Genomic DNA, 100,935 nt, shown 5'->3' with positions numbered 1-100,935 from the left:
GCAATCCCCGGAAAAACACCAAACAGGATGATAAGGGCTATCAGAGCCATAGAATCCTTTAAGCTCGTTTTTGTGGGATTTTCCCTGCTGGATAAAAACTCTTCAAGTTTGCCCTGAATATCCAAGAACGAGTAGTATCCAACGGCAGTGAGATAGAACACTAAGATAAACACCAACAGCCCCCAAAATCTGGATTCGGATTTCAAAAGCACTTTTCCCGCTATGTAGAAGGAAAGCAATAATGCTAGAGAATCACGGACACCTCTAATTGTCTCCCCAATGTATATGAACCTCCCATAAACAAGGGAAAGAAAAATCAAAAGGAAAACCAGCGTTCCATCGCTTACCATATTCACACCTCCTACTAATTGTCGAGTTTTGGCCAAGCCCATCTAAAGAAACTCACAACATAAGGCCAAGCCTTTTTAAGTGCCTCGGCAGTCTCTTTATTACGCGCTAATTTGAATATTGTTATCCCTGCCCTGACGTCTATTCCAAAAAGGATAACATTCGTTCCAACGTCTGCTATCACGTCCGTGTTGTCTTGTTTTATGGTTATTACGTCAAAGCCTGTGAAATTAATGTCTCCTGTGTTCTGTGGTGAGATCGTGTATCGTATTGATATCCCAACATAATCTCCAAACAAGTCTTTCTCAAGTGTTATTAGTCCGGTATGGGCAGTGTTTTTGAAAACTATCTCTACAGTTTGGGAAGGTTTCACCTTCGCTGGATATTCAACCGTCCATGCAGATTCTAGTGATTCCATGAACTCCTGATTATCAACCGACCACTCTTTAACGCTTATGGAGTTTATATTAACATTATTTTGAGTGGGATTGTAAATAATAGCCCTACAGACCATTTTAGCCTTGTATTCTATGCCGTTCCAGTTAAATTCGGGATCATCGCATTCAAAGCCCACCTGTTTCAACTCCGTCCCATTCATCGGTTTCACTTCAACCCTCACTTCGCTCCAGTACTCTTCTCCCTCCCCATTTGGTTCGCCATCGTAATTGTCGAGGAATACTTTGATCGTGTGAGTACCTACGCCAGCAAAGTTGTATCTAAGTTTTAAGATTTGGTCTCCATTAGCACTTGCGGGAATCTTGGCTTCAATGTTTTTAATCACGTCTCCATCGACTTCAATAAATCCTTTGACTGGAATTAGTGATCCATCGTAATTCCAGGCCTTCACTTGCAAATACACTTCTCCTCCACCCTCAAGCTCAGTCGGGTAAGCGAGCAACTTAATGTTGAATAGTCCTCCGATATTGATGGTGTGGTCCTTTTCGTCATCTGGGTTATCCGGATTGCTTAGTGTTATTGCGTCTGCGATGTACTCTGAATTGGAAGTAGTAATATCCCTCGACCAGACTCTTACCGTTACTTTGTGCTCGCCCAGAGGAATGCTACTGGGGACGTACCAAGTGAGCGTTACCGTGGTGCTGGATCCCGCCTTAACAGACGTCTCAACCGTCTGAACCGGGGGAAGTTCGTTGTCTATTATCAGCTCCACTCTTGCCTCCCTATCATTGTGGTGGGTGCTATCAAGCTGTACCTTAAAGCTGACGGTATTTCCTCTGCGAGCCGTTGATGGCCAGTCCAATGGGGTGATTTTGATTCTTGGAGATTCTCCATCTGGGCGAGGTTTGACTTCTATGGTACCATTGAACTTTTTGTAGTACTGTCCTACCTTAAAGTAGCCCTCATACTTGTAAGTTCCCTGCTTGGGATAAGTGATGCTTCCAACGTACACGGTCGAGTCGTCGAATCCCTGAAGCGAAAGAGAGCCGGTGAACTCTTTAAATTTACTTTCTATGATGTCTTCAGAAACTATGTATGGCACTTCGACTTTCAAGTAATAACTACCTGTGATGCTGAAGGGATTGTGATTGCTAACTTTTATTTTAAACTGGACGGAATCATTCTCCTTGATATATCCACTCTGGGGGGTTGTCATGACTTCAACGTCTATGTTCTTTGTGGGGTCGTATTGAAGCTTTATCGTTGAGGAGTACTCCTCAACGGCTTGGAGTGTTGAATAGGTTGGGGGAGTATCATCTGGATTTAAGCTGCTTTCTGAGTTGGTGTGATATTCCGTGATGAACTGATACGTCACCTTAATCTTTCCGCTGACTTCCACTTCGTAATCCCCATAAACTCTTCCGCTGACCGTGCTCTCGACTGTAATGGTTTCCCCGTTGTCGATAGCTCCGATGTCTTTGGAGTACTTAAGTTCCGTTCCTTCGATCTCTACCGTTACGTTTGTGGCGCTTGCCCCACTAACCGTGATGTCCATGGAGACTTTGTACGTTGCGTAATCCTCTGAAACCTCCACAGGGATAACCATTACGTTGTTAATTTTAAGTGACCTTGTGGTGTCAGGATTTAGAGCAGTTAGAATTCTGGAGCCCTCCTTGAAAGTTTCAGAGTTGCTTTCTGATGGCGTTATTTCGATGCTTTGGGAATTGAGTATGTTACTTGAATCCATTGCCGGTTTTTTGACCGGGTCAGTTATTCCTCCGTATTTCTCCCCGGGGTTTATTATGGGCAGGGTTATATTCTCGATGCTGTCCTGCGGTACGGTTACAATGTCACTACTGTTACCGCTTTTCACGGGGTATACACCCAAGGAGCTTTTCAGCCTCTCGATTTTATCGTTCAGTCTCCACTGCACTTCTGGGTTATTGTTTCCTAGTTCCTTGGCCGTCAGCAGTGCTTCGATATTGCTCGCCAGTTCGTATGCCGCGGTAGCGTTTGGCCAGTAGTAGACCCCGTAACTACTGTTGTCCGCGGAATTGTAAACCCTGAAAACTACTCCCCCGTTTTTCAGCCACCACATGACATAAACGTCCCTTCTCAACTCTATTAACTGCCAGAGGTCGCCGTGTTCCTTCAGTTCCGTAAGGGTTTCCTTGTTGAGAGTCTTCCCCACAATCATATCGTACATTTTGTCCCTCAGCTTTTCTGCTGCCGATTTCATTTTGCTATAATTCCCCTCACTGTGCCCCAGGTAAAGGTCAAGCCATTCGTCGGCTAAAACCGGGTTTATTAATAGGTTCCCCAGGTTCATATTAATCTCCTGGGGATTGGTCCATTTCCATTTTTCTAGTGTCCAGGTTTCGTACTCGTTGTACTTGAAGGCAACATCAATGAAGGCCATTGAGAATTCTTCGAGAAAGGCCGTCATGTTGAAGTCCTCGTTAATACCATCAGCGTTCTTGACAATGTAATCCTCCAAAGCTTGAATCTGCTCGTCACTCCAGCCTTGAACCTTCAAAGCTTCTACCGTCTCCTGAGGGAGGCCATTCCGGCTGATGTTCTGAGCCATTTCCCTTAACTCTTCGGCAGTGTAGTACGTCTTCACACCAGAAGCCTTCAGTTCCTCCAAAGCCTGCCAGATTAAGGCTGAAATGTTCGCAGCATTCTCCGCACCAAGGCGAGAATTCTGAATTAGTTCCACGGCAGTGCTTTGAACCAGGGGATTGTTTGGCCCCGTGTGGTTGAGTTTGACGACGAGTTCGGCTTCCCTGTTGAGGATTTCCCAGAATTTCTCGTACGGGTCGTTCTGGGTTTCGAGGCTGGTGGCTTGGGCTGTACTTCCCGCCGCAGTCACCATTGACCCCAGCAGGAGGATTATCAACAGTACTCCTACTGCCTTCCTCATTGAGATTTCACCGCAGTACTAACTAAAGTTAGAACTTAAAAGATTTTTCTATCAACATTTTGCACACCACTAAAAATAGTATGCAAAAAACAGAAAACTTCAACTGTGGGGAGCGTGAAGCATCGTTGTTTAAATCGTTTTAGAGGAATAAAGAGTTTGGGAAACAGCAAAAACCTATCTCTTCAACTCAACCCTGAACTCCTTCGCCTTTCTCTTCATTCTCCACGCCTCAAGTCTCCGCACGAAGGGGCAGCGGGAGCGCCAGTGCAGGTAGGCCTTCTTCAGCCTCTCCAGCATTTTTACCACCTAATATCCTCTCCTAATCTCATCGAAGTAGTCCAAGAGCGTCTCCGCCATTTCCTGGGACTCGATCCTAACGCTGACCTCGTGGTTCCAGTCCAGCGCGGCCTCGCTCCAGTTGTGGCTTCCAATGTAAACCACCCTGCCGTCTATCACCACCATCTTGGTGTGGAGGGTTATCGAAGGTGAATCAAAGACCACATCGACCCCGTTGGAGCGGAGATAGTCGTAGGCGGCTCTGTTGTCCTCGATGCCGTTTTCGAGTATCACGTGGACGCTTATGCCCCTCCTTCTTGCCTCCACCAGCGCCCTTATCAGGTCGTTGGCGTGGTCATAGCTGTCGGTGGGGTCGTACTTCATCAGGAACATCGTGACGTAAATGCTCTCCCGCGCACTGCGGAGGCTTTCGATGACGCTCCTGTAATACGCGTCGTCCACCAGCAGTTCCACCGGGGGAGATTCTTCCGCGGTGTTTGACTTCTCCAGCAGGCAGTCGCGGTACTTCTCGCGGAGTTCATCTAAGCTCTCACTCGTCCTGTTCAGCGTCGCGTTCAAAAGCCTCAGGTTCTCCAGGCAGGCTGTTAGGTTTTTCCTTAGCTCCGTTTCGGCACCCTGGTTTACGATGTACTCCGTCTCAGTTACGGTGACGGTTTTCGTGATGGTCTCGGTTCTCTCCACCGGTACAGTCTTTTCGATGGTGGCGGTTCCGACCGTTGAGGTGCTTCCAAGACAGCCTGCCACCGCGAGCATCGCTGCTACCAATATGGCTATGAAGCACGTTTTCGGTCGCATGAAGGGTTCTCAAGGGGCCCCCTTAAAGCTTTAGCGGGTGAAACCTTTTAACGTCCTCCTCTTACCTTTGGTGATTGGGATGATGAGTCTGGAGCCCCCTGATCGGTGAGGAGGTTTCGCGGGGCTGACCACGATGATAAAGGAACGCCTCTGTCGGGAGTACCTGGAGGAAATTGACCGGCTGGAGCGCTCGCTCCGGGAGCTGGAGGAAGAGCTGATAGAGCTAAGAATGCAACTGAACCTTAAGGTGGACGAGGCCAACCGTCTGGCGATAGAGAACGCGAGTTTGAGGCACAGGGTTGAGATGATGGAGCGACGCGAGAAACGGCTGGTCGAATTTCTCCGGAAGTTGAAGATTCCCCTGATATACATCGACGAGGAGCGGTTCGAGGACGTTGATGTCGACCTTGGCCCCGATTCAAAAGACTGATTCAAAAGACTGAGGAAAACCTTAATAGCCCAACTTCCTTTTCTACTCCAGCTTGAGAGGTGAGGATAATGAGCATGGACATGACCACGAGAATGTTTAAGGAGGAAGGCTGGATAAGAAAGCAGTGCCCCAAGTGCGGGAAGTTCTTCTGGACGCTCGACCCGGACAGGGAGACCTGTGGCGATCCACCGTGTGACGAGTACCAGTTCATCGGAAAGCCCGGCATACCGAGGAAGTACACCCTCGACGAGATGCGCGAGAAGTTCCTGAGCTTCTTCGAAAAGCACGGCCACGGCAGGGTGAAGCGCTACCCGGTTCTGCCGCGCTGGAGAGATGATGTGCTCCTCGTTGGAGCTTCAATTATGGACTTCCAGCCCTGGGTTATCAGCGGCGAGGCCGACCCGCCCGCAAACCCGCTCACCATAAGCCAGCCCTCGATTCGCTTTACCGACATAGACAACGTTGGAATCACCGGCAGGCACTTCACGATATTTGAGATGATGGCCCACCACGCCTTCAACTACCCGGAGAAGCCGATTTACTGGATGGACGAGACGGTTGAGCTGGCCTTCGAGTTCTTCACCAAGGAGCTGAAGATGAAACCAGAGGACATAACCTTCAAGGAGAACCCTTGGGCCGGTGGAGGAAACGCCGGGCCGGCCTTCGAGGTGCTCTACCGCGGTTTAGAGGTTGCCACGCTCGTGTTCATGCAGTACAAGAAGGCCCCGGAGAACGCCGACCCGAGCCAGGTGGTGGAGATTAAGGGCGACTACTACGTCCCGATGGAGACGAGGGTTGTTGACACCGGCTACGGCCTTGAGAGGCTCGTCTGGATGAGCCAGGGCACCCCAACGGCCTACGACGCCGTCCTCGGCTACGTGGTCGAGCCGCTCAAGAAGATGGCAGGGGTTGAGAAGATAGACGAGCGCATTTTGATGGAGAACTCCCGCCTCGCTGGAATGTTCGACATCGAGGACATGGGCGACCTTCGCTATCTTCGCGAGCAGGTTGCAAAGCGCGTCGGAATCAGCGTTGAGGAGCTTGAAAAAGCGGTGAGGCCCTACGAGCTGATCTACGCCATAGCAGACCACACGAAGGCTTTAACCTTCATGCTCGCCGATGGGGTTATCCCGTCCAACGTCAAGGCCGGCTACCTGGCGAGACTTCTCATAAGGAAGAGCATAAGGCACCTCCGCGAGCTGGGCCTTGAAATACCGCTCGCTGAAATCGTCGCCATGCACATAAAGGAGCTCTCGCCGACGTTCCCTGAGTTCAAGGAGATGGAAGAGGTAATCCTCGACATCGTGAACGTCGAGGAGAAGCGCTATCAGGAGACCCTCAGGCGCGGAAGCGACCTGGTGAAGCGCGAGATAGCGAAGCTCAAGAAGAAGGGAATCAACGAGCTCCCGCTTGAAAAGCTGATACTCTTCTACGAGAGCCACGGCCTTACCCCGGAGATAGTTGCAGAGGTGGCGCAGGAGGAGGGAATCAAGGTCGAGATTCCGGACAACTTCTACACCCTCGTTGCTAAGCAGGCCGAGAAGACCGAGAAGAAGACCGCTGGGGAATACGTGGTGGACTTCGAGCTGGTCAAAGACCTGCCCGAGACGAGGACGCTCTACTACGAGGACCCGTTCATGAGGGAGTTCGATGCCGAGGTGCTCAGGGTTATAGAGGACTGGGTGGTTCTGAACCAGACGGCCTTCTACCCGGAGGGCGGCGGCCAGCCCTACGACACCGGCGTTCTGGTCGTTGACGGTGAAGAGGTCAAGGTTACTGAAGTTCAGAAGGTCGGGAAGGTCATACTCCACAGGGTCGAGAGGCCGGAGCCCTTCAAGCCCGGAGCGAAGGTTCATGGGAGGCTCGCCTGGGAGAGGAGGATACAGCACATGCGTCACCACACCGGGACGCACGTCCTCATGGGGGCCTTGGTTAGGGTTCTCGGAAAGCACGTCTGGCAAGCTGGAAGCCAGCTCCACACCGACTGGGCGAGGCTCGACATAAGCCACTACAAGCGCATAACCGAGGAAGAGCTCAGGGAGATTGAGAGGCTCGCTAACCGCGTCGTCATGGAGAACAGGAAGGTAACCTGGGAGTGGCTGCCGAGGACTGAAGCCGAGATGAAGTACGGCTTCCGCCTTTATCAGGGCGGTGTCGTTCCGGGAAGGGTCATCAGGGTTCTCAGGATAGAGGGCTGGGACGTCCAGGCCTGCGGTGGAACGCACCTGCCGAGCACCGGTCTAATCGGCCCGATTAAGATACTCCGCACGGAGCGCATACAGGACGGCGTCGAGAGGATTATCTTCGCCGCTGGAGAGGCCGCCATAAACTGGATGCAGGAAACCGAGAGACTGCTCAAGAGAACCGCTGAAATCTTCCGCGTGCCGCCGGAGAAGGTGCCTGAAACCGCTGAGAGATTCTTCAACGAGTGGAAGGAGGCAAGAAAAGAGGTCGAGAAGCTCAGGAAGGAGCTGGCGAAGCTCCTCGTCTACGAGCTTGAGGGCAAAGCTGAGAAGGTCGGCGAGGTGGAGTTCATCGGTGCGGTCGTTGAAGGGACTATGGACGACCTCCGCGAAGCTGCCAACAGGCTCAGGAAGGGGAACAGAGTGGTTGTTCTCATCAGCAGGGAGGGCCACTTCGTCGTTGCCGTCGGCGATGACGTTGAGCTGAAGGCCGGAGAGCTCGCGAGGGTGATAACGAGCGTCGCCGGCGGTGGAGGCGGCGGAAGGAAGGAACTTGCCCAGGGCAGGATAAAGAACCCGCTGAAGGCGGAAGAGGCTATGGCCGAGGTGAAGAAGAGCCTCGGCTGATGCTTTCTTTTCGCTGAATTTTATGGAGATTGAGTACATGGACAGGGGTGGATAATATGGATAATGGTAGGATACTTTGTATCACTGTTAAAGATCAAAAGAGTGGGAATTGTCTCAGAAATCTTTTAAAGATGGCTTACGTAAAAAGTCATCTAAAGGATCTTGGAAATTACTTTGAAATACGTTTACCAAGCGATATGGCAGTGGATTTATTTATAGGGTATGCAGGAATTCAGTTAAGTGAAGAGGGATGGGAAATTATTTCTTCTCTCAAGCCTGAGGATAAATACGTATGTGTCAATGTCATAGCCATTGATTGCGAAGAATTGGAAAGAGCTCTTTCAGCGTTGCATATTATTTTTATTTAATAAATAATTACAATTAGGTGTCCACGATCAAGGTCAAGACCATTACCCGTGAAATCATTGCGCTCGCTCAAGAACTCGGTCTGAGAGCTGTTCCCGAGTACAGAACGCCCGACGGCACGAGGATAGACGTGGCGATTCTGAAAAACGAACAAAGGCTCCTGGCAATAGAGCTTGAGGCTTCCTTCAAGTGGTTTCCCCAGAGGGTGCTATACGATGTGGTCAAGGCCCACCGCGCCGGCTTCCCCGAGCTGTGGATAGTTACCCCCTTCCGCGGGAGCCCGGGCTGGGTCGAGAGCTACGCTAAAGAGCTTGGCCTGAAAATGGAGATAAAAAGCGATAGAGCTATCATCGACGAGCTCAAAGCCCGGTTGGCTCGTCTATGAAGAAAACTCCCAACCCAAAGCGCTCTCTGATGAGCTCCATCAGCGCCTTGACGCCCAGGGTTTCCGTCTTGTAGTGGCCCGCAACGAGGACGCTCTGGGGCAGGTCGATGGCAGTTAGGTAATCCGCGTGGCCGAACTCTCCGGTGATGAGGAGGTCAATCCCCTTCCGGTGGGCCTCCTCCAAAGCGAAGGCGCCGGCACCGCTCACCGCTCCGACGGTCCTTACCTCCCTCTTTCCGAACTCGTAGGTCTTGACGGTTGTATCGAGCTTCTCGGCAATTACCTGCGCCACCTTCTCAATCGGCTGGGGCTCCTCGAACTCTCCATAGAAGCCAATGCTCAGCCCCCTGTACTCCCCGAAGGGCCCCTTCGGCTCGAGGCCGAGGAGCTTCAACAGTCCAACGTTGTTCCCGACCTCCGGGTGGGCGTCGAGGGGCAGGTGGGCGACGTAGAGGTTCAGGCCGTTCTCTATGAGGGCTTTCAAACGCTTGTAGTGAACCCCGGTTATGTAGTTCAGACCGCCCCATATCATGCCGTGATGCACTATCAGCATGTCCGCTCCGGCCTTTGCGGCCCTCTCGATTGTTCTCAGCGTCGTATCGACGGCGAAGGCCACCCTCTCAATCTCTTCTTTTCCCTCGACCTGAAGGCCGTTGCTCGACTTGTCAGGGTAAGCCGAGACGTTCAGGTACCCGTCGAGGAAGGTCACAAGCTCGTCGCGGTTCATGGTTATCACCGGGTTGTATTCACCTACTGAATAATTCACTACCTGAATATGCCCCGCAAACCCTTTTAAAACCCCGCCTTAGATTGGCTGAGAGGTGTGAAGATGGAGGGGAGGTTCAGAAAAGCTGTGGAGGAGCTCGCGAGACTGGTTATGTCGGGTGAGATTAAGAGCCGGGAGGAGCTCAACCGCTGGAAGATCAAGGTCTCGCGTAAGTATCACCTATCCAAGATTCCCGGCAACTCGGACATCTTGAAGGCCATTCCGGAGGAGAGGCGCGAGGAGTTCAGGGAACTGCTCAAAAGGAAGCCTACGAGGACGATAAGCGGCGTCGCGGTAGTTGCCATGATGACCAAGCCATTTCCCTGCCCACACGGGCGTTGCATTTACTGCCCAGGCGGGCCGAGCGTCGGCTCTCCCCAGAGCTACACCGGGAGGGAGCCTTCAGCTCTGCGGGCCGTTCAGAGCGCCTACCACCCTTATATAATCATGATGCGTCGCCTGAAGCAGCTCACCGACATCGGGCACGACGTGGACAAGGTCGAGGTCATAATCCAGGGAGGAACCTTCCCGGCCGTTGATCTGGACTACCAGGAGTGGTTCGTTAAAGAGGCCTTCAAGGCGATGAACGACTTCCCTCACTTCAGGGATATAGAGAACCTTGAGGAGAAGCTCGTCAGGCTGATAGTTAAAAGAGACGAGTCCGTCCTGGAGGAGGACCCAAAGTTCAGGGAGGCGTGGCTTAAGACGCACTCAAAGCCCTACTACTATCTCGAGGACGAGCAGAGGAGGAACGAGAGGGCTAAGGTCAGGATGGTCGGGCTTACGATAGAGACGCGCCCGGACTGGGCCTTTGAGCGGCACATAGACAGGATGCTGAAGCTCGGAACGACGAGGGTTGAGCTCGGCGTTCAAACAATTTTCAACTTCATTCATGAGAGAACCAGGCGCGGCCACGGCGTTGAGGAGATAGTTAAGGCCACTCAACTTCTCCGCGATGCGGGCCTTAAAATCAACTACCACATAATGCCCGGCCTTCCTGGGAGCAACTTCGAGAGGGACCTCTACACTTTCAGGACGATCTTCGAGGACCCCCGCTTCAGGCCGGACATGCTGAAGATCTACCCTACTCTCGTAACCAAAGACGCTCCCCTCTACCGCTGGTGGAAGGAGGGTAAATACCGCCCCTACCGCACAGAGGAGGCTGTAGAGCTTCTCGTCGAGGCCTACAAGCTCTTCCCCAAGTGGGTTCGCGTCATGAGGATTCAGCGCGACATTCCCGTCCAGCTAATCGTCGACGGCGTCAAGCACTCCAATCTGGGCCAGCTGGTCTTCAACGAGCTGATAAAGCGCGGTATAAGGCCGAGGGAAATCCGCTTTAGAGAAGTCGGCCACATGATGGAGAAGTTTGGAATCCAGCCCGAGGTTGAGCACATAAAGCTCCTCCGCGAGGACTACGGGGCATCTGGCGGAAGGGAAATCTTCCTGAGCTTCGAGGACGTCAAGAACGACATACTGATAGGGTTCTTGAGGCTGAGGATTCCGAGCGAGAAGGCCCACAGGAGAGAGATAAAATGCTGTCCTTCCGCTATAGTCAGGGAGCTCCACGTTTACGGCCCCCTCGTGCCGATTGGTGGTAAACCTAGGTACGAGTGGCAGCACCGCGGTTACGGAAGGGAGCTTTTGAGCGAGGCCGAGAGGATAGCGAGGGAGGAGTTTGACGTCAAGAAGATGCTAGTTATAAGCGGCGTCGGCGTGAGGGAGTACTACAGAAAGTTCGGTTACAGAAAGAACGGCCCCTACGTGGCCAAGAGGCTCGACAAAAGCTATGGGGACTACAAAAAGAGCAGGGAGTTCGACGCGCACCTGAACACCTAGGCCTCAAGTTCCTCATGTATCCTTCTTATTTCCGCTTCCTTCACGGCTTTTTCGTGCTCTCTGTCCCCTTTCTCTCCGGCTACTCTCTGGGAAAGTTCGAGGAGCGCCTTTTCTGGCCCGTAGCAGACGAGAACATCGCCTGGCTTTACAAGGGTATCCCCCCTGGGTGCGCCTATGTAAACCTCCCTATCGCCTTTTTTCCTGTATATTCCCAGGACGAGTATTCCCTCCCTGTCCAGTTCAAGCTCTCTCAGCGTCCTGTTGGCGAGCCAGCTGTCTTCCTTCACGCGGATCTGGGATATCGAGTATCCATGGGTTATTCCCAGCAACTGGGTGTAGTCGTAGACCCTCAGCTCCGGGAAGGCCCTGTTGAGAAAGCGCCTGATCCACCTTTTCATCCAGCGCTCAACCCTTTTTGATGTGAAGGTGACATAGAGTCCCCCGAGGCTGAGCGCGAGGATCACCAGGTAGCCCGTTGCCTCTCCCCGGCTCCTTCCCAGGAACGTCAGTACCAGGGTGGCCATTGCAGATGCAATACCTGCACTCCCTAGGAATATCAGCGTCCTTATTATCTTCCTCCTTGCCGGGTGGGAGACAACGTACTCGCTCTCGCTGGTTGTGAAGCCCGTGCCAGAGAAGGCCGACTGTGCCTGAAACGATGCGACTTCCTTAGAAAGGCCGGTCATCTCAAGGGCCGTCGCCCCGATCCGGACTATTATCAGGGACAGAGTTATGACCAGAATAAGGGAAAGGAGGGCTATCAGCCCCTTCACCCCCTCGCTGGGACAGCGCTTCCGGACATCCTGGCGGTCAGTGCTATGGCTATGAAGTTGGCCCCGCTCATTATCAGGTCGAGGGACACGAAGAGGCCAATCGCCCAGAGGCTCGACCACGGCCACTGGAGGACTATCATAGAGCCGAGGATAACGCTTAGCACCCCGGAGAGCGTCATGAGAGCCCACTGGTTAACCTCCTTGTTCTGCAGGGCCACCGCGATCCTTATCGCGCCTATCGTTATCAATGAGAACCCGAGGACGAGTGTGAGTACCGTCGTGGCCAGAACCGGGTTTTCAAGCGTCGCTATGCCGCCGATGACGTATATGAGCCCCATCAGGATGTGTAGCGTCCTGCTCTTCCAGTCCTTGGCCTTGAAGATTCCCTGTCCCATCTGGAGTGCCCCTCCCACGAGCATGAAGGCTCCGAATATGGCAACGCTGGTTATGCTCACCAGCGGCAGGAGGAGCAGTCCGGCAAAGCCGAGGGTTATGAAGATTATCCCGAGGCCGAGAAGCCAGACCCAGTTCTTTCCAAGCTCTCCGTATTCCATCGAACCACCCCCTAATTTTTTCACAAAAGGTAACTTTATGTCTTTAAAAAGTTTTCTGTGCAAAGGTTACTAAAACTTCTGGTTTTTCGAGCTAGTAAAACTTTTTAAGCACCAGAGAACAACCCTGAACTGGGGTGGCTTTTAGTGGGTAAGGGCAGGTGGTCTTTATCTTACGAGGCAAGCTTCAGGATCAAGGTCGTTCTTCTTGCTGCCATTTTTGGGCTTGCAATATTCATGATAGTTTACTACCCCATAATCTCTTACAACCCTGTTCCCTACGGCGTTGCCTCGCCTAAAGGGCAGATTCTCCTGATGGCGAACTTGACGTTCGACGGAATGAAGTGGGAGAACGCCGTGGATCTCTACAACAACCTGGTCCTCAAGGGGGACGAGGATTACGGAGACTATGTGGTGCTCGAACTCAAAACCCCTGGCTGGTGCATGGACGCGGTCGTTTGGGACGGAACGAGGTACACAAGAAGGGCCACCTGTGTTCGCAAGGTTACGATATCGAAGTACACCTTCCGCATACCCCCAGGCTCCTACTGGTACCTTGATGGCTCCTATCACCTGATACTCTACAAGCCTGAAGGTGCTCCAAAGAACTATGAGGTCGTGAACTTCACGGTAACGTATGGACCAAAATCGGACTGGGGTGCCTTTAAGGCCGCGTACCCGGAAGTTGAAAGGGAAAAATGAACGGGCACGTGATCAGACCTGGAACTCCGGGTTGTTCTTCATCGACCTTGCTCCAAGGGACATCGCTATGAAGCTCACACCGGCGACTATAAGTTCGATCGCCACGAAGATTCCGATGACCCACGGACTCCACTCGGGCCAGTTGGCGAGGATCATAACTCCGATGAAAAAGTCTATGACGCCCGAGAAGATCACCAGCCCGCCGTTCTGGACCTTGAAGCCCATCAGCACCTTGATGATACCGAAGACGAAGTACGCCCCGCCGAGTATGAAGGTCAGTATCTGGGCTGACAGGAGGGGCTCCTCGAGCATTGCCGCTCCGGCGATTATGTAAAGGGTTGCCAGCAGCAGCTGGAATATCCTCGTCCCCCCGCTCTCGCCCTTCGTGAAGATGGCAACAGCTATCAGTATCCCTCCGCCTATTATCAGGAACACTCCGAAAACCGCTATGCTGGCCAGCGTGACGAACGGGAGTATTCCCAGCCCGACTATACCGAGGATCAGGAGGACAACTCCGAGGAGGAGATACCACTGCCAGTGCGCCATCAGGCTGGCCAGTTTTTTTCTTGTCATCTCCTCGCGGTATTCGTGGTATTCCTCCGGGGTCATTGACCTTTCCCCGGAAGGCTCTTTAATATCGTCCATGGTTTTTACCTCCAAACGACATTTTACATACAGTGTATTTTGCTAAACCGATAAAAGTCTTTCGTCGAAGAGTTTTCGAAAGATTTCGATGCTTTTTTAACGGGTTTTCCGAATGGATCACCATGAGGTTCAAACCGAAACCATTCACCAAGGCGGTTCCCTTCAGGTGCCTTTACTGCCTTGACTGCTGCAGGGGAAGGCACGTTTACCTTACCTTGAAGGACATCGAAAGGATAGCGAAGAGGGGCCACGACCCCCAGGGTTTCGTGACGTTTTCGGTTGAGGGAAATACGATACGTTTCGTCCTTGCGGTGAGGGAATGGGACCTCGGCTGCGTCTTCCATGATCCGGAGACCGGAAAATGCAGGATACACGAGGCCAACCCTATAATCTGCAGGATATACCCCTTCATGGTCTCAAGGAAGCCCCTCGGCGTTGAGGGAGAAAAGCCGTTTCACTACAAGGGCCAAGAACTGTGGCTCTACTACGATGAAAGCTGTCCAGGGATAAACGCGGAGGAGCCGGAGGTTGAGATAACACCCGAGGAGATAGCTGAGCTGGGCCTCGAGTTTGAGAGGGAGTTCGAGCGCACGGATATGGACGGCTTTGTGAAGTTGCTCGACGAACTCGAACGAGGCTAAGCTTTTAAGCCCCCTCTCGAAACAACCTCCATGGAGATGGAACTCCGCTACCGGCGCGCTTCGGCCTGGGAGTACGACCTGATCCTCCGCGAGGCGGAGAAGTACGGCGAGCTGGAGCATCATTTCTTCGCGGTAGTGGAGGGCAAGTTTCGGGACGTTTACGCTGTCAATGAATCCCTCTGGAAGGAGCTTGAGGGGTTAAGGCTTAAGCCCTACGCCTATGGAACTTTTGTGGGCACGATTAAGGTGGACAACCTCGTCGAGAAGTTCTACCCTAACGTCGAGTTCTTCTACTTCGTTAAAGTCGAGAAGAACTACGCCGTGCTGAGTCCCAAGGCTGGCTTTCTCTTCACCACCGGTAAGGACGTTCCGAGAAGTGGCGTTAGGAAGTACAATTGGCAGGGCACCAAAAAGCTTGTGGTTTACGACGAGAACGGGGTTTTACTTGGCATCGGAAGGATTAACCCAGAAAGCAGGAGGAAGTTCATTCTGAACGTCACCGACGTCGGCGAGTTTCTGAGAAGGAAGCGCTGACTTTTCTTACCCCACGTAATCTTTTTAAGGCCTTTCGCGTAGAGTCTAACGGTAACTAAAGGTTACTAAAGGGGGTGACGCTCATGATCAAGAAAGTCAAGACTGGCATCCCTGGAATGGACGAGATACTCCACGGAGGAATCCCAGAGAGGAACGTGGTTTTGCTCAGCGGTGGACCCGGGACTGGCAAGTCCATCTTCAGCCAGCAGTTCATATGGAACGGCCTCCAGATGGGTGAGCCGGGAATCTACGTTGCCCTTGAGGAGCACCCGGTTCAGGTAAGGCAAAACATGGCCGGGTTCGGCTGGGACGTGCGGAAGTACGAGGAGGAAGGGTTGTTTGCGATGGTCGATGCCTTCACGGCCGGAATAGGCAAGAGCAAGGAGTACGAGAAGTATATAGTCCACGACCTCACCGATATCAGGGAGTTCATAGACGTTCTCAGAACGGCGGTCAAGGACTTGGGAGCCAAGAGGGTCGTTATAGACTCGGTAACGACGCTCTACATCAACAAGCCGGCCATGGCGAGGAGCATCGTGATGCAGCTCAAGCGCGTTCTGGCCGGTCTCGGCGTCACGAGCATACTGGTGAGCCAGATAAGCGTCGGCGAGCGCGGTTTCGGCGGGCCCGGCGTCGAGCACGGAGTTGATGGCATAATCCGCCTCGACCTGGACGAGATTGACGGCGAGCTGAAGCGCTCGCTGATAGTCTGGAAGATGCGCGGGACGAGCCACAGCATGAGGAGGCACCCCTTCGAGATAACCGACAGGGGAATAGTCGTTTATCCTGACAAAGTCCTGAAGAGGAAGGGAATAATAGAACTCGAATGAAAACTTGAAAGGGGGTGGTGGAGAATGGTGGAGGTTCCTCTGAACCCGCTCGGAAGGGAGGAGATACACAGGCTTGAGAGCGTGCTCCTCTTCGCGACCCTCTTCAGGCCCGAGGTCATAGAGCTCATCAAAGACCCCGCGGAGAGGCTCACCTGGGTTGACAGCCTTGCCGTTGCCGCTGGAGCCATAGCGAGGGAGAAGGCGGGAATGACAGTAAGCGAGATAGCCGAGGAGCTCGGCAGGACCGAGGCGACGATAAGAAAGCACCTCAAGGGCGAGACCAAAGCCGGTCAGCTCGTCAGGGAGACCTACGAGCTGATAAAGCAGGGCAAGCTCGACGAGCTGGTCAGGAACATCGAAGTTTTGGCCAAGGGTGGTCAGCTGGTCGCCCTCGAGGAGTACGAGAGGCTCAAGAGGGAGAAGGAGGAGCTTGAGAAGCGGGTCAAGGCCCTCGAAGAGGAGAATCGCGAGCTAAAGGCAAAGCTCGAGAACGTCAGGAAGGTTCTGGGAGATGCCCTTGAGAGAATAAAGGAGATAGAGAAGCTCCTGTGATTCAGCCCTTTCCGTTTCCGTTCTTTCTCAGGCTCTCTTCCCAGGTCATTATCATGTGGGTGTAGGTGTCGTCGTCCTCTTCGATGCCCCTCTTGATCTCGGAAACGTGGGCGTACTTGGCCTTGAACTGCTCGAGTATGTAATCGACGGCCTTCTCCGGGTCGGCCTTGGTGCCGCAGGTGTAGACGTCGAGCGCAGCGTAGCCCCTCTCCGGCCAGGTGTGGACCGAGATGTGGCTTTCGGCGACTATGACGACGCCGCTGACGCCGGTGGGGGAGAACTTGAAGAAGTAGCTTGACTTGACCTCCATGTTGCTGACCTTTGCCGCGTCGAGGAATATCTGTCTTATCCTGTCAGCGTCACTGAGAACCTCAGGATCGCAACCGGCAGCCTCCACAACGTAGTGGAACCCGATGGTCTCTATCTCGCTCATGGCCTCTCACCTCTTGTTGCTCCTATTACGTACCCTTTTTAAAGTTAAGCCCTTGAGCGGGGAACTATGGGCGGGCCGTTTTGCCGTTGAACTGCTCTGAATTGGCCTGGAATGCATTGAACTGTTGGGTTCTGGCTGTTATCGAAATTTTCCAAAAGCTCCTGGGGGATTCGGCCTAGTCCCGATTTGAAGGCTCTTTCATGGATTAAGCGCTCTCTCCGTCCCCGTTTGTCCCTGCTCATCGCTGGCCATTTTTATGCGTGAACCACTAATTTTAAAACTCGTCCCTCCAACTAACGACAAGTTTTGCAAAAACTAACGACGGGGTGAAGGTATGTCGAAGCCTAAAACCAAGGCAAGGCCCACGGCTGGCGATGCCGTGAGGGCGAAGAAAAGGAAAAAGCTCGGCTTTTTGGCCAAGATGGGGTACAAGAAGATGATTACGTATCCCCTCGCTGTGTTCCTCGTTGCTCTGATTCTGCTCGCGGTCAATTTCCCGACCCTGGGAATCGACCTGCAGGGAGGCGTCGTCGTTACTGCCTACGGGGTCAGCGCCAACCCCGACGAGCTGGCCAAGTTCATAAGCGACCAGCTTGGAGTCGATGTCAGGGTTGAGAGCTTCACCGGTGTCGATACAAACGGAGTTAGGGTTTACGCACCCGTTGGGACAGACCCGACCGAGATAATCAAAATCATGCAGCAGAAGTACCCTGATGCAGAGTACACCCACAGCGAGGTTCAGCCCACGTTCGGTGAAATCGCCCAGCAGCAGGGAATAAGGGCGCTCGTCTTCGCCTTCCTGGCCATGGCCGTGGTGGTGTTCCTGTTCTTCAGGAACCTCGTGCCGTCCATGACGATAATCTTCTCGGCCCTCTCGGATATGACCATAGCCGTCGCCCTGATGGGCCTCTTCGGAATAGAGCTCACGACCGCGACCATAGCGGCCCTGCTGATGCTCATCGGTTACACCGTGGACAGCAACATTCTCCTCACCACCAAGCTCCTCAAGAGGAAGGAGGACAGCATAGACGAGGCCTACCTGAACGCGGTATCGACGGGCTTTACAATGAGTACTACGACCCTGGGCGCGCTCCTCATACTGTGGCTCATCTCCACGAGCCAGACCATAGACAACATCGCCATAGTCCTGATCTTCGGTCTTCTGGCCGACTTCATGAACACCTGGCTCCTCAACGCCGGCGTGCTGAAGTGGTACCTCTCAAATTCCGCCAGGGGTGGTAGCGAATGAGGAGAAAAACCAAGAGGCTCCTCCTTAACTGGAGAATTATCCTGCTCATTCTCTTCCTCGCGGGCTCGATTGCCACGCTCGCGGTAAAGCCTCTGACCTTTGGAATAGACATATCCGGTGGTGTGGCCCTGGTAGCCCAGACCGAGCACCCCGTGGACAGCGACACGATGCAGCTCGTCGTTGATTCGCTCCAGAAGAGGCTGAACACCCTCGGACTGAGGGACATAACGGTGGAAGCCCAGGGTGATCAGATAGTCCTCATAAAGGTAGCCAACGTCAGCACCGCCGAGCAGGCCAACCAGATAAAGGCGGTTATCGAGAGCCAGGGTGTTTTCTACATGGAGTTCAACGGCGTGATCTTTGGAACCGGAAGCGATGTGGAGTACGTTGGCATCTATCAGATAAAACCTGACAACAGCTGGAGCGTCCCGTTCAGGATTTCAAAGAGCGCCGCCGAGAAGTTCGCCGAGCTGGCCAAGGGCAAGGTCGGCTGGCCCGTTGATATGTTCCTCGACCCGCCGGTCAATTCCCTCATGGTGGTTCCAGATTCCGTTTACAGACTAATGAACAGCACCGAGTTCAACGCCGAGGCCCCGGAAGCGCCCACCCTTATGGAGAGAATCTCCAAGGCCTTCAACATAACGGTTGTAGCCTACGCCAACCAGAGCGCGGACGAGATAGCCGGGCTGGCCGAGGGCAAGGACAAGATAGTCCTGGTCGATGTTCCGCAGGAACTCCAGAGCGGGCTTGAGGGAATGAACCTCACGGTCAGATACGTCCCGAGGAACCCTGGCGAGAGCGACCACCAGCTCATAGTCCGCGTTCTTGGCCTCTACGGCCCGTACTCCCTTGGTGAGGGCCTCACAATAGGCGAACCCCAGCAAGACGTCCAGATAACCGGAACCGCCCCCGACAGGCTCACGGCCGAGCAGGAGGCGAGCACGATATACACCGTCCTCAAGAGCGGTTCGCTTCCGGTCAAGCTCAACGTTGTTGGAATGGAGTTCATCTCCCCTAGGCTCGGCGAAAACTTCAAGACCCAGGCGCTCTACGCCGGAATAGCGGCGCTCATAGCGGTTCTTCTTATCGTCTACTTCCACTACAGGAACTGGAAGATAGCCATACCGGTCGCCAGCACGAGCTTCTTCGAGGTCCTCATAATCCTTGGCTTCGCCGCTCTGATAAACTGGAACCTCGACCTGCCGAGCATTGCAGGTATAATAGCGGCCATAGGTACCGGCGTCGATCAGCAGATAGTTATAACAGACGAGCTCCTTAGCGGTGAGAGGAGCACGAGGATAAGCAGGCGCTCGAGCGTAATCAAGAGAATGGGTAGGGCGTTCTTCGTCATATTCGCCTCGGCGGCAACCACTATAGCGGCCATGAGCTTCCTGCTGGTGTACTTCGTCGGAACGCTCAAGGGCTTCGCCTTCACCACCATACTCGGCGTCCTCATCGGAATACTGATCACCAGGCCCGCCTACGCTGAGATAGCGAAGTACCTGCTCGGTGAGGACTGATGTTCGTCGTCATAATGGGTGCCGGGAGGGTCGGCTTCCTCGTCGCCAAGATGCTCGAGGAGGACGGCCACGACGTCACCATAATCGAGATGGACAAGGCGAGGGCCAAGGAGCTCTCCCTCCTCATCAACGGCCTCGTTATCGAGGGCGATGCCACCGACCCGAGGACGCTGGAGGAGGCCAACATAAAGCAGGCAGACGCGTTCGCTGCCTTAACGGGTAAGGACGATGCGAATTTGCTCGCCTGTATACTGGCGAAGCACCTCAACCCGAAGATCAAGACGTCTCTCAGGATAGGCAACCCGAAGAACAGGAAGATATTCGAGGAGGTAACGGACCTCAAGCGCTACTTCGACTTCGTGATTTCGCCAGAGGAGATAGCGGCGGAGTACATAAGCCGGAACATCGTCACGCCAGGCTTCGACAGGGTGCTCTTTCCCAAGGAGGGGGCTGAGATAGTCCGCTTCACCATCGACGAAAACAGCGAGATAGCGGGCAAGTACGTCCGTGATCTTCAGCTGCCCAAGGACGCGCTCATGATAGCGGTCTACGACGAGAAGGGCAACCTAATTATCCCCTCTGGCGATACAAAGCTTCCTGAGAAGGGTCAGGTCATCGTCTTCGCCAAGAACAGCGCGCTTGAGGGCTTGAAGGAGCTCCTCGAGAGGAAAAAGCAGAGCGGCGAAGGTTAATATGGTTACCTTTTAATCTTTTATGTCCACTTCTCTCTCCGAACCTCGGGCCATCGTGCCAAAAACTATTTAAACCGGTTAGGGAAGCCAAAAGCGACGTGTGAGGAAACCTGTTTTCAGGGTCATTGGGGGGCTAATCATGGAGGACGTCATCAAACAGATTGTTGATGCAGAGAAGCGGGCGGAGGAGAGGATTGAGCGGGCCAAGGAGGAGGCAAGGGAGATAGTCCTCAAGGCCCGCGAGGAGGCCAGGCTCATCGAGCAGGAAATCATCGAAAGGGCCGAGAAGCAGGCCGAAGCCCTCGTTGAGAAGGCCCGTCTCGAGGGCGAGGAGGAGGCAAAGAAAATCCTCGCGGAGGGTGAGGCCGAGATAGAGGAGCTAAAGGTCAAGGCCACGAACAATCTCGAGAGGGCCATCTCGGCCGGTATAGCGCTTGTGAGAGGGGGCTGAGATGTTCAGGCCGGAAGAGATGGTCAAGATCGAGGTCATAACGCTCAACCGCTACAAGGACAAGCTGCTCACCTACCTCCACGAGAACGGAGTGGTCGAGATAAGGGAGCTCGACGTCAGGGTGGCCCAGAAGGATTCCCCTAACGAGTACCACAGGAAAGCCGCTTCGTACAGCATAACCATCTCGAGGCTCGTCGATTTCCTAAAAGCCCACAGGAAGAAGAGCGGCGGTGGAATAAAGGAGTTCATCTTCCCGCCCGAGAGGGAGCGGAAGAAGTACAGGTACGAGGGGATAGAGAAGCTCATAAAGGACGTTGAGGCCTTCCTCTCCACCGTTGAGCCTGAGATAAAGGCGGTGGAGGGCAAGATAACCTCCACCCAGACCGAGATTGAGAGGATAAAGAATGACATCGCGATTCTCGAGCTCCTATCGGCAATTAACCTCGACGTGTCCTACCTCAAATCGACCGATATGCTTGAAATCGTAGTCGGCACCGTGGACAGGAACAGGTTCAGGCCCCTCGTCGAGGAGGTTAAGAAGGCCACCGACGGAAGGGCTGTCGTCGTCTCCAGGGAGCTTAAGGACAAGGTTTTAGCCGTTTTCGCCTTCCTCAAGCGCGACTACGAGAAGGCCAACCCGATCTTGGCGAAGTACTCCCTCGAGAGGCTGGAGATCCCTGAGGGTAAGGGAACACCGAGGGAGCTCATAGCGGTCTACGAGGAGAAGCTCCGCGCCAAGGAGAAAGAGCTCGAGAGCGCCAAGAGAGATGCCGAGATGCTGGCCGAGAAGTACTACAATGACGTCGTCTTCTACCAGGAGCTGATGGAGAACGAGCGCGACAAGGCGAGCGTTTTACCGATGCTCGCGAGAACCAACATGACCTTCGCTTTGACCGGCTGGCTCCCCAGGACCGATGTCCCCAGGGTTCTCGAGGGAATAAAGAGGGTTACCAAAAACAAGGCCTACATCAACGTCCGCGAGCCGAGTGCAGAGGAGCTCGACGAGATTCCGATAAAGCTCAGGAACCCCGGCTGGGCCAGGCCATTTGAAATGCTCACGGAGATGTACGGCGTTCCCAAGTACGACGAGATAGACCCGACTCCGATAATAACCTTCACGTACTCGTTCTTCTTCGGATTCATGCTCACCGACTTCATGTACGGTCTCATCATAGCCATAATCGCGGCCCTCCTCGTCAAGGGGCACAGGAAATTCAACGACGGCACCTACAAGTTCTCCTACACCCTGCTCATCAGTTCGTTCTTCACCATGGTAATGGGTGCCCTCTTCGGCAGCTACTTCGGCAACGCCCTCGACCTGGCCGGCTTCACCGTCCCGCGCGTCTGGGACACCTTCCAGGACGCCCTCGTGGTGCTCCAGCTGGCCCTGGCGATAGGCATAGCCCACCTGTTCCTCGGCTACACCCTGGGCTTCGTGGTCAAGTTCAAGAACGGCGACAGGAAGGGCGCTATACTCGACCAGCTGTCATGGATGCTCATAATCCTTGGAATCGTTACCCTCGTCCTCGGAACCAACAGCCCGAGCGCTGGAACCGCCGGCAAGGCGCTCTTTGGAATAGGTCTAGTGCTCTTCGCCATAGGCGAGGTGGTGAACAACGGTGGCCTGGCGGCGTTGCTGATAATCTCGGACTTCTTCGGCTTCGTCGGCAGCTGGCTCAGCTACGCAAGGCTTATGGCGCTTGCCCTGGCAACGGCTGGAATAGCCATGGTCATCAACATACTCGTCCAGATGGTCTGGGGCATAAGCATAGGCCCCGTTCCAATAGGAATAGTCATAGGTCTCATACTCTTTGCCGGCGGCCAGCTGTTTTCGGTCGCCATCAACGCCCTCGGAGCGTTCGTCCACTCGCTCCGTCTCCAGTACGTTGAATTTTTCGGGACGTTTTACTCAGGTGAAGGTAAACCTTTCGAGCCCTTCAGGGCAAAAAGAGAAGTTTCCGAGTTGGAGTTTGAAGCTTGAGGAGGTGTATGGAAGATGGACCCGATAGTTTACGTATCCCTTGGAGCCGCCCTTGCGGCCGGTCTTGCCGGAGCCGCTTCGGCCTTCGGTGTTGGTATAGCAGGCGCAGCCGCAGCTGGAGTCGTCGCCGAGGACGAGAAGAACTTCAAGAACGCGCTGATACTCGAGGGTCTGCCCATGACCCAGAGTATCTACGGTCTCATCACCCTGTTCCTTATCCTGATGGTCTCAGGAATCCTCGGTGGCGGCTTCAAGTTCACCGACCCGACCAACATGGACAACATCGTTAAGAGCGCCATACTCCTCGGTGCCGGTCTCGTGGTTGGCCTCACCGGCCTCTCGGCAATACCGCAGGGTATCATAGCCAGCGCTGGAATCGGTGCCGTCGCCAAGAACCCGAAGACCTTCACCCAGGGCATCATCTTCGCCGCTATGGCCGAGACCATGGCAATCTTCGGTCTCGTCGGAGCCTTGATAATGATAGTCACCGGAGTCGGCTTCTGACTCCGTCCAACTTTCTTTACAGCCAGGGGAGGAAGGAAGATGGAAGGGGCAGAGCTGATCATTCAGGAGATAAACAGGGAAGCGGAGCAGAAGATACAGTACATACTCAGCGAGGCCAGGGAGGAGGCGGAGCAGATTAAGGAGGAGGCCAGGAAGAGGGCCGAGGCCAGGGCCGAGTGGATAATGCGAAAGGCCCAGACCCAGGCCGAGATAGAGAGGCAGAGAATAATCGCCAACGCCAAGCTGGAGGTCAGGAAGAAGCGCCTCCAGGTTCAGGAGGAGCTGATTCAGGAGGTCATCTCAGCTCTCCGCGAGAGGCTGGCCGAGCTTCCCGAGGAGGAGTACTTCCCGATGCTCATCGACCTGGCGGTTGGAGCCGTTAAGGAACTCGGCTCTGAGAGCTTTGTCCTTCGCTCCAACGAGAAGACCCTGGAACTGCTTTCCAACAGACTCGACGAGTTCAGGAAGGCCCTCGCCGAGAGGCTCGGGAAGGAGGTTGAGGTCGCCCTCGGCGAGCCGGTGCAGACTATCGGAGGCCTCATCGTTGAGACCCCCGATGGCTCCGTCAGGGTTGATAACACGTTTGAGGCCAGGATAGAGAGGTTCGAGGGCGAGCTGAGGGCCGAGATAGCCAAGGCTCTCTTCGGGTGAGGGCGATGGAACCAGGAGCCGTGAGCGGAATACTCAACACCACCCTCGCAGTGGTCTTCACCTGGGTGGGCTACAAGACGGCCAAGATAGTCTGGAAGTACACGCCCTACTCCTATCCAAACGCTAGGATAAAGGCGATGGAAGCGAAGCTCCTGACCGAGCAGAGGTTCAACGAGTTGGCCGAGAGCAGGACGCTCCAGAACTTCGTGGTCAGCCTGGAGGATACCGACTACAGGGACTACTTCGCGGACCTCTCGAGCTACGACATCGAGTCGATAGAGAGGGCCCTCGAGAGGGCCTTGGCCGGAACCTACGAGCTTATGGTTAAAATCCTCCCGAAGAGGTCCGCCCCCTTCTTCAGGCTCATGCTTGAGGAGTGGGACGTCAGGAACATAGCGAGCGTCGTCAAGGCCAAGCTCGCGGGCGAACCGGCCAGTGATTACGTCGTCGAGCTGGGAACGATGCTCCCCAAGGTCAAGGCCATGGCAGAGGCCAAGACCATGGAGGAGATACTCGTTATCCTGGAGGGCACCCCCTACGAGGAGCCCTACCAGAAGCTTCTCCTGGGCGAGATGAGCCTTAGGGAGTTCGAGACCGAGCTCTACAAGATGCACTACGCCAAGCTGCTCAACTATGCCCTCTCCAGGAAGGAGGACGAGAGGGTGATCCTCGAGGAGTTCGTGAGGCTCAGGATAGACAAGCTGAACCTCCTCACCGTTCTCAGGGCAAAGTCCGCAGGAATGGCCGCGGAGGAGATAAAGCCCATGCTCATTCCGGGTGGAAGCGTCAAGCTCGACCCGCTCCTCCACGTCGATGACCTGGGAATGGCCCTGGCCGAGCTGGACTCCACCAAGTACGGTAAGGTTATCCGCGACGTCAGGGAGGAGGTGGAGAGGGACCTCGGAGTCCTCGAGAGGGCCCTGGAGAGGCACATCGTGGAGAGGCTTAGTGAGCTCAACAGGTTCTACCCGCTCAGCGTCGCTACACCGCTCGGCTACGTCCTCCAGAAGGAGAGGGAAATCCGGAAGCTCAGGGCCATAGCCAAGCTCATCAGCGATGGCCTCGAGCCCGAGAGGATAAAGGAGATGGCGGGTGATGCCTCATGAAGATAGCCGTGCTGGGGGACAGGGACACGGCGCTCGGCTTCAAGCTGGCCGGCGCCCACGAGGTTTATTCCTTTGACGACACGCCTCTCGAGCTGGAGAGGCTGAGAAACAAGCTGAAGGAGCTCATAGAGAGGGGCGACGTGGGAATAATACTCATAACCGAGAGGTTCGCCCAGAAGGTTGAGCTCCCAGAGGTTACCCTCCCGATCATTCTTCAGGTGCCGGACAAGTCCGGCTCTAAGTTCGGTGAAGAGGCGATTAAGGAGATAGTTAGGAGGGCAATTGGTGTTGAGCTGAAGAGGTGAAGGGAAATGGGAAGGATAATTCGCGTTACCGGTCCGCTCGTCGTTGCCGACGGAATGAAAGGATCGAAGATGTACGAGGTCGTTCGCGTCGGCGAAATGGGGCTCATCGGAGAAATCATACGCCTCGAGGGCGACAGGGCTGTTATCCAGGTCTACGAGGAAACCGCCGGTATAAAGCCCGGGGAGCCGGTCGAGGGAACTGGCGCTTCGCTGAGCGTTGAGCTCGGTCCCGGACTGCTCACCGCGATGTACGATGGAATTCAGAGGCCACTTGAGGCCCTCAGGGAGCTGAGCGGCGACTTCATAGCGAGAGGTCTCACCGCCCCGGCCCTGCCGAGGGACAAGAAGTGGCACTTCACCCCGAAGGTTAAGGTCGGGGACAAGGTCGTTGGCGGCGATATACTCGGTGTCGTTCCCGAGACCAGCATCATCGAGCACAAGATACTCGTTCCGCCCTGGGTCGAGGGTGAGATCGTCGAGATCGCCGAGGAGGGTGACTACACCGTCGAGGAGGTCATAGCCAGGGTCAAGAAGCCTGACGGAAGCATCGAGGAGCTTAAGATGTACCACAAGTGGCCCGTCCGTGTCAAGAGGCCCTACAAGAGGAAGCTCCCGCCCGAGGTTCCGCTCATCACCGGACAGAGGACTATAGACACCTTCTTCAGCCAGGCCAAGGGTGGAACGGCCGCTATTCCGGGCCCATTCGGTTCCGGAAAGACCGTTACCCAGCACCAGCTGGCCAAGTGGAGTGACGCCCAGGTCGTCGTTTACATAGGTTGCGGTGAGCGCGGAAACGAGATGACCGACGTGCTTGAGGAGTTCCCGAAGCTCAAGGACCCGAAGACCGGAAAGCCGCTCATGGAGAGGACGGTTCTCATAGCCAACACCTCCAACATGCCGGTCGCGGCGCGTGAGGCTTCCATCTACACCGGAATCACCATAGCCGAGTACTTCCGCGACCAGGGCTACGACGTGGCTCTTATGGCCGACTCCACCTCGAGATGGGCCGAAGCTTTGCGTGAGATTTCTGGAAGGCTTGAGGAGATGCCCGGTGAGGAGGGTTACCCGGCCTACCTCGCGAGCAAGATTGCCGAGTTCTACGAGCGTGCCGGTCGCGTCGTCACCCTTGGAAGCGACGAGAGGATAGGCAGTGTCTCCGTCATCGGTGCAGTCTCGCCGCCGGGTGGAGACTTCAGCGAGCCTGTCGTTCAGAACACCCTGCGTGTCGTCAAGGTCTTCTGGGCCCTCGATGCAGACCTTGCTCGTAGGAGGCACTTCCCGGCAATAAACTGGCTCAGGAGCTACTCGCTCTACGTGGACTCCATCAAGGACTGGTGGCACAAGAACGTCGATCCCGAGTGGAAGGCCATGAGGGACAAGGCGATGGAGCTTCTCCAGAAGGAGGCCGAGCTCCAGGAGATAGTCAGGATCGTCGGTCCCGATGCACTGCCGGACAGGGAAAAAGCGGTGCTTATCGTCACCAGAATGCTCCGTGAGGACTACCTCCAGCAGGACGCTTTCGATGAGGTGGACACCTACTGCCCGCCCAAGAAGCAGGTCACCATGATGAGGGTTATCCTCAACTTCTACGAGAAGACCATGCAGGCCGTCGATAGGGGAGTTCCCGTTGATGAAATAGCCAAGCTCCCGGTCAGGGAGAAGATAGGACGTATGAAGTACGAGCCCGACCTTGAGAAGGTCAGGGCCCTCATAGACGAGACAAACGCTCAGTTTGAGGAGCTCTTCAAGAGGTACGGGGCGTGATGCTGATGCCGGGAATGGAGTACTCCACCGTTAGCAAGATTTACGGCCCGCTGATGATAGTCCAGGGCGTCAAGGGCGTTGCCTACGGTGAGGTCGTCGAGATAGAGACCGAGAGCGGCGAGAAGAGGAAGGGGCAGGTGCTTGAGGCCAGGCAGGACATGGCCATCGTCCAGGTCTTCGAGGGGACCCGTGATTTGGACATCAAGAGCACCCGCGTCCGCTTCACCGGCGAGACCCTCAAGGTTCCGGTTTCAATGGACATGCTCGGCAGGATATTCAACGGTATCGGGAAGCCCATCGATGGCGGACCGGAGATTATCCCGGAGGACAGGCGCGACGTCCACGGCGCTCCCCTCAACCCGGTCGCGAGAGCCTACCCGAGGGACTTCATACAGACCGGTGTCTCGGCCATAGATGGAATGAACACCCTCATTCGCGGCCAGAAGCTTCCGATATTCAGCGGTTCGGGTCTGCCACACAACATGCTCGCTGCACAGATAGCGAGGCAGGCCAAGGTTCTCGGCGACGAGGAGCAGTTCGCTGTCGTCTTCGCGGCAATGGGTATCACCTACGAAGAGGCCAACTTCTTCAAGAAGAGCTTCGAGGAGACCGGTGCCATCGAAAGGGCCGTCCTGTTCCTCAACCTCGCCGACGACCCGGCAATCGAGCGTATCATTACCCCGCGTATGGCGCTGACGGTTGCGGAGTACCTCGCATTCGACTACGACATGCAGGTGCTGGTTATACTCACCGACATGACCAACTACGCGGAAGCTCTGCGTGAGATTTCAGCGGCGAGAGAAGAGGTTCCGGGCAGGCGCGGTTATCCGGGTTACATGTACACCGACTTGGCCACCATCTACGAGCGCGCTGGAAGGGTCAAGGGCAGGAAGGGAAGCATAACCCAGGTGCCCATTCTGACGATGCCGGACGACGACATAACCCACCCCATTCCCGACCTGACCGGATACATCACCGAGGGTCAGATAGTCCTCAGCAGGGACCTCCACAGGAAGGGTATCTACCCGCCCATTGATGTCCTTCCGTCGCTCAGCCGTCTGATGAAGGACGGTATCGGTAAGGGAATGACGAGAGAAGACCACCCGCAGCTCAGCCAGCAGCTCTACGCCGCCTACGCCGAGGGAAGGAGCCTCAGGGATCTCGTCGCCGTCGTCGGTGAAGAGGCATTAAGCGAGACCGACAGGAAGTATCTCAAGTTCGCCGAGCGCTTCGAGAAGGAGTTCGTCGCCCAGCGCTACGACGAGGACAGGAGCATCTTCGAGACCCTCGACCTAGGCTGGGAGCTCTTGGCAGAGCTTCCGGAGAGCGAGCTCAAGCGTGTCAGGAAGGAGTACATCCTCAAGTACCACCCCAAGTACAGGAAGAGGGAGGGCTGACCTCCCTTCAACCTCTAGGTGGTCGAGATGGCAGAGCTGCTCAACGTCAAGCCCACCCGTATGGAGCTCCTGAACCTCAAGAGGCGCATTAAGCTGGCCAAGAAGGGTCACAAGCTCCTCAAGGACAAGCAGGACGCCCTGATAATGGAGTTCTTCACGATCTACGACGAGGCCCTCCAGCTTAGGGAAGAGCTCGGCAGGAAGATGGAGGAGGCGTTCAGGGCGCTCCAGGCGGCGGAGATGGACGTCGGAACGCTCCGCCTCAGGGAGATAGGCCTCTCGGTGAAGCCCAACAGGGAGGTCGAGATAAGGAAGAGGAACGTCATGGGCGTTCCTGTTCCGCTCATAGAGGCAGAATCCTTCCGGAGGAGCACGAGCGAACGCGGCTACGCCTTCGTCTCCAGTTCGGCCAGGGTAGATGCTGCGGCCGAGAAGTTCGAGGAGGTTCTTGACTTAGCCGTCCGCCTGGCCGAGGTCGAGGAGACCCTCAAGAGGCTCGCGAGGGAGATAGAGGTCACCAAGAGGCGCGTCAATGCCCTTGAGTACATCATAATCCCGCGCATGGAGGCGACGGTGAAGTTCATCAAGCAGCGCCTCGACGAGATGGAGCGCGAGAACTTCTTCAGGCTGAAGAGGGTCAAGGCCCTCATCGAGGCCAGAACCCAGGCCGAGGGCTCCTGACGGGGCAACCCTTTTATTCCTCTCCTCCATTTCTCTCCGGTGGTGGCATGACGGAGAAGCTGTTCTATGCCGACGCTTACCTCAGGGAGACCGAGGCAGTAATCAGGGACGTTGAAGTTGAGAGGGAGAGGGTCAGGGTTCTCCTCGACAGGACAGTATTCTACCCCGAGGGCGGCGGCCAGCCCTCCGACAGGGGGACAATAGTGGGTGAGGGCTTCAGGATTCTCGTGAACAGCGTCAGGGGCAAGGAGGAGGTATGGCACGAGGGAAAGCTTGAAGGCCGCCCTCCCGAACCAGGGGAATCCGTGAGACTGCTCCTCGACTGGAAGTGGCGCTACGAAAACATGCGCCAGCACACCGGCCAGCACATACTCTCCGCGGTTTTCAAGGAGCTTTACGACGCCAACACGACCGGCTTCCAGATATTCGAGACCCACAACAAGATAGAGATCGACTATCCCGGCGAGCTCTCCTGGGAGATGGTTCTCGAAGCCGAGAGGAGGGCGAACGAGGTAGTATGGCGCAACGTCCCGGTTCGGATCGAGGTTTACCGGGAGCTCCCCGAAGAGCTCCGGAAGGAACTTCGGAAAGAACTGTCTGATAAGGTGAAGCCGCCCATAAGGATAGTCTCGATCCCCGGTGTCGATGTGACCCCCTGTGGCGGAACCCACGTGAGGAATACTGGTGAGGTAGGTTTCATCAAGGTTGTCAGGTTCTACCGCAAGAGCAGGAAGCTCTGGAGGATAGAGTTCGTCTGCGGCGGCAGGGCGCTGAAGTACCTCGATGAACTCCTGGGCGACTACTGGGAATCCCTGGACGAGATGCCCAACAAGAACCGCCCCCTGCTCGAGCGGGTGAGGGACCTAAAGGCAGAGGTAAAGCGCCTGGAGGAGGAAAAGGACGACCTGAGGCGGGAACTCTGGAGGTGGAAGGCTAAGGCACTCCTGGAAGAGGCCAGGGAAATCGGTGGGGTGAGGGTGGTCTCGTACGTTGAGGAGGCTCCGATGAAGGACGCCCAGGCCTTCGTGGTGTACCTCGTGGACAAGAACCCGAACACGGTGGCCATGGTGGCCGGGGAGAACTACGTGATATTTGCCAAGAACGAGAACGTTGGGGCGGTCTCAATGAAGGAACTGCTCAGGGAGGTTCTGTCAGAGGCCGGTGGCGGCGGGGGCGGCAGTGAAGTGCTCGCGAGGGGAGGCGGCTTTGCAGCATCGCCGGGGGAGGTTCTGGAGCTGGCCCTTGAAAAATTGAGGGGGAAGCTTTCCCCCTGAACTCTATCCCCTCGACAGGAACCTCTCCTCCAGCTCGCGGTTTATCAGGACGAAGGCGAGGGCGAAGACCACGAGGGCGAGACCGATGGGCACTATCATCCACCAGGCCATGCTGTATATCGCGTTCTGGCTGAGCACCATTCCCAGCATCGTTCCCCAGTTGAATCCGGGCGCGACCCTGAAGAAGCCCAGTATCGATATCAGCGCGATGACCTTGGGTGCGAAGAGCGAGAGCTGGTAGATTGAGTACGGCCCGACTATCCTCAGTATGTGCCTCCGGAGTATCCACTTCCTGTCGGCGCCCAGGCTCTCAGCCGCGGCCACGTACTCCTTGTTGAGCTCTGTCCTGACTATAGCCCCCACGTTCCTTGCTATCTTCCCGAAGAGCAGAAACGCCAGCGCCGGCACGAAGGCCCACATGGGTATCGTTATCCTGGCGTTGTAGGACACGCTCCCGGTCAGGGGTATGAGGGCTATCATGAAGGGTATGACGGGGATTATTGTGGAGAGCTTCGATATGGAATCCACGGCCGTTCCGGCCTTTCCCCTAAGTGAGGCGGCGAGGCCGGCGAGCGTTCCAAGGGCCACAGCCACCACCGCCGTGAGGTAGACGAGGATTACCGTCTGCCTCGCCCCCCACAGGAATGCCGCACCGACGTCCCTGCCGTAGGTGTCGGTTCCCAGGATACCGTAGGTGGCTCCTACTATTTTGACCGTTGAGTTCAGCGCCCCCTCGACGGTTATCGTGTAAACCCCGTGTTCCGGAACGACCTCTCCGCTCAGGTTCACGAAGAACAGCGGCTTCAGGCCCATTCTAAAGGCCGTGTCCTCCATTCTGAACTCCACTCCCCTGTCTTCAGCTATCTCCATCAGCACCTGCCACTGATAGGCGAGGGAGACTTCATCGGAGGTTCCCCTGTAGAACTGGTAGCTCTCCCCTGAGGGCGTCGTCACCGTTACCGTCACGGGCCTTCCCTCGGTTCTGTTGAACTTCACTATTATGTCCTGGGGTGGCTTTGAGTACCTGAAGTCGTACTCGAAGGCCTGAAGGCCCGGCTGACTCTTTACAGGGGCCAGTTCCTCCGTTGGAGGCAGGCTCTTTCCGAAGAGGTTCACCCACGAGGGCGGAACGAGCTTGGGGTTGTCCTTCCAGTAGAGGCCGTTGTACCAGTTCTCTATCTTCTCCTCGTTCACGAAGTAGGGGGCGATGAACGCTGCGATGGTGTATATCACGATGATGGCCACTCCCAGCCTGAGCTTGCTGGTTCTCATTGCCTCTCCCCTCCCGAGCGCGGGTCCAGGTAGAGGTACAGGCCCTCCATCACCACGGCGTTGATGAAGTAGAACAGCATCATAACCGCCGTCGCGAAGAACAGGATCTCGGGTGCATAGGCAAAACCGAACCCGTCCCCAATGCGGGTCAGCCCGAATGAAATCGCCATCAGGTAGCCGAGGCCGTGTATGTTGAATATAACCTCGATGAGCATCATTCCTGTCAGTATCTCCAGGAAGTTGTACGTCGTGAATGTCAGGAACGCCGGTAAAGCGGTTCTGAGGAGTTTGCGCATTATCCTCCCCTCCGGCAGTCCCCTCGCGACGTCATAGAGCACGTGGTCGCCGTTGCGCTCGTTCACTATCATGTTCCTGACGTTGAACGCGTACTCCCACAGGCTCGAGAACACCAGCGTGAGCACCGGAAGGGCCAGGGCCCTGAGGTAGGTGCTCGTGGATAGGGTTCCGTGCACCTCCGCCCAGTTGATGGTGCCCTCGAAGTTGATGGGGAACAGGGAGAGCTTCCAGTAGAAGAGGAACAGGAACACCACGCCTATGAACCAGGAGGGCATGGCCGAGAAGGTTGGCGCGAGCACCGAAACGACTTTATCGGCCCACCCCCGGTAGTAGCCTGCCCTCAGCCCCAGGAAAAGCCCTATCGCGAGGAGGAAGACCTCGGTCAGCACGAGGAGGGCGAAGCTCTTGACGACGAAGGTCTCCAGGCTCTCCCCCCTCACCTCCGGCGGGTCCCTCAGGAACTTCCACGTGGCCGAGAAGTAGCCGCCTATAGTGTCCAGCAGGCTACTGTCGTTTTTCAGGTAGAACTTGTAGACCTTTCCGAGGTCGTTCCTTTCAATCCGCAGTTCTCCACCCGCTATGATGGTTCCGACCACGAGAAGGGCGAGGAACAGGATTAAAAGATTCTTCATGATTACTCTGGCAACGGCTCCGGGTTTAGCCATGTTCCCACCCGGAAGTGACATCGATGTACTCTTTAAAACATTTACGAACCTGAGTAATTTTCGTCCGGTAGAAGAAGGAAATATAAATCAACGGTTCCTGGAAAATTAAAGCGTCACTCCGGGAAGAGCGTATCAAGCCCCAATTTCCGGTATACGAACTTTTTCTGCTCCGCAGGTACCACGGGCCTTGAGGTTTCCTTCTCCGCCTTCTCCCTGTCCATGAGGCCGTAGCGAACCAGGGCGGCTATTCTGCGGTGCTCGAAGCTATGGCCGTGCTTCTCCCAGTAGCGCTCCAGGGCCGGACCGAGGACGAGGCAGTTGGTGGTGTAGCCAGGCAGCTCGGGGAACTCGAAGGGGAGCCTCTCCAGGATTTCAAGCCTCTCCTTCTCGGTCATCATGGAGAGGAGTCTTATCTGGGTCACCCCGCCGCTCATGAGCCTGTACGGGTGGTGGCCGAAGGGAAGCTCGTGGCCGGTGATGATGTACTTATAGCCGTTTTTGAGGGCGTACTTCCTCAGCTTCTCCATCGTTCTCCTGGAGCAGCGCCTGCAGGGCGATTCTGCCTTGAGAAGGGCCTCGCGGAAGATGTCGGAGTAGTCGTAGCGGAGAACCTTGAACGGAACGCCCAGCGCTCTGGCGGTTCTTTCAGCGTTCTCTATGGCCTCCCTTGCCATCAGGCCGTGGTCTATCATCACCGCCTCGAGCTCGGGAACCCTGTAGACCTCCTTTGCCAGATAGAGCGCTACGGTACTGTCCTTTCCGCCGGAGTAGGCAACGATTGCCCTGTCCACGTCCTTCATAAGCTCCTCCAGCTCGGCGCGGATCCTTTCCCTGTCCACCGGGTGTCTCAGATAGACCTGGCACTCCCTGCATATCGGCCTTCCGTCGATGATGTCTATCTTCGCCGTCCTCTCGTCGTGAACGCAGAGTGAACACCTTAGCATGGTGGGGAGGGAGAAGAAAGCTCTTAAAAGCTTTATCTGGGCAGTTTTGGCACCTTGGACTTGAGCTTCCCCGTGGTGTCCTTCGCCCTCTTCACGGTCTCATCGGTCTTCCTCTTGCCCTTCCTAGTCGCGAAGAAGCCAACCGTTGCTATGGCATTCCTCAGCAGTATCCCACGGTTGTTCCTGGCTATGAACCAGCCAAAGAGCAGGCCAAACGCTAGACCCGCCAGCCAGAGGGAGAGAATGAAGGTGTTGGCGCTCATACCGTTTGGGCTGAGGGTTACGGAGAAAGCTTTGTAGGCGAGGGCAAAGGCGACGACGAAGATCGTTTCGAGCAGTATCGACAGCTTGGTCGCCATTCCGATTATTCCCAGAACCGTGCTGTCCTCGGTGTACTCCTCTATGATTCTCTGGTCGTGGAGGCCGTAGACGAGGGTTCTCGTGATGTTTGCCCCGCTCCTGAAGGCGAGGAAGGCGAAAACGGCCGCGCTCCAGCTGACTCCCCAGAGCTTCCATAACGCCCAGGCTCCAACGGCTATCCAGACAAGGGTGTAGAGCCTCTCGATGCCCTTCTTCTCGTTCTCAGGAACCTCGAGGCGGAGAACCTTCCTCCAGGCCATTCCCGTCAGGCTTCCAAAGGCCCTCATCAGCATCAGGGATAGGTTGATGAAGAGAAACGCCGTCAGGAAGAGGAATGCAAAGAGCTCCCGCAGCACGGGGTATCCCCCCTGTCCCTCTGGTTTTATTTTGCTCAGCACTTATTTAACGCTTCCCCTCAGCGCTTCAGGAACTCCTCCTCTATCTTCCTGCTCAGCGACACGAAGGAGAGCGCCAGAAGGCCTATGGAAACGCCCACCGGAACCACCTGCCACCACGCCAGCCGGTAGGTTGCGCCCTCCCTTATCGTCTGGCTCATTATGGTGCCCCAGTTGAAGCCCGGCACGATGTTGAAGAAGCCCAGGAGAGTTATGAACGCTATCGTCCCGGGGACGGCCAGGGCGAACTGGTAGATGGCGTAGGGCACCAGAACCCTTGAGACGTGCTTCCGGAGAATCCAGAGGGAACTCCCGCCGAGCGCCTTGGCCGATTCGACGTACTCCTTTCTGAGCTCCTCCTCGACCATCGAGCGGACGTTCCGCGAGACGTTTCCCATCATGAGAACTCCTACGATAATGGCTATTGCGAGGGGGCTGGCCTTGATGACGTAGTTCTCGTCTATCGCCGCCGCCATGACCACCGCGGACACCGCCACCGGAAGAACCGGGGTTACCGTCACGAGCCGTGAGATGAAATCCGCTATCCTACCCACCCAGCTGGAGAGGACGCTCAGCGTTCCCAGAATCAGGGCCAGACCAACCGTTGCGAGGGAGCCGAGGATAGCTATGGTTATGGTTTCTCTCATTCCCCATATGAAGCCTGTCCAGACGTCTCTCCCGACGGTGTCGGTTCCCAGGAGACCGTAGCTCTTTCCGAGCACCCTTATCTTCGGCTCTTTCTCCGGACCTTCGACCACTATCAGGTACCGCCCCTTCAGGAATTCCGGGTGATCCAGGCAGTCTTCGGTGGGCTTCGAGAATATTATGTTAAAGGCGTCGTGGAACAGCAGGTTCCCGCCTTCGGGCGTCACGTTGCACTTCTCCTCGGCTATTCTGACGAACACACCGGGGTTCTTGGAGAAGTGTATCTCACCGAAAACGTAGCCGTCCCAGAGGACGTATTCCCGCCCGTCTGGTCCGATTATCTTTATCCTCATCACTCCCGTCGAGTTCGGAATGAAGATTATGTCCGAGGGTGCGGAGGAGTAGTGGAAGTCGTAGGTGAAGACGAACTCTCCGGCCTGACGCTCCCCCTGGAGCCACTCCGTCCTCGGCAATCCTGCAAGCTCGCCGTACCATTCCGGGGGAACGCCTATCGGGTTAAGACGCCAGTAGCCCAGGTTGTCCCAGTTCTCAACGTCCTCGCGGTTCAGGGTGAGGGGGCCGATGATGGAGACGATGAGGAAGGAGACGATTATCGCCACCGCCGCCGGGGTCGAGATGTTTCTCTCAAACATTCCGCCTCACCCTGGGGTCGAGCTTCAGGTAGAGGGCCTCCATAACCGTCGAGTTGATGAAGTATAGCAGAACCATGACGAGGGCGACGAAGAATATGTACCTGCCGTTGAAGGTGAACGTCTGTGTTATCTCGCCGCCGGGTGACGGGTGGTAGTTCTTTCCAGCGGAGCAGGCGAAGACGTAGCCTATGCCGTTCACGTTGAAGAGCTTCTCGACGGCCATCGCGTTTATCAGGAGGCTGAGGAAGTTGTAGCTTGTAAAGGTTAGGAAAGATGGAAGGACTGTTCTGAGGAGCTTTTTCATTATCCTTTTGTCGGGAAGGCCCTTGAGCACGTCCGCGAAGAAGTGCTCCTCGTGGGTTTCCCTCTTCACCAGGGTTCTCACGTTGAAAGCGTATATGACGACGTTGGCGAAGGTCAGCGTCAGGACCGGGAGGAGAAGGGCGTTCAAATAGGTAAAAACGCTTATCTCCCCGGTCGCCTTGGCGCGGGCGATGTAGCTCATGTAGTCTATCGTGGAAAGATCCAGCCGCCACCAGAGCGTCCACAGGAGAAATATTGCCCAGAACCAGCCGGGAATTGCGGAGAATATCGGTGCCAGTGTGGAAAGAACCTTGTCCCACCGGCCTCCCCGATAGCCAGCCTTCAAGCCCCAGTAGAGGCCCAGCAGGAACACCATCGCCATAGTCAGGAGGAGAACGATGAAGGTCGTCAGGATAGCCTTTTCCGGCGTCGTCATGAAGACCTCCTCGAAACTCTCCCTGGGGCTGGGGTTGTATATCCTGGCCTCCATGTCGCCCTGCTTCGCGACGATGACCGTTCCTTTCTTCCTGCTGAAGAGGGCGAACGAAAAGTTGGCGTACTCGTAGGTTTTTTCCAGGCTTTCTCTTATCCCCATCTCCCCCTCCACTGGAACGCCGAGCTTGTTCATCTCGATCGAGTTTATCTTGTGCTCGGCCTGGGCGATTAGAACACCCGTGATGACGAGAACAATTATTAGCAGTGTTACGTTCTCCAGGACTTTACCAATGAATCTCATTCCTGGAGCACCGTGGTAAAATACTCACCTCGCTTAAAAAGCTTTCCATCTGTGAATAAACAGGAAACTTTGGGCGTGTTTGGACATTTGATGTAAAAAATGATAACTGAGGTTACGCTCTCTCCCTCTTCATCGCCGGTGCGACGTCCCTCGCAACGCGCCTCGCGCTGAACAGTGTCAGCGGGTCCATCGTCCTGTAGACTGCGAGCTGGCAGCCGCTTATGCGGACGTCTATGTACTTCTTTGCCTCCATTGCGGCCTTCAGGTAGTCCCTCACGCTCTCTGCCCGCTCGAAGTCGAGGCCGGCCTTTCTCAACCGCTCGACGTTCAGCTCGTGAATCGTGAGGGGCTGGAGCATCATCTCGTCTATTCCAAGGGAAGCTGCCAACTCGGCTATCTTCGGTATGTCCTCGTCGTTTATGCCGGGCATGAAGATGGTTCTCACGACCGAGCGGACGCTCTTATCTGAGCCGACTATTCTAAGCGCATTCACGACGTTTTCAAAGGTGTCGGCGTTGGTTATCATCAAATGCTTCTCCCTGCTTGCCGCATCAAGGCTTATCATCACGAGGTCGAAGTCGAGCTTCTCCCACAGCTCCTCGGTGAGAAGGGAACCGTTCGTCTGAAGATCGAGCCTCGCCTCGGGAAAGCGCTCGCGGAGTATCTTGTTCACTTCGACTATGCGCGGGCTTATGAGCGGCTCGCCGTACTGTGAAACGGTTATGGCGTACGGCCTCTCCCAGCCGTAGTAGCCGGGCTTTGGGGCCTTTTCGAGCTTTACTGCAACGTTTGAGTAGCAGAATATGCAGTCGTGGTTGCACGCCGGCGTGAGCTCGTAGCTCGGGTGGTGAACGGGGTTGGGGTTGCTCAGATCGAGACCCTGACAGCCCTGACAGTGGGTGGGGAACTTCAGATCCATCACGAACCTCTTTAGAAGCCTCGCCTCCTCGTTCTCGAGGATTTGCGGTTCCACGCCCATGCTCCTCGCGAACTCCTCCCAGCTCATCTTCTTCATTCTCTCACCGGCCGAAACAGAAAAAAGGGGTTTAAAAACCTGATTGGTCAGAGCAGTCCCCTGAGCTGGAAGCCGTCGAAGACCGGCCCGTCGCGGCAGACGAGGTACTTTCCAAGGTTGCAGGAGCCGCAGACGCCGATTCCGCACTTCATGTAGCGCTCCGCCGAAACCTGGACGTTCTCGTAGTTCATAACCTCCAGCACCGCTTTGAGCATCGGCTCCGGGCCGCAGGCGTAGACCTGGTCAAACTCGTTCTTTCTCTCCGCCAGCACGTCCGTTGGGAAGCCCTTTCTGCCAGCGGAGCCGTCGTCGGTGGTGATTATCACCTCGTCCACGTACTCTTCAATGTCCATCAACGCAAGCTCCTCCCGGCTTTTTGCACCGTATATCAGGGTCACTTCCTCGAATCTCCCCCGGTGCTGCCTTGAGAAGGCGTAGAGTGGTGGAATTCCTATGCCGCCGCCGACGAGCGCTACCTTTTCCCCCTCTGGCTTGAAACCCCTGCCGTAGGGCCCGCGGATCCAGAGGTGGTCTCCCTCAGCCAGCTCGAAGAGCCTCGACGTGAAGGGGCCAACGCGCTTGACGACTATCAGGTCCCTCCAGGCCAGGCTGAAGGGCTTCTCACCGACCCCCGGAAGCCAGGCCATTATGAACTGTCCGGCGGTAAATTCGAGCCTCTTATCGAAGCGGAAGGCTTTAACGTCCCTGGCAACGTCCCAGACTTCCCTAAGGGTTACCCTTTCCAGCATTTATCCTGACCCCCTCCGGCTTTCCCACGATTTCATCTTCCTCCATAACAACCCTTCCCCTGAGAAGGGTCATCAATACCTTTCCCTTCAGCTTTCTTCCCTCCCACGGGCTCCACTTAGCCTTCGTGTAGAACTCCTCCGGCTTAACCGTCCATTCCCGCTTGAGGTCCACCACGGTGAAGTCCGCGTCCTTTCCCAACCCAAACCCCTTGTTCCTTATTCCAAATATTCTAATTGGATTCGTGTGCATCTTTTCAACGATGTCTGAAAGCTCGAGCATTCCCCTGTTCACCGCGTCGAGGAGAAGCGCCACCTCCGTTTCCAGCCCTGGTATCCCTGCCGCCCCCGATTCCTTGTCCTCCGGCGTGTGGGGTGCGTGGTCGCTCGCTATTATCGGAACCCGCGAGAAGTTCTCCCAGAGGGCCCTCCTGTGCTCCTCGTCCCTCAGCGGAGGATAAACCTTGAGGAGAGGGTTCCCCTCGAAGTCCTTTCTCGTCAGAAAGAGATGGTGAGGGGTAACCTCGAAGCTCACCCAGGGTAGGTTTCTCCGCAGTATCGCCTCGATTCCACCAGTAGTTGATACATGGCAGACGTTGAGGGGCTTTTTCAATTTTTCCGCCGCGTTCAAGGCCCTGTTTATTGCCCTTACCTCGGCATCGGGTGGCCTCTCGGGGTTCCCTGCTATTACCTCCGCGTCCTCGGCGTGGACGCTAACGACGCCCGGAGAGCAGGAGTAGTCCGACTCAAAATCTTCTGAAAAGATTCCGCCAGTTGAGGCCCCCATGAAGATTTTGTAGAAGTCTGCCTCGGCTTTTCTCGCCTCGACGCAGTTGCCGTTTAGGAGGAAGCTCAGGGCGTAGTCGGCGTAGGATTTTCTGGCGAAAAGCTCTGCCCGCCTTCGAAATGTCTCGGAATCAATCACTGGCGGATCCGTGTTGGGCATGTCGAAGACAACTGTTATTCCTCCGTGTAGGGCTGCCATCGTCCCTGTTTCCACCGTTTCCTTCTCTCTCTGCTCGAAGTCCCTCAGGTGGACGTGGACGTCTATCAAACCCGGGAGTACGACCTTTCCACGGCCAATTTGAATGATTTCTTCTCCCTTCAGATCGCCCCTTGAGACGCGCAGAATCCTGCCGCCAGAAACCCCTATGCTTCCTTCTATCAGTTTCCCACCCGTCAGGAATCGCCCTTTCAGAATCAGGTCGTACATAATGCCCGCACGCGTTTTGATGAGTTGGCATTTTAAGTTTTTTGCCTCCATGGGATTGGAAGCTGATGTTGAAAAGCCCCCTAATGATTTTTTGGGCTTTCTACAAACCTAATCGTCCTTAATAGGGCTTTTAGCGGCCTGTCAATTTGGTTGGCTTATAACTATTGGGACAGGCTGTCGCATTTCTAGTTTTGAACATTCTAACCTTTGATCCCTCGAATCGGCTGCATGTCCTCTTGTTTTCATCGACGTTACTTTTACAAGAACGTAACCCTTAAATAGGCTTTCAATGTATATCCTCATGCCATTATACACCACATATGGCAACATTGCCAAAAAGTGAAGGAGGCAGTGGAGTATGAAGAAGGCTTTGGGATTGTTTGTTATGGGTTTGATGTTGTTTAGTTTGTTTGCCGTCCACTCCGTCAGTGCGGCGGACTACACGCCGAAGGACATACCGCTGGACAGCGATGAGGCCAAGGCCAGGTTTAAGGCAGACCTCCAGTGGTACCTCAAGTACGGTCACTTTGTGATCAGCAACGGTCCGTACATTCTTGACATGTATGCTCCTGAGAACCTTTACCTTAAGCTCGTCAAGTTCAACGGTCAGAGGAACACTTTCAATGACGACCCCAAGCTCCCGAAGGACGGTTACGCTGATGTTATCGAGTACCAGGGTGTTCAGAACGAGGAGACCATAATCCTCCAGGTTGCCAAGGGTGAGTTCGACATTGGACTCTTCGCCTTCGGCGCCAACAAGTACCAGGGCCTCGGAAGTGACGTTCTCGCCAACCTCAACCTCTACAAGAGCGCCAGCTCCTCCGTCGAGCTGAGCATCAACCCGTACAAGGACCCCGACAAGGACATACCGATCGTTACCGTCGGTGACAGTGTTTACTTCAACCCGTTCGCCATCAGGGAAGTCAGGTTCGCCATGAACTGGCTCATCAGCAGGAACTACATAATCCAGAACATCTACCAGGGTAGCGGTGCCCCGGCCCTCAGCGGTATCACCCCGAGCGACCCGGCCGCCAAGTACTTCACCCCGGTCTATGAGGCTCTCCACCTCACCGCCGACGGAAACGAGGACCTCGCCCTTAAGATGATAAGCGACGCCCTCCAGGAGGCTGCCGACAAGCTCAAGGCCGAGGGCTACACCCTTGAGAAGAGGGACGATGGCTACTGGTACTTCGAGGGTCAGCCGGTTGAGGTTAAGTTTGTTATCCGTACCGAGGACGAGAGGAAGGACATAGGCCTTTACATCTCCGACCTCCTCGAGAAGAAGGTCGGATTCAAGGTTGATAGGATGCTCCTTGACAGGCAGAAGGCCAGCGAGATAGTCTTCAGGAAGCCGATCAGCACTTACGAGTGGAACCTTTACACTGGTGGTTGGGGTGCCGGTGGTCTTGGAAGCATGTACCCGGACTGGCAGATTTACTACTGGTACTCCCCGCTTGGCTACTACCCGAACTTCCAGGACCCGAGGCACCAGCCTGACGTCACCGTCGAGGACGCTCTCAAGTTCATAGGTGACGGTAGCGTTACCGCCGGCCTGCAGAAGCTCCAGACCAAGTACTACACCAGCGAGGAGAGCCTCGGCCCGATAATTAACTGGACCACCAAGGAGATCGGTTACCTCCTGCTCATGACCCAGTACACTGACCCGGCCACCAACACCACCATAGTCCTCAACAACGCCGACCAGTACTGGGACCTCCAGAAGATAGGCCTTACCATCGGTATCATGGACAGCGTCAGGATCTTCCTCGTTGAGAACTGGGAGTTCTACCCGGTTAACAAGGAGAGGGTCACCGACATCATCAGCGACCCGAGCGTTGGTATCGCCAGCAGGTGGAGCATAATGAGCGCCAAGACCCCGGACAAGCACCTTAAGGTCGCCCAGTTTGCCTCGACCGGTGCCCTCTTCATGAGCGCCTTCAACCCGGTCGGTGGTATCACCGACGTTTACAGCACCAGGCTCTGGAACCTCATCCACGACACCGGTGGAACCATCAACTTCGACGGTATCTACGTCCCGTACAGGTGCAAGTGGACCCTTGAGAAGGGTGAGTTCAAGGTTCCGGACGATGCCGTCATCTACAACCAGACCCAGGGCTGGATCACCGCCCACGCCGGCGAGACGGCCAACGTCAAGGTTACCGTCACCTGTGACATGGGCGAGTGGCAGAACGGCGTGAAGATGACTATTGACGATATCAAGTACTACATCGCCTTCGTCTACACCTGGGCTTACAAGGACACCCCGGACGACCCGTACTACGACAGCTCCCTCAGCTCGACCGCCGCTACCTACCAGACCTACCTCGGCTTCCAGTTCAACGACAACGGCTACGTGGTCTACGGAAACTACGTGCACCCGTTCGCCGACGACCTGACCGCCAGCAACTACATAATCTACCCAAGCATGCCTTGGGAGATGTACTGGGCCATGGGTGAGCTCGTCGCCAACAGCGACGCCTACGACGCCAGCAGCAAGTACTCCTTCAGCAGCAGCGGTGAGGGCCTCCTCCAGCTCGACCTCCTCACCAAGCAGCACGTCGATGACCTCGCCAAGGTTATCCTCAAGATCTCTGGCCTCACCTGGGACGAGATAACCAGCACCACGACCACAACCGAGACCGGCCCGAGCGTCACCACTCCGACCACTCCGACTGAGACCCCAACCGGTGGCGACAACACCACCACCTACGTCGTCGTCGGCCTGGTGATAATCATCATCGCCGCGGCCGCCTGGTACTTCACCAAGAAGAAGTGATTTCGTTCTTTTCCTACCTTTTTGTTTGCTTTTCTCCAGAATATCCTTTGGAACCCCTAATGCCCCGTGCCCTTCAAATGCGCTTTTGTGGCCATTTTGGGAAAATGTGTACATTGATGCAGTAAGATATATAAAGCCGGTTTTACAATGCTGAAAAAGATGCTCTAAAACACGACCAACCTGCTGTTTGGGGGTGAAAAGATGGGGTATCTCAAGTACCTGCTGTTTAGAATTGCAAACGCAATCCTCGTTCTGTTGATAGTGACGTTTATCATCGCGGCCCTCTTCGTGAAGGTCGCGGAGCAGAGCAACCTAGCAAAGATGAACGATGAGATGATGCAATGGGACAGAACCACCGGTCAGAATATCCTGAGAACCCAGGGTCAGGACGCTTATGAGAAGGCCAAGGCAGAGTATGAGGAGTTCTTGAGGGAGAAGTACGAACTCAATCTCCCCTACTGGCAGAAGGTGTATAACAAAGCAATCCGCACTCTCAAGCTGGATTTTGGAACAACCACGACCCCAATTTTTGGAACCAACGACGTGGCTGAAATCATCAAGGTTGCCGTTCCGAGGAGTGTTCTGCTCTTCACGACCGCCACGATAATCGTCATCATACTCGGTATATTCCTCGGTGTCAGGGCGGCGAGACACGCCGGCAGTGTCTTCGACAGGGGGCTTTCCGTGTTCGCCCTTATCACCTACAGTCTTCCGATGTGGTGGACGGGAATGATGTTCCTCCTGATATTCGCCTACAAGCTCGGCTGGTTCCCGCTCAGTTCGATGTTCGACCCACAGCTCACGGGCTGGGCACACGTTAAGGACGTTATATACAAGCTCACCCTTCCAGTTCTGACCTACGTCTTCGTTGCCTTCGGCGGCTGGGCTTGGACGACCAGGAACATCATGATAGGCACCCTCCAGGAGGACTTTATCATGGCCGCTAGGGCCAAAGGTATCCCCGAGCACAAGATCATCTACGGCCATGCCCTCCGCGCGGCAGCGCCGCCGATAGTGACCATGATCATCTTCGCCCTCCTCGGTTCACTTGGTGGTGCGATCATCAGTGAGCTCGTCTTCAACTACCCTGGAATGGGCAGGCTCTACTGGGTCGCCCTCCAGCAGAACGAGACCAATCTCCTCATAGGACTGACGTACTTCTTCACGGTGCTCTACCTGGCTGGAGTCGTCCTCGCTGATATGATCTACGGATTCCTTGACCCGCGTGTCAAGGTCGGTGCTTCCTCCAAGATGTGAGGTGATTCACGATGAGATGGGTCGATTTCAAAGAGGGATTGAAGGAGTTCCTTGATGAGTTCAAGAGGGAGAAGACCGGCATAGCCGGTGTGGTTCTCCTCGTCCTCCTTATCCTCGTCGCCCTTACCGCTCCGTACACGACCATACCTGACCTGCCGGAGAAGTGGAGGAGCTCGGCTTACTGGGAGGACAACCCCAAGAATGTCCCGCCCACTTGGTACAACATGTTCACCTCCCAGAAGCTCGTTCCCCAGGTGGTGTACTACAAGGACGATCTCTCCATAGCTCACCCGAGCAACACCGAAACCGTAATCGAGGCCACTTATAACTTCCCGGACGGCTACTACCTTGGCCCGCAGGGTATCATAATTAGGAACATCAACGTGACCGTAAATCAGCCCGCGAATGCCCCGACCTACAGCCTGTACCTTGAGAGGCCTGACGGAAAGACCGTTCCGCTCGTCGAGAACAAGCCCCTCACCGGCTCCACCACGATAGCCGTCGGTAGAGATGCCGCAATCTCTGCCAACATCTACGTCTGGCTCGTGAACGTCACCGAGGGAAGGGAACTCGACCCGTTCCAGGCCCAGATGGATCCGATAGTCATCATGAACATAAACACTCTTATCTCAACGGCCTTCGCCAAGGTCGAGCCTGGAATGAAGGCTGAGGACATTATAAACAACCCCGAGCCCCTCTGGGGCGACTACAAGCTCGTCCTCAAGATCGACAACCCTGCCCCCGACCAGAACAAGGTCATCATCGATGACATAAAGGTCACCTTCCTCGGTAGGAGCTACGGAACCATGGGTACCGACTACCTCGGCAGGGACCTGTGGGCTGGCATCATCTGGGGTAGCAGGGTCTCGCTTACCATTGGTATACTCGTCTCAGTCCTCAGCACCCTTATAGGCCTCGTCTACGGAGTTACCAGCGCCTACCTCGGCGGAAACGTCGATGAGTTCATGATGCGTATCAACGAGATATTCGCCTCAATTCCAAGCCTGCCAATACTTATCCTCATAGGTGCCACCGTCGGACATGTGACCCTAATGTTCATAGTGCTCCTGCTTGTCATATTCGGCTGGATGGGAATAGCGAGGATTTCGAGAAGTATGGCCCTCCAGATCAAGGAGCAGACCTACGTCGAGGCCGCCAAAGCCCTTGGTGCCGGCAACGGAAGGATAATCTTCAAGCACATACTGCCACAGCTCCTGCCCTACGCGTTTGCCGTCATAGCCCTCAGCGTTCCGGGTGCAGTTATAGCTGAGGCTTCCCTGAGCTTCCTCGGTATCGGTGATCCGACGGCCGTTACCTGGGGACAGATACTCAACGCGGCTCAGACTCAGTCGGCCACGACCAAGGGCTACTGGTGGTGGGTTCTCCCGCCCGGGCTTGGTATAGCCGTCGTCGGCCTTACCTTCGTCCTCATAGGTACGGCCCTCGATAAGATACTCAACCCGAGGCTCAGGAAGCTGTGAGGTGGTATGAATGGTCAAGAACGTACTCGAAGTTAAAGACCTCAAGATGTATTACTTCACCAACAAGGGTGTCGTCAAGGCCGTCGATAACATTTCCTTCAACCTCAGGAAGGGTGAGGTGCTGGGACTTGCCGGAGAGAGCGGATGCGGCAAGTCCTCCCTCGGTTTTACCCTTATGGGCATGCCAACTCCTCCGGGCAAGATAGTCAGCGGAAGCATCAAGATTGACGGCAGGGAGATAGTCGGCCTTCCGGAGGACGTTCTCAGGAAGGAGATACGCTGGCAGAAGATTTCGATGATCTTCCAAGGAGCTATGAACGCCCTCAACCCTGTCTACACCGTCGGCCACCAGATGATCGAGCCGCTCCTCCTCCACAAGGGAATGAGCAAGAGCGACGCCCTCGACAGGGCCCAGAAGTATCTCGAACTCGTCGGCCTTGACCCGGAGATAGTCTACCGCTATCCTCACGAGCTGAGCGGTGGTATGAAGCAGCGTGTTATCATAGCCTCCGCTCTCCTCCTTGAGCCCGATGTGGTCATAGCCGACGAGCCAACGACGGCACTTGACGTCGTTGTCCAGGCCCAGATCATCAACCTCTTGAAGAAGCTCAAGAAGGAGCTCGGTCTCTCCATGATATTCATCACCCACGACCTCAGCATTCTTGCGGAGATCAGTGACCGCGTTGCCATCATGTACGCGGGCAAGATCGTCGAGATTGGAGACAGCGAGAAGATCTACTACGAGCCGGCTCACCCGTACACCCAGAAGCTTCTCGCGGCAATACCCAGGCTCCACGAGGACGTTGAGAAACTGGAGTTCATTCCTGGACAGCCGCCCAACCTCATCAACCCGCCGAAGGGCTGCCGCTTCAACCCGAGGTGCCCGTACGTCATGCAGGTTTGTAAGGAGCAGGAGCCCGAGATGAAGGAAGTTGATAAGGATCACTACGCTGCATGCTGGCTGCTGTGAGGTGTGAGAAATGGCCGAGCCGATACTTAAGGTTGAAAACCTCAAGAAGTACTTCCCGATCAAGAGGGGCTTCCTCGACACCATCAAGGGCGCTCCCCAGAAGAAGGTACACGCGGTGGACGGCATCAGCTTTGAGATATACAAGCAGCAGGTCTTCGCCCTTGTCGGTGAGAGCGGCTGTGGTAAGTCCACCACTGGAAAGCTCATCGTCAAGCTCCTCGAACCAACGGACGGAAGGATATACCTCGAGGGCAAGGACGTTACCCACATCAAGACCAAGGAGGAGATACTCAACTACCGCAGACACGTGCAGATGATATTCCAGGACCCGTTCAGCTCTATGAACCCGAGGTTCAGGATATTCGATATCCTCGAGGAGCCGCTGCTCATACACGGCATAGGTGAGACCAAGGCCGAGCGCGAGGAGCTCATCTACAAGGCCCTAGAGATGGTCAAGATAACCCCCCCTGAGGACTACGTCGGCAGGTTCCCGCACATGCTCTCCGGCGGTCAGAGGCAGCGTGTGGCAATAGCCCGTGCGCTGATCCTCAATCCGACCTTCATAGTGGCCGATGAGCCGGTCTCGATGCTCGACGTCTCGATCCGTGCAGAGGTTCTTGAGCTGATGAAGGAGCTCAAGGAGAAGATGGGCGTCACCTACCTATACATCACCCACGACATGTCCACCGCCAGGTACTTCGCCGACTGGATGGCGGTCATGTACCTCGGAAGAATAGTCGAGATGGGACCCGTCGAGAAGGTCATCGACAACCCGCTCCACCCGTACACCAGGGCCCTCTTAGCGGCCGTTCCGGAGCCGAAGCCCGAGCGCAGGAACGTCATCAAGGAGCTGCCCATCAAGGGTGAGGTTCCCAACGCCGTTGACATACCGCCCGGATGCCGCTTCCACCCGAGGTGCATCTACGCCCAGAAGGGACTCTGCGACACCAAGCACCCGCAGCTCGTCGAGTACGAGCACAACCACTTTGCCGAGTGCCACCTCGTCGGCAAGTACTGACCCCCTTCTTTTCTTTCTCTGGGTGATGCCGATGGGAACACTCCGTGAAGCTATGGGCTACCCCCTTCTGCGGGCTGGGATACTTCTCCTTGTGCTCGCCCTCTTAATCTCCGCGGCCGGCTTTTACCGTGTGACTAAGAGCTATTCCTCGAGCGGAACCCTCGGGGAGGGAATGCATTATCTCGGCGACGACAAGTTCGAGACGGATTACGTTTATCCTAACCGGACGCTGGTGGTTCAATCTGAAAACGCCACTTTCTCCCTCCTTCAGGGGGACGAAATGTACAACTACACCCTGGTGAACGATTCCCTGACCCTTTACCCCGCCCAGAGGCCGGTGATATACGTTTTTAAGGGGAGAGTGGAGTACAACTACACGGTCACGGCGCAGGATTATCCCTACGCCGTCTACTCGCTGGTCGCCTTCGTGCTGATGCTCGTGGGAGTAGTGTTTTCCTTTATGGGTTATACCCAGTTCCTGAGGGACGTCAAGGAGGGTAAGAAATGAGAATGCTCGACTATGGGGCCGCCATTGAACGGGTGGTCGATTTCATAAGGGAAAATGTTGAAAACGCCGGTGCTGGGGGCGTTGTCATCGGGATAAGCGGGGGTATAGACAGCACCACGACCACCTATCTGGCGGTTAAGGCCCTTGGAAAGGAGCGCGTCCTCGGCCTCATAATGCCCTACTATCACAACCAGGACGTTGAAGATGCAAAACTTGTCTGCTCCTCACTCGGAATCGAGTGCAAGCTGATAGACATCAGACCCATAGTCGATTCCTTCGTTGCCCAGCTCGGCTTCCAGCCGGACAAGCGCTCCCTCGGGAACATAATGGCCAGGACGAGAATGGTCCTTTTGTACGCCCACGCCAACGCGAGGAACTACCTTGTTCTCGGAACCAGCAACAGGAGCGAGTTCCTGACGGGCTACTTCACCAAGTGGGGCGACGGCGCGAGTGACTACGCACCTCTCATAAACCTCTACAAGACGGAGGTCTGGGAGGTGGCGAGGCTCCTCGGCGTTCCGGAAAGGATAATCGAGAAGAAGCCGACGGCGGGCCTTTGGGAGGGCCAGACCGACGAGGACGAGCTCGGAATAAGCTACCACCTGCTCGACGAAATCCTCTGGCGCCTCGTAGACCAGAAAATGGAGAAGGAGAGAATAGCTGAGGAGCTTGAAATTCCAATCGAGAGGGTCGAATACGTCGAGAACCTCGTGAGAAGAAGCGAGCACAAGCGCCGTTTACCCCTCGGTCCAGCGTTCTGAGGTGAGCCGATGAAGCGCGGTTATCTTCTCGTTTTTCTCGCCGCTTCCACTTGGGGAACCCTTGGAATATTCGCCAAATACCTGGACGGCTTTGGACTCAGCCCCTTCACGATGGTCTTCTATCGTGTTCTCTTCGCGATCCTTCTGCTGGGAACCTATCTCAGGCTCCAAGGGATTGGCTTCTCCCTTGAGCGTTCTAGGCTCAAGTTCTACGCCCTCTACGGCTTCTTCAGCATATTCCTCTTCTACACGCTCTACTTCTACACGGTGACGATTTCCTCAGTTTCCTTCGCGGTTCTTCTCCTTTACACGGCTCCGATTTACTCGATGATAATGGGAAGACTGATCTTTGGGGAACCGCTGAGGGGGGAGAAGCTCATCGCTCTGGCAATGGTTATCCTGGGCGTTCTCCTCGTCAATGGCTCCGGAACGGAGTTCTCGGCCAAGGCACTCCTCTTTGGTCTTCTGACAGGCTTTACCTACGCCCTCTACGGCGTCCTGGCAAAGTTCGCCGTTCGAAAGGAAGAGCCCGAGAAGGCCCTCTTCTACACCCTCCTCTTTGGTCTTGTCTTCCTGCTTCCATTTACGGATTTCCACGTTCCCGTTGGGGCGATTCCCTACCTCTTCGCCCTGGCTCTCTTCCCGACGTTCATCGGCTACATACTCTACAACCACGCGCTAAGGGAGGTCGAGGTTAGCAGGGCGAGCATAGTGGCGACCATCGAACCGGTCGTGGCCATAGCATTGGCATTCCTGCTCTTTGGTGAAAGGCTCAGCGCGGAGCAGTTGATAGGTGCTGCCCTCATAATAGGCGGCTCGGTGCTCGTTCACGTTAAGGAAGGAGAAAAGTCCGGGAAAGCGAGCTAAACGTGGAAGTACCTTTCAAGCTCCCACTCGGTTACCTTCTTGGTCTCCAGGGGAAGCTCTTTGGCCTTGAGGTAAGTAACGTACTCCTCCCACTCGCGCTCCTTGTAGGCGATGAAGTTCTTGTATGCCCCTCCCAGCGCCTCCCTGACGACCCTGTCTTTCTTCAGTTCCTCCAGCGCCTCCCCAAGGCTTCCGGGCAGGGTTTCGATGCCGGCTTTGCTCCTCTCCTCATCGCTCATCTCGTAGACGTTCGTCTCCACGTAGGCCTCCGGCTCGAGCTTCCTCTTTATCCCGTCTAGCCCGGCCATTAGTATCGCCGAGAACGCCAGATAGGGGTTGGCGCTCGGGTCGGGACAGCGGTACTCTATCCTCGCCCCGTTGCCCCAGAACGCGGGGACTCGGATGAGCGCACTCCTGTTCCTGTATCCCCAGCTTATGTAAACCGGCGCCTCGTAACCCGGAACGAGGCGCTTGTAGCTGTTCACCGTCGGGTTTGTAACGGCGGCTAACGCCTTTGCGTGCTTGAGTATGCCAGCTATGAAGTGCAGTGCTGTCTCGCTCAGCCCCTCCTCGCCGACGAAGGCGTTCTCTCCGTCCCTCCACAGGCTGATGTGGAGGTGCATTCCGTTGCCCGGGAAGCCGTAGATTGGCTTTGGCATGAAGGTCGCGTAAAGGCCGCGCATCTCGGCTATGGCCTTGACTAGGTACTTGAAGCTCACTATGTTGTCGGCCGTCTTGAGGGCCTCGTCGTAGCGGAAGTCTATCTCGTGCTGGGCCCTTCCCACCTCGTGGTGGAGCACCTCGGGAACGAGGCCAAACGCTTGCATGTAGAGCGCTATCTCCCTCCTGAGCTCCCGGGCCTTATCGAGGGTAACCAGGTCGAAGTAGCCGCCTCCGTCGGGAACCTGTAGCTCCCACGTTCCGTTCTTCCTGAAAAGGTAGAACTCGGGTTCGGGCCCGATGTAGGCCTTGAAGCCCTTCTTTTCTAGCCTCTCGAGGGCCCCTTTCAGAACCCCCCTCGGGTCAGCCTTGTAGGGCTTTCCGTCCTTGTAGATGTAGCCGTAGACCCTGGCTATGTCCTCCCAGGGAACTTCCGCGTAGGTGCTCGGGTCGGTCTTGAAGATCAGGTCGCTGTCCTCTATCCCCTGAAAGCCTGGAATAGAGGAGCCGTCGAATGCTATGCCGCTCTCTACGGCCTCTTCATACCTCCCTATGGGAATTTCCATGCCCTTTGGAACTCCGTTCATGTCCACGAATATGAGCTGGACGAATTGAGGCCTCCCGCCGCTTGAAGCCCTTATGCCGGAGATTTCGTTCATTTTTATCACCATTTAATGTTCTATTGTTCATTTTTACGGCGAAATGTTGAACGATTATGGGAATAAAAGCCTTTTCACAGGATTTTTGTCATTGTGACGAGGGGCATAGCGGCATTTGAGGTGTTTGACAAAATAGTGGTTATTATGTCGTTGAGAACGATTAAAATAGGCATTTAAATGGCAAACAAAGCTTTTTGTTTCCTAGGTGTAGCAGGGAATATGCCAACGGCGGAGGACATACTGAACCGCGAGATAGTGAGGGTGAACCTCCACCTTCCAGCCTTCCGCCCCACGCTCTCCAAACTGCTGGCGGAGGAGGAACCGAGGGTCAAGCTCAGGGACGGTAGCTGGCATTACTTCCGGCGCTCGGAGCTCGAGTACCTGAACTCCCTGCTCGATGAAAACGAGGCCGAACTCCTCAAGGTTCCCATAGTCTTGGAGATAAGCACCGTCCACCGGGGCTACTTCCGGGTTCGCGGTAGGGTAGAAGTGAAGGTCATCGACAAAGTGCTGGAGAGCTATGACCCTCTCGATGAGCAGGCGGAGAGGCTTTATCATCGGTACCTCCTGCCCCGCGTGAGGCGCGTCCTCCCAACAACGACCACCTATGCGTTCATCGCGGAGTGATGGATATGGACGAGGAAGCCAGAGTTCTGAGGGACTACCTGACCTTCACTGTTCCCCATGTCACCGTTCTAGCGGGCGCCATTCTGGGGATTCTGATGATAATCGGCGTTCCCGTCAGGACGGCCCTCGGAATATTTGCCATCGCATACGGCTTGATGCTCACTGTACTCGGACTCATCATACGCCCCCACGTCTCGGGGAATCTCCTGTATCGCCTGACTATGGCTTTCTTCGTCGGTCTGGTCGCCGTGGGTGCGTTCCTCCTGCTCCGTGGGGGGTAGGGTTTATATTGAAGAAGGTACAATTACCTGTGGTGGAAGTGATGAGGAAAGTATTGCTGGCGCTCACGGTGCTCATTGTCCTGGTTTCCCTCCTTCCTGTCGCGTTCGCCCAGTTTGCCCAGCTCGAGACGAGCGATGAGATAACCGTTCTGAGAGGCGACTACGGCTCGGGAACGGTGTGGCTGACAAACGCTGGAGGATTCACCTACAAGGTCGTCAGCTACCAGCGCTTTTGGGTCGAGGACTCCTCCGGGAGTCATATTGAGGGGTTCACCTTTAACATATCTCCGCACGTTTTCACCGACTGGGCGCCCAAGGCCCGCAAGTCTTTCTCGTACACCATAGAGTGCCCCTCCAACGTCTCGGGCGGCACGTACACCCTGGTGATGAGGTTCTTGGCTTTTACCCCCGATGGTTCGATGTACATTCTGTACGCCAGGATACCCCTTCACATTATCCAGGAGCCCCTTGACTTTGGCGTGGCCGAGGCCTACGTTCAAGGTAGGCCCGGCGCTTCGTACGCCCTCAACGGGGAAACGATAGTCGTGTTCTCCCACGTCACCAACATGGGGCATCGGAATGTCTCTGCCATTGGAGAGGTTTCTCTCGTCAAGGACGGTAGGGTTTACTTCTCCAGCAACAGGTCGCTGACCCTTCTACCCGGAGACAATCTGATAAGGTTCGAGGTTCCAGTGGATTACGACCTTCCTCCGGGAACGTACACCCTCCATTACACCATTAGATATGAGGGGGGCACGTACAGGTACTCCAAAGATTTCTCGGTCAGGTTCGGCGTCAAGCTGGTGGGGATCTCAGTTAAATCCGGCGAGGTTCGGTTGAACGAGGGCAACAGCGCTTACGTCACGGTTCTTTCGGAGAGAACCATCACGCTCAACCTGACCGTCGAGACCTACCTGGACGGGGTTCTGGTGTCGAGGTCTGAGAAGCCCATCGGTCTCGGTGAGGGCACCACCGTCCTTGAGGTTCCGCTCCCGACAAACGTTTCCGGAGCCATGAAGTCGATTATCAAGCTTAGGTTTGGGGACAGGCTGCTGGGGCAGGGCGATGTCACGTACCGTGTTCTCGCGCCTCCCGTAATCAAAAACGTTTCCTATGAAAGGATCTCCGGGGGTGAGGTGCTCTTTCGGCTGGTTGTTGATAATCCCGGTGACAGAGAAGTGGACGGCATTCTGGTCTACCGTATATACTCGGACGAGGGGATTCTCTACAAAGACACGATAGAGCAGTCCATACCGCCCGGTTCGAGTGAGATGGCGGTGAGGTTTGAAGTCCCCATAGGAAAGACCGTCTATTACGAGTTCACGCTCACTGCCGGCGGCGAGTCCAGCACGGTGCGGGGACGGCTCTACATTGAGCCTCCTGCCACTACCACGAATCCCTACACCACAACGTCGTCCCCCTCTTCCACACCCTCTACGACCCCCTCTAACACGACCACCATCGTGGAAGGGGACTCGAACGCCACCTGGGTGATTCTGGTGGTGCTCGCGTTCCTTTTGATGGCAGGGGGCGCGTTCTACTACACGAGAAAGGAGGATAAAAGAAAGAGACGACGCGTCAGACCAAAGCCAAAGCGTCGCTCCCCGCTCGGAAGGTTCAAGCCGCCGAAGCCCCCCAAGTTCCGGGAGAACCGGGAGCTTCCGAAGAGGAAGTGAACGCCAAACCTTTTTATCCCCTTTTTTCATAGCCCTTCTTGGCGAGGGGGTCGGGGGCTCTCGGGGTTCTCCCGAGGAAGTTCCGCCCACCGCACCGGGGCCGCGGTGCCGCAAGGCACCTCCCGAGAGGGAGGGCAACGGCGCAGAAACGACACGGCCCCCGGGAGATGTGAATGACGCGCGCGAAGGGGCCGGCGACGGCTCCCGAGCTAACCCGCAGACGATCCCGGGGGATTCGGTGAAACGGCCGTCCCGCGGGGTGCAAGGCCGAGGTAGGGGCGATGAGTTCCCGGTGCGAGCCCCGTGGTAGGCCGCTCAGTCGAATGCCCCCTTGATACAGAAGGCGGGCTACGACCCCCTCGCCCAAATCAAGTCCAGCGCCGATGCGAGAAGTATGAGCGTCCCTCCGGCAATCGTTTTTATCCCTGGAACTTCCCCAAAGATAAGAAGGGCGTAAACAACCGCGCTTAGCGGGTCGAGGTAGCTCAGCAAGGCCGCCTCGCTAACCTCCACCTCCTTTAGCCCGTCCATGTAGAGGTAGAGGGCAAAAACTGTGTGAACGGCCACGAGAACCAGAACCGCCCACCAGACAGGTTCTCCAACGTCCGAGATGGCCACGATGGGGGCTAGGACGAGAGATGCCACGGCAAGCTGAAGGAATGTTAGGGTTTTCCCATCGATTTCTCTGAGGAACCTTCCCAGATTCGGTATCAGGGCGTAGAAGAACGCCGCCGTCAGGGCGAGTAAAATCCCGACGAAATCCCTGTCACCAAGGTCGATTCTCTGGCCGCTCATTATGAGTCCCAACCCTAGGAAGGCCAGCCCGATGAGCCCCCACCTTTTCGCGCTCATCTTCTCTCCGAGGAAGCGCCAGGAGATCAGCGTTGCCAGGATTGGAGCAGCATAGTAAACGAGGACCGCGTTGGCTATCGTCGTGTAGTTAAAGGCAGTGAAGAGGAACGTCCAGTTGAGGGCAAGGGCAGAGCCGAGTGCGAGGAGGGGCTTCCAGCGAGTTCGCAGGAGGTACGCGATGGAAGCTGGTGTCCCCTTCCCTGCCAGCACTGCAAGGAGAAGGAGCGCGCCGAGGGAGACCCTAGCAAAAGCCACACCTAATCCCGACAGCCCCGAAAAGCGGCCGAATATGCCGACGCTTCCCCATATCAGCATCGCCGCGGTGATTTTAAGCTTGCCCCTCACGGCTCACCATGCTCCTCTACCCATTCCTCGTAGGCTTCCTTGACCTCACTCCGCCTGAACTCCGGGACGGCGTCTCTGAAGGGGTTGAAGCGCTCCAGCTTCTTCTCGTCGGCCCCTATGTAGGTCGCCACCAGTCCGACCTTTGAGTGGAGGCTTGATGGGAGGCGGAGGATTCTCTTAACGTCCACCGTAACGCGCCCGTCGAAGTAGGCCTTGGAGAAGGTGCTGGAGAGCGCGAAGAGCCTGGTCAGCGTTTTGTAACCTACTCCCGGGGGGAACGCCGTTAGCAATCCTTTCCTGACGAAGCCCTCGTATATCTCCTCCCTGGCCTGGATCAGCCTCTCCACCTGCCCCTTTCTCAGGCCGACGTTGAGGAGGTGGTTCTCGTTCATTCTCCTAAGGAAGTAGCCGAACCTCAGCCGGAACACCCGGTAGTAGCCCGATGAGAGCATTATCCTTCTACTCCCTATGTCGTCAAAGCTTACCTCCTCCGCCGCGCTCACATAGGCCAGAACCTTCTCCCTTGCCCTTCCGTCAAGCTTCATGGCCCACTCATCGAGGACGCGAATGTGGTAGCCCCTTCCCGAGTAAACCACGTGGACCTTCTCGAACCCGAAGTCCTCCTTCAGAACAATCAGCGTGTCCCTGGCGAGCTCCTTCGCGTCCTCCAGGCATATCGGGCAGACCTTCCCGTGCTCGTGGTTGCACCTTCGCAGGGGCAGGTCCTTGGCATCTATGTCGAAGACCAGCTCCGCCCCGAGCCAGCCCTCCATCTCCGCGGGCTCATCGTAGAGGGCGACGGAGGAATAGATTGCGTACGGTGCCGTTGTTCTGATGTAGTCCTCCAGGTCGCGGACGTCGAGGAAGACGTTCTTCCTGTCGCTCGGTCCCTCCCCTGTGTGGTCGAAGCCGAACTCCCTATTTTCCAGGCTTTCCACGATGAACTCCGGCAGTTTCTCCGCGCTCCACTCCTTCCTGTAATAGAGTGTCCTCTCCTCTCTGGTGGCCTCTCTGAGAAGCTCAGCCATTTTCCTCACCGCCCGTCTCTCCGCTTTCACCTTCGCCCTTCTTCCTGCTCTCGAAGTAGAGCTTCCTCAGGTAGTAGGTCAGGGGGTTCTTCACGTTCCTGCAGTCCCTGTCCGGCCGGCACAGCTCCGGCGCGTTGGCCTTTATCTTGGAGCAGTTCGGAGGGAAGTACCAGGGGGAGTTGCCGCTGTCCTCAAGGCTCGGCCTGTCGGTCAGACCGAAGCCCAGGTGGTACCAGATGTTCTTTATCTCGTGGGGCTGGTCCTCGAAGAGCGGCGGCTTGCAGCGGTTGCCGGCCTCGATGATGACGGGCAGTATCTCCTTTTCCAGCACGCTCAGGTCGCTCACGCAGTCCCTTATCCTGACGTCCCTCCGCGGCGGATTAGGACAGAGACGCGCGTAGCTCAGGAAGCTGGTCAGGAGGACTGTTATCGCGTAGTTTCTAAGTCCCGCGGGCACGCCTCCGAGCGCAATCTTAACGCATGGTGGGAAGAGGTCGAAGCGCAGGGGCTGGGCCTCGGCACGGCCCATCTTCTCGAGCCTCTCCTTGAAGTGCTCTCGGGCCAACTCGCCGAGCCTCTCGTAGATCCGCAGGTAATAATCCGGAAGTTCGTCCCTGATCTCGTAGAGCAGGTTCACGGCTCTCTCAAAGTTCCTCTCGAAGGAGCGTCTCCACAGCTCAATCGCCTGATCCCTGGTAAGGTAGGCGTTGCCTCCCCTGATGTAGACCTCCCTCAGCGAGCCGTCCCACAGTTCAAGGAACTTCGATAGGTGAATCTTGTATTCCAGCTTCAGTCGTTTTCTCTCCTCCGGGCCCAGCTCTGTGTGGTGAGTCTTCTCGAGTATCGTCCGGTCCCTCCCCGGAATCTCATCTCTTTCGACGGTGCTGAGGGGGAGGGCCGTGCCCTCCAACCTCCCGGCCTTTCGTATCCTCTCCATGTAGAGCCTTATGCTCGCTTCCTTGACCAGCTCCATCTCCAGGCCGTAGGGGGAGAAGGCAAGTGCACCCAAGAGGGCGTAGAAGGTGAAGAGGTCCCTTATCCCTTCAAGCTCCAGAACTTCCCTGGGTATCTCCCTGGACTTTATCCACATTACTCTCTCTAGCACGGCTTCAATGGACACATAGGAGGGGATAACCGCCAGCAGTTCCTCCACTCCATCAAACTCGTCTTCGATGAGCCTCCTCGCCTCTGGCCCGAAAGGATCAAGCATGGGTTCACCTCTCGGATATGGGTAAGGCTTTGGGCATAAAACGATTTTCCCCGTTTGGTGTTGCTTGATGTTTCAAAGATCTGGTTGTCCCTTGAACTTTCGCGCCCCTCTCCCGGGTACATTTTAATTCCGGTTCGAAAGCACGAGATTTCCCAAAAGTTTTATATCTCATTGACGCCACAGGTTATACCAGGAAAGACAGCGGGTTCGTGACGAACTCCAAAGGGTGGTCCGTATGATCACGAAATACACCGTTAAGAGAGTGAAAAGTGGCATTCCTGGCTTTGACGATTTAATCGAGGGTGGCTTTCCCAGCGGTACAACGGTTCTTGTTACCGGCCCCACGGGAAGTGGAAAGACTACTTTTGGCGTTCAGTTCGTCTACAAAGGTGCCGAGCTGTACGGTGAACCTGGTGTGATAGTCACCCTTGAAGAGAGGGCCCAGGACCTCAGGAGGGAGATGCTCGCCTTCGGCTGGGATCTCGAAAAGTACGAGAAGGAGGGGAAGCTCGCCATCATCGATGGAGTTAGTGCCGTGGTCGGTCTCCCCTCCGAGGAACAGTACGTCCTAGAGGGCAACCTCAACGCCGAGGACTTCCTCCGCTACATCTACCGTGTTGTCAAGGCCATAGACGCGAAGAGGCTGGTCATCGATTCGATACCGTCGATAGCCTTCAGGCTCAGGAAGGAGAACGAGATAAGGGAGGTTCTCCTTCAGCTCAACACTATCCTCCTCGAGATGGGCGTCACCTCGATACTCACCACCGAGGCCCCGGAGCCCGGCAGGGGCAGGATAAGCAGGTACGGCATAGAGGAATACATCGCCAGGGGAGTCATTCTCCTTGACTTCATTGAGAAAGAAGTCGAGCTGAAGCGCTACCTCCTGATAAGGAAGATGAGGGAGACGAAGCACTCAATGAAGAAGTACCCCTTCGAGATAAACGAGGAGGGCGTGGTGGTCTATCCAAGCGGGGAAGTTTACTGATTCTTTTTTGACCTCCTCGCCATTGGCAGGCAAGTTTTAGGTGTTCTCAGAAGGATACCCTTTGGGGTCTGTTGGCCCTGAAGGGAACGGTTTGGGGGTGGAAGTCTTCTCTTTCTAATGGTGCTGGGGACACGTCACTCTCCAAATAAGTAAAGTTTTTAAGGATCCGGTCTTACTTATTAACATGGTTCGAAGCAAAAAATTTGTGATGGTTCTATCTTTGGGATTGATCCTAGTTTTTATGTTACTGGACTTCATTGGTAATGAACGGATTGAATCTCGCGCATTTACTGGACTGTGCGTCCGCTCCGGGGGTGGCTTTTCTCTCCTCACCAACGGTGAGAGGACCATCGGTGTTTACGCCTCCCTGGAAGTGGGCAAAGTCTATCGGATTACTGGCGTACCCTTCAACACAACCGGCGGTGAGAGGATTCGTCCGGAGCGGATTGAACCGGCCGAGCCTGACTTTCCCCTCGAATCTATAACTGGCGCGTACTGGCCCTCCCGCGGTTACTACCTCCTGACGCCCGAGAGGATCAGGCTCGCCCTCACCATCAACGTTTCCAAGGGCGAGCTCGTGGAGGTGGAGGGGCTGTTCTATGGGGGCAGATTCTATCCCGTGAGGCATCGCCGTCTGGGAATGCCTAAGAAGCCCTTGGACGGAGTGCCCTGGCTGGTGGAGGGAGTGATTCTCTACTCCGGGAGGAATACGATCCTCTGGAACGGGAGTGAGGAGATAGTCGTTTACCCTCCCTACGGCCTGGAGCTTGAGCCGGGCCAGAGAGTCCGGGTTCTCGGAGTGGCGAGGTTCTACTCCAGGCTTACCCTCCTCGTGGACTCCAGGGAGGACGTTGAGATTCTTGGTCTGGCAGACAGAGCGCCCGTCTCCAGCGCTGGGGTTGGTCAGATTGTCGTCGGGAATTGTACAGTCCTCGGAACCGGCCGCTCCCTCAAACTCGACTGCGCCGACCTGAGACTCTACGGTTTCTCCGCGAGGGTTGGAGATTCGCTCCGCGTCGAGGCCTTGAGGAGGCCCTCCTCACTGCTCTGCCTCAACTGCACGGTGATAAGGCCGAGAGAACTGCTTCCGAACTCCATCTGCAACTTCTCCGAGGGAAGCTTCGCCAGAATAAGTGGAAACGTCTCATGGGTTAAGGTTTACAGAAACGGCTTCGGCCTGGCCAACGTGACGGACGGCAATTGCTGGGTGCTTCTCAAGCTGAGGAAGTCTCTGGGGATAACCCTTCAAGAAAACGAAACAGTCACTGCCTACGGCTTCTTCACGACATATCGCGGCATGCCGGCCTTTGAGATCGAGTCGGGTGATGACGTGTGCTCCGGGAACTGCTGACTGGTATGGCTGGTGGAACGCTCAGCGGGATTTCGCCCGGAATCCACGTCAATACCCTGGCGGCATTCCTTTCGAACGCCGGGATCCGCGACAACCTCGTCCTCTTCGTCATGGGCCTGACCCACACCTTCCTCGATGTGGTTCCCTCGGCCTTTCTTGGGGTTCCTGATGAGGGGACCTCGCTGGCTGTGTTGCCTGCCCACAGGCTCGTGCTCGGCGGGAGGGCGATGGAGGTGGTGAGGATAGCCCTCTGGGCGAGCTTTCTGGCAGTTATGATGACGATTCCCGCGATGCCCCTGTACCTCCATCTCGCGCCGCTGTACCGCCCGGACGCCGGCCGCTTCCTCGTTTTTCTGCTCGTGGTTTTTCTGGTGATGACGGAGCCCGGACTGAAGAAGCTTTCCGCCCTTCTCGTGTTCTTTCTCTCCGGGATTCTTGGAATGCTGACCTTCCGGCTCGGTCTCTCTCAGCCCCTCTACCACCTCTTCACGGGGCTGTTTGGAGTTCCCGTTATCCTGCTTTCGGCTTTGGAGGGAAGGACGCGCCCGATAGAGGCCGGAGACGGGGAGGTTCACCTGGATAAAAGCCACTTCCTGGGGTTTTCTGCCCTGGGAACGGCGCTGGGCATGGTAGCCTCGCTGGTTCCTGCCTTCACAGCCTCCCAGGCGGCCCTCATCGGTTCTCTCCTTTCGAAGGACGAGCGCTCCTTCCTGACGGTGGTCTTCTCGGTGAACACGGCCAACTTTCTCTTCTCCTTCACCAACTTCCTTGCCACGGGAAGGAGGAGAAACGGCATTGTGGCGCTGATGTCCCCCTTACCGCAAGAAGCCATAATCTTCTACCTCCTTACCGCCCTCTTCGTCTCCATAGCCGTTCTGCTCTACGGTGAGTTCCTGGCTGGCCTGGTAATTAGGGTTATTGGGAGGATTCCCTACAGGGGTTTGAACATTGGGGTTCTGGCTTTCCTTTTGGTGCTCTCGTTGGTATTTGATGGTCCGCTGGGTCTTTTGGTGCTTCTGGGGGCTTCCATGGTCGGCCTCCTGGCGTCAGCCCTGGGCGTGAAGAGAACCAACTGCATGGGGGTTCTCATGCTTCAGATAATAATCGGATAAGAAGGGGAGATCAGACGAACCTCTCCTTCATGATCTTCTGGAGCTCCGCGTAGTCGGTGACGATCCTCTTGCCGTCAAGCGTGGTGAAGTACGCCTTCTTGACCTTCATCGTCTTCATTTCAGTGTACTTCATCTCGGGCGGATCGTAAGAACCAGGCTCGACGACCTCGTCCTCGACGGTGTATGTTTCAAGCTCCGGCTGTCCGACGTACTTCCAGACCTCGTAGAAGACCTCCGGCTCCAGGTGGATTTCGCCGTCAATCTCTATCCAGTCCGCCCCTATGTCCTCAAGAAACTCCTTCACTACCTCGAAGTGCATAGAATCACCGGCATAATATAGGACGCTAAGGGTTATATACCTATCGCCGAACTTCCACCGGTGGTGAGAATGGCGAGGGTGATAGTAGATGCTCAGGCCGCGAGAGCCATAGGAAAGGGTGCGATGATCGTATTCAAAAAGGGCGTCGTGAGAACGGAAGGTAACTTCGAGCCCGGAGATATAGTCGAAGTCTACACTAGGGGTGGGAAGTTTCTAGGAAAGGGCTTTGTCAATCCCAACTCCAACATAATGGTTCGCCTAGTAACCAAGGACCGCGGGACGGAGATAAACAAGGAGCTCTTTCGCGAGAGGATTAGGAAGGCCAACGAGTACCGCAAGAAGGTTCTCGGCTACGACAAAGCCTACCGCATGGTCTACGGCGAGGCCGACTACCTGCCGGGTCTCATAGTGGATCGCTTCAATGAGATTGCCTCGATTCAGATTTCGAGCGTTGGAATGGAGCGCTTCAAGCTCGATTTGGCCGAGGCTATAATGGAGGCAGAGCCGGAGATAGAGACAGTCTTCGAGAAGAACACCGGGCGCTCGAGGAGGAGGGAAGGTTTGCCAGAGATAGAGCGCGTCCTCCTCGGTAAGGAGAAGTACCGGACGGTAATCGAGGAAGGAAAGGCCAAGTTCATCGTGGATATGCGGGGACAGAAGACGGGCTTCTTCCTCGACCAGAGGGAGAACAGAATAGCCCTTGAGAAGTACGTCAAGCCGGGAATGAGGGTTCTCGATGTCTTCACCTACACCGGCGGCTTCGCGATACATGCCGCCGTCGCTGGAGCCGACGAGGTGGTGGCTGTAGACAAATCCCCCTGGGCAATCAACATGGTGAAGGAGAACGCCAAGCTCAACGGTGTTGAGGACAAGATGAAGTACATAGTGGGTTCGGCCTTCCCGATAATGGAGGAGATGATAAAGAGGGGCGAGAAGTTTGACATCGTTATCCTCGATCCTCCTGCCTTCGTCCAGCACGAGAAGGACCTCAAGAGGGGGCTTCGCGCTTACTTCAACGTGAACTACGCCGGCTTACAGCTGGTGAAGGAGGGTGGAATCCTCGTTACGGCCTCCTGCTCCCAGCACGTGGACATGCAGGCCTTCAAGGACATGGTCATTGCGGCCGCTGCCAAGGCCGGGAAGTTCCTCAAGCTCCTCGAGCCCTACAGGACTCAGGCGCCGGACCACCCGATACTCATGGCCTCGAAGGACACGGAGTATCTCAAGGCGCTCTTCCTCTACGTGGAGGATATGAAGTAGGGACGATGAGGAGAAAGCACCTCCTCTGATTCCGGCGTGAGTGATGAGACGCCCACGGTCCGAGTCCCTAAGCCTTGAGAATTAGGCTGTGCCTCCACCTCGTTCCGGCCTTAAAGCGGACGTCCCTAACGGAGTAGCCCAGTTCTTCACCCTTCTCCGTTATTGCCTTGATAAGTGACTTTTTATCTGGCAAGAAGAGGGCAACTTGTCCGCCGGGTCTTAAATAGTCGAGTGCCTCTTCCATCAGTCGAACTGAGAAGGCCTCTCCGTACCTTCCGCCGCCTACCCCTTCGCGTTCCGTTAGAACTCCCCGCGTCGGTCTCTCGTAGTAGGGTGGGGCAGAGAAGATAACGTCGAACTTCTCCCCCTCAGGGATTATACCCCGGATTATCCCGCCGTCGCTTTTGATTAACCTGACTCTGGCATTGTTTCTCTCGATGTTGGTCTTGGCGTAGGCGAAAAACTCCTCATCAATCTCCGTAGCGGTAACGTCGCAGTTGAAAAGCTTCGCCGCCATGAGCGCCATTATGGCAGTATGCCCGGTTCCTATCTCCAGAACTCTCTCGCCGCCGCGGAGGAAGGTTTTGAGGAAGATGTAGCGCGAGACGGGGGTAGTAACAAGTCCGCGCGGGTGGTATTCTATGTCGAGACCGAAAACGGCCTTCGCTATCGCTTGATTGTAAAGTATTCTGGCTTTTCTGTTCGAGAAGTCCAGCCTGCCTTTCTTGTCGAGGTATTTTCCGAGCTCCGGAAAGAGCTTCAGGGCATCTTTTATCGGCAATCCGAGCTTTCCGTCCTTCCAGGTTGGCATGGTGGAAGATGGGGGTGAGGAAAAAAAGGCTTTCGCTCACAGGAGGGCCAAAGCCGCCATTACCTTCGCGTCTTCCACCATGTTCTTTATCCGGGCGTACTCGTTGGGCTGGTGGGCGGTCTCGTCGAGCGTCGCCCACACAACCGCCGGGATTCCGAGCTTCCTGAAGTAGGCTGCGAAGGTCCCTCCCCCTATTCCGCCGACCTTCGCCTCCTTTCCGCGGAGCCTCCTGAGGGCCTCTTTGAGCAGGAGAACTATCTCGCTGTTCGGATCCGTCGGCTCCGGGGCGTCCATGCGCTGGAGAACCTCGAATTCAATCTCCGGCAGAACTTTTCCATCGAACTCCTTCCTGTACTTCTCCATGACCTCCTCGGCAAGCCTCTCGGCGTCTTTCAGGATATCGTCTATGCTGTACCTCGGCAGAATCCTGCAGTCGAAGACGACCTCGTGCTCGCCGGGCGCTATGTTCGGGCTGTCGGCCGGGCCGCGAACCATCGTCGGCTCGAAGGTGCTCTCCGGCGGGTCGAACAGCTCGTCCCTCTCGCCGTACTTCTCGTGGAGCAGTCTGTCGAGGTGGTAGACGAAGTCAAGGGCGACGCGGTGGGCGTTCAGGCCTTTGTCCGGCATGCTCGCGTGAACCTGCTTGCCCCTGACCTTGACCCTGAGCCAGAGAATGCTCTTCTCGGCCACCTCGATGAAGGTGCCCTCCTCGTTCCCGCCGTCCGGGACTAAAACCAGGTCGTCCTTGCGGAACAGCTCCGGGTGCTCCCTCATCAGCCACTCGACGCCGTACTTGCTTCCGGTCTCTTCATCGCTGACGAAGGCTAGAATGACGGTTCTCTTCGGTCTTATCCCGAGGTTCATCATGGCCCTGACCGCGTAGAGGCTCGCGACCAAACTCTGCCCGTTGTCCTCGCTTCCCCTGCCGTAGACCTTGCCGTCCTTGACGACCGGCTTGAACGGCTCCGTGACCGTCCACTTGCTTAAATCTCCGGGCGGGACAACGTCGATGTGGGTGAGTATCCAGAGCCTCGGGCCTTCCTCGCCCTTCTCACCGTAGTAGTACGCTAAAATGCTCGGCCTAACACCGTTCTTGGCCCTCTCGTCCGGCGCGTTGTAGACTTCAACTTTGTCGAAGGGCCAGTCCTTGATTATCTCCAAAAGCTTCTGGGCCTTGTCGTATTCACCCTCGTAGCCGTAGTCCGGGCTTATGGCCGGGATCTTAATCAGTTCGACGAGCGTCTCGACCATCTCGTCCTGGAGCTTTTCAATCTCCTCCGAGATTCTTTCAAGCTCGGCCATTTGGATCACCACCGTTGATTAGCTCACTTCCGTTTTTAAACTCAATCAGGTACCTCTTCCTCAGCTCGAAAAGAAACGTCATCAGACGCTCGTAAAGGGGCTCAACTTCCTCCCCAAAGCGCGCCTTCAGGGCCTTTCCTATTTCCTTGACAGTTCTCCTCCCATCGCACAGCTCCCACGTATAGGCTCCCATCTCGTCAAGTTCTATCCTCCTGTACTCTCCGTGGAGCTTCCTCGCCAGAAAGTCCAGCTTGGACTCCATTGGTACCATCAGATAGTACTTTCCTTCGATCTTCCTGAGCTCGACCTTCTCGTTGCGCACTGGCACGAGGTTCATGTACTCTTCCATGCCCATTCCTCCGGCTGTCAAAATTTAAAGGTTGGGAAAAGAGGAAAATCACTTCTTCCTGCCGGTCATGTAGAGCCAGACCGCTATTCCTGCCAGGAGGATCATACCGAGAAGGTTGCTACTGAAGCCAGTGCTCGGCGCCACACCTGCTACTATAAGGGCGGCAAAGAATATGCCCATGAGGGCTTCACCGGCGATGAGTCCGGCCGCGCCAAGGACTCCTGGATCGGTTGGGCTCTCCTCATTGCTGTCCCTGGCCTTGCCGACGAAGTACCTGATGAGACCGCCGATGAATATCGGGACGCCGAGACTGAGCGGCAGGTAGATACCGACCGCGACAGGCATGACCGGAGTCCTGAACTTGGAGCCCTTCATTGCCAGAATCTCGTCGAGGATTATGAGGGCTATCGCTATTCCAGCGCCGATGTATATCATGCTCCACTCAAGGTTGCCGGTGAAGACGCCCTCGGTGACCTTGGCCATGAGGAAGGCCTGCGGGGCGGCCAGAGCGTTCTCCTTGGCGGTTGGCGTTCCGGCTATACCGTAGGCCTGTATGAGGAGGTTGAGCACAGGTGCCATGACGAGGGCGGCAAAGAACGTTCCGACTATCTCAAAGACCTGCTGCCTCTTTGGAGTTGCACCAACGATGTAACCCGTGGCCAGATCCTGCATGGTGTCACCGGCTATGGCAGCTGCCGTGCAGATAACCGCCGCCACGAGTATGGTTGCCGCCATACCCTCCATTCCGCTGAGACCCAGGCCCTTGAGCACAAAGGCTGTGAAGAGCAGGCTCATGATGGTGATTCCCGAGACCGGGTTGTTGGAGGAACCAACGACACCCGCGAGGTAGCCGGCTATTGAGCTTCCAAGGAAGCCGACGATGAGGAGTATCACCGCCATTATTGCCGCGATTCCTATAGAGCCTATGATATGGAAGTACAGCAGGAACAGCGGTATCACGAAGGCTGCTATAAGCACCAGCACGTAGTTGAGCGGGAGATCCTCCTCGGTTCTGAGTATGGCCTCTCCGGACTGCTTCCTCTTTGCCACCTCAAGGCCGGCCTTGATTCCCCTCTTTATCGGTTTCCTGAGCTTGATGAGGCTCCAGAGGCCACCGACGACCATTGCACCGACACCCATGTAGCGAATCTTGGTGCTCCATATGGTCCAGGCGAGGTCGAGGGCGCTCATGTCGCCGTGGTTCATCTGGCCGGCGTAGAGTGGTATTGCTATGAACCAGGCTATCGCGCCTCCGAGGAAGACGAGGAACGCTATGTTGAGGCCAACGATGTAGCCAACCGCTATGAGTGCCGCAGAGAGGTCGCTTCCGAAGTAGTAGACGCGGGAACCGACCATCTTTGCGGCTTCGACGGTTCCGGACCAGAGGCCGGAGCTTCCGAAGAGTTTGAAGAGACCGCCGAAGATTCCACCGTAGAGTATCGGCTTGGCGTGGCTTCCGCCCTTGTCCCCTGCTATGAGAACCTCGGCACAGGCCGTTCCTTCTGGATAGGGGAGCTTTTCCTCGACGATGAACGCCCTCCTCAGCACAATTGTGAAGAGCGCACCGAGGGAACCGCCGAGCGCTGCTATTATAGTAACGATGTAATACGGGAAGGTTGTGTAGTAGCCCAGGACGACGAGGGCGGGAAACGTAAATATAACTCCCGCCGCTAGCGACTCACCGGCGGACGCTGCTGTCTGCACCATGTTGTTTTCCAAGATGTTTCTGTCCTTGAAGGCGAAGAGTATTGCCATCGATATGACCGCCGCCGGAATGCTGGCGCTGACTGTCATGCCGGCGTACATTCCTAGGTAGGCGTTGGCGGCGCCCATCACTATCGACAAAATAACACCCAAAACAAAGGCCTTGACCGTGTACTCTGGCAGGGACTTCTCAGGTGGTATGTATGGTTTCATCTCCATGGATTGCACCTCCAATGGGGGGCGTAGTAATTGATGTTATTGTTCGTTAAAAATGTTTTGTAACTGCCGATTTTTTTGAATTAAATATTGGGTTTCCCTCTATTATGTTACTACATGTTCCAACCAATCTCTGCCTAGAAGGGTCTTGCTTAACCCCATGTTACATTGATGTCCTATGAAACGGCAGTCATGTATATAAACGTCCACAGGCTCGGTGGGCAATGCCTTATATACCCAAGCGGTGACACTTCTACGTCTGCAAAAGAAACCGGGGGTGGAGAATTGATAGAGATAACGTTCCTCGGGAGCGGGGGCGGGAGGTTCATCACGATAACCCAGTTCCGCTCCACCGGGGGATTCCACATAAGGGCGAGCAGGAACGTCTACGTTGATCCAGGGCCAGGCGCGCTGGTGAGGAGCTGGCGCTACAAGCTCGACCCCAGGAAGCTCGACGTCATCTTCGTCTCCCACAGGCACGTGGACCACTGCAACGACGTGGAGGTAATGATAGAAGCCATGACCGGCGGAGCGCTTAAGAAGAGGGGTGTTTTGATAGCCTCGAAGAGCGTTATCCACGGCGATGAAACCCACACGCCCGCGGTGAGCAAGTACCACCTGGACGTGCTCGAGAGCATACACATTCCCGAGCCGGGGAGCAGGATAGCGATAGGTGAGGAGGAGTTCCTCATAACCCCGACCCAGCACTCGGACCCTACCACCATCGGCTTTCGCATGAAGACGAGGTACGGCGACATATCCTATATCCCCGACACGGCGTACTTCGATGAACTCCTGGAGTGGCACGACGGCGCGAGGCTCATAATAGCGGCAATAACCAGGCCAAGGGACATGGGCATTCCGTACCACCTCAGCACCGACGACGCGGTTGAGATGCTCAAGAATATGGAGCACAAACCTGATGCCCTCGTGATGAGCCACATCGGAATGAAGATGCACTTCGCCAACCCCTACAAGGAGGCCAAGTACATCGAAACCGTCACCGGCGTCAAGACCTACGTGGCCAAGGAGGGCTTCAGGGTCATGGTGGAGAAGAACGAGATAGCGGTTAGAACTCTCAGGCCTGCGAGGTTCATCTGAGGTGGTTCCATGGGCGGAAAGGCCCTCGCCTCCGTTTCGGCTTTCTCCTTTATGCTCAATCTGTTCTTTGGAGAATCCCGCCTGTCACTTGATCTCCTGGTTCCTCTGCTTGTCTACTGGCTCTACCTGATGGGAACCGGAAAAAGGCCCGGACCTTGGGTTCTCGTCCGGGATTTGGGATTAATATTCCTCGCTGGAACGGCCGGCTGGTTGCTCGGAGTTATGGTCTAAAAGTGGAAAATAGGGCTCAGCCCTTCTTCATGACATCTTCAACGGCCTTCTTGACCGCTCCGTAGGCCAGCTCGAAGAGCTCGTCGCGTCTCTTCTCACTGGGAGCTTCAACAACAACGCGAATCTTCGGCTCCGTCCCGCTCGGCCTCACGAGAACCCACGAGCCGTCCTTCAGGTTGAAGCGGAAGCCGGAAATAGTCAGAACTTCCCTGGTCTCGCTTCCCAGCTTCTCCTCAAGGGCCATGTACGCTCTCTCCATTACCGCCCCCTTGAACTCGTCCGGGCAGGGGACGTTCCTCTTGGTGAGGTAGAACTCAGGAACGTTCTCCCTCACTATCTCTGACAGGGGTTTCCCTTCCTCGTCTATGAGTTTGAGCAGAAGCCCCATCGTTACGAAGCTGTCTATCCAGTTGCCGAACCTCGGGTGGACGAGTTTCCAGGGTTCAGCGGCAAAGATGGCCCCGTATCTCTTTATTCCGTCGTGTGGCTGGCCGAGGGGAATCCTCACCACCCTTCCGCCGGCCTCCTCGACGACGTAGTCTATCCTCGAGCCCGTGTCTATGGAAACGACCACCGTTCCGCCCCCGTGTTCCTCGGTGTAGAGCTTGGCGAAGAGCGCTATAACTGTGTCCTCGTGGAGGTAGTTGCCCCTTTCGTCGAAGACCGCTATCCTGTCGGCGTCGCCGTCCTGGGCTATGGCAATATCAACGCCCAGCTCCCTCACGAGCTCTCCGAGGTAGGCTATGTTCTCGTAGCGAGGCTCGGGCTTCCTTCCCGGGAAGTGGCCGTCCACGTGGGCGTTCACGCTTATGACCTTCGCCCCCATCTCGCGCAGGAGGTAAGGAGCCAGAACGCTCCCGGCACCGTTGGCGCCGTCGTAAAGGACCTTTAAGCCCGTCTCGTGGTTCACGAAGTCGAGAACGGCCCCGATGTAGTCATCTATGACGTCGAGGGGCTTCACCGTCTTTATCTCGTCCCACCTGGCCTTCCTGAAGTTTCCTGAGAAAACGAGCTCCTCAAGCTTCCCCTCCTGCTCGACGTAGAACTCGGTTCCATCGCCGTTGAAGACCTTTATCCCGTTGTCGGTCGGCGGGTTGTGGCTGGCCGTTATCATAACCCCGCCGTCGCCGTGCTCTCTCGTCGCCCAGGCCAGGGCTGGCGTCGGGATTAAATCCGCGTCGAGAACCTCCTTCCCGGTCGAGAGGAGCCCCGCGATGAGGGCGTTCTTGAGCATCACGCTTGAAGTTCTCCCGTCCCTCGCGACCACTATGTCCTCTCCCTCGATGTAAGTTCCCATCGCCTTCCCGATGTCCATCGCGAGCTCGGGAGTGACCTTCTCCCACAACCTTCCCCTGATCCCAGCGGTGCCGAAGAGCCTCATGTCACCACCGGAACTATTTGGTGCGGGGGTTATAAACGTATATCGCCAGTCCGCGGTGGTTTCCCAGCCTCATTCCCCTGGGCATTGCATCTCCCGCCAGCGGCAAAATGTAAACCGGCAGTCTTAGCGTCCTGCCGAGCTTTAGAATGGGCCGCACTATCTCCGGCGTGGGCCTGACTGAGTAGAGCGCGCGGGCAGTTCTGTAAAGTTCGAGCCTCGGGCTGAACAGGTCGTCTCGTACCGCCCCTATGCCCAGCTCCCTTGCCCGTTCAACAGACTCGGGGTTCCAGTCGATGGCCAGAACGTCGTACCCCAGGCTTTTCAGTTTGAGCGCGACCTTGAACTGGAAGCCTATCCCTAGCTCGACTACCTTCCCCCTTGGAATCTCCCTGGCTAGGAACTCGGCGAAGTCCTCTATGGGCATGGGAGAAAATGGGAGGGGAGGTTTAAAAAGCTTCAGAAAACTGCCTTCCCACTCCCCTTCTCGAAGACGTGGGCCTTGCGCATGTCGAAGACGACATCGATCTCCTGGCCTTCCGTCACTTTGGACTCCGAGCGGAAGGAGCCCAGGAATGTGACGTCGCCGACGCTCAGGTGGACTATCTTCTCGCTTCCGAGGTTCTCGATGATGTCCACCATGGCCCGAACCATGTTCTCTCCTGGTACCTTGACCTGGGCGAACATCGCGTCGTAGAGGTCCTCAGGGCGAATTCCGAAGATGACTTCCCTCCCGACGAGGTTCCTCTCCTCGAGAACCTCGAACTGGTCGGGGAGGAACTTGAGCCTGAACTCGCCGAAGTCGGCGAAGCCGTCCTCGGTCACCGTCGCGTCCATGAAGTTCATCGGGGGCGAGCCTATGAAGCCGGCAACGAAGGTGTTCGCGGGCCTGTCGTAGACCTCCTCCGGCGTTCCGACCTGCTGGAGGACGCCCTGGTTTATGACCGCTATCCTGTCGCCCATGGTCATGGCCTCAACTTGATCGTGGGTGACGTAGATTGTGGTAACTCCAAGCTGCCTCTGGAGTCTCTTGAGTTCGGCGCGCATCTTCACCCTGAGCTTTGCGTCCAGGTTACTCAGGGGCTCGTCCATGAGGAAGACCTGGGGCTTCCTCACTATCGCCCTGCCCAGGGCAACCCTCTGCCTCTGACCACCGCTCAGCTCCCTCGGCTTCCTCTTGAGGAGCTCCGTCAGGCCGAGAAGTTCCGCGACTTCCCTGACGCGCTGGTCTATCTCCTGCTTCGGCACCTTCCTGAGCTTGAGGGGGAAGGCTATGTTATCGTAGACAGTCATGTGGGGGTACAGCGCGTAGCTCTGGAAGACCATCGCGATGTCCCTGTCCTTCGGTGGAACGAAGATTCCCTTCTCGGGGTCGGCCACGAGCCTGTCCCCGACGTATATCTGCCCCCTCGTCGGCTCCTCGAGGCCGGCTATCATCCTCAGCGTGGTGGTCTTTCCGCAGCCGCTAGGTCCGAGGAGGATCATGAACTCCCCGTCCTTGACGTCGAGGTTCATCTCCCTTACCGCGGTGAACTCCCCGAACTGCTTCCAGACGTTGATGAGCTTTACCTCGGCCATTTTATCACCTCAAAAATTTGAAAGGGTCAGCGCCTCCTTCTGAGGAGGAGCGGTATCGTGGCGAGTGCTATTAACGCGGCCGGACCGCAGATTCCTCCACCGCCTTCGGTGGTAGTGGTTGGTGCGGTGGTGCTCGGGCTGCTGGTGGTCGGAGTGGTAGTGGTGGTAGTGGCAGTCTGGCTCGGTGAGGTCGTCGAGGTTTCGCTCGTGGTCGTGGTGGTTTCGGTCGGTGTCTCGGTCGGGGTCGGCTCCTCGCCGCCGGTGCCCTCGACGAGCGGTATCATGAGCACGGTGGCGAGTTTCATATCGTTGGCGTCGTAGGAGCTTAACTGCTCTTCCTGGGTTGGCTCAAAGCCGGGTGGGACGAGCTCATCGACCACCCTCGGTGCGACGCCGTTTATGACCGCGTTCGGGTCCGCCCCGCCGAGCTTCCACTGCTCCGCATCGACCGCTACCGGCCTCCACTTGTCAGGACCGTAGCCGTCCTGGGAGCCAACGAGCACGGAGGCGTAGAGGCCGTAATCCCCTATGGCCGGCAGGTACTTCTTGGGTAGCCTGACGACTATCGCGTTCTTTACCGGGTCGGCTGAGATCTGCATTTCGCCCTGGTAGACGGTTCCGTTGGGCAGGACGATGAGGTTACCGTAGTCCCAGCCCGCTATCCTCAGGGCCACGTCCCAGGGGTGCCTGGGGTCGAGCTGGACGTTGCTTCCCGGGCCATCGGGGAACATCTTTATCGCCGAGCTGTTACCGCCGTCGGTGTAGTCGAGGTAGACCTCGATTATCTGGAGGCTGAAGCCGTTGGGAGCGTTCCACGGGTTGCCACCGAGGTCCTTGAAGTAGAACTCGAGCGTCCAGTCGTCGCTTCCCTCGATCATCTTGAACTTCAGCAGGTCAAGGTGCCCCGGAACGAAGACCTTGTCGGTGGGGTAGGTGTAGGTTCCCGGTCCGTGGTCGTCACCCTCGGGGTCGTTCACGACTATTCCCTGCTTGAGTAGCGGAAGGGCCTTGACGGTGGCGAGTTTCATATCGTTGGCGTCGTAGCTGCTCAGCTGCTCCTCCTGGGTTGGCCTGAAGTTTGCAGGAGCGAGGAGGTCGATTACCCTGGGTGCAACACCGTTTATGACCGCGTTCGGGTCTGCTCCACCGACTTTCCACTCCTCGGCCTCAACCGCTACCGGTCTCCACTTGTCCGGCCCGTAACCGTCCTGGCTCCCGGTTAGGACGGCTCCCCAGAGGCCGTAGTCCTCGTTTATCGCTATGTACTTCTTCGGGACTTTCACTATCACCGCGTTCTTTACAGGGTCTGCCGAGATTTGCATCTCTCCCTGGTAGGCGGTTCCGTTCGGAAGGACTATCAGGTTTCCGTAGTCCCAGCCGGCAATCCTGAAGGCGACGTCCCACGGGTGGTCCGGGTCGAGGTTCACGTTGGCCCCGGGCCCGTCCGGGAACATCTTTATCGCCGTGCTGTTGCCGCCGTCCTTGAAGTCGAGGTAGACCTCTATTATCTGGAGGCTGAAGCCGTTGGGAGCGTTCCACGGGTTCCCTCCAAGGTCCTTGAAGTAGAACTCCATCACGTAGCTGTCGGTCTGCTCAAGCATTCTGAAGCGGAGGAGGTCGAACACGCCCGGCTTGAAGACGTCGTTGGTCGGGTAGGTGTAGGTTCCCGGTCCGTGGTCGTCACCCTCGGGGTCGGCTATGTCGGCTATGACGACTCCCTTTACCTCGGTCGGGAGCTTCAGCTCGACGGGGGTGCTTATGACCTCCAGCCTGCCGTCCTTCACGGTCGAGACGGCGAAGTAGAAATCGGCAGGGTTCTCTATGTACTCGAAGGGCACAACAACCTCTATTCCTTCACTCGTCTCCCTGACCGTCGCCTCACCGAGCTTTTCGCTGTTCTCGTAGTCGGTGGCCTTGTACACCTCGGCCTTCCCATCGCGGTAGACGAGGTGCTTGGTTATCATCAGCCCGACGCTGTCCGCTGAGAACGGGAACATGGAGTACCTGAGCTCGCCCGGCCTCCCCTGGAGGAGGGTGAAGGTGTTCCCGACGCGCTCGTCCTTCTCCCAGATGCTGACCTCGAACTGACTCAGGTTACCCCTGACGATGAAGTGAAGTCCCTCGCCGTCGAAGTAGACGCTAACGCCCTCCGCCAGCGGCGACATGCTGGAGTAATTCTTCATCTCCCCCTCCTTGAGGCCGTCGAGGGCCCTGGTGACGTAGGGCTCCCCGTCCGGGAAGTAGTTGCCGAAGAGGTAGCTCGGCGGCTCGACTCCGGCGAGCCTGTACATCTCGTAGAGGTAGGTCTTGAGGTAGCGGTCGAAGGTGAAGTCCTGCCCGCTGTTCTGGTCACTCCCGTACCACCAGAACCAGTCGCTCGCCTCGGCGCGGAGCAGGTACTCGTGGGCCTTCTCCCAGTCCTCCTGGCTCATCTCGTCCTTCTTCTCCATCAGGGTCTTCCTCGCCAGGTAGAGCCAGTACCAGCCGTAGTTCTCTTGAGGCTCGCCTATCCAGGTGGAGAGCGTTCCGTCTATCCAGCTGCTCTCGGGCCACTGCATCTCCTCCTTGACGCCGACCATGTCGTAGAGGTCGCCGAGGCTCTGGGCTTTGAGGAGGGCCTGGACGTTGTCGCCCGTGAGGTCAAGGCGCTCCATCATCTTGGGGGTGAGCTTGTTGGCCTGGTCCCCGTAGAGCTGGATGTACTCGCTCGGCGTGAGGGTTCTTATCAGTCCCTGCTCCTGGAGCTCGGTCAGCTTCTTGTAGAGCTCGGTCAGGAAGAGCTTGCCGTCGTAGGGGTAGTGCTCCCACGGGTTCTCGCCGTCGAGGGTGACCACGTAGACCAGCGAACCGTCGTAGTTCTCCTTCTGTATCTTGAGGAGCTCGTTCACGAAGTCATCAACCGCCTGGTACTGGTTCATACCCGCGTAGGTGAAGCCAACGCGGTCGCTCAGCGCGTGGTCGCGCGGGAAGAGGTAGATCTTCTTTCCGTTGAACTCGGCCACCCAGGGCTTGTAGTAGTTCTCAACGGTGTTCTCGACGCCGAGCCTGTCGAGGACGAGCTGGTCGGTCATGACCCAGGTCCAGCCGTTGTTGGCGAGTATCTCGAGGGTCTTGTCGTTCAGGGCACTCTCGGCGGCCCAGCCACCGACAGGCACTGCCGTCCCGTTCCCGAGGTACTGCTTGTAAAGCTCGTCCGCCCTCTTCACCTGGTCGTTGAAGTCGCCCTCCCAGCCGAAGTCGTTGAGTATCGGCCCTATCGGGTGGGCGTAGGGAACGACGGTAACTTCGACGTTGCCGTTCCCGAGGAGGAGGTTTACCTTCTCGTGCTCCTCGAAGGTGTGGTTGAGGAGCCAGAGCTGGGCGTCGAGGACGGTTTTAACGTCGTCCCTCGTGTAGCCTCCCTCGTCCACCTTGTCGTAGAGGGCCTTAAGCTCGGGGTGGGTCATTATGTAGTTGTAGTCTATCCAGGCGAGGTTGAAGAGAACCGCCAGGTCAATGTAGTCCTGCTCCGTGAACTCGTTGGTGACCGCGACTTTCTGCTCCTCGAGCGGAAGGTTGGCGTACTTGGCCTTTGCGGCCATCATTTTATCCTTCAGCTCCGTGTAGCGGTCCCAGAAGTCCCTTATCGGGTTGCCGCTGGGGTCTGTTATGGGCTCGCCGTTCCATGGTATGGTGTGGTCGAAGAACCCCCCGGGTGCCTGGAGCATGAACCACTTCTCCTCGACGGTGAGGGGCTCTCCGTTTGCTATCTTCTCTGTGATTATCTGGTATGTGTCCTTCTTGCCGTTCATGTAGTCCGCCAGCTGGGCTATGAGCGAGCCAGACAAATCGATCGTCGCGTGAACCTCCGGGTACTGGCTCAGGTAGTAGGCCATCTTCCAGTAGTTGTTGGCAGCGTGGAGCCTGACCCAGGGCCTCGTGTAGATGTCCTGGATCGGGTCGTAGTAGTAGGGCTGGTGCTGGTGCCAGACGATTATGACGTTGAGCGGCTTCGGTTCGGCCGCCCCAACGGTCTTTACGTTCGCTCCAATCAGACTTCCAACCATCAAAACTGCCAGGAGTAGGGCAACCACCCTTCTCATGCTATCACCTCATTCCTTGAGTCCTCCAACGGTAAGACCGCTCCTTATGTAGTTCTGGGCGAGCATGAACATCAGGAACACCGGCAGGGCGAAGAGCAGTGCCGCCGCCGCGAAGTAGCTCCAGTCTATGCCCCTGCCGATGCCGCCCAAGAGGAGGTATATCCACACCGACAGCGGCTGGTTGGGTTCGGTCAGGAGCAGGCTGGCGAGTATGAACTCCGTCCAGCCGCCTATGAAGGCGAATATCGCGACGGTCGCTATTCCTGGAAGGGCCATCGGGAGGAGCACGTGCCTGATTATCTGCAGGTAGCTCGCGCCGTCCACCAGGGCCGCCTCGTCGAAGTCCGGGCTTATGGAGTCGATGTAGCCCTTGAGGAGCCAGGTGTTGAAGGGAACGCTTCCGGCCGCGTAGATGAAGGACAGCACCGGCAGCTTGTCGTAGAGGCCGAGCTTGACGACCATACCGTAGAGCGCTATAAGGCCTGCTATGCCCAGTCCTCCAGCGACCTGGGTGAACATCAGGTAGAAGTAGAGCACGTGGTCCCTGCCGAAGAACTTCATGCGCGAGAACGCGTAGGCCGCTGGAACCACGAAGAGCAGGGCCAGCAGGACGGTCAGCGTGGCTATTATGAGGCTGTTCTTGAGGTAGCCGAAGAACTTGGAGTTCACGAACTTCCCTATGTTGGTGAAGCTCACGGTCCCGGTGTTCCTGGCCACGACGTACTTCTCCATCTGGCCCGAGACCTTCACTCCCTCGACCTCCCCGCTCTTCAGCTCTACGTCCCTGACTATCGCGAACCCTATGCTCCCGTCCTCGTTCACCCTGGTCAGGACGAACAGTCCGCTTACCTCCCCTTTCAGCCTGCCCTGGGCGTTTTGAGCGGTCGAGACGTCGAAGGTCAGTCCCTTCACTGGGATCTCAAAGGTCAGCCCCGTGAACGGGCCGTACTTCACCTTCCCCTTCAGCGTGCCGTCCACCAGGTAGAGCTTGCCGTCCTGGACGTGGGCGCTTCCCTCTATGGTCCCCGTGAAGTTCTCGCTCAGCTTGCTCCCGGAGAACCCGAAGAGCACCTCGCGGTAGGAGTCGAGGCTGACGTTCCTGGGTATCAGGTGGAATTCGGTCGTTGCCAGCGTCGAACCCGGGGTTATGGAGACGGTGAAGATGTAGTAGACCGGGAAGAGTATTATGAACATCACGAAGATGGCTATCAGGGTGAGGGTGAAGGTCTTGATGACCTCCCCCTTTCTCCTGCCCATCATCCCTTAGCACCCTCCTGGAGCCTGGTTATCCTGACGTTGACGTACATGTAAACCGCCAGCACGAGCGTGGCCACTATCATTATCGCCGCCGCCTTTCCGTAGTGCGGGCTCGCTCCAAAGGCCTTCCTGAAACCGTAGAGCAGTATGAACTTGTCCTCGAAGAGGCCGGCGTTGTAGATGTAGGGCACCATGAAGTACTGGAAGCTCGCCGCGCTGGTCAGTATCGTCGCGAAGGCTATCGGTTTGCCGACTATCGGAAGGACCACGTGCCTTATCCTCTGCCAGTAGTTGGCGCCGTCTATTATCGCCGCCTCCATCAGCGTGTCCGGAACCGACTGCAGGGCGGCGGTTATGACGGTTATCATGAAGGGGTACGCCAGCCATACCTCGATTATGTTGAGTGCTATGAATGCCCAGAACGGGTCGTTGATCCAGTTGGGCAGGTTCTGAACCCCGAGGGATTTGAGCACCTGATTTACCGGCCCGAATATCGGGTCGAACATGAACTTCCAGACGGTGACGGAGAAGAGGAGCGGCAGGGCCCAGGGGATTATCAGGAGGGAACGGTAGATCATTTTGCCCTTGACGTACTTGCTGTTGTAGAGCAGGCTGAGGAAGATTCCGGCGAGGACCTTGAGGGTGACGCTGGTGACGACGAATATCCAAGTCCACATGAAGGCGCTCCTGAATGTTTCGTCGTTGAGTATCCAGCGGAAGTTCTCCAGCCCGACGAACTTGAGCGGCGGCGCATCTGGAGCCTGGACCGGGAAGTTACCGAGCTGGGCGTTGGTGAAGGCCAGGTAGATGGAGTATATTATCGGCCACAGGTTGAAGAACAGGAACGCGGCCATTCCTGGCAGGATGAGGAACAGGGCGATGGTGGTAGTCTTCTTCATGGCGGAATCCCTCCGAAAAGTGTGAAAAAGAGAGAACGGTCAGCCGTTCATGTTGTCGAGTATCTCCTGCTGGTACTTTTTGAGTATGGCCGGTATGTCGGCGTTCTCCGGGTCCTGGAGTATCTCGTTGATGGCGTTCGCGACTCCACCCCAGACGGCGCCCATCTTGGGGCTCTTGGGCATCAGGTAGGCGTGCTGGACGGCCTGTCCAAAGCCGTAGATGACCGGGTCGTTCTGGATCTCGGGGTCGTTGAGGACCTCCTTGAGGACCGGAATGTAGCCGAGCTGAAGAGCGAGCTCCTTAACCGCGGCTGGGTCGGTGGTGAACCACTTGACGAACTTCCAGGCGGCGTCCTTGTTCTTTATACCTGCCGCGAAGTAGATGTCCTTGACTCCACCGTAGGGCCTCGGCCAGTACTCCTTGCCGTCCTTGCTTATGGGCGGCAACGGAACAACGCCGAAGTCAATTCCGGCTTTCTTGACGTCGCTTATGCTCCATGGACCGTTCACCATCATCGGCGCCCTGCCCTCAAGGAATATGCTCTGCTGGGTGCCGTAGTCGGGGCTAGGGGCCATGTAGGGCCAGATGTTCTGGAAGAAGAACTCAAAGCCCTCTATCGTCTCCGGCTGGTCGAGACCGGGCATCTCGGTCGCGTCGTCGAAGTAGTAGCCGCCGAAGGCGTGGGCCCAAGCGGATATGAAGTACGCGTCGATCGGATATGCTATTCCATACTTCTCCTCATCTGGTTTCCAGTGCTCCTCCATTATGGCCTTCATCTCGTCGAAGGTCTTGGGCGGCTCGCTCACCATGTCCTTGTTGTAGATGAGCGCAACGGTCTCGGCGGCGAAGGGCATGGCGTAGAAGTGGCCCTTGTACTGCATGGCATCGACGGCCATCGGGGCAAAGCCGTTGAGTATGTCATCGGTAACGTAGTCGTCAATTGGCTCGAGCATGCCGGCCTCCGCGAACTTGCCTATCCAGTCGTGAGCCCAGATGAAGAGGTCCGGCCCCTGACCGGTGGGTATGGCGGCCTTGAGGGCGCTCTCAAGGTCCGGCTTCTGCTCGAAGGTTATGGTGACGTCCGGGCACATGGCCATGTACTCCTCGGCCAGGCTCTGGAAGACCTCGAGCTCGTTGGGCTGCATCGCGTGCCAGATTACCACCTCACCGCTTCCACAGTCGGTTTCAGGGGTGGTCGTTGTTTCGGTTGGGCTCGGGGAGCTCGTCTCGCTCGGACTGGTGGTCTCGCTCGGACTGCTGGTGGTGCTCGGGCTCTCGCTTCCACCGCTTATGCAGCCGCTGGCCACGACGCTGAGAACCAGAACCCCGACCAAAAGCAGGGCAAACAAACCTTTCCTCATGCTTTTATCACCCGCCTCAATTTTGGGTGGTATAGTATCATCGTCGGTGATATATATATCTTGCGCTCTCCTGTTCAGAGTTGATGACCGTGCACAGATTTGAGCTTCTAGAAAATTTGTGTCGTCCCGGGAGCGTTAGGGAACACTCTTCCTAGCTGGTGTTCGGGGAGTAATTTTTCCAGTACTTGCGTTTAAGACGGGAAAGGAACAGCTTGAAACGGCATTCCTCTGGGGTTTTTGTGTACCTTATCTCCACCCTCACCCTCTCTTTCCCAAGAGCCCTCTCGTAGATTATTTCGTCCCCCTCGAACCTCAGCGGAATGAAATCTCCGAGCTGGAGGGCTTTGCTGCGCTTCCTTAGCTCTATCAGCTTTCTAGTCGTCTCGAGTATCCTCTCGTTCCACCCTTCCGGGTTCCACTCCATCGGGGTCCTTCCGGCGTCAAGGCCCCCTTCCAGCTTTCCCCTCAGCCCGATCTCGTCGCCGTAGAATATCGAGGGGATTCCCTTGTAGGTCATCAGAAAGGCCAGCGCGCAGAGGTACCTTCTTTCGTCGTTCACCAGGTCGATGAAGCGTTCCGTGTCGTGGTTGTCGATGAAGTTGTACATCGCGTACTCCGCGGGACCAAGATGAGCGCTCAGAAGCTCCAGACCGTTGAGGAACTCCCCCGCGTCAATCTCCCGCTCGACGAAGAACCTCAGTATTAGCTCGTAGAGGGGGTAGTTCATCGTCCCGTGGAACTTGTCAAAGAGCCAGAGCCTCGGGTCGTCCATGACCTCCCCGACGAGGTATGCATCTTTTGGGAGGGCTTTCCTCACCTCCCGCCAGAGCTCCGGCGGAACGCCGTGGGCCACGTCGAGCCTCCAGCCGTCCGCACCCTTTTCAAGCCAATGCATCATGACGTCCTTTACGAGTCTCCTTACTTCTGGGTTCTCGTGGTTCAACCTGGGCATCAGCCAGACGGAGTAAAAGCTCTCGTAGTTCCACCCTATCTCCTTCAGCCTCCGGTGCTTCTCCCTCGGAGAAATCTTTGACCTGAGAACCTCCAGGAACTCACCTGAAACCACGGGGAAGCCGGTCACCCTGTAAAAGTCTTTGTAGTCGCTCTCATTCCCCCGGGCTATCAAATCCTGGAAGAAGGGGTGGAAGAAGCTCGTGTGGTGGAAGACGCCGTCGAGAACTAGCTTGATGTCCCTCTTTTTGAGTTCTCCCGCCAGCTTGAGGAAAGTCCCATCTCCCCCGAGCTTTCTATCGATGTGGAAGTAGTCCGTAACGTCGTAGCGGTGGTAGGTCGTGGACTCGAATACCGGGGTTAGGTAGAGGGCGTTTGCGCCCAGGCTTTCGATGTGGTCGAGCCTTCTGATTATCCCCGCCAGGTCGCCGCCGTGGAACCCCTCCCCGGCAAGTGCCCTCCCCCTCGGGGTCCCGGGCAGGCCCCGCTCAAACCTGTCGGGCATTATCTGGTAGAAAACCCTCCCGTGAATCCACCCTGGGGCATTGTATCTGTAAGGTTTCGCCTCGAAGGGGCCAAGTTCGATGGTTTTTCCTTCGGATTCCACGATGAAGGAGTATCTTATGACCCCTTCACCGGGCAGGACCGCCTCGAAGTACTCGAAAAGCCCGTCGAGAGCCTTGCGCTTCATCGGAACCTCGCTCTCATCGAGAATGAGCCGAACCTTCCGGGTTTTTCCCCTCCGGGCCCTCAGGAGAACGTGGGTTCCCCCGGCGATGGAGTACAGGTAGGCGGCGCTCGGCCTGTGGAAAACCTCACCCGGGCCGAGGATCGTCGCCACGCTCACTGTTCTCTCGAACTTGTAGGAAAGGCGCCGGTAGACGGTGGTCTCGGGGTTCTCCGGGTCGGTACCGAAGTTCCCGTCCACGGAGAAGCCGTAGTACCAGACGCCCTCGGGGAGCCTGAGGGTGATTCTCCACCGCTCCCCCTTCCGCTCCATTCGAAAGCTTCCCTCGTTGAAGGCGTTGAAGTTTCCGAGCAGGTAGGCGTATTTTCCCCTGGCCGGTATCGAGAACTCCACCCTGGCAACCCTTCCGAACCTCCAGTCCGGTTCGAACCCGAAAATTTTATACACCTTCACCACCAGGTATCACTACTGATGAATAAACTCGCGCGAGTGAAACTTAAAAGGTTGGGGGTTTTGGCATGCACGAAGAGGAAATCGTTGAGAAGCTCCAGAAGCTCGGTCTGACCAAGTATGAGAGCTTAGCCTACATCACTCTCCTCAAGCTCGGCCCTAGCAAGGCCACGGACATAACGAAGGAGAGCGGCATTCCCCACACTAGGGTGTACGACGTCCTCAGCTCGCTCCACAGAAAGGGTTTCGTCGATGTGATGCAGGGCTCTCCGAGGCTCTACAAGCCCGTCAATCCCGAGGTCGTTCTGGAGAAGATAAAGGAGGACTTCATAGAGGACATCGAGAACCTCAAGGTGGCCTTCCTCGAGCTCTACCGCGAGGTTCACGGTGAGGATTTACCGGAGATATGGACCATACAGGGCTTTGAGAACACCGTGGAAAGGGCTGAATATGTCATAAGGACCGCCAAGCACGAGGTTCTTATCAACACGCCTTTCGAGTTCCTCCAGCTCCTCAAGAGCGAGATAAGGGCCAGGAAGGACATAATCTTCGTCATAATCAGCAACTTCGACGAGATTCCCGACTGGCTCAAGGGTGACAACATAATGCTCGCGAGGAGTGGAGGTGCGCCCTGGCTCATGGCAAGCTGGATAATCGGCGACATCGACTACGCCCTCTTCTTCGGTGCCCTGCCGAAGGACAAGAGGAGGGAGAAGTTTTACTCCTTCTGGGCCAAAAGCCCAAAGATTATCCAAAACTACATGCACTGGTTTTACACGATATACCTCGACAACAGCGAGGTCATCAAGCCTTTAAGCTACTCAGCAGTTCCAAAGCCCCTCTCCCTCGTGAACATAAGAACCCTCATCACCCTCCTCAAGTACGTCGAGCTTCCCAGAAGGATAGAGGTCGTTGGCAGGCTCGTGGATACCAAGGAGCCGGTAACCCTCGATGGAAAGGTAACCGAGTACGAATACACCCCACTGACCGCGAACATAACAGTCCGAGCCGACGGAAGGGAATGGAAGGTCGGGGGAATCGGCAGCTACTTTGAGGACGTCGAGGGGGAGAAGTTCATTCTCCTTGAGTGAACTTTTCTTTTCCGTCTTGATACCGCTTGATCTCTAAATCGGGTGATGACAATGAAGATTCTGATTTTGGGGTTCGAGTACCTCCCGGTCAAGGTGGGGGGCCTGGCGGAGGCCATAACGAGCATGGCCGAGGGGTTGGCCAAGCTTGGTAACGAGGTTCTCGTTTTCACCCCCGACCACGGCAGGGGATTGGGCAAACCGGTCCACTCCTTCGGAATAATCTTTGAGGGGAGGGAGGTGAGCATAACGGCGAGGAAGAGGGAGCAGAACGGCGTAACCGTCTATGCCCTCTCCGGGGACGTCCTCGATACCGACGTTTACCCCGATTGGGAGACGCTCCTCAGAAAGGCCGTTCTCTTCGGAAAAGCGAGCGTCGGGCTGATGAACGAGCTTATTGAAACCTTCAAGCCGGACGTAATCCACGCCCACGACTGGCACACGGTCTTTGCCCTCGGCCTCTTGAAGAAATACTTCGGGACAAGGAGCGTCTTCACGATCCACAGGCTCAACAAGGCCAGGATTCCAGCCCACTACTTCGGCGAGGCAAACCTCGCTGAACTTGCCCCCTACCCTGAAATGGATCCCGAGCACACCGCCGCCTATATAGCCGATGCCGTGACGACCGTCAGCAGGAGCTACTTGTGGGAGGAGTGGGGGTTCTTTGGGCACTTCGACGGCAAGGTTACCCACGTCTTCAACGGCATAGACTGCTCCTTCTGGAACGAGGAACTCATGGAGACGAAGGACCTCCCAAGGGAAGAGAGGAGAAGGCTCGTCCTGGAGCGCTTTGGGTTGGGCGACGGGAAGGCCTTCCTCTTCATAGGTCGCTTCGACAGGGCACAGAAGGGCGTTGATACGCTCCTCCGGGCGGTTGAAATACTATCGAGCGACCCAGCCTTCGGTGAGATGCGCTTCCTCATCGTTGGGAAGGGTGACCCCGAACTGGAGGCGTGGGCGAGAGCGGTTCAAAACCGCTTCCCTGAAAACGTAAGGGTGATAACCGAACTCCTGAGCAGGGAAACCGTCCGCGAGCTCTACGGCTCGGTGGACTTCACCGTAATCCCGTCCTACTTCGAGCCCTTCGGTCTTGTTCAGCTTGAGGCGATGTGCCTCGGAGCCATACCCATCGCGAGCGCCGTTGGTGGGCTAAAGGACACTATAATAGACATCAACTCCGACCCGGAGAACGCCACTGGAATTCTTGTCCCTCCGAGGGACGCGTTCGCATTGGCGAGGGCGCTGGTTCTGGCGAAGGAGATAGACAAGGAGACCCTGAGAAAGCTCCGCGAGAACGGTAAGAGGAGGGCGAGGAAGGACTTCACCTGGGAGAACGCGTGCGGGAGGTACATTAAAGTCTATGATGGGGTGGTTGATAAGGCCGTTCCCTTCCTGCGCTAACGCCACCCGTACTCGGCCAGGAACTTTCTTTTCAACCTCTTTATGGTTCCCGAAACGCCGAGGGTTCTGAACATCGCCTTCGAACCGTTTATCTCCGTAACCAGTGTCAGGGCGAAGCGGAGCTCCTCAACGTGCTTTCTATCAACGCGCACTATCCCAGTCTGGCTCTTCTCGTCGAACTTGATGAACCACGGCTTGGCCTTAGCCGAGCCGAGGGTTCCGAGGGTTGAAATGCTCGCCTCCCAGATGGTCCGCTTTATCTCGTCCTTCGTGAAGGCCCTCTCTCCAATGACCTGGAATGCTATGTAGCGGTGCTTGTCCCTCAGGGTGGGCGGCAGGTACTTAGGCTTCTCCCTCATAGGCATCTGCACAACTTTGCCCGCCAACCTTTTTAAGCCCTCCCCCTCGTTTAGGGTTAGCGAGGTGAGTGAATGGTCTGGGAGACGCCTTACTTTTCGTACGCCGTTCGCGAGCTGCCAAAGGGCTGCCAGCTCTGCGTTAGGGGTGAGAAGCTCGTCCTCTTCACCACTGGAAAATGCCCTCGTGACTGCTTCTACTGCCCCCTGAGCGAGCACAGGAGGGGAGACGTCGTCTACGCCAACGAGAGGCCGGTGAGAAGCCTTGATGATATAATCGAAGAGGCCCTGCTGATGGAGGCGAAGGGAGCGGGAGTTACGGGCGGCGACCCTCTCGCGAGGCTCGATAGAACCGTTGAGTACATTCGGGTCCTCAAGGAGGCCTTTGGCCGGGACTTTCACGTCCACCTCTACACCACCGGTGCTTTGGCCACGAAGAAGAACCTTGAGAAGCTCTATGACGCCGGCCTGGACGAGATACGCTTTCACCCCGATCTCTTCAACCCGAACTCAAGGCTCTTCAGGATCGAGATAGAGAACATAAGGAACGCCTTCGACTTCGACTGGGACATCGGCGGCGAGATTCCCTCCGTTCCGGGCCAGTTCGAGAGGATGAGGTGGTACGCTGAATTCCTCGACGGCCTCGGCGCGAAGTTCCTCAACGTGAACGAGCTGGAGTTCAGCGAGACGAACCTAAGGGCGATTCTCGACAGGGGTTACAAGCCTGTGAGCGACGAGAGCGCGGCCATCAAAGGCTCCCTTGAGCTGGGCCTTAAATTGCTCGAATGGGGCGAGGAGAACACCTCCCTGAGCTACCACCTGTGCACGGCCAGGCTGAAGGATGCGGTCCAGCTCAAGAACAGGCTGAGGAGGATGGCGAGGAACGTTGCAAGGCCCTACATGGAGATAACCGAGGACGGGACGCTCCGCTTCGGCATAGCGGAATACGACGACCTTGACGAACTCTACACGCTCCTCGTGGAGGAGGCCGAGGTTCCGCCTGAGTGGCTCCACATCAACAGGGAGAAGGGAAGGATAGAGATGCCCGAGGAAGTGGCTTTAGAGCTGGCGGAAGCGGTGGAGGGTGACGTGAGGTTCTTCATCGTGGAGGAGTACCCGACCTTCGACAGGCTTGAGGTGGAGAGGGTTCCGCTGCCATGAGCCTGCTTTTGCCCTTTTACTATCCTAAGTTGTTGGTTATGGGGGCGTAAGTAACTTGCGGGGGCATAAGTTATAAGAGTTTCGAAAAGGTTATTTACCTTCGGGAATATTAACCACCATGCGGGTCTTTGTCAGGGACTACCTCCTTCCCTGGGCATTCATTGTCGTCTTTTGGTTCGCCCTCTGGCTTATCGTCCATCCAATGCGGGAACGCCTCAACGCCGTTAGCCTTCTAATCGTTTTCTTTCTCCTTGGAGTCTTCATCGCCGTTGCCCTTTACTTCGTAGGGAAAGCCCTTGAACGCTACGGCTACTCCCGCAATGACATAAGGCACCTTCCGGAGATAATCGAGAAAACCCACGGGAGGCTCTACCTTCCGAAAGAGGTGTTCAATATCGTCGGCGACGCCCTTGTCTTCTGGGGTATCTTTGCGTGGGCCCTTCTGGCGACGGGAGACCCAATGATGGGACTTCTAAGCGGAGTTGCAATGTTTGCTGAAATCATTGCCTTCTTAGTTCTTTTGGTCTCAATGGTCATATGGGTTATTATCTTTCCCCATTCCCTCTACCGGCTCTTCACCGGGAGGGAGCCGGACAGGGGGCTTTTGATTGGGGTTCCCATAAAGCAGAACCTCCTCTGCACGGCAGTCCTCGTCGCGGTCAGGCTCATAGCGCTTTATTCAAACTATCCAGCGAGTGATGATTTTATTGGGAAGATGGTGGCATTTGGAAGGAACACGGAGCTGGTGGTCTCGCTCCTTGAGCTTTCGGGCCTAAACTTTCTGTTCGGTATAATCGGCCTCTACGGGCTGAGAAAGAGCAGAAAGCTGACAGCGCTGGCATTGACTCTCATCGTCCTTGCGGAGCTGTGGGTTGCTTGGGGAATGCTCACGGGCAAATTTTAAATATTTCGTGCATGCATGCACTTATAGGTGGGGAACGTTGGGAAAAACGATAACCATAGCGGATGATGTTTACTACGAGCTCGTCAGGATGAAGGGAAACAAGAGCTTCTCGGAGCTTTTGAGGGAGCCCATAGGCAAGAACAAGAAGGGCAATCTGGACGTTCTGATGATCGCCTTCGGGACGAGAACACCTGAAGAACTTGAAGAGCTAAAGCGGGAGCTTGAGGAGGTTGAAGAATGGATGGACTCCTGGACACCAACGTGGTAATCGGGCTGTTCGGTGGGAACAGGAAAGTCGTCGAGGCGCTCTACCGGGAGGGAGCCAGGGAATATCATCTACCGACCATCGTTCTCTTTGAGCTCCACTGCGGCCATCTGAAGGAGAGAGGAGCTGATGCTCGAGATGATGCCCAAAGTCGAGTTCGATGAGAACTCCGCAAAAATAGCCGGGGCAATTTTCAGGGACCTCCTGAAGAAGGAAAAAGACTGCCGTTTAAGGACCTCTTAATAGCTTCCACTGCCATAGCGCACAACGCAACGCTCTACACCTGCGATGACGACTTCAAGCGCTTCGAGGAGTACGGGCTGAAGGTGAAGGTTCTGGAAAAATGACCCAATGTGTTCCTTGTCCGCTCTTTTACCCCTGCTCTTTAAAGACCAGGCGTGAAACTACGTCACTGCTTGGAATTAGCAGGCGGATTAATTGCCCTACCTTGACTTTCTCTTTCCATGCCATAAACGCAATAACAAGGGGAAAAGAAGGTAGAAGGACCGACTTACTCCACCTTCTCAATCCCTATCTTCGCCTGAACCTCTGGCCACTCGACAACGTAGCCCTTGGCTTCCCCGAAGCGAACTTCCACAGCTCTGGTCTCCTTTTTCACATAGTCGAGGTTCTCGCTGAGGAGCTCGCGGTTCTCGTCGGTGGTCTCTATGGTAACCACTATCCTGTCGTTCACGTCGAGGTCAAGCCTCTTGCGCATCTCCTGTATCCTCCTGACGAACTCCCTCGCGAGGCCCTCAGCCAAAAGCTCCCTCGTGAGGGTCTTGTCCACGAAGACCCTTCCGCCCTCGAAGTCCTCAGCAACGAGGAAGTCCGGCAGCTTCTCCTCCACGCTCAGGTGCTCCCTGGTGAGGTGGAAGGTCTTTCCTTCGAGCTCGACGTCCATCTCGCCCCTCTCGTAGAGCTCCCTTCCGTGCTCGTTTATCCACGCTATCACGAGCCTTGCATCACCCTTGAACTCGGGGCCAACTTTCGCGAAGTTCGGCTTGATGACGAGCTCCCTCTCCACTTTGCCAACGACGACCTCCTTGGCGTTGAGCTGGTCGCGGAGTATTCTGTTGAGCCTCTCGACGGCCTTTGCCACGGTCTCGTCCTCGGTCTCTACGACTATCCTCCTGACCGGGTAGCGGAGCTTTATCCTGGCCCTCTGCCTTGCTGATGAGCCGGCCTCGACGATTCTCCTGACGTACTCCATCTCCCTCTCAAGCTCCTCGTCCCTGGTGCCCTCCTCGACCTTCGGCCAGTCGAGCATGTGGACGCTCTCGACTCCAACGAACGGCCTCAGCATGTTCTGGTATATCTCCTCCGCTATGTAGGGCGTGAAGGGAGCCATAAGCCTCAGCAGGACGTCAAAGACCTTCCAGACGGTGTAGTAAGCGGCTAACTTGTCCGGGTCGTCGCCCTCGACCCACATGCGCTTCCTTATGAGCCTCACGTACCACCTGCTCAAATCCTCGACCACGAAGTTGTAGATGGCCCTCGTTGCCTTGGTGAGTCTGAAGGTCTCTATTCCCTCGGTGACCTCGTCGATAAGCCCGTTAACCCTGCTGAGTATCCATCTATCCTCCTCGCGGAACGGAAGCTCCTCCGGCTTGAGCCTGGTAGGATCAAAGTTGTCGAGGCTCATGTAGGTGGCGCTGAGAACGTAGACGTTCCAGAGTATGTTAAGCATCCTCTTGACCTGCTCAAGGCCCTTCCAGCTGAAGCGCAGGTTCTCCCAGGGGTTCGTCGCCCAGAGCATGTAGAACCTGAAGGGGTCCCGTCCCTCCTTCTGGACGACCTCCTCCGGCCTTATGATGTTGCCGAGGCTCTTGCTCATCTTGTCGCCCTTCTCGTCGAGAACGTATCCGTGCATCGCCACGTGCCTGTAAGGGACGGTGTCGAAGGCTATAACCGAAGCCGCCTGCTGGGAGTAGAACCACTTGGTGACCTGGTCCTCGCCCTCGACGATGAAATCAGCGGGCCAGAGCTTCTCGAAAAGCTCCCTGTTGCGCGGGTAGTCCAGCGAAGCCCAGCTCGCTATTCCGCTGTCGAACCACACATCTACAACGTCCTTGACGCGCCTCATCTCCTTGCCGTTGACCTTTATGATGAAGGCATCCACGTAGGGCCTGTGCAGGTCTTCTGGGCCAAGCTTCTCCTCTATGGCCTTGAGCTTCTCCTCGTAGCTCTCCGGGAGCTCTATTCTCTCGCCGTTCACCTCTATCGCGACGCTCAGCTCAACGAGCTCCTTAAACGAGCCGACGATATATATTTCCCCATCCTCGCTCTGCCATATCGGGAGCGGTATTCCCCAGTAGCGTTGCCTGCTTATGACCCAGTCGCCCGAGTTCATGACACCGTTGTCGTAGCGCACCTTCACCCAGTCCGGGTACCAGGTCACCTTCTCGTCGTTCTCCTTGATTATTTTATCCTTCACCCTGCTGACCTTGAGGAACCACTGGTCGGTTGCGCGGAATATGAGCGGGGTCTTACAGCGCCAGCAGTGCGGGTACTTGTGCTCTATCTCGCCAGCCTTCACGAGGTAGCCCTTTTCGCGAAGGTGCTCGATTATCTCCTTATCGGCGTCTTTGACATAGACTCCTTTCCACCTGCCCTCTGTGTACCTTCCTTGATCATCAACCGGGCTGTAAACCGGCAAACCATAGCGCTGACCGACCTCGAAGTCCTCCTCACCGTGGCCGGGGGCGGTGTGAACCAAACCCGTACCGTCCTCCAAAGTTACGTGCTCGCCGAGGATAACCCTGTGCGCCCACTCGTACCTTTCGCGGAACTCCTTTTGGGCTGGATACTCGTCCATGAGGACGTGGACGTAGCGGAGTCCCTCAAGCTCTTCTCCCTTGAACTCATCAACTATCTCTCCCCTGACGCCGACCTCGTTGAGAACGCGCTCGACGAGGGCCTTCGCTATTATCCAGTACTCCTCCCCGTTCTCGGTCTCGACCTTAACCTTGGCGTACTCGTATTCGGGGTGAACGGTGACGGCCAGGTTGGCGGGGAGCGTCCACGGTGTCGTCGTCCAGATGAGGAGGTACTCGTTCTCCCTGCCCTCAACCGGGAACTTGACGTATATGCTCGGGTCTTTCCTGAGCTTGTACTCACCGCGGACCTCGTGTTCAGCCAGGGCAGTCTCACAGCGCGGGCACCAGTGGAGGACGCGCTTGTCCTTCTCAAGCAGGCCCTTCTCCCAGGCGCGCTTGAGCGTGAACCAGCCCGATTCGATGTACTCGTTCTTTATCGTCATGTATGGCTCGTCCCAGTCCATCCAGACGCCGAGCATCTTGAACTGCTCCGTCATGACCCTGAGGTTGTTGAGGGCGAACTCCTTGCACTTCCTGATGAAGTTGTCGACGCCTATCTCGGTCTCTATGTCCTTCTTGGTCTTGAGCCCGAGGGCCTGCTCGACCTTGACCTCTATCGGAAGGCCATGCATGTCGAAGCCCGGCTGCCTGCGGACGTTGTAGCCCTGCATCGTCCTGAACCTTATCACCATGTCCTTGATTATCTTGTTCCAGGCGGTTCCGAGGTGTATTGCACCGCTGACGTAGGGCGGCCCGTCGAGGAAGTAGTACTTCGGGCCTTCAGCTCTGCTCGCTTTCACCTTCTCATAGACGCTGTTCTCCTGCCAAAAGTGCTCTATTTTCTCTTCAAGCTTTCCTGGGTTGTACTCCCTAAACTCCGGTTCCCGTATCATGTTAAAACCCTCCAGAAATGATCTTTATGATGGACTACCCTAGAACAGGGAGACTCAAGCCGCGAAACGGGCGAAGCGGAGGATAAAACACTCCCCCCTCATGGGCATCGGGGCAGAATTGGGAACTTCCCTTATAAGGTTTTTGGATAGAAAAGCCCGCAGTATAAAACTGTGCCCTCCCCGACCGCCCCCCGGTCACCTCTCGCGGGGGTGTGAGAGGGGAGGGCGTAGAAGGTAGGAGTTCAAAATTTTAAACCTGACGCTCCTCCTCGGGCTCACCTTTGCGCCTGCTCTCGTTCTTTATGACCTGCATCACGTAGTCGATGAACCTCCTGACTTCCTCGAGCTCCTCCTCGGGTATGTCCTGGATTTTCTTGTTCTTGCCCTTGTACGTGAGCAGTTTGAGGAGCGCGAGCCTCCCGAGCGCCGTCCTGGTACTTATCTCGCCGTTCTTCCAGTCGCGCCATATTGCGTTTGCTATGCCGTAGAACTCCGGAATGCTGTCCAGTCCTGGGTCACCAACGTCTATGACCTCCTTTCCGAGGTACTTGTAGCGCTTCTCCTTCTCCTCCTTCGAGAACTCCTTGGTTTTCTCCTTGATGTACGCGTGTACCATGACAGTTCCCCCCTATTTTTCTTGAGTACTGTTCTGGTCCAATATTTTTTAACTTTTTGTTTCTAAAGGTGTTGTGCTGTCCTCAATGATATTCGAAATGTGCCGTCTGATTTGTATAACCAAGTTGTTGATCTTGGACATTTGCCAGCCAATTGATACGGTGTTCAATTTTTGGATCCGTTCCAATTAGAAACGATTTTGTTAATGATCGGAACTTTTAATAACGAAAATTTTAAATAACATTACTTTAGTATATGACTATGGGAATAAACACTATATCAAACTTTGAACCTGCCCCTGCTGAAATCGAACTCCCGATGATGTAATCCTGATATCGTCCCCTGGGAGGGAGGAACCATGGCAGGGGCAAGGCTCTGGAAGGCCCTGTTTGTGTTGTTTGTTAGCCTTGCAATGGTAACAGTGCCGATTGTCAGTGCAGGTACCGAGGCCAGCAGCGGCGGACAGTTCAGCATTGGAGCAGTGGCTCCTCAGGTCACCGACGTCAAGTTCTACCTCGACGATCACACCACCCAGACCACCAGTGCAACCCCGGGCAATGCCTACTGGATCGACATAACCATCAGTGACGTTAACACGATGGACGACATAAAGGAGATAACCATCTGGTTCTACTATGACACGAACAACACCAAGGTTGGTCCGCTCCCGGCTGGAGACACAGATCCGAGCAGCTATGTGATACTCAAGTACGTTAGAACGCCCTTCAGCGACCAGCCAGGGACCTGGAAGTTCTACGACGCCACGGGCAATGAGATAGGCACCACGTTTGGAACCTGGCAGATAATAAGCCAGGTTGATCCGCAGACCTGGGACCAGAGTACGGGCACCTTTAGCGTTGAGATCATAGTCGGCAAGGTTGCGAGGGAGGCCAACGATGGTATTGCCGGTGGAGACTGGGACTTCCAGGTGAAGGTCGTGGACAACGAGGCCCTTGAAAGTAACGTCTACACCGGCTATGGTTATACCGTCAACTGGTATGGGGAGATATGGGTCACCAGCAGCTTCGCCTTTGGTACCGTTAGCCCGCAGAGCAATGACAACCCACTGACCTCTCCGAGCACCGGGTACCTCGATGTCTACGTCATCAGCAACGGTAACTATGACGTCAATGTCAAGAGCGATGCCACTTGGACGGGTGTTAACAACAACAGCAGGACGGTCAGTGTTGTTACTGCCACGCCAGGAGACAAGCAGATACTCCTCAAGATCAACACCAACAACGACCCCTCTACCGCAGGAGCCATAGCAAGCACCTACACCCTCTGGCTGGACAACCAGGCGGGGCCGACCCAGGACGGTGATGCCAGTGCCGGGCAGGGAGCCCACCACTACGCTTACATGTGGCTTGACGTCGGTAGCAACATTGATCAGGACACCTACGTTGGGCACGTCTACTTCCAGGTGACCAACGCCTGAGGCCTCAGCTGATGTCTCTTGACTTTCTTTTTTGCTCTGTTTTGGCAGAGCCTGTCTTGATTTTGTCCGGGATTTCGGACCCCCGTAGAATTTAAATACTTTAAGTGTTTAAATTTGTAGGGGGTGGTGACGATGGAATGGAGTAGGGTACCCTTGATTCCACTCCTGCTGTTGTTACTTCTAGCACCTGGAGTTGCAGGTTACATCGGTGTTTCCGGTGATTTCTATTCGCACACGTATTACGTGCCGATTGGGGGTACAGTCACGGGCTCCACAGTGGTTATAAGCAACCCCTCAAACGAGACTATCCATGTTAGAATGACTTACCAGGTGACCCCCCAGACGGATCTCCTCACCGTCGAGTTCTCAGAGAACGAGTTTATTCTTCAACCGGGGGAGCGTAAGGTTGTCTACGTTACCCTTAAAGCCGCTCCCAACTGCCCTCCCGGAAACTACACGGTCACCGTGGGCGGTGAGGAAATAAAGCAGGTGGGCAACGTCAGCGTGGCAACTCCATCGGGCGCCCTGAAGGCAACTGTTATCGTAACAGGAGAAGGTGCCAGAGTAACGATCACCACAGTTGATGTAACAGGCAACGTTGTTCCGGTTGATCTGGTTCTCCTTTCGATGCCCTCCAAGTACCCTATAAAGCGTACCGACACGGGAAAACTTGAGGCCATCGTTGCCCCTGGCAAATACCGCGCCGAGGCGTACCTCGCTGGCCAGCTTCTCAATGCAACCGAGTTTGAGATCGGTCCGAACGAGGAGAAGGAGGTTAGGCTTGTTGTTAAGACGGTTTACTTCGTGGCTTTCGATGTAGTCCCGGCGAAGAATTCCGAAGGGAGGATCGGTTATGCCTATGTGGTGGCGACCGTCAGAAACCTTTTCAAACCACTAAAAGACGCGGAGGTTGTTCTGAGAGTCAGCTACAACGGAAAACCTGTTGAAAATGTTAGTGTTTCTAAGATGCCGCTCCTTCCCCTCAATGACACGGAGTTCAAGTACAACTACGTCCCGATTGAGGGATGGAAACCTGGAAAATACGAGTTCCAGATGCTCCTGTACTCAAGCGGCAAGCTCTATGCGAAGACCGAAATAAAGACCCTGGAAGTTACCGCAGAGATGGCGGGGGTTGGTATGGGGCAAGCCAGTCCAAGCCAGGCGGAGGAGGAGAAAACTAACGTCTACCTCTACATCGGGCTTGGGGCGCTGATCTTGGTGGTGCTGGCGTTACTGGCCTTCAGAAAGAAGAGCCCAATCAAGGTCACCACTGCTGAGATAAGAGACGGAAAGCTCACCGTCAGAGTGGAGAACACCTCCAACAGGGAGGCCATGCTATTGCGTCTCAGGATCCTCGCCCTGCCCAGCAAGGTGGAGATAACGGACATCAGGAAACCAAAGCTCGTGGGAGGAGGCAAGAAGATTGCTGGAAAGTCCATCGGAACCATCGAGGTTCCGGACGACGACGGCTCAATACGGGACGCCATGGAAAGCGGCGGAATTCTTGTTCGGGTTGAGACTAATATCGGAGTGAGCGAAGCCAAGTTTAAGACTTAAACCCCTTACCCTTTTCTAATCTCATTCCATATCCCCGCCATTATCAGCGTCGCCCCGAGGTAGCCCCGGGGACTCAGGACCTCTCCTATGGTTAGAAACGCCGCGACGTGGCCGAATATCGGCTCGGCCGAGTAAATAAGTGCCGCCTTGTGTGCCCTCGTGTTCCTCTGGTGCTTCACCTGGAGCGTGAAGGCTATCACCGTTGCAAAGACCGAGGTGTACAGGATTCCGGCCCAGGGCAGCGGGTCGGTCGGGAATGTGAAGGGCTCGGCGACGAGCGCAAAGGCCAGCGAAAAGACGAAGTTCCACGTTATCTGCCAGAAGGCCAGGCTGAGGTAGTCCTTCTCTCCAAAGCGCTGGACGAGCACTATCTGGAAGGCAAAGCTCAGGGCGCACAGGACGGTGAGCATGTCGCCGTAGTTGAAGTTCAGGCTCGCTCCGGAGATGAGGTAGAGGCCGGTGAGGGCTATCGCGAGTGAAGCAGCATCTCTAAGCTTGAGCCCCTCCCTCAGCAGGAAGTAGGCTATGAATGGCGTGAAGACGACGTAGAGCGAGGTTATGAAGGCGGAGTTCGAGGCGGTGGTGTACTTCAGCCCGACTATCTGGAAGCCGTGGCCGAAGAAGAGGGTCGCCCCCAGGATGAAGCCCTCCCTGAAGGTTTCCCTCTTAAGGACCCTTTCGCGGAAAATCAGCAGCATCAGGAGCGAGGCTATGCCGAAGCGGTACGCCAGAAAGAGTATCGGAGGCAGGTAGGCAAGGCTAACCTTCATGGCGGGGAAAGTAAAGCCCCATATAGCAGTGATACCGAGGAGTATCAGCTCGGAGCGGTTCATCGAGCCGAGTTGTCGGGGAGGTTTAAAAGGTTACTCACCGGGTCCGTTGATACAGCCCATGTTCATGGACAGGAGCATCTCAACGTATCCGGACTCAAGGTTTTCCTTTATTTTATCCGCCAGGGCTTTGAACTCCTCGACTGTGAGCGGTCTCTTGGTCTTCAGCCACTTAATTTTTCCGTCGTTCTTGTCGAGGATTACTATCTCCCCCTCCGTGATAAGGGGCACGTAGTTCATCTTTATCCCGTACAGCTCCTCGGCGAAGGCCAGCTTCGCCCTCATTAGCTCCAGGTAGTTGGCCAGGTCTTCACCCAGAATCCTCCTGAACTCGCGCTCCATTCTCCCACCGATTGACACTCAATGCACAGGTTTATTAATCTATCGGGCACATCTGGGTAAAAATGCCCTCCAATTTCTCCGAAACCCAAATAAGGGCCGGTAATGTATCACTCCCGGTGAGACAATGCTGATGAAGTACGCCCACCACTTCCACGCCTACCAGCCCGGCGACATCGTCCACGTCAAAGACGGCGACGGGAGCAGGCCCATCGAGTACGAGGAGAGGAGAAGCCCCGTTGCCATAAGAATCCGCGGGGAGGAAGTCAGGGGCGAGAACTGGACGAGGGCGATGCTCTACTCCTACGAGCACATAGCCGACACCCTGTCGCGAATGGAGGGGGTGAGCATAGACATCGAGCCCTTCACCTTCCTGATGCTCCTCCGCTACCGCAGACGGGCCTTTGAAGATACGGTTGAACTCCTCCAGAGGTTTGACGCCGTCCCAACGACACCTTTCCACCCCATAGTTCCCCACCTCGACGAGTTCGAGCAGAGGATTCTCGCGAGGGTCTCCTTCGACTTCTACGCCCCCCTCATCGGGAAAAAGTCGGTGATAGGCTACTGGCTCCCCGAGGCCGTGATAACCAGAAAAACGGCTGAAATCGTTGAGTCCTCGACCGACCGAAAGCTCGTCTTCCTCCTCGACGAGAGGCAGCTCCTCTACGACCTCCCGCAGGCGAAGCACTCCTGCAACCGCTATTCAAGCTCCTTCGTCTTCGGAAGGGAGTGGTCTTTAAGTGACGCCTTCGCCTTCAACACACTCGACGTCCCCGGCCTGGTCGAGAGAACCCTCTCCTACCGCGACGACCACAAGGAGAACCTCGGCGTCCCCTACCTGGTATTCACGGCCAGCGACCTTGAGAGCCTCCTGGGGAATCCAAAACAGCTCGACCGCTTCACCGCCTGGATGGACGGGCTTGAGGGAAGGGGCGTTGAGAGGGTTTCAGCAATGGAGTTCGTGGCCAAGAAGCTCTCCGGCGAATTCAGGCGCCTCGATGGGGAGTGTTCCTTCGAGATGCCCGTCAAGGACTATTCCAGCTGGAGCGACTACTTCGATTTAAGCCTCGACGGCAAGACGAGCGATTCGAGATGGCTCGGTTACAGGAGAGCAGATGGAAGGGTATTCGCGAGGGAAGTTGGGGGGAGGGAAGTCTCCCAGCTCTGGAAGGTGGCCTTCACGAGGCTCTTCGAGGAACTGAACAGGGCAGTCCGCCTCGGCGTTTTAAGGGGCCTTGCTGAGCTCAACGCTCGCCCTGAGGAGTTCCTGGTGAGGTACGCGAGGGTCTTCTTCAGGGACTACTACGACCACTTCGGCCTGGAGACTTCCATGGATTACGTACTTGAGCCCGCGAACGGCGATGAAAAGGCTCTCAGACTCGGGAGGATTTATTATCTCATGCTCCTCGCCAATCACTCCTGCCCGCGCTTCTGGGAGAACCTTGACACGCGCGTGGCCTTTGGCAACGTCTCCGTCATGGCGAAGGCCCTCATCGAGCTGATGCGCTACTTCGACGGGAGCGAGCTTCAGGGGCTCTTCATCGAGGCCTACCTCAAGCTCCTCAGCTTCGATAAACTGTACCACCTCTGGAACCTCTCCGCGATGCCTCCGCTGGAGGGCTGGGAGACAAGCTGGAGGGCGTGGGAGGAAGCGCTTAAGCCCGAGGTTCCCAACAGCGGCTACAACGTCGTGACGAGGGCGGCCCTTTACGTCGGAAAGCGCGACCTGAGGGGAGAGCTGAGGAACCTGATCGGGGGGTACAACCTCGACTGGGCTGTCGCGGACACCGGTCACATACCGGGCGAGGTTCACGGGGACTGGGAGAACCGAAAGTGGTGTGAGCACAGGTTATGAAAATCCTCCGTTCCTTTACTTTAGGTTTCCTAATTTTGTTAGCCTAACGCTTAAAAAGCCGTGTGGGCTATACTACTGATGCGCCTCTGGTGTCGGAGGTGAGCGAATTGGACGGAAGAAACCGTAAAACCCAGCGTAGTGACGAAATATCTCTTTTTGGATCCCTGCTGACTAAGCTCGGTGGGAAGGAGTACCTGAAAATCAAGGGAATACTGGAGATCGCCGACAAAAAGCTGAACAGGCGAAAGATGTTCCTGCTGCTACTTCAGGCTCCACTTCTCTCTGGTCAGGAAGAGGTAGGCCTCGTCCTCCAGTTCCTTGGGAACGTAGTCTAGCACTATCTCCGCTCTCTTCACGTTCTCCCGTATCCCCTTTCCCAGGGCCACGGCGTTCTTTTTGAGGAGCTCCTCGATAACTTCCAGGATGCTCTCCTTCACCCTCTTCTCAGCGTGGAGCCTCTTTCCGACGAGCCATACTCTTTCGTTCTTCAGGTAGAAGTCCCTGCCCCTCTCGGTAAAGAACTCCGGGCCGGGCTTTATCGTTACCCTCTCACGGTCCCTCCTGTCTACCTCCAGCATTATGAACGCCTTGCCACTTTTACGCCCGACGTTCCAGCCGAGGACGTTGAAGCCCTCCCGTGAGAGGGCCCGCTCGAAGCCCCGCGCGCTCCTCTCCAGCTGGGGAAGAAGCAGGTCATCAACGAGCTCCTGGACTTTAAAGACCAGCGTCACTAGGTGCGTCCCCTTCCTCCTCAGCTCCGCGAGGTAGCTTCCGCTTTTCCTCGTCTCTGGGAAGAAGAACTCCCTTGAGGGGTTTTCCAGGAACTGATGAGCCTTGAAGTAAAACCTCCCGTACTTCTCCCAGCCCAGGTTGGCCGCCACGTTCCGCCTTGGATCAACGGGGTCTATCACTATCAACGGCCTGTCGGCCTCGGCCTCCCGTTCGATGGTTTTCATGGCTGTTCCGTGCTCACGTTTGAGCCAGTTCCCGGGGTCTATTACCTTCTGCCTCAGCATGAAGTCGGCGTTTTCAAGGACTTCGAGGAACGAACCGTACTTGATGACAAGTATCTCGGCGAGGTAGCCCGAGAAGCCGCGCACGTATATCTCGCTCCCGTAGGCGTTAATCCCCTTCAGGAAACGCTTGAGGAGCCTTGCATCGTCGTTTCTCCCGTTGAGGTGCTCATTCACCCACTTCGTGTGGAGTATCGAGCGGTCTACGGCGGTTCTCACGTCCCTCCAGCTTTCCACGTCGTAGCAGGGGACCAGATCAACCTTTACCCCCCTGTATGTTGCCCTCACGTATGGGTGCTCGGCGTAGGCCACCTCATGGGAATCTAGCCTCTCCGCTATCGCCTTCCCGAGCCTTAGACCTTCCTCGCGGAGCTCTTCCAGGGGGGTATCGAGGGGAAAAGCAAGAAAGAGGTCAACGTCGTGGTCTCCAGCTAAATAGGTATCCTTCGCGAGGGAGCCAACGAAGTAGGGCTTAACGTCGAGGCCGAGGTCTTCGATGGTTTCCCTTGCAATCTCTTCCAGCTCCCTCATCAGCCCCTCAACGAAGGCCCTCTCCTCCTCGGTGGGGCGTATCCTCCGGAGGACTTTTTGAAGAACGGTTTCGATGGCGTCATCAAGGCTCATACTCTGCACCTGTTGATACTTAGCTATCAAAATCGTTATATATCTTTTGTTATCAAGCTGTCAATGATGTGAAATGGAAGACCTGGTCGTTCTACAGAACCCCTGGTGGGCCGATCCCGATGCGATATACGAAGACGAGAGGGTTAAAAAAGCCCTTTCCCGGAAACCGAGGATAGGCTACCGTTTTGAGTCGGTCAACAAGGTTCTGATAGGCCCGAGACAGGTCGGTAAGACTACCTACATGAAGCTCTCCATAGCGAACCTCATAGAATCGGGGGTGAGTTCGAGGAACATCCTCTACTTCTCGTGCGACCTCCTGAGGGACTACCGCGAGATGGTCTCGGTTGTCAGGTCCTTTCTCCGGAGCACGAAGGGGACGGTTTACGTTTTCCTCGATGAGGTCACCTTCGTCGAGGGCTGGGAGAGGTCGGTTAAGTTCCTTCTCGATTCCCCCCTTGCATCGAGGATGGTTCTCCAGGTCACGGGCTCCACTTCTGCTGGCCTCAAAAGGGAGAGCTTTCCCGGAAGGGACATAAAAGTTGAGGAGTTCCTTCCGCTGGACTTCAAGACTGTTTCTCTGATCTTTGAACCAAGACTGAGGTACCTCAAACTCCCCCACGAGCTTCCAAAGACGGGCCGGGAGTTCTATGAAAACGCCCTTGAGCTCTACCCCCATCTTGAAGTTCTAAGCGGGGCACTCGACTTTTATCTCTCCTCCGGGGGCTATCCGAGGTCCATCTACGAACTGCTGGAGGGGGGAATAACCCCGGAAACCTATGAAATGATCTACAACGCCACGATCCTCGACGTTGCCAAACTGGGAAGGAGCGAGAGAATAGCCCTCTCGGTGGTACTGGGCCTCCTGCGCCGCTATGGTGACAGGATAACCCTCAACTCCCTCGCTAAAGAGCTTGAGATAGGCTCCCACGTCACGGTGAGGGACTACCTTGAACTCTTTGAGGGGCTCTTCATAGGGCGAAACTACTTCCAAGTCAAACTCCACGACTTTGTCCCCATGTTTAGAAAAGAGCGCAAATTCTACTTTACTGATCCCCTTTTAATCCATACCTTCAAAAGACTCTTTGGAAAGGGGCCTGAGACCGACAGGATAATTGAGGGGGTTGTGGGTGAACACCTGAAGCGCCTCTATCCCACTTACTTCCTCAGCGGTTCCAGGGAGGTTGATTTCATAACCCCCGGCTTTGGAGTTGAGGTGAAGTGGAAGAGTAGGGTTAGGCCCTCGGACTTTCCAAGGGTCGGGATAAAGGAGAAGATACTCCTCTCAAAGGACAGACTGGAGTTCCTTGAGGGGAAAAACCTTGCCATAATCCCGGTTCCACTCTTCCTCTTCCAGCTTCACTCCGCCAGCTCAAACCTTGCAACTGTCTCGTAGATCGGGCCCTTCGGCGTGAGCGTGCTCTTCTTCAGCTCTATGGCATTAACCTCGAACTCGCCGAAGTCCTCGTTGGCGAGGTCTTTTAACGCCATCGCCAGTTCGAGCTTGTCCCTGACGAATTTGACGCGCCCGATGGTTATGTGGGCCACGAAGTCCTTTTCCTTCTTGAAGCCGAGCCTCCTCATCTCCCTTTCGACGTCGCTCGCTATGGCCTTTATGCCCTCGTCGTTCTCTATTCCGGCCCATATCACCCTCACGTAGTTCGGGTTCGGGAAGACGCCTATCCCTTTAACGCGAACGCGGTGCTTCTTGTGCTTTTTCGCTATCTCTCCCAAAGCTCTCTTGACCTCCTCTGCTGTTATTTCGTCAATCTCGCCGAGGAACTTGAGGGTAACGTGGAAGTTCTCCCTTTCAACGAACTTTATCTTTGCCGACTTGTTTCCTATTCTCTCCTGAGCCTTTAGCAGGTTGTCCCTAACCTCGTCGCTGACGTCTATAGCGATGAACGCCCTCACCGCTACCACCGAGAAAAGTTGGGGGAGGGGGTTAAAGAGGTTACTCCCTCACAACGACGGGGAACTCCTCCCAGGGGAAGACTATCCACTTGTCTGTCCTGAAAACGTAGAAGTCGGGCACGACCTTCGTCCAGGGCTTCATGCTGAGGCAGGCGACCTTTACCTCCTCCGCTCCGGCCTTCTTCACCTCTTCGATGACGATTTCGAGGGTCTTCCCGGTGTCGCTGACGTCATCAACGATGACGACCTTCTTGCCCTCAAGCGAGCCGTGGAGTGGAATCGTTATGACCGGCTTCTCCATTCTCTCCTCAATGTCCTTGTAGAACTTGACGTCGATGACCTTGACCTCAAGGTCGCCGAGGATGTGGCTCAGCCTCACGGCCGGAATTAGCCCTCCCCTCGCCACCCCGACTATCACATCCGGCATGAAGTGCTTTCTAAGCTCGTCGGCGAGCGCGAACACCGCCCTGTCCACCTGCCACCAGGTGAGGTAAACCTTGTCCATATCAACACCTCCGAATATCGGGGGTTTTTGAAGGCCACGACTTAAGGTTTTGGGTGATGGGTAGAAGTTAAATCTGCGGACTTAAAAAGCCTCCGTTGGCAGGAAAATGTTAAAATCAAGAAATGTGGGGGGTCAGCTGATGACGCACTTGCTCCAGCCGCAGCGCGGGCAGGTGGCGCAGCCGCTCTCCATCTTCAGCTCGACGAGTTCTCCGTCGCTCTCGTAGCAGACCGGACAGTATGCAACGCCGAGGAGCTCCCTGATTTTCTCCTCCGGAACATCGGGCTTCTCGGCGTGGTGATGCCCGTGGACTGGCTTCACTGGAGCGGGCCTGTTTATGGAGAAGCTCAGCTCGGGCTTCTTCTCCTTCCCGTTGGTGCCGTTGAGTATCGCCTCAACGTTGATGAACTTCGCCAGCCAGGGCTCCGCCTCGACAACGGCCTTCAGCTTTTCAACGGCATAGCTGCTCGGCTTCGCCGGAACCCTCTTCCTCTTTTCGCCCTCGACGCTGTAGACCTGGACGCTGAGCGAGCCGTCGCGGTAAACTGTTATACCCTTGCACCCGAGCTTGTAGGCGAGAAGGTAAGCGGCCTTAACGTCCTCCACCGTTGCGTCGTTTGGCATGTTTATGGTCTTGCTGGCCGAATCCGTCAGCCAGAGCTGTATGTTCGCTTGGGCCAATATGTGGTCGAGCCAGTGGATGTCCATTGACGTGACGAAAACGCGCTGCATATCCTCGGGTATCTCCTCGAGGCCCTGCACCGAGCCGTAGTTGTCGCTTATCTTCCTGAGTATCTCGTCGCTGTAGAGGCCGCGCTTCTTCAGCTCGGACTCGAAGACCGGATCAACGTAGTAGAACTCACCGACGGTGACGCTCTTCTTGTAGACGAGGGCAAAGATAGGCTCGATTCCGCTGGAGGTGTCGGCTATCATGCTGACCGAACCGGTTGGCGGGCAGGTGGTCACCATTCCGTTTCTGACGCCGTACTTCTTGATTTCCTCAACAAGTTCGTCCCATGGCAGATTCCATATCTCGCGGTGGTAGAAACCCTCAACGGGCAGCTCACCGTCCCTGTATCTGCTCTTCTCGTAGAGCGGGAAGGGTCCGCGCTTTTTGGCGGCTTCGACCGAGTATTTGTAGGCGTAGAAGGTGAGGTACTCGGTGGC

At 56.0% G+C, this 100,935-nt stretch carries 95 protein-coding genes and 1 other RNA gene (1 of these 96 cut by a window edge); 52 read left to right on the top strand and 44 right to left on the bottom strand.

Going from position 1 to position 100,935, the window contains the following annotated elements; all coding sequences use genetic code 11:
* From E3E27_RS07500 to E3E27_RS07490, 4 genes are all read right to left on the bottom strand, one after another.
* On the bottom strand, positions 1–350 hold a 350-nt coding region (locus tag E3E27_RS07500; protein WP_167774033.1), incomplete at its 3' end, for a hypothetical protein.
* Between the two features lie 14 nt (positions 351–364).
* Positions 365–3,667 carry a hypothetical protein gene (locus tag E3E27_RS07495; RefSeq protein ID WP_240910686.1) on the bottom strand — a complete coding sequence of 1,101 codons (3,303 nt, stop codon included), beginning with the start codon at positions 3,665–3,667 and terminating at the stop codon, positions 365–367.
* Between the two features lie 174 nt (positions 3,668–3,841).
* Positions 3,842–3,964 (bottom strand): hypothetical protein, encoded by a 123-nt coding sequence (locus tag E3E27_RS10795; RefSeq protein ID WP_256366092.1) that lies wholly within the window; start codon positions 3,962–3,964, stop codon positions 3,842–3,844.
* Between the two features lie 9 nt (positions 3,965–3,973).
* Positions 3,974–4,759 (bottom strand): phospholipase D-like domain-containing protein, encoded by a 786-nt coding sequence (locus E3E27_RS07490; protein ID WP_240910685.1) that lies wholly within the window; start codon positions 4,757–4,759, stop codon positions 3,974–3,976.
* 133 nt (positions 4,760–4,892) lie between these two features.
* Here E3E27_RS07490 and E3E27_RS07485 point away from each other — a divergent pair, with 133 nt between their 5' ends.
* The 4 genes from E3E27_RS07485 (at position 4,893) to E3E27_RS07470 (ending at position 8,750) form a co-directional block, all read left to right on the top strand.
* Positions 4,893–5,189, top strand: a complete 297-nt coding sequence (locus tag E3E27_RS07485) for a hypothetical protein (RefSeq protein ID WP_014788796.1) — start codon at positions 4,893–4,895, stop codon at positions 5,187–5,189.
* 68 nt (positions 5,190–5,257) lie between these two features.
* Positions 5,258–7,999 (top strand): alanine--tRNA ligase, encoded by a 2,742-nt coding sequence (alaS, locus tag E3E27_RS07480; RefSeq protein WP_167774032.1) that lies wholly within the window; start codon positions 5,258–5,260, stop codon positions 7,997–7,999.
* 56 nt (positions 8,000–8,055) lie between these two features.
* Entirely contained in the window at positions 8,056–8,367 is a 312-nt protein-coding gene (locus E3E27_RS07475) for a hypothetical protein (RefSeq protein ID WP_167774031.1), read from the top strand.
* A gap of 17 nt (positions 8,368–8,384) precedes the next feature.
* The gene (locus E3E27_RS07470) at positions 8,385–8,750 is read left to right on the top strand and encodes a hypothetical protein (RefSeq protein ID WP_167774030.1); all 366 of its coding nucleotides are present in this window, start codon (positions 8,385–8,387) and stop codon (positions 8,748–8,750) included.
* Here E3E27_RS07470 and E3E27_RS07465 read toward each other — a convergent pair.
* Positions 8,725–9,477: a Nif3-like dinuclear metal center hexameric protein gene (locus E3E27_RS07465; protein WP_167774103.1), complete on the bottom strand. Its 753-nt coding sequence runs from the start codon at positions 9,475–9,477 to the stop codon at positions 8,725–8,727. The two genes, E3E27_RS07470 and E3E27_RS07465, sit on opposite strands and share 26 nt — an antisense overlap.
* Positions 9,478–9,579: 102 nt before the next feature.
* Here E3E27_RS07465 and E3E27_RS07460 point away from each other — a divergent pair, with 102 nt between their 5' ends.
* Positions 9,580–11,352, top strand: coding sequence for a tRNA uridine(34) 5-carboxymethylaminomethyl modification radical SAM/GNAT enzyme Elp3 (locus tag E3E27_RS07460; protein ID WP_167774101.1), 1,773 nt, complete (start codon positions 9,580–9,582; stop codon positions 11,350–11,352).
* On the opposite strand, the gene E3E27_RS07455 is transcribed toward E3E27_RS07460, so the two are convergent.
* Together E3E27_RS07455 and E3E27_RS07450 are read right to left on the bottom strand one after the other, a co-directional pair.
* Positions 11,349–12,116, bottom strand: a complete 768-nt coding sequence (locus E3E27_RS07455; RefSeq protein WP_167774102.1) for a TrkA C-terminal domain-containing protein — start codon at positions 12,114–12,116, stop codon at positions 11,349–11,351. The genes E3E27_RS07460 and E3E27_RS07455 overlap by 4 nt on opposite strands.
* 5 nt (positions 12,117–12,121) lie before the next feature.
* The gene (locus tag E3E27_RS07450; protein WP_167774029.1) at positions 12,122–12,679 is read right to left on the bottom strand and encodes an HdeD family acid-resistance protein; all 558 of its coding nucleotides are present in this window, start codon (positions 12,677–12,679) and stop codon (positions 12,122–12,124) included.
* A 144-nt stretch (positions 12,680–12,823) separates the two neighbouring features.
* Here E3E27_RS07450 and E3E27_RS07445 point away from each other — a divergent pair, with 144 nt between their 5' ends.
* On the top strand, positions 12,824–13,378 hold the full coding sequence (locus tag E3E27_RS07445) for a hypothetical protein (RefSeq protein ID WP_014788788.1): 555 nt from the start codon (positions 12,824–12,826) through the stop codon (positions 13,376–13,378).
* A 12-nt stretch (positions 13,379–13,390) separates the two neighbouring features.
* On the opposite strand, the gene E3E27_RS07440 is transcribed toward E3E27_RS07445, so the two are convergent.
* The gene (locus E3E27_RS07440) at positions 13,391–14,023 is read right to left on the bottom strand and encodes an HdeD family acid-resistance protein (protein ID WP_167774028.1); all 633 of its coding nucleotides are present in this window, start codon (positions 14,021–14,023) and stop codon (positions 13,391–13,393) included.
* A 122-nt stretch (positions 14,024–14,145) separates the two neighbouring features.
* Between E3E27_RS07440 and E3E27_RS07435 the strand changes: the two genes are divergently transcribed.
* From E3E27_RS07435 to E3E27_RS07420, 4 genes are all read left to right on the top strand, one after another.
* Positions 14,146–14,664 (top strand): YkgJ family cysteine cluster protein, encoded by a 519-nt coding sequence (locus E3E27_RS07435; protein WP_014788786.1) that lies wholly within the window; start codon positions 14,146–14,148, stop codon positions 14,662–14,664.
* 30 nt (positions 14,665–14,694) lie between these two features.
* Complete coding sequence (locus E3E27_RS07430; protein ID WP_187287178.1) at positions 14,695–15,198, top strand: PUA domain-containing protein; 504 nt, start codon at positions 14,695–14,697, stop codon at positions 15,196–15,198.
* A gap of 83 nt (positions 15,199–15,281) precedes the next feature.
* The gene (locus E3E27_RS07425) at positions 15,282–16,028 is read left to right on the top strand and encodes a KaiC domain-containing protein (protein WP_167774027.1); all 747 of its coding nucleotides are present in this window, start codon (positions 15,282–15,284) and stop codon (positions 16,026–16,028) included.
* Between the two features lie 27 nt (positions 16,029–16,055).
* Positions 16,056–16,580 (top strand): hypothetical protein, encoded by a 525-nt coding sequence (locus tag E3E27_RS07420; protein WP_167774100.1) that lies wholly within the window; start codon positions 16,056–16,058, stop codon positions 16,578–16,580.
* 1 nt (position 16,581) lies between these two features.
* On the opposite strand, the gene speD is transcribed toward E3E27_RS07420, so the two are convergent.
* A complete protein-coding gene (gene speD / locus E3E27_RS07415; RefSeq protein WP_167774099.1) occupies positions 16,582–17,004 on the bottom strand; it encodes an adenosylmethionine decarboxylase in 423 nt (140 codons plus the stop codon).
* A 343-nt stretch (positions 17,005–17,347) separates the two neighbouring features.
* On the opposite strand from speD, the gene E3E27_RS07410 reads away from it, so the two are divergent.
* The 13 genes from E3E27_RS07410 to E3E27_RS07350 all read left to right on the top strand — a co-directional run bounded on the left by E3E27_RS07410 (position 17,348) and on the right by E3E27_RS07350 (position 30,588).
* Positions 17,348–18,262, top strand: coding sequence for a protein translocase subunit SecF (locus E3E27_RS07410; protein ID WP_167774026.1), 915 nt, complete (start codon positions 17,348–17,350; stop codon positions 18,260–18,262).
* The gene (locus E3E27_RS07405) at positions 18,259–19,782 is read left to right on the top strand and encodes a preprotein translocase subunit SecD (protein ID WP_167774025.1); all 1,524 of its coding nucleotides are present in this window, start codon (positions 18,259–18,261) and stop codon (positions 19,780–19,782) included. Before E3E27_RS07410 ends, E3E27_RS07405 begins: the two co-directional genes overlap by 4 nt.
* Entirely contained in the window at positions 19,782–20,474 is a 693-nt protein-coding gene (locus tag E3E27_RS07400; protein ID WP_014788776.1) for a TrkA family potassium uptake protein, read from the top strand. The genes E3E27_RS07405 and E3E27_RS07400 overlap by 1 nt, the downstream gene beginning before the upstream one ends.
* A 139-nt stretch (positions 20,475–20,613) precedes the next feature.
* Positions 20,614–20,925 (top strand): V-type ATP synthase subunit H, encoded by a 312-nt coding sequence (locus E3E27_RS07395; RefSeq protein WP_167774098.1) that lies wholly within the window; start codon positions 20,614–20,616, stop codon positions 20,923–20,925.
* Position 20,926: 1 nt separating this feature from the next.
* Entirely contained in the window at positions 20,927–22,906 is a 1,980-nt protein-coding gene (locus tag E3E27_RS07390) for a V-type ATP synthase subunit I (RefSeq protein WP_167774024.1), read from the top strand.
* A 15-nt stretch (positions 22,907–22,921) separates the two neighbouring features.
* Complete coding sequence (locus E3E27_RS07385) at positions 22,922–23,410, top strand: V-type ATP synthase subunit K (RefSeq protein ID WP_014788773.1); 489 nt, start codon at positions 22,922–22,924, stop codon at positions 23,408–23,410.
* A gap of 39 nt (positions 23,411–23,449) precedes the next feature.
* Positions 23,450–24,061, top strand: coding sequence for a V-type ATP synthase subunit E (locus tag E3E27_RS07380; protein WP_167774023.1), 612 nt, complete (start codon positions 23,450–23,452; stop codon positions 24,059–24,061).
* Between the two features lie 5 nt (positions 24,062–24,066).
* Positions 24,067–25,167, top strand: a complete 1,101-nt coding sequence (locus tag E3E27_RS07375; RefSeq protein ID WP_167774022.1) for a V-type ATP synthase subunit C — start codon at positions 24,067–24,069, stop codon at positions 25,165–25,167.
* On the top strand, positions 25,164–25,472 hold the full coding sequence (locus E3E27_RS07370; RefSeq protein WP_014788770.1) for a V-type ATP synthase subunit F: 309 nt from the start codon (positions 25,164–25,166) through the stop codon (positions 25,470–25,472). The genes E3E27_RS07375 and E3E27_RS07370 overlap by 4 nt, the downstream gene beginning before the upstream one ends.
* Positions 25,473–25,478: 6 nt before the next feature.
* Positions 25,479–27,236 (top strand): ATP synthase subunit A, encoded by a 1,758-nt coding sequence (locus E3E27_RS07365; RefSeq protein ID WP_014788769.1) that lies wholly within the window; start codon positions 25,479–25,481, stop codon positions 27,234–27,236.
* Positions 27,237–27,241: 5 nt separating this feature from the next.
* Complete coding sequence (locus E3E27_RS07360; RefSeq protein ID WP_167774097.1) at positions 27,242–28,633, top strand: ATP synthase subunit B; 1,392 nt, start codon at positions 27,242–27,244, stop codon at positions 28,631–28,633.
* A gap of 27 nt (positions 28,634–28,660) precedes the next feature.
* Complete coding sequence (locus tag E3E27_RS07355; RefSeq protein ID WP_014788767.1) at positions 28,661–29,314, top strand: V-type ATP synthase subunit D; 654 nt, start codon at positions 28,661–28,663, stop codon at positions 29,312–29,314.
* A 47-nt stretch (positions 29,315–29,361) separates the two neighbouring features.
* Positions 29,362–30,588, top strand: a complete 1,227-nt coding sequence (locus E3E27_RS07350; protein WP_167774021.1) for a DHHA1 domain-containing protein — start codon at positions 29,362–29,364, stop codon at positions 30,586–30,588.
* Positions 30,589–30,591: 3 nt separating this feature from the next.
* On the opposite strand, the gene E3E27_RS07345 is transcribed toward E3E27_RS07350, so the two are convergent.
* The 9 genes from E3E27_RS07345 to E3E27_RS07305 all read right to left on the bottom strand — a co-directional run bounded on the left by E3E27_RS07345 (position 30,592) and on the right by E3E27_RS07305 (position 39,832).
* Positions 30,592–31,860, bottom strand: a complete 1,269-nt coding sequence (locus tag E3E27_RS07345) for an ABC transporter permease (protein ID WP_167774020.1) — start codon at positions 31,858–31,860, stop codon at positions 30,592–30,594.
* On the bottom strand, positions 31,857–32,822 hold the full coding sequence (locus E3E27_RS07340) for an ABC transporter permease (RefSeq protein WP_167774019.1): 966 nt from the start codon (positions 32,820–32,822) through the stop codon (positions 31,857–31,859). Before E3E27_RS07340 ends, E3E27_RS07345 begins: the two co-directional genes overlap by 4 nt.
* A 113-nt stretch (positions 32,823–32,935) precedes the next feature.
* A complete protein-coding gene (locus tag E3E27_RS07335) occupies positions 32,936–33,766 on the bottom strand; it encodes an ATP-binding protein (RefSeq protein WP_167774018.1) in 831 nt (276 codons plus the stop codon).
* 32 nt (positions 33,767–33,798) lie between these two features.
* Complete coding sequence (locus E3E27_RS07330; protein WP_167774017.1) at positions 33,799–34,482, bottom strand: hypothetical protein; 684 nt, start codon at positions 34,480–34,482, stop codon at positions 33,799–33,801.
* Positions 34,483–34,541: 59 nt separating this feature from the next.
* On the bottom strand, positions 34,542–35,819 hold the full coding sequence (locus tag E3E27_RS07325) for an ABC transporter permease (RefSeq protein WP_167774016.1): 1,278 nt from the start codon (positions 35,817–35,819) through the stop codon (positions 34,542–34,544).
* On the bottom strand, positions 35,812–36,858 hold the full coding sequence (locus E3E27_RS07320; RefSeq protein ID WP_167774015.1) for an ABC transporter permease: 1,047 nt from the start codon (positions 36,856–36,858) through the stop codon (positions 35,812–35,814). The genes E3E27_RS07325 and E3E27_RS07320 overlap by 8 nt, the downstream gene beginning before the upstream one ends.
* A gap of 112 nt (positions 36,859–36,970) precedes the next feature.
* The gene (locus E3E27_RS07315) at positions 36,971–37,873 is read right to left on the bottom strand and encodes a radical SAM protein (protein ID WP_167774014.1); all 903 of its coding nucleotides are present in this window, start codon (positions 37,871–37,873) and stop codon (positions 36,971–36,973) included.
* A 47-nt stretch (positions 37,874–37,920) separates the two neighbouring features.
* Complete coding sequence (locus E3E27_RS07310) at positions 37,921–38,622, bottom strand: dihydroorotate dehydrogenase electron transfer subunit (protein ID WP_167774013.1); 702 nt, start codon at positions 38,620–38,622, stop codon at positions 37,921–37,923.
* Entirely contained in the window at positions 38,600–39,832 is a 1,233-nt protein-coding gene (locus E3E27_RS07305) for a dihydroorotase (RefSeq protein WP_167774012.1), read from the bottom strand. The genes E3E27_RS07310 and E3E27_RS07305 overlap by 23 nt, the downstream gene beginning before the upstream one ends.
* 358 nt (positions 39,833–40,190) lie before the next feature.
* Here E3E27_RS07305 and E3E27_RS07300 point away from each other — a divergent pair, with 358 nt between their 5' ends.
* The 8 genes from E3E27_RS07300 (at position 40,191) to E3E27_RS07265 (ending at position 49,470) form a co-directional block, all read left to right on the top strand.
* On the top strand, positions 40,191–42,608 hold the full coding sequence (locus E3E27_RS07300; protein WP_167774011.1) for an ABC transporter substrate-binding protein: 2,418 nt from the start codon (positions 40,191–40,193) through the stop codon (positions 42,606–42,608).
* A 201-nt stretch (positions 42,609–42,809) separates the two neighbouring features.
* On the top strand, positions 42,810–43,865 hold the full coding sequence (locus tag E3E27_RS07295) for an ABC transporter permease (RefSeq protein ID WP_014788755.1): 1,056 nt from the start codon (positions 42,810–42,812) through the stop codon (positions 43,863–43,865).
* A gap of 11 nt (positions 43,866–43,876) precedes the next feature.
* Entirely contained in the window at positions 43,877–45,346 is a 1,470-nt protein-coding gene (locus E3E27_RS07290) for an ABC transporter permease (RefSeq protein ID WP_014788754.1), read from the top strand.
* 10 nt (positions 45,347–45,356) lie between these two features.
* Positions 45,357–46,316: an ABC transporter ATP-binding protein gene (locus tag E3E27_RS07285; protein WP_014788753.1), complete on the top strand. Its 960-nt coding sequence runs from the start codon at positions 45,357–45,359 to the stop codon at positions 46,314–46,316.
* A 10-nt stretch (positions 46,317–46,326) separates the two neighbouring features.
* Positions 46,327–47,334: an ABC transporter ATP-binding protein gene (locus E3E27_RS07280; RefSeq protein ID WP_167774010.1), complete on the top strand. Its 1,008-nt coding sequence runs from the start codon at positions 46,327–46,329 to the stop codon at positions 47,332–47,334.
* 25 nt (positions 47,335–47,359) lie between these two features.
* On the top strand, positions 47,360–47,842 hold the full coding sequence (locus E3E27_RS07275) for a hypothetical protein (protein ID WP_240910684.1): 483 nt from the start codon (positions 47,360–47,362) through the stop codon (positions 47,840–47,842).
* Positions 47,839–48,603: an NAD+ synthase gene (locus E3E27_RS07270; RefSeq protein WP_167774009.1), complete on the top strand. Its 765-nt coding sequence runs from the start codon at positions 47,839–47,841 to the stop codon at positions 48,601–48,603. Before E3E27_RS07275 ends, E3E27_RS07270 begins: the two co-directional genes overlap by 4 nt.
* A 9-nt stretch (positions 48,604–48,612) precedes the next feature.
* On the top strand, positions 48,613–49,470 hold the full coding sequence (locus E3E27_RS07265; RefSeq protein ID WP_167774008.1) for an EamA family transporter: 858 nt from the start codon (positions 48,613–48,615) through the stop codon (positions 49,468–49,470).
* Here the strand turns inward: E3E27_RS07265 and glnA are convergent.
* Positions 49,467–50,789 carry a type I glutamate--ammonia ligase gene (gene glnA, locus E3E27_RS07260; RefSeq protein WP_167774007.1) on the bottom strand — a complete coding sequence of 441 codons (1,323 nt, stop codon included), beginning with the start codon at positions 50,787–50,789 and terminating at the stop codon, positions 49,467–49,469. The two genes, E3E27_RS07265 and glnA, sit on opposite strands and share 4 nt — an antisense overlap.
* A gap of 219 nt (positions 50,790–51,008) precedes the next feature.
* Between glnA and E3E27_RS07255 the strand changes: the two genes are divergently transcribed.
* The 4 genes from E3E27_RS07255 to rnpB all read left to right on the top strand — a co-directional run bounded on the left by E3E27_RS07255 (position 51,009) and on the right by rnpB (position 53,736).
* Positions 51,009–51,416, top strand: a complete 408-nt coding sequence (locus E3E27_RS07255) for a DUF61 family protein (protein ID WP_167774006.1) — start codon at positions 51,009–51,011, stop codon at positions 51,414–51,416.
* Complete coding sequence (locus E3E27_RS07250; RefSeq protein ID WP_371731574.1) at positions 51,416–51,697, top strand: hypothetical protein; 282 nt, start codon at positions 51,416–51,418, stop codon at positions 51,695–51,697. The genes E3E27_RS07255 and E3E27_RS07250 overlap by 1 nt, the downstream gene beginning before the upstream one ends.
* A gap of 41 nt (positions 51,698–51,738) precedes the next feature.
* Positions 51,739–53,373, top strand: coding sequence for a hypothetical protein (locus tag E3E27_RS07245; RefSeq protein ID WP_167774094.1), 1,635 nt, complete (start codon positions 51,739–51,741; stop codon positions 53,371–53,373).
* A gap of 41 nt (positions 53,374–53,414) precedes the next feature.
* An RNA gene (rnpB, locus tag E3E27_RS07240) (RNase P RNA component) lies at positions 53,415–53,736 on the top strand.
* Here the strand turns inward: rnpB and E3E27_RS07235 are convergent.
* The 3 genes from E3E27_RS07235 to priL are packed head-to-tail and all read right to left on the bottom strand — an operon-like array spanning position 53,722 to position 56,808.
* Entirely contained in the window at positions 53,722–54,570 is an 849-nt protein-coding gene (locus tag E3E27_RS07235) for a DMT family transporter (protein WP_167774005.1), read from the bottom strand. The genes rnpB and E3E27_RS07235 overlap by 15 nt on opposite strands.
* On the bottom strand, positions 54,567–55,598 hold the full coding sequence (gene priS / locus E3E27_RS07230) for a DNA primase catalytic subunit PriS (protein WP_167774004.1): 1,032 nt from the start codon (positions 55,596–55,598) through the stop codon (positions 54,567–54,569). The genes E3E27_RS07235 and priS overlap by 4 nt, the downstream gene beginning before the upstream one ends.
* Positions 55,591–56,808: a DNA primase large subunit PriL gene (gene priL / locus E3E27_RS07225; protein WP_167774003.1), complete on the bottom strand. Its 1,218-nt coding sequence runs from the start codon at positions 56,806–56,808 to the stop codon at positions 55,591–55,593. The genes priS and priL overlap by 8 nt, the downstream gene beginning before the upstream one ends.
* Before the next feature lie 235 nt (positions 56,809–57,043).
* Between priL and E3E27_RS07220 the strand changes: the two genes are divergently transcribed.
* From E3E27_RS07220 to E3E27_RS07210, 3 genes are all read left to right on the top strand, one after another.
* Positions 57,044–57,793 (top strand): ATPase domain-containing protein, encoded by a 750-nt coding sequence (locus E3E27_RS07220; protein WP_014788742.1) that lies wholly within the window; start codon positions 57,044–57,046, stop codon positions 57,791–57,793.
* A gap of 184 nt (positions 57,794–57,977) precedes the next feature.
* Positions 57,978–59,144, top strand: coding sequence for a hypothetical protein (locus tag E3E27_RS07215; RefSeq protein ID WP_206204822.1), 1,167 nt, complete (start codon positions 57,978–57,980; stop codon positions 59,142–59,144).
* Positions 59,126–60,256, top strand: a complete 1,131-nt coding sequence (locus tag E3E27_RS07210) for a tripartite tricarboxylate transporter permease (protein WP_371731573.1) — start codon at positions 59,126–59,128, stop codon at positions 60,254–60,256. Before E3E27_RS07215 ends, E3E27_RS07210 begins: the two co-directional genes overlap by 19 nt.
* 10 nt (positions 60,257–60,266) lie before the next feature.
* On the opposite strand, the gene E3E27_RS07205 is transcribed toward E3E27_RS07210, so the two are convergent.
* Positions 60,267–60,575, bottom strand: coding sequence for a DUF5748 family protein (locus E3E27_RS07205; protein ID WP_014788739.1), 309 nt, complete (start codon positions 60,573–60,575; stop codon positions 60,267–60,269).
* 69 nt (positions 60,576–60,644) lie between these two features.
* On the opposite strand from E3E27_RS07205, the gene E3E27_RS07200 reads away from it, so the two are divergent.
* A complete protein-coding gene (locus E3E27_RS07200; RefSeq protein WP_167774091.1) occupies positions 60,645–61,835 on the top strand; it encodes a class I SAM-dependent rRNA methyltransferase in 1,191 nt (396 codons plus the stop codon).
* Between the two features lie 67 nt (positions 61,836–61,902).
* On the opposite strand, the gene E3E27_RS07195 is transcribed toward E3E27_RS07200, so the two are convergent.
* From E3E27_RS07195 to E3E27_RS07180, 4 genes are read right to left on the bottom strand one after another with little or no spacing between them, the layout of a single operon-like run.
* Positions 61,903–62,646 (bottom strand): RlmF-related methyltransferase, encoded by a 744-nt coding sequence (locus E3E27_RS07195; RefSeq protein ID WP_167774002.1) that lies wholly within the window; start codon positions 62,644–62,646, stop codon positions 61,903–61,905.
* A gap of 36 nt (positions 62,647–62,682) precedes the next feature.
* Positions 62,683–63,948, bottom strand: a complete 1,266-nt coding sequence (locus E3E27_RS07190; RefSeq protein WP_167774001.1) for a M20 family metallo-hydrolase — start codon at positions 63,946–63,948, stop codon at positions 62,683–62,685.
* Positions 63,935–64,297, bottom strand: coding sequence for a PqqD family protein (locus tag E3E27_RS07185; RefSeq protein WP_167774000.1), 363 nt, complete (start codon positions 64,295–64,297; stop codon positions 63,935–63,937). The genes E3E27_RS07190 and E3E27_RS07185 overlap by 14 nt, the downstream gene beginning before the upstream one ends.
* A gap of 48 nt (positions 64,298–64,345) precedes the next feature.
* A complete protein-coding gene (locus tag E3E27_RS07180; protein ID WP_167773999.1) occupies positions 64,346–66,220 on the bottom strand; it encodes an OPT family oligopeptide transporter in 1,875 nt (624 codons plus the stop codon).
* Between the two features lie 282 nt (positions 66,221–66,502).
* On the opposite strand from E3E27_RS07180, the gene E3E27_RS07175 reads away from it, so the two are divergent.
* Both E3E27_RS07175 and E3E27_RS07170 read left to right on the top strand, forming a co-directional pair.
* Entirely contained in the window at positions 66,503–67,318 is an 816-nt protein-coding gene (locus E3E27_RS07175; RefSeq protein ID WP_014788733.1) for an MBL fold metallo-hydrolase, read from the top strand.
* Positions 67,319–67,327: 9 nt separating this feature from the next.
* The gene (locus E3E27_RS07170) at positions 67,328–67,549 is read left to right on the top strand and encodes a hypothetical protein (protein ID WP_014788732.1); all 222 of its coding nucleotides are present in this window, start codon (positions 67,328–67,330) and stop codon (positions 67,547–67,549) included.
* Between the two features lie 16 nt (positions 67,550–67,565).
* On the opposite strand, the gene glmM is transcribed toward E3E27_RS07170, so the two are convergent.
* The 8 genes from glmM to E3E27_RS07130 form a co-directional block, all read right to left on the bottom strand.
* Positions 67,566–68,930 carry a phosphoglucosamine mutase gene (gene glmM, locus E3E27_RS07165; RefSeq protein ID WP_167773998.1) on the bottom strand — a complete coding sequence of 455 codons (1,365 nt, stop codon included), beginning with the start codon at positions 68,928–68,930 and terminating at the stop codon, positions 67,566–67,568.
* Between the two features lie 13 nt (positions 68,931–68,943).
* A complete protein-coding gene (locus E3E27_RS07160) occupies positions 68,944–69,354 on the bottom strand; it encodes a UPF0146 family protein (RefSeq protein WP_167773997.1) in 411 nt (136 codons plus the stop codon).
* Between the two features lie 32 nt (positions 69,355–69,386).
* Entirely contained in the window at positions 69,387–70,505 is a 1,119-nt protein-coding gene (locus E3E27_RS07155; RefSeq protein ID WP_167773996.1) for an ABC transporter ATP-binding protein, read from the bottom strand.
* Between the two features lie 26 nt (positions 70,506–70,531).
* Positions 70,532–74,587, bottom strand: coding sequence for a glucodextranase DOMON-like domain-containing protein (locus tag E3E27_RS07150; protein WP_167773995.1), 4,056 nt, complete (start codon positions 74,585–74,587; stop codon positions 70,532–70,534).
* 9 nt (positions 74,588–74,596) lie between these two features.
* On the bottom strand, positions 74,597–75,847 hold the full coding sequence (locus tag E3E27_RS07145) for an ABC transporter permease subunit (protein WP_167773994.1): 1,251 nt from the start codon (positions 75,845–75,847) through the stop codon (positions 74,597–74,599).
* Positions 75,844–76,743 carry a carbohydrate ABC transporter permease gene (locus E3E27_RS07140; RefSeq protein WP_167773993.1) on the bottom strand — a complete coding sequence of 300 codons (900 nt, stop codon included), beginning with the start codon at positions 76,741–76,743 and terminating at the stop codon, positions 75,844–75,846. Before E3E27_RS07140 ends, E3E27_RS07145 begins: the two co-directional genes overlap by 4 nt.
* A 39-nt stretch (positions 76,744–76,782) precedes the next feature.
* Positions 76,783–78,105: an extracellular solute-binding protein gene (locus E3E27_RS07135; protein WP_014788725.1), complete on the bottom strand. Its 1,323-nt coding sequence runs from the start codon at positions 78,103–78,105 to the stop codon at positions 76,783–76,785.
* Positions 78,106–78,256: 151 nt separating this feature from the next.
* Positions 78,257–80,191 (bottom strand): alpha amylase N-terminal ig-like domain-containing protein, encoded by a 1,935-nt coding sequence (locus tag E3E27_RS07130; protein ID WP_167774090.1) that lies wholly within the window; start codon positions 80,189–80,191, stop codon positions 78,257–78,259.
* A 71-nt stretch (positions 80,192–80,262) separates the two neighbouring features.
* Between E3E27_RS07130 and trmBL1 the strand changes: the two genes are divergently transcribed.
* Together trmBL1 and E3E27_RS07120 are read left to right on the top strand one after the other, a co-directional pair.
* Entirely contained in the window at positions 80,263–81,285 is a 1,023-nt protein-coding gene (trmBL1, locus tag E3E27_RS07125) for an HTH-type sugar sensing transcriptional regulator TrmBL1 (protein WP_014788723.1), read from the top strand.
* 51 nt (positions 81,286–81,336) lie between these two features.
* Positions 81,337–82,683, top strand: coding sequence for a glycogen synthase (locus E3E27_RS07120; RefSeq protein WP_167774089.1), 1,347 nt, complete (start codon positions 81,337–81,339; stop codon positions 82,681–82,683).
* On the opposite strand, the gene E3E27_RS07115 is transcribed toward E3E27_RS07120, so the two are convergent.
* Entirely contained in the window at positions 82,680–83,042 is a 363-nt protein-coding gene (locus E3E27_RS07115) for a ribonuclease P protein component 2 (RefSeq protein WP_167774088.1), read from the bottom strand. The genes E3E27_RS07120 and E3E27_RS07115 overlap by 4 nt on opposite strands.
* 72 nt (positions 83,043–83,114) lie before the next feature.
* On the opposite strand from E3E27_RS07115, the gene E3E27_RS07110 reads away from it, so the two are divergent.
* The 5 genes from E3E27_RS07110 to E3E27_RS10825 all read left to right on the top strand — a co-directional run bounded on the left by E3E27_RS07110 (position 83,115) and on the right by E3E27_RS10825 (position 85,716).
* The gene (locus tag E3E27_RS07110) at positions 83,115–84,200 is read left to right on the top strand and encodes a radical SAM protein (protein WP_167773992.1); all 1,086 of its coding nucleotides are present in this window, start codon (positions 83,115–83,117) and stop codon (positions 84,198–84,200) included.
* A 118-nt stretch (positions 84,201–84,318) separates the two neighbouring features.
* Entirely contained in the window at positions 84,319–85,104 is a 786-nt protein-coding gene (locus E3E27_RS07105; protein WP_167773991.1) for a hypothetical protein, read from the top strand.
* A 37-nt stretch (positions 85,105–85,141) separates the two neighbouring features.
* On the top strand, positions 85,142–85,372 hold the full coding sequence (locus E3E27_RS07100) for an antitoxin VapB family protein (protein ID WP_167773990.1): 231 nt from the start codon (positions 85,142–85,144) through the stop codon (positions 85,370–85,372).
* Positions 85,342–85,533 (top strand): hypothetical protein, encoded by a 192-nt coding sequence (locus E3E27_RS10830; protein WP_371731572.1) that lies wholly within the window; start codon positions 85,342–85,344, stop codon positions 85,531–85,533. The genes E3E27_RS07100 and E3E27_RS10830 overlap by 31 nt, the downstream gene beginning before the upstream one ends.
* A 57-nt stretch (positions 85,534–85,590) precedes the next feature.
* Positions 85,591–85,716, top strand: a complete 126-nt coding sequence (locus E3E27_RS10825) for a type II toxin-antitoxin system VapC family toxin (RefSeq protein WP_371731575.1) — start codon at positions 85,591–85,593, stop codon at positions 85,714–85,716.
* A 164-nt stretch (positions 85,717–85,880) separates the two neighbouring features.
* Here the strand turns inward: E3E27_RS10825 and ileS are convergent, their stop codons facing one another.
* Both ileS and E3E27_RS07085 read right to left on the bottom strand, forming a co-directional pair.
* Positions 85,881–89,081 (bottom strand): isoleucine--tRNA ligase, encoded by a 3,201-nt coding sequence (gene ileS, locus E3E27_RS07090; RefSeq protein WP_167773989.1) that lies wholly within the window; start codon positions 89,079–89,081, stop codon positions 85,881–85,883.
* Between the two features lie 250 nt (positions 89,082–89,331).
* Entirely contained in the window at positions 89,332–89,697 is a 366-nt protein-coding gene (locus E3E27_RS07085; RefSeq protein ID WP_167773988.1) for a hypothetical protein, read from the bottom strand.
* A 357-nt stretch (positions 89,698–90,054) separates the two neighbouring features.
* Between E3E27_RS07085 and E3E27_RS07080 the strand changes: the two genes are divergently transcribed.
* Together E3E27_RS07080 and E3E27_RS07075 are read left to right on the top strand one after the other, a co-directional pair.
* The gene (locus E3E27_RS07080) at positions 90,055–91,134 is read left to right on the top strand and encodes a hypothetical protein (RefSeq protein ID WP_167773987.1); all 1,080 of its coding nucleotides are present in this window, start codon (positions 90,055–90,057) and stop codon (positions 91,132–91,134) included.
* A 132-nt stretch (positions 91,135–91,266) separates the two neighbouring features.
* Positions 91,267–92,691, top strand: coding sequence for a hypothetical protein (locus E3E27_RS07075; protein ID WP_167773986.1), 1,425 nt, complete (start codon positions 91,267–91,269; stop codon positions 92,689–92,691).
* A gap of 5 nt (positions 92,692–92,696) precedes the next feature.
* On the opposite strand, the gene E3E27_RS07070 is transcribed toward E3E27_RS07075, so the two are convergent.
* On the bottom strand, positions 92,697–93,524 hold the full coding sequence (locus tag E3E27_RS07070; protein ID WP_167773985.1) for a DMT family transporter: 828 nt from the start codon (positions 93,522–93,524) through the stop codon (positions 92,697–92,699).
* 30 nt (positions 93,525–93,554) lie between these two features.
* Positions 93,555–93,863, bottom strand: a complete 309-nt coding sequence (locus E3E27_RS07065; protein WP_014788709.1) for a hypothetical protein — start codon at positions 93,861–93,863, stop codon at positions 93,555–93,557.
* Positions 93,864–93,987: 124 nt separating this feature from the next.
* Here E3E27_RS07065 and E3E27_RS07060 point away from each other — a divergent pair, with 124 nt between their 5' ends.
* The gene (locus E3E27_RS07060; protein ID WP_167773984.1) at positions 93,988–95,715 is read left to right on the top strand and encodes a glycoside hydrolase; all 1,728 of its coding nucleotides are present in this window, start codon (positions 93,988–93,990) and stop codon (positions 95,713–95,715) included.
* Between the two features lie 260 nt (positions 95,716–95,975).
* Here E3E27_RS07060 and cca read toward each other — a convergent pair whose 3' ends face one another.
* Positions 95,976–97,352, bottom strand: coding sequence for a CCA tRNA nucleotidyltransferase (gene cca, locus E3E27_RS07055; RefSeq protein ID WP_167773983.1), 1,377 nt, complete (start codon positions 97,350–97,352; stop codon positions 95,976–95,978).
* A gap of 73 nt (positions 97,353–97,425) precedes the next feature.
* Between cca and E3E27_RS07050 the strand changes: the two genes are divergently transcribed.
* Positions 97,426–98,745, top strand: a complete 1,320-nt coding sequence (locus E3E27_RS07050) for an ATP-binding protein (RefSeq protein ID WP_167773982.1) — start codon at positions 97,426–97,428, stop codon at positions 98,743–98,745.
* Here E3E27_RS07050 and thpR read toward each other — a convergent pair.
* From thpR to E3E27_RS07035, 3 genes are all read right to left on the bottom strand, one after another.
* Positions 98,709–99,263 (bottom strand): RNA 2',3'-cyclic phosphodiesterase, encoded by a 555-nt coding sequence (gene thpR / locus E3E27_RS07045; protein WP_167774087.1) that lies wholly within the window; start codon positions 99,261–99,263, stop codon positions 98,709–98,711. The two genes, E3E27_RS07050 and thpR, sit on opposite strands and share 37 nt — an antisense overlap.
* 40 nt (positions 99,264–99,303) lie before the next feature.
* Entirely contained in the window at positions 99,304–99,768 is a 465-nt protein-coding gene (locus tag E3E27_RS07040) for a phosphoribosyltransferase (RefSeq protein ID WP_167773981.1), read from the bottom strand.
* Positions 99,769–99,900: 132 nt separating this feature from the next.
* Positions 99,901–100,935, bottom strand: partial view of an adenosylcobalamin-dependent ribonucleoside-diphosphate reductase gene (locus E3E27_RS07035; protein ID WP_167773980.1) — the end only. It continues 1,686 nt past the right edge of the window; 1,035 of the gene's 2,721 nt are visible here — the last part of the coding sequence; its start codon lies beyond the right edge, outside the window; the stop codon is at positions 99,901–99,903.

The sequence above is a fragment of the Thermococcus sp. MV11 genome (assembly GCF_012027285.1).
Taxonomy (GTDB): Archaea; Methanobacteriota_B; Thermococci; order Thermococcales; family Thermococcaceae; genus Thermococcus; species Thermococcus cleftensis.
This window is presented reverse-complemented; position numbering and strand designations above follow the sequence as displayed.

What these genes read in the sequence shown, in the direction of transcription:
- glnA (WP_167774007.1), bottom strand. Translation starts at nt 50,789, where the DNA reads ATGAACGAAATCTCCGGCATAAGGGCTTCAAGCGGCGGGAGGCCTCAA.
- ileS (WP_167773989.1), bottom strand. Translation starts at nt 89,081, where the DNA reads ATGATACGGGAACCGGAGTTTAGGGAGTACAACCCAGGAAAGCTTGAA.
- E3E27_RS07310 (WP_167774013.1), bottom strand. Translation starts at nt 38,622, where the DNA reads ATGCTGGAAAGGGTAACCCTTAGGGAAGTCTGGGACGTTGCCAGGGAC.
- E3E27_RS07495 (WP_240910686.1), bottom strand. Translation starts at nt 3,667, where the DNA reads ATGAGGAAGGCAGTAGGAGTACTGTTGATAATCCTCCTGCTGGGGTCA.
- E3E27_RS07075 (WP_167773986.1), top strand. Translation starts at nt 91,267, where the DNA reads ATGGAATGGAGTAGGGTACCCTTGATTCCACTCCTGCTGTTGTTACTT.
- E3E27_RS07295 (WP_014788755.1), top strand. Translation starts at nt 42,810, where the DNA reads ATGGGGTATCTCAAGTACCTGCTGTTTAGAATTGCAAACGCAATCCTC.
- E3E27_RS07180 (WP_167773999.1), bottom strand. Translation starts at nt 66,220, where the DNA reads ATGGAGATGAAACCATACATACCACCTGAGAAGTCCCTGCCAGAGTAC.
- E3E27_RS07080 (WP_167773987.1), top strand. Translation starts at nt 90,055, where the DNA reads ATGGCAGGGGCAAGGCTCTGGAAGGCCCTGTTTGTGTTGTTTGTTAGC.
- E3E27_RS07335 (WP_167774018.1), bottom strand. Translation starts at nt 33,766, where the DNA reads ATGCTAAGGTGTTCACTCTGCGTTCACGACGAGAGGACGGCGAAGATA.
- E3E27_RS07490 (WP_240910685.1), bottom strand. Translation starts at nt 4,759, where the DNA reads ATGCGACCGAAAACGTGCTTCATAGCCATATTGGTAGCAGCGATGCTC.
- E3E27_RS07155 (WP_167773996.1), bottom strand. Translation starts at nt 70,505, where the DNA reads ATGGCCGAGGTAAAGCTCATCAACGTCTGGAAGCAGTTCGGGGAGTTC.
- E3E27_RS07280 (WP_167774010.1), top strand. Translation starts at nt 46,327, where the DNA reads ATGGCCGAGCCGATACTTAAGGTTGAAAACCTCAAGAAGTACTTCCCG.
- E3E27_RS07410 (WP_167774026.1), top strand. Translation starts at nt 17,348, where the DNA reads ATGTCGAAGCCTAAAACCAAGGCAAGGCCCACGGCTGGCGATGCCGTG.
- E3E27_RS07390 (WP_167774024.1), top strand. Translation starts at nt 20,927, where the DNA reads ATGTTCAGGCCGGAAGAGATGGTCAAGATCGAGGTCATAACGCTCAAC.
- E3E27_RS07360 (WP_167774097.1), top strand. Translation starts at nt 27,242, where the DNA reads ATGCCGGGAATGGAGTACTCCACCGTTAGCAAGATTTACGGCCCGCTG.
- E3E27_RS07460 (WP_167774101.1), top strand. Translation starts at nt 9,580, where the DNA reads ATGGAGGGGAGGTTCAGAAAAGCTGTGGAGGAGCTCGCGAGACTGGTT.
- E3E27_RS07365 (WP_014788769.1), top strand. Translation starts at nt 25,479, where the DNA reads ATGGGAAGGATAATTCGCGTTACCGGTCCGCTCGTCGTTGCCGACGGA.
- E3E27_RS07340 (WP_167774019.1), bottom strand. Translation starts at nt 32,822, where the DNA reads ATGGCTAAACCCGGAGCCGTTGCCAGAGTAATCATGAAGAATCTTTTA.
- E3E27_RS07355 (WP_014788767.1), top strand. Translation starts at nt 28,661, where the DNA reads ATGGCAGAGCTGCTCAACGTCAAGCCCACCCGTATGGAGCTCCTGAAC.
- E3E27_RS10830 (WP_371731572.1), top strand. Translation starts at nt 85,342, where the DNA reads ATGGATGGACTCCTGGACACCAACGTGGTAATCGGGCTGTTCGGTGGG.
- E3E27_RS07375 (WP_167774022.1), top strand. Translation starts at nt 24,067, where the DNA reads ATGGAACCAGGAGCCGTGAGCGGAATACTCAACACCACCCTCGCAGTG.
- E3E27_RS07305 (WP_167774012.1), bottom strand. Translation starts at nt 39,832, where the DNA reads ATGTACGACCTGATTCTGAAAGGGCGATTCCTGACGGGTGGGAAACTG.
- E3E27_RS07430 (WP_187287178.1), top strand. Translation starts at nt 14,695, where the DNA reads ATGGAGATGGAACTCCGCTACCGGCGCGCTTCGGCCTGGGAGTACGAC.
- E3E27_RS07250 (WP_371731574.1), top strand. Translation starts at nt 51,416, where the DNA reads ATGGATATGGACGAGGAAGCCAGAGTTCTGAGGGACTACCTGACCTTC.
- E3E27_RS07270 (WP_167774009.1), top strand. Translation starts at nt 47,839, where the DNA reads ATGAGAATGCTCGACTATGGGGCCGCCATTGAACGGGTGGTCGATTTC.
- E3E27_RS07395 (WP_167774098.1), top strand. Translation starts at nt 20,614, where the DNA reads ATGGAGGACGTCATCAAACAGATTGTTGATGCAGAGAAGCGGGCGGAG.
- E3E27_RS07120 (WP_167774089.1), top strand. Translation starts at nt 81,337, where the DNA reads ATGAAGATTCTGATTTTGGGGTTCGAGTACCTCCCGGTCAAGGTGGGG.
- E3E27_RS07140 (WP_167773993.1), bottom strand. Translation starts at nt 76,743, where the DNA reads ATGAAGAAGACTACCACCATCGCCCTGTTCCTCATCCTGCCAGGAATG.
- cca (WP_167773983.1), bottom strand. Translation starts at nt 97,352, where the DNA reads ATGAGCCTTGATGACGCCATCGAAACCGTTCTTCAAAAAGTCCTCCGG.
- E3E27_RS07105 (WP_167773991.1), top strand. Translation starts at nt 84,319, where the DNA reads ATGCGGGTCTTTGTCAGGGACTACCTCCTTCCCTGGGCATTCATTGTC.
- E3E27_RS07060 (WP_167773984.1), top strand. Translation starts at nt 93,988, where the DNA reads ATGCTGATGAAGTACGCCCACCACTTCCACGCCTACCAGCCCGGCGAC.
- alaS (WP_167774032.1), top strand. Translation starts at nt 5,258, where the DNA reads ATGAGCATGGACATGACCACGAGAATGTTTAAGGAGGAAGGCTGGATA.
- E3E27_RS07170 (WP_014788732.1), top strand. Translation starts at nt 67,328, where the DNA reads ATGGGCGGAAAGGCCCTCGCCTCCGTTTCGGCTTTCTCCTTTATGCTC.
- E3E27_RS07345 (WP_167774020.1), bottom strand. Translation starts at nt 31,860, where the DNA reads ATGAGAACCAGCAAGCTCAGGCTGGGAGTGGCCATCATCGTGATATAC.
- E3E27_RS07085 (WP_167773988.1), bottom strand. Translation starts at nt 89,697, where the DNA reads ATGGTACACGCGTACATCAAGGAGAAAACCAAGGAGTTCTCGAAGGAG.
- E3E27_RS07115 (WP_167774088.1), bottom strand. Translation starts at nt 83,042, where the DNA reads ATGAGGGAGAAGCCTAAGTACCTGCCGCCCACCCTGAGGGACAAGCAC.
- E3E27_RS07050 (WP_167773982.1), top strand. Translation starts at nt 97,426, where the DNA reads ATGGAAGACCTGGTCGTTCTACAGAACCCCTGGTGGGCCGATCCCGAT.
- E3E27_RS07385 (WP_014788773.1), top strand. Translation starts at nt 22,922, where the DNA reads ATGGACCCGATAGTTTACGTATCCCTTGGAGCCGCCCTTGCGGCCGGT.
- E3E27_RS07255 (WP_167774006.1), top strand. Translation starts at nt 51,009, where the DNA reads ATGCCAACGGCGGAGGACATACTGAACCGCGAGATAGTGAGGGTGAAC.
- E3E27_RS07065 (WP_014788709.1), bottom strand. Translation starts at nt 93,863, where the DNA reads ATGGAGCGCGAGTTCAGGAGGATTCTGGGTGAAGACCTGGCCAACTAC.
- E3E27_RS07400 (WP_014788776.1), top strand. Translation starts at nt 19,782, where the DNA reads ATGTTCGTCGTCATAATGGGTGCCGGGAGGGTCGGCTTCCTCGTCGCC.
- E3E27_RS07485 (WP_014788796.1), top strand. Translation starts at nt 4,893, where the DNA reads ATGATAAAGGAACGCCTCTGTCGGGAGTACCTGGAGGAAATTGACCGG.
- E3E27_RS07150 (WP_167773995.1), bottom strand. Translation starts at nt 74,587, where the DNA reads ATGAGAAGGGTGGTTGCCCTACTCCTGGCAGTTTTGATGGTTGGAAGT.
- E3E27_RS07190 (WP_167774001.1), bottom strand. Translation starts at nt 63,948, where the DNA reads ATGGCCGAGCTTGAAAGAATCTCGGAGGAGATTGAAAAGCTCCAGGAC.
- E3E27_RS07145 (WP_167773994.1), bottom strand. Translation starts at nt 75,847, where the DNA reads ATGATGGGCAGGAGAAAGGGGGAGGTCATCAAGACCTTCACCCTCACC.
- E3E27_RS10795 (WP_256366092.1), bottom strand. Translation starts at nt 3,964, where the DNA reads ATGCTGGAGAGGCTGAAGAAGGCCTACCTGCACTGGCGCTCCCGCTGC.
- E3E27_RS07320 (WP_167774015.1), bottom strand. Translation starts at nt 36,858, where the DNA reads ATGAGATTCATTGGTAAAGTCCTGGAGAACGTAACACTGCTAATAATT.
- priL (WP_167774003.1), bottom strand. Translation starts at nt 56,808, where the DNA reads ATGCTTGATCCTTTCGGGCCAGAGGCGAGGAGGCTCATCGAAGACGAG.
- E3E27_RS07195 (WP_167774002.1), bottom strand. Translation starts at nt 62,646, where the DNA reads ATGCCAACCTGGAAGGACGGAAAGCTCGGATTGCCGATAAAAGATGCC.
- E3E27_RS07380 (WP_167774023.1), top strand. Translation starts at nt 23,450, where the DNA reads ATGGAAGGGGCAGAGCTGATCATTCAGGAGATAAACAGGGAAGCGGAG.
- E3E27_RS07405 (WP_167774025.1), top strand. Translation starts at nt 18,259, where the DNA reads ATGAGGAGAAAAACCAAGAGGCTCCTCCTTAACTGGAGAATTATCCTG.
- E3E27_RS07185 (WP_167774000.1), bottom strand. Translation starts at nt 64,297, where the DNA reads ATGGAAGAGTACATGAACCTCGTGCCAGTGCGCAACGAGAAGGTCGAG.
- glmM (WP_167773998.1), bottom strand. Translation starts at nt 68,930, where the DNA reads ATGAGGCTCTTCGGCACCGCTGGGATCAGGGGAAGGTTGTGGGAGAAG.
- E3E27_RS07435 (WP_014788786.1), top strand. Translation starts at nt 14,146, where the DNA reads ATGAGGTTCAAACCGAAACCATTCACCAAGGCGGTTCCCTTCAGGTGC.
- trmBL1 (WP_014788723.1), top strand. Translation starts at nt 80,263, where the DNA reads ATGCACGAAGAGGAAATCGTTGAGAAGCTCCAGAAGCTCGGTCTGACC.
- E3E27_RS07425 (WP_167774027.1), top strand. Translation starts at nt 15,282, where the DNA reads ATGATCAAGAAAGTCAAGACTGGCATCCCTGGAATGGACGAGATACTC.
- E3E27_RS07465 (WP_167774103.1), bottom strand. Translation starts at nt 9,477, where the DNA reads ATGAACCGCGACGAGCTTGTGACCTTCCTCGACGGGTACCTGAACGTC.
- E3E27_RS07450 (WP_167774029.1), bottom strand. Translation starts at nt 12,679, where the DNA reads ATGGAATACGGAGAGCTTGGAAAGAACTGGGTCTGGCTTCTCGGCCTC.
- E3E27_RS07215 (WP_206204822.1), top strand. Translation starts at nt 57,978, where the DNA reads ATGGTTCGAAGCAAAAAATTTGTGATGGTTCTATCTTTGGGATTGATC.
- E3E27_RS07220 (WP_014788742.1), top strand. Translation starts at nt 57,044, where the DNA reads ATGATCACGAAATACACCGTTAAGAGAGTGAAAAGTGGCATTCCTGGC.
- E3E27_RS07315 (WP_167774014.1), bottom strand. Translation starts at nt 37,873, where the DNA reads ATGAAGAAGATGAGCTGGGAGGAGTTCGCGAGGAGCATGGGCGTGGAA.
- E3E27_RS07300 (WP_167774011.1), top strand. Translation starts at nt 40,191, where the DNA reads ATGAAGAAGGCTTTGGGATTGTTTGTTATGGGTTTGATGTTGTTTAGT.
- E3E27_RS07245 (WP_167774094.1), top strand. Translation starts at nt 51,739, where the DNA reads ATGAGGAAAGTATTGCTGGCGCTCACGGTGCTCATTGTCCTGGTTTCC.
- E3E27_RS07265 (WP_167774008.1), top strand. Translation starts at nt 48,613, where the DNA reads ATGAAGCGCGGTTATCTTCTCGTTTTTCTCGCCGCTTCCACTTGGGGA.
- E3E27_RS07440 (WP_167774028.1), bottom strand. Translation starts at nt 14,023, where the DNA reads ATGGACGATATTAAAGAGCCTTCCGGGGAAAGGTCAATGACCCCGGAG.
- priS (WP_167774004.1), bottom strand. Translation starts at nt 55,598, where the DNA reads ATGGCTGAGCTTCTCAGAGAGGCCACCAGAGAGGAGAGGACACTCTAT.
- E3E27_RS07200 (WP_167774091.1), top strand. Translation starts at nt 60,645, where the DNA reads ATGGCGAGGGTGATAGTAGATGCTCAGGCCGCGAGAGCCATAGGAAAG.
- E3E27_RS07350 (WP_167774021.1), top strand. Translation starts at nt 29,362, where the DNA reads ATGACGGAGAAGCTGTTCTATGCCGACGCTTACCTCAGGGAGACCGAG.
- E3E27_RS07160 (WP_167773997.1), bottom strand. Translation starts at nt 69,354, where the DNA reads ATGCCCATAGAGGACTTCGCCGAGTTCCTAGCCAGGGAGATTCCAAGG.
- E3E27_RS07285 (WP_014788753.1), top strand. Translation starts at nt 45,357, where the DNA reads ATGGTCAAGAACGTACTCGAAGTTAAAGACCTCAAGATGTATTACTTC.
- E3E27_RS07290 (WP_014788754.1), top strand. Translation starts at nt 43,877, where the DNA reads ATGAGATGGGTCGATTTCAAAGAGGGATTGAAGGAGTTCCTTGATGAG.
- E3E27_RS07110 (WP_167773992.1), top strand. Translation starts at nt 83,115, where the DNA reads ATGGTCTGGGAGACGCCTTACTTTTCGTACGCCGTTCGCGAGCTGCCA.
- E3E27_RS07275 (WP_240910684.1), top strand. Translation starts at nt 47,360, where the DNA reads ATGCCGATGGGAACACTCCGTGAAGCTATGGGCTACCCCCTTCTGCGG.
- E3E27_RS07205 (WP_014788739.1), bottom strand. Translation starts at nt 60,575, where the DNA reads ATGCACTTCGAGGTAGTGAAGGAGTTTCTTGAGGACATAGGGGCGGAC.
- E3E27_RS07040 (WP_167773981.1), bottom strand. Translation starts at nt 99,768, where the DNA reads ATGGACAAGGTTTACCTCACCTGGTGGCAGGTGGACAGGGCGGTGTTC.
- E3E27_RS07475 (WP_167774031.1), top strand. Translation starts at nt 8,056, where the DNA reads ATGGATAATGGTAGGATACTTTGTATCACTGTTAAAGATCAAAAGAGT.
- E3E27_RS07135 (WP_014788725.1), bottom strand. Translation starts at nt 78,105, where the DNA reads ATGAGGAAAGGTTTGTTTGCCCTGCTTTTGGTCGGGGTTCTGGTTCTC.
- E3E27_RS07370 (WP_014788770.1), top strand. Translation starts at nt 25,164, where the DNA reads ATGAAGATAGCCGTGCTGGGGGACAGGGACACGGCGCTCGGCTTCAAG.
- E3E27_RS07070 (WP_167773985.1), bottom strand. Translation starts at nt 93,524, where the DNA reads ATGAACCGCTCCGAGCTGATACTCCTCGGTATCACTGCTATATGGGGC.
- E3E27_RS07325 (WP_167774016.1), bottom strand. Translation starts at nt 35,819, where the DNA reads ATGTTTGAGAGAAACATCTCGACCCCGGCGGCGGTGGCGATAATCGTC.